Source organism: Pseudomonas sp. R4-15 (genome assembly GCF_055768815.1).
Genome location: NZ_CM147293.1, coordinates 447130 through 561300 on the forward strand (window position 1 = coordinate 447130; position 114171 = coordinate 561300).

Annotated in this window: 105 protein-coding genes and 1 pseudogene (2 of these 106 cut by a window edge); 49 read left to right on the plus strand and 57 right to left on the minus strand. The window is 66.7% G+C overall.

All coding sequences use genetic code 11. The features are described 5' to 3' along the window. From cysW to oscA, 4 genes are all read right to left on the minus strand, one after another. A protein-coding gene (cysW, locus tag ACYRGX_RS02185; RefSeq protein WP_473054982.1) for a sulfate ABC transporter permease subunit CysW crosses the window boundary here: on the minus strand, nucleotides 1-790 show its 5' portion. Its footprint begins 83 nt before the window's first position; only the first 790 of its 873 coding nucleotides appear in the window; its start codon is at nucleotides 788-790; its stop codon lies beyond the left edge, outside the window. Beyond that, on the minus strand, nucleotides 787-1614 hold the full coding sequence (gene cysT / locus ACYRGX_RS02190; RefSeq protein WP_473054983.1) for a sulfate ABC transporter permease subunit CysT: 828 nt from the start codon (nucleotides 1612-1614) through the stop codon (nucleotides 787-789). The genes cysW and cysT overlap by 4 nt, the downstream gene beginning before the upstream one ends. An 18-nt stretch (nucleotides 1615-1632) precedes the next feature. Beyond that, a complete protein-coding gene (locus tag ACYRGX_RS02195; RefSeq protein WP_473054984.1) occupies nucleotides 1633-2637 on the minus strand; it encodes a sulfate ABC transporter substrate-binding protein in 1005 nt (334 codons plus the stop codon). Nucleotides 2638-2807: 170 nt separating this feature from the next. Beyond that, on the minus strand, nucleotides 2808-2984 hold the full coding sequence (gene oscA / locus ACYRGX_RS02200; protein WP_473054985.1) for a sulfur starvation response protein OscA: 177 nt from the start codon (nucleotides 2982-2984) through the stop codon (nucleotides 2808-2810). 173 nt (nucleotides 2985-3157) lie between these two features. On the opposite strand from oscA, the gene ACYRGX_RS02205 reads away from it, so the two are divergent. Both ACYRGX_RS02205 and ACYRGX_RS02210 read left to right on the plus strand, forming a co-directional pair. Then, nucleotides 3158-3721 carry a histidine phosphatase family protein gene (locus ACYRGX_RS02205; RefSeq protein WP_473054986.1) on the plus strand — a complete coding sequence of 188 codons (564 nt, stop codon included), beginning with the start codon at nucleotides 3158-3160 and terminating at the stop codon, nucleotides 3719-3721. Between the two features lie 63 nt (nucleotides 3722-3784). Continuing rightward, nucleotides 3785-5629, plus strand: coding sequence for a glycoside hydrolase family 15 protein (locus ACYRGX_RS02210; RefSeq protein WP_473054987.1), 1845 nt, complete (start codon nucleotides 3785-3787; stop codon nucleotides 5627-5629). 6 nt (nucleotides 5630-5635) lie between these two features. Here ACYRGX_RS02210 and dibA read toward each other — a convergent pair whose 3' ends face one another. Further along, the gene (gene dibA / locus ACYRGX_RS02215; protein WP_473054988.1) at nucleotides 5636-7549 is read right to left on the minus strand and encodes a phosphodiesterase DibA; all 1914 of its coding nucleotides are present in this window, start codon (nucleotides 7547-7549) and stop codon (nucleotides 5636-5638) included. A gap of 213 nt (nucleotides 7550-7762) precedes the next feature. Between dibA and ACYRGX_RS02220 the strand changes: the two genes are divergently transcribed. The 3 genes from ACYRGX_RS02220 (at nucleotide 7763) to ACYRGX_RS02230 (ending at nucleotide 11559) form a co-directional block, all read left to right on the plus strand. After that, complete coding sequence (locus tag ACYRGX_RS02220) at nucleotides 7763-8737, plus strand: sensor domain-containing diguanylate cyclase (RefSeq protein ID WP_473054989.1); 975 nt, start codon at nucleotides 7763-7765, stop codon at nucleotides 8735-8737. Between the two features lie 331 nt (nucleotides 8738-9068). Continuing rightward, entirely contained in the window at nucleotides 9069-10349 is a 1281-nt protein-coding gene (locus ACYRGX_RS02225; RefSeq protein ID WP_473054990.1) for an OprD family porin, read from the plus strand. A gap of 220 nt (nucleotides 10350-10569) precedes the next feature. Beyond that, entirely contained in the window at nucleotides 10570-11559 is a 990-nt protein-coding gene (locus ACYRGX_RS02230; protein ID WP_473054991.1) for a cytochrome-c peroxidase, read from the plus strand. A 66-nt stretch (nucleotides 11560-11625) separates the two neighbouring features. Here the strand turns inward: ACYRGX_RS02230 and ehuA are convergent, their stop codons facing one another. The 4 genes from ehuA to ehuB form a co-directional block, all read right to left on the minus strand. Then, on the minus strand, nucleotides 11626-12411 hold the full coding sequence (ehuA, locus tag ACYRGX_RS02235) for an ectoine/hydroxyectoine ABC transporter ATP-binding protein EhuA (protein ID WP_473054992.1): 786 nt from the start codon (nucleotides 12409-12411) through the stop codon (nucleotides 11626-11628). A gap of 35 nt (nucleotides 12412-12446) precedes the next feature. Further along, the gene (ehuD, locus tag ACYRGX_RS02240) at nucleotides 12447-13109 is read right to left on the minus strand and encodes an ectoine/hydroxyectoine ABC transporter permease subunit EhuD (RefSeq protein ID WP_473054993.1); all 663 of its coding nucleotides are present in this window, start codon (nucleotides 13107-13109) and stop codon (nucleotides 12447-12449) included. Further along, nucleotides 13106-13765: an ectoine/hydroxyectoine ABC transporter permease subunit EhuC gene (ehuC, locus tag ACYRGX_RS02245; protein ID WP_473054994.1), complete on the minus strand. Its 660-nt coding sequence runs from the start codon at nucleotides 13763-13765 to the stop codon at nucleotides 13106-13108. Before ehuC ends, ehuD begins: the two co-directional genes overlap by 4 nt. A 145-nt stretch (nucleotides 13766-13910) precedes the next feature. Continuing rightward, nucleotides 13911-14756, minus strand: a complete 846-nt coding sequence (gene ehuB, locus ACYRGX_RS02250) for an ectoine/hydroxyectoine ABC transporter substrate-binding protein EhuB (RefSeq protein WP_473056615.1) — start codon at nucleotides 14754-14756, stop codon at nucleotides 13911-13913. Between the two features lie 237 nt (nucleotides 14757-14993). Here ehuB and ehuR point away from each other — a divergent pair, with 237 nt between their 5' ends. From ehuR to ACYRGX_RS02310, 12 genes are all read left to right on the plus strand, one after another. Continuing rightward, nucleotides 14994-16391 (plus strand): MocR-like ectoine utilization transcription factor EhuR, encoded by a 1398-nt coding sequence (ehuR, locus tag ACYRGX_RS02255; protein ID WP_473054995.1) that lies wholly within the window; start codon nucleotides 14994-14996, stop codon nucleotides 16389-16391. A gap of 80 nt (nucleotides 16392-16471) precedes the next feature. Then, complete coding sequence (gene eutB, locus ACYRGX_RS02260; RefSeq protein WP_473054996.1) at nucleotides 16472-17443, plus strand: hydroxyectoine utilization dehydratase EutB; 972 nt, start codon at nucleotides 16472-16474, stop codon at nucleotides 17441-17443. Between the two features lie 9 nt (nucleotides 17444-17452). Continuing rightward, nucleotides 17453-18430, plus strand: coding sequence for an ectoine utilization protein EutC (gene eutC / locus ACYRGX_RS02265; protein WP_473054997.1), 978 nt, complete (start codon nucleotides 17453-17455; stop codon nucleotides 18428-18430). A gap of 28 nt (nucleotides 18431-18458) precedes the next feature. Then, nucleotides 18459-19649, plus strand: a complete 1191-nt coding sequence (gene doeA / locus ACYRGX_RS02270; RefSeq protein WP_473054998.1) for an ectoine hydrolase DoeA — start codon at nucleotides 18459-18461, stop codon at nucleotides 19647-19649. A gap of 4 nt (nucleotides 19650-19653) precedes the next feature. Then, entirely contained in the window at nucleotides 19654-20667 is a 1014-nt protein-coding gene (gene doeB, locus ACYRGX_RS02275) for a N(2)-acetyl-L-2,4-diaminobutanoate deacetylase DoeB (protein ID WP_473054999.1), read from the plus strand. A gap of 38 nt (nucleotides 20668-20705) precedes the next feature. Further along, nucleotides 20706-21185 (plus strand): Lrp/AsnC family transcriptional regulator, encoded by a 480-nt coding sequence (locus tag ACYRGX_RS02280; RefSeq protein ID WP_473055000.1) that lies wholly within the window; start codon nucleotides 20706-20708, stop codon nucleotides 21183-21185. Between the two features lie 129 nt (nucleotides 21186-21314). Next, nucleotides 21315-22778 carry an NAD-dependent succinate-semialdehyde dehydrogenase gene (locus tag ACYRGX_RS02285; RefSeq protein ID WP_473055001.1) on the plus strand — a complete coding sequence of 488 codons (1464 nt, stop codon included), beginning with the start codon at nucleotides 21315-21317 and terminating at the stop codon, nucleotides 22776-22778. A 26-nt stretch (nucleotides 22779-22804) separates the two neighbouring features. Next, complete coding sequence (locus ACYRGX_RS02290) at nucleotides 22805-24181, plus strand: aminotransferase (protein WP_473055002.1); 1377 nt, start codon at nucleotides 22805-22807, stop codon at nucleotides 24179-24181. A gap of 274 nt (nucleotides 24182-24455) precedes the next feature. Further along, entirely contained in the window at nucleotides 24456-25343 is an 888-nt protein-coding gene (locus tag ACYRGX_RS02295) for a LysR family transcriptional regulator (protein WP_473055003.1), read from the plus strand. A 112-nt stretch (nucleotides 25344-25455) separates the two neighbouring features. Beyond that, nucleotides 25456-26859, plus strand: a complete 1404-nt coding sequence (gene leuC / locus ACYRGX_RS02300) for a 3-isopropylmalate dehydratase large subunit (RefSeq protein ID WP_473055004.1) — start codon at nucleotides 25456-25458, stop codon at nucleotides 26857-26859. Between the two features lie 11 nt (nucleotides 26860-26870). Continuing rightward, nucleotides 26871-27521, plus strand: coding sequence for a 3-isopropylmalate dehydratase small subunit (leuD, locus tag ACYRGX_RS02305; protein ID WP_473055005.1), 651 nt, complete (start codon nucleotides 26871-26873; stop codon nucleotides 27519-27521). Nucleotides 27522-27585: 64 nt separating this feature from the next. Further along, entirely contained in the window at nucleotides 27586-28872 is a 1287-nt protein-coding gene (locus ACYRGX_RS02310) for an SLC13 family permease (protein ID WP_473055006.1), read from the plus strand. A gap of 16 nt (nucleotides 28873-28888) precedes the next feature. Here ACYRGX_RS02310 and trkA read toward each other — a convergent pair whose 3' ends face one another. Genes trkA through def form a run of 4 tightly spaced genes read right to left on the minus strand, consistent with a single transcriptional unit; the run spans nucleotide 28889 to nucleotide 33081 of the window. Then, nucleotides 28889-30262 carry a Trk system potassium transporter TrkA gene (gene trkA / locus ACYRGX_RS02315; RefSeq protein ID WP_473055007.1) on the minus strand — a complete coding sequence of 458 codons (1374 nt, stop codon included), beginning with the start codon at nucleotides 30260-30262 and terminating at the stop codon, nucleotides 28889-28891. A 9-nt stretch (nucleotides 30263-30271) separates the two neighbouring features. Continuing rightward, nucleotides 30272-31588: a 16S rRNA (cytosine(967)-C(5))-methyltransferase RsmB gene (rsmB, locus tag ACYRGX_RS02320; protein ID WP_473055008.1), complete on the minus strand. Its 1317-nt coding sequence runs from the start codon at nucleotides 31586-31588 to the stop codon at nucleotides 30272-30274. Further along, nucleotides 31585-32535, minus strand: coding sequence for a methionyl-tRNA formyltransferase (gene fmt, locus ACYRGX_RS02325; protein WP_473056616.1), 951 nt, complete (start codon nucleotides 32533-32535; stop codon nucleotides 31585-31587). The genes rsmB and fmt overlap by 4 nt, the downstream gene beginning before the upstream one ends. A 39-nt stretch (nucleotides 32536-32574) precedes the next feature. After that, entirely contained in the window at nucleotides 32575-33081 is a 507-nt protein-coding gene (gene def / locus ACYRGX_RS02330) for a peptide deformylase (protein ID WP_473055009.1), read from the minus strand. A gap of 135 nt (nucleotides 33082-33216) precedes the next feature. Between def and ACYRGX_RS02335 the strand changes: the two genes are divergently transcribed. From ACYRGX_RS02335 to ACYRGX_RS02355, 5 genes are all read left to right on the plus strand, one after another. Then, entirely contained in the window at nucleotides 33217-34242 is a 1026-nt protein-coding gene (locus ACYRGX_RS02335) for a LysM peptidoglycan-binding domain-containing protein (RefSeq protein ID WP_473055010.1), read from the plus strand. A gap of 39 nt (nucleotides 34243-34281) precedes the next feature. Continuing rightward, complete coding sequence (gene dprA, locus ACYRGX_RS02340; RefSeq protein WP_473055011.1) at nucleotides 34282-35370, plus strand: DNA-processing protein DprA; 1089 nt, start codon at nucleotides 34282-34284, stop codon at nucleotides 35368-35370. A 59-nt stretch (nucleotides 35371-35429) separates the two neighbouring features. Beyond that, on the plus strand, nucleotides 35430-35984 hold the full coding sequence (gene tsaC / locus ACYRGX_RS02345; protein WP_473055012.1) for an L-threonylcarbamoyladenylate synthase type 1 TsaC: 555 nt from the start codon (nucleotides 35430-35432) through the stop codon (nucleotides 35982-35984). Nucleotides 35985-36061: 77 nt separating this feature from the next. Beyond that, the gene (locus ACYRGX_RS02350; protein ID WP_473055013.1) at nucleotides 36062-36310 is read left to right on the plus strand and encodes a GlsB/YeaQ/YmgE family stress response membrane protein; all 249 of its coding nucleotides are present in this window, start codon (nucleotides 36062-36064) and stop codon (nucleotides 36308-36310) included. Between the two features lie 48 nt (nucleotides 36311-36358). Next, nucleotides 36359-36889: a DUF3299 domain-containing protein gene (locus ACYRGX_RS02355; RefSeq protein WP_473055014.1), complete on the plus strand. Its 531-nt coding sequence runs from the start codon at nucleotides 36359-36361 to the stop codon at nucleotides 36887-36889. 52 nt (nucleotides 36890-36941) lie between these two features. On the opposite strand, the gene ACYRGX_RS02360 is transcribed toward ACYRGX_RS02355, so the two are convergent. From ACYRGX_RS02360 to prlC, 3 genes are read right to left on the minus strand one after another with little or no spacing between them, the layout of a single operon-like run. Further along, a complete protein-coding gene (locus ACYRGX_RS02360) occupies nucleotides 36942-37718 on the minus strand; it encodes a DUF1835 domain-containing protein (protein ID WP_473055015.1) in 777 nt (258 codons plus the stop codon). After that, a complete protein-coding gene (locus ACYRGX_RS02365) occupies nucleotides 37718-37975 on the minus strand; it encodes a YheV family putative zinc ribbon protein (protein ID WP_473056617.1) in 258 nt (85 codons plus the stop codon). The genes ACYRGX_RS02360 and ACYRGX_RS02365 overlap by 1 nt, the downstream gene beginning before the upstream one ends. Further along, nucleotides 37975-40023, minus strand: a complete 2049-nt coding sequence (gene prlC, locus ACYRGX_RS02370; RefSeq protein ID WP_473055016.1) for an oligopeptidase A — start codon at nucleotides 40021-40023, stop codon at nucleotides 37975-37977. Before prlC ends, ACYRGX_RS02365 begins: the two co-directional genes overlap by 1 nt. A gap of 130 nt (nucleotides 40024-40153) precedes the next feature. Between prlC and ACYRGX_RS02375 the strand changes: the two genes are divergently transcribed. Then, nucleotides 40154-40705, plus strand: a complete 552-nt coding sequence (locus ACYRGX_RS02375; protein WP_473055017.1) for a gamma carbonic anhydrase family protein — start codon at nucleotides 40154-40156, stop codon at nucleotides 40703-40705. A 12-nt stretch (nucleotides 40706-40717) separates the two neighbouring features. Here ACYRGX_RS02375 and ACYRGX_RS02380 read toward each other — a convergent pair whose 3' ends face one another. Continuing rightward, nucleotides 40718-41476 (minus strand): SDR family NAD(P)-dependent oxidoreductase, encoded by a 759-nt coding sequence (locus ACYRGX_RS02380; protein WP_473055018.1) that lies wholly within the window; start codon nucleotides 41474-41476, stop codon nucleotides 40718-40720. 105 nt (nucleotides 41477-41581) lie between these two features. On the opposite strand from ACYRGX_RS02380, the gene ACYRGX_RS02385 reads away from it, so the two are divergent. Both ACYRGX_RS02385 and ACYRGX_RS02390 read left to right on the plus strand, forming a co-directional pair. After that, complete coding sequence (locus ACYRGX_RS02385; protein ID WP_473055019.1) at nucleotides 41582-42493, plus strand: LysR family transcriptional regulator; 912 nt, start codon at nucleotides 41582-41584, stop codon at nucleotides 42491-42493. A 70-nt stretch (nucleotides 42494-42563) separates the two neighbouring features. Beyond that, nucleotides 42564-43028: an Hsp20 family protein gene (locus ACYRGX_RS02390; protein ID WP_473055020.1), complete on the plus strand. Its 465-nt coding sequence runs from the start codon at nucleotides 42564-42566 to the stop codon at nucleotides 43026-43028. A 131-nt stretch (nucleotides 43029-43159) separates the two neighbouring features. Here ACYRGX_RS02390 and ACYRGX_RS02395 read toward each other — a convergent pair whose 3' ends face one another. The 5 genes from ACYRGX_RS02395 to dadA all read right to left on the minus strand — a co-directional run bounded on the left by ACYRGX_RS02395 (nucleotide 43160) and on the right by dadA (nucleotide 47098). Beyond that, a complete protein-coding gene (locus tag ACYRGX_RS02395) occupies nucleotides 43160-43582 on the minus strand; it encodes a c-type cytochrome (RefSeq protein ID WP_473055021.1) in 423 nt (140 codons plus the stop codon). Between the two features lie 131 nt (nucleotides 43583-43713). After that, a complete protein-coding gene (locus tag ACYRGX_RS02400; protein WP_473055022.1) occupies nucleotides 43714-44262 on the minus strand; it encodes a cupin domain-containing protein in 549 nt (182 codons plus the stop codon). A gap of 98 nt (nucleotides 44263-44360) precedes the next feature. Further along, a complete protein-coding gene (alr, locus tag ACYRGX_RS02405) occupies nucleotides 44361-45425 on the minus strand; it encodes an alanine racemase (RefSeq protein WP_473055023.1) in 1065 nt (354 codons plus the stop codon). Nucleotides 45426-45477: 52 nt separating this feature from the next. Further along, nucleotides 45478-45825 (minus strand): RidA family protein, encoded by a 348-nt coding sequence (locus tag ACYRGX_RS02410; RefSeq protein ID WP_473055024.1) that lies wholly within the window; start codon nucleotides 45823-45825, stop codon nucleotides 45478-45480. Further along, the gene (gene dadA / locus ACYRGX_RS02415) at nucleotides 45800-47098 is read right to left on the minus strand and encodes a D-amino acid dehydrogenase (protein WP_473055025.1); all 1299 of its coding nucleotides are present in this window, start codon (nucleotides 47096-47098) and stop codon (nucleotides 45800-45802) included. The genes ACYRGX_RS02410 and dadA overlap by 26 nt, the downstream gene beginning before the upstream one ends. 153 nt (nucleotides 47099-47251) lie before the next feature. Between dadA and ACYRGX_RS02420 the strand changes: the two genes are divergently transcribed. Further along, entirely contained in the window at nucleotides 47252-47740 is a 489-nt protein-coding gene (locus ACYRGX_RS02420) for a winged helix-turn-helix transcriptional regulator (RefSeq protein WP_473055026.1), read from the plus strand. A gap of 343 nt (nucleotides 47741-48083) precedes the next feature. Here the strand turns inward: ACYRGX_RS02420 and ACYRGX_RS02425 are convergent, their stop codons facing one another. Continuing rightward, the gene (locus ACYRGX_RS02425; RefSeq protein ID WP_473055027.1) at nucleotides 48084-48395 is read right to left on the minus strand and encodes an I78 family peptidase inhibitor; all 312 of its coding nucleotides are present in this window, start codon (nucleotides 48393-48395) and stop codon (nucleotides 48084-48086) included. A gap of 112 nt (nucleotides 48396-48507) precedes the next feature. Between ACYRGX_RS02425 and ACYRGX_RS02430 the strand changes: the two genes are divergently transcribed. The 9 genes from ACYRGX_RS02430 to ACYRGX_RS02470 all read left to right on the plus strand — a co-directional run bounded on the left by ACYRGX_RS02430 (nucleotide 48508) and on the right by ACYRGX_RS02470 (nucleotide 60112). Then, nucleotides 48508-49512, plus strand: coding sequence for an AraC family transcriptional regulator (locus ACYRGX_RS02430; RefSeq protein ID WP_473055028.1), 1005 nt, complete (start codon nucleotides 48508-48510; stop codon nucleotides 49510-49512). A gap of 120 nt (nucleotides 49513-49632) precedes the next feature. Next, nucleotides 49633-50661 (plus strand): histone deacetylase family protein, encoded by a 1029-nt coding sequence (locus ACYRGX_RS02435; RefSeq protein ID WP_473055029.1) that lies wholly within the window; start codon nucleotides 49633-49635, stop codon nucleotides 50659-50661. A gap of 32 nt (nucleotides 50662-50693) precedes the next feature. Continuing rightward, nucleotides 50694-51794 carry a polyamine ABC transporter substrate-binding protein gene (locus ACYRGX_RS02440; protein ID WP_473055030.1) on the plus strand — a complete coding sequence of 367 codons (1101 nt, stop codon included), beginning with the start codon at nucleotides 50694-50696 and terminating at the stop codon, nucleotides 51792-51794. 81 nt (nucleotides 51795-51875) lie between these two features. Continuing rightward, nucleotides 51876-52322, plus strand: coding sequence for an Lrp/AsnC family transcriptional regulator (locus ACYRGX_RS02445; protein WP_473055031.1), 447 nt, complete (start codon nucleotides 51876-51878; stop codon nucleotides 52320-52322). 319 nt (nucleotides 52323-52641) lie between these two features. Continuing rightward, nucleotides 52642-53742 carry a TRAP transporter substrate-binding protein gene (locus ACYRGX_RS02450; protein WP_473055032.1) on the plus strand — a complete coding sequence of 367 codons (1101 nt, stop codon included), beginning with the start codon at nucleotides 52642-52644 and terminating at the stop codon, nucleotides 53740-53742. Continuing rightward, nucleotides 53739-54245: a TRAP transporter small permease subunit gene (locus ACYRGX_RS02455; RefSeq protein ID WP_473055033.1), complete on the plus strand. Its 507-nt coding sequence runs from the start codon at nucleotides 53739-53741 to the stop codon at nucleotides 54243-54245. Before ACYRGX_RS02450 ends, ACYRGX_RS02455 begins: the two co-directional genes overlap by 4 nt. Next, nucleotides 54235-55560, plus strand: a complete 1326-nt coding sequence (locus ACYRGX_RS02460; RefSeq protein ID WP_473055034.1) for a TRAP transporter large permease — start codon at nucleotides 54235-54237, stop codon at nucleotides 55558-55560. Before ACYRGX_RS02455 ends, ACYRGX_RS02460 begins: the two co-directional genes overlap by 11 nt. Nucleotides 55561-55584: 24 nt before the next feature. Next, on the plus strand, nucleotides 55585-57168 hold the full coding sequence (locus ACYRGX_RS02465) for a gamma-glutamyltransferase family protein (RefSeq protein ID WP_473055035.1): 1584 nt from the start codon (nucleotides 55585-55587) through the stop codon (nucleotides 57166-57168). 67 nt (nucleotides 57169-57235) lie between these two features. Next, nucleotides 57236-60112 carry an autotransporter family protein gene (locus ACYRGX_RS02470; protein WP_473055036.1) on the plus strand — a complete coding sequence of 959 codons (2877 nt, stop codon included), beginning with the start codon at nucleotides 57236-57238 and terminating at the stop codon, nucleotides 60110-60112. A 49-nt stretch (nucleotides 60113-60161) separates the two neighbouring features. Here ACYRGX_RS02470 and ACYRGX_RS02475 read toward each other — a convergent pair whose 3' ends face one another. Next, a complete protein-coding gene (locus tag ACYRGX_RS02475; RefSeq protein WP_473055037.1) occupies nucleotides 60162-60599 on the minus strand; it encodes a CBS domain-containing protein in 438 nt (145 codons plus the stop codon). 254 nt (nucleotides 60600-60853) lie between these two features. Beyond that, nucleotides 60854-62179: a DUF3100 domain-containing protein gene (locus tag ACYRGX_RS02480; RefSeq protein ID WP_473055038.1), complete on the minus strand. Its 1326-nt coding sequence runs from the start codon at nucleotides 62177-62179 to the stop codon at nucleotides 60854-60856. A gap of 241 nt (nucleotides 62180-62420) precedes the next feature. Between ACYRGX_RS02480 and ACYRGX_RS02485 the strand changes: the two genes are divergently transcribed. Next, entirely contained in the window at nucleotides 62421-63323 is a 903-nt protein-coding gene (locus ACYRGX_RS02485; RefSeq protein ID WP_473056618.1) for a LysR family transcriptional regulator, read from the plus strand. On the opposite strand, the gene ACYRGX_RS02490 is transcribed toward ACYRGX_RS02485, so the two are convergent. The 7 genes from ACYRGX_RS02490 to ACYRGX_RS02520 form a co-directional block, all read right to left on the minus strand. Then, nucleotides 63320-64474 carry a M20 aminoacylase family protein gene (locus ACYRGX_RS02490; protein WP_473055039.1) on the minus strand — a complete coding sequence of 385 codons (1155 nt, stop codon included), beginning with the start codon at nucleotides 64472-64474 and terminating at the stop codon, nucleotides 63320-63322. The two genes, ACYRGX_RS02485 and ACYRGX_RS02490, sit on opposite strands and share 4 nt — an antisense overlap. 7 nt (nucleotides 64475-64481) lie before the next feature. After that, nucleotides 64482-66002: an aldehyde dehydrogenase family protein gene (locus ACYRGX_RS02495; protein WP_473055040.1), complete on the minus strand. Its 1521-nt coding sequence runs from the start codon at nucleotides 66000-66002 to the stop codon at nucleotides 64482-64484. Nucleotides 66003-66006: 4 nt separating this feature from the next. Next, entirely contained in the window at nucleotides 66007-66897 is an 891-nt protein-coding gene (locus tag ACYRGX_RS02500; RefSeq protein ID WP_473055041.1) for an NAD(P)-dependent oxidoreductase, read from the minus strand. A 212-nt stretch (nucleotides 66898-67109) separates the two neighbouring features. Beyond that, nucleotides 67110-67265, minus strand: coding sequence for a hypothetical protein (locus ACYRGX_RS02505; RefSeq protein WP_473055042.1), 156 nt, complete (start codon nucleotides 67263-67265; stop codon nucleotides 67110-67112). A gap of 92 nt (nucleotides 67266-67357) precedes the next feature. After that, nucleotides 67358-67792, minus strand: a complete 435-nt coding sequence (gene gvpU / locus ACYRGX_RS02510) for a gas vesicle accessory protein GvpU (protein WP_473055043.1) — start codon at nucleotides 67790-67792, stop codon at nucleotides 67358-67360. A gap of 136 nt (nucleotides 67793-67928) precedes the next feature. Beyond that, complete coding sequence (gene oadA / locus ACYRGX_RS02515; protein WP_473055044.1) at nucleotides 67929-69734, minus strand: sodium-extruding oxaloacetate decarboxylase subunit alpha; 1806 nt, start codon at nucleotides 69732-69734, stop codon at nucleotides 67929-67931. Between the two features lie 16 nt (nucleotides 69735-69750). After that, entirely contained in the window at nucleotides 69751-71166 is a 1416-nt protein-coding gene (locus tag ACYRGX_RS02520; protein ID WP_473055045.1) for an acetyl-CoA carboxylase biotin carboxylase subunit, read from the minus strand. A 160-nt stretch (nucleotides 71167-71326) separates the two neighbouring features. On the opposite strand from ACYRGX_RS02520, the gene ACYRGX_RS02525 reads away from it, so the two are divergent. Beyond that, on the plus strand, nucleotides 71327-72301 hold the full coding sequence (locus ACYRGX_RS02525) for a LysR family transcriptional regulator (protein WP_473055046.1): 975 nt from the start codon (nucleotides 71327-71329) through the stop codon (nucleotides 72299-72301). Here ACYRGX_RS02525 and ACYRGX_RS02530 read toward each other — a convergent pair. The 5 genes from ACYRGX_RS02530 to hexR form a co-directional block, all read right to left on the minus strand. Continuing rightward, the gene (locus tag ACYRGX_RS02530; RefSeq protein WP_473055047.1) at nucleotides 72261-72461 is read right to left on the minus strand and encodes a PA3496 family putative envelope integrity protein; all 201 of its coding nucleotides are present in this window, start codon (nucleotides 72459-72461) and stop codon (nucleotides 72261-72263) included. The genes ACYRGX_RS02525 and ACYRGX_RS02530 overlap by 41 nt on opposite strands. A gap of 134 nt (nucleotides 72462-72595) precedes the next feature. Continuing rightward, the gene (locus tag ACYRGX_RS02535) at nucleotides 72596-75031 is read right to left on the minus strand and encodes a TonB-dependent siderophore receptor (protein WP_473055048.1); all 2436 of its coding nucleotides are present in this window, start codon (nucleotides 75029-75031) and stop codon (nucleotides 72596-72598) included. A gap of 83 nt (nucleotides 75032-75114) precedes the next feature. Next, nucleotides 75115-76068: a FecR domain-containing protein gene (locus tag ACYRGX_RS02540; RefSeq protein ID WP_473055049.1), complete on the minus strand. Its 954-nt coding sequence runs from the start codon at nucleotides 76066-76068 to the stop codon at nucleotides 75115-75117. A gap of 3 nt (nucleotides 76069-76071) precedes the next feature. Continuing rightward, nucleotides 76072-76602 carry a sigma-70 family RNA polymerase sigma factor gene (locus tag ACYRGX_RS02545; protein WP_473055050.1) on the minus strand — a complete coding sequence of 177 codons (531 nt, stop codon included), beginning with the start codon at nucleotides 76600-76602 and terminating at the stop codon, nucleotides 76072-76074. 197 nt (nucleotides 76603-76799) lie between these two features. Next, complete coding sequence (gene hexR, locus ACYRGX_RS02550; RefSeq protein WP_473055051.1) at nucleotides 76800-77687, minus strand: transcriptional regulator HexR; 888 nt, start codon at nucleotides 77685-77687, stop codon at nucleotides 76800-76802. Between the two features lie 62 nt (nucleotides 77688-77749). Between hexR and zwf the strand changes: the two genes are divergently transcribed. From zwf to ACYRGX_RS02580, 6 genes are all read left to right on the plus strand, one after another. Further along, nucleotides 77750-79234: a glucose-6-phosphate dehydrogenase gene (gene zwf / locus ACYRGX_RS02555; protein WP_473055052.1), complete on the plus strand. Its 1485-nt coding sequence runs from the start codon at nucleotides 77750-77752 to the stop codon at nucleotides 79232-79234. A 35-nt stretch (nucleotides 79235-79269) separates the two neighbouring features. Further along, nucleotides 79270-79818 carry a chorismate--pyruvate lyase family protein gene (locus ACYRGX_RS02560; RefSeq protein ID WP_473055053.1) on the plus strand — a complete coding sequence of 183 codons (549 nt, stop codon included), beginning with the start codon at nucleotides 79270-79272 and terminating at the stop codon, nucleotides 79816-79818. Nucleotides 79819-79848: 30 nt separating this feature from the next. Next, nucleotides 79849-80739: a 4-hydroxybenzoate octaprenyltransferase gene (gene ubiA, locus ACYRGX_RS02565; RefSeq protein ID WP_473055054.1), complete on the plus strand. Its 891-nt coding sequence runs from the start codon at nucleotides 79849-79851 to the stop codon at nucleotides 80737-80739. Nucleotides 80740-80808: 69 nt separating this feature from the next. Beyond that, nucleotides 80809-81498, plus strand: a complete 690-nt coding sequence (phoB, locus tag ACYRGX_RS02570; protein WP_473055055.1) for a phosphate regulon transcriptional regulator PhoB — start codon at nucleotides 80809-80811, stop codon at nucleotides 81496-81498. Nucleotides 81499-81513: 15 nt separating this feature from the next. Next, nucleotides 81514-82815 (plus strand): phosphate regulon sensor histidine kinase PhoR, encoded by a 1302-nt coding sequence (phoR, locus tag ACYRGX_RS02575; RefSeq protein WP_473055056.1) that lies wholly within the window; start codon nucleotides 81514-81516, stop codon nucleotides 82813-82815. A gap of 61 nt (nucleotides 82816-82876) precedes the next feature. Further along, complete coding sequence (locus ACYRGX_RS02580; RefSeq protein ID WP_473055057.1) at nucleotides 82877-84217, plus strand: hemolysin family protein; 1341 nt, start codon at nucleotides 82877-82879, stop codon at nucleotides 84215-84217. Nucleotides 84218-84229: 12 nt separating this feature from the next. Here the strand turns inward: ACYRGX_RS02580 and ACYRGX_RS02585 are convergent, their stop codons facing one another. The 6 genes from ACYRGX_RS02585 to ACYRGX_RS02610 form a co-directional block, all read right to left on the minus strand. Further along, on the minus strand, nucleotides 84230-85816 hold the full coding sequence (locus ACYRGX_RS02585; RefSeq protein ID WP_473055058.1) for a GMC family oxidoreductase: 1587 nt from the start codon (nucleotides 85814-85816) through the stop codon (nucleotides 84230-84232). Continuing rightward, complete coding sequence (locus ACYRGX_RS02590; RefSeq protein ID WP_473056619.1) at nucleotides 85813-86616, minus strand: ABC transporter ATP-binding protein; 804 nt, start codon at nucleotides 86614-86616, stop codon at nucleotides 85813-85815. The genes ACYRGX_RS02585 and ACYRGX_RS02590 overlap by 4 nt, the downstream gene beginning before the upstream one ends. A 17-nt stretch (nucleotides 86617-86633) precedes the next feature. Further along, complete coding sequence (locus ACYRGX_RS02595; protein ID WP_473055059.1) at nucleotides 86634-87437, minus strand: ABC transporter permease; 804 nt, start codon at nucleotides 87435-87437, stop codon at nucleotides 86634-86636. A 74-nt stretch (nucleotides 87438-87511) separates the two neighbouring features. After that, entirely contained in the window at nucleotides 87512-88498 is a 987-nt protein-coding gene (locus ACYRGX_RS02600; RefSeq protein WP_473055060.1) for an ABC transporter substrate-binding protein, read from the minus strand. 276 nt (nucleotides 88499-88774) lie between these two features. Then, complete coding sequence (locus tag ACYRGX_RS02605) at nucleotides 88775-90148, minus strand: aspartate aminotransferase family protein (RefSeq protein WP_473055061.1); 1374 nt, start codon at nucleotides 90146-90148, stop codon at nucleotides 88775-88777. Between the two features lie 44 nt (nucleotides 90149-90192). Then, entirely contained in the window at nucleotides 90193-91677 is a 1485-nt protein-coding gene (locus tag ACYRGX_RS02610; protein ID WP_473055062.1) for an aldehyde dehydrogenase, read from the minus strand. Between the two features lie 326 nt (nucleotides 91678-92003). On the opposite strand from ACYRGX_RS02610, the gene ACYRGX_RS02615 reads away from it, so the two are divergent. Further along, nucleotides 92004-92918, plus strand: a complete 915-nt coding sequence (locus ACYRGX_RS02615; RefSeq protein ID WP_473055063.1) for a LysR family transcriptional regulator — start codon at nucleotides 92004-92006, stop codon at nucleotides 92916-92918. Nucleotides 92919-92984: 66 nt separating this feature from the next. Here the strand turns inward: ACYRGX_RS02615 and fdhA are convergent, their stop codons facing one another. Then, the gene (gene fdhA, locus ACYRGX_RS02620; RefSeq protein WP_473055064.1) at nucleotides 92985-94184 is read right to left on the minus strand and encodes a formaldehyde dehydrogenase, glutathione-independent; all 1200 of its coding nucleotides are present in this window, start codon (nucleotides 94182-94184) and stop codon (nucleotides 92985-92987) included. Between the two features lie 323 nt (nucleotides 94185-94507). Between fdhA and ACYRGX_RS02625 the strand changes: the two are divergent. Both ACYRGX_RS02625 and ACYRGX_RS02630 read left to right on the plus strand, forming a co-directional pair. Further along, a pseudogene (locus tag ACYRGX_RS02625) lies at nucleotides 94508-95257 on the plus strand (HAMP domain-containing protein); the annotation flags it as partial. A gap of 144 nt (nucleotides 95258-95401) precedes the next feature. After that, on the plus strand, nucleotides 95402-96115 hold the full coding sequence (locus ACYRGX_RS02630; protein ID WP_473056620.1) for a methyl-accepting chemotaxis protein: 714 nt from the start codon (nucleotides 95402-95404) through the stop codon (nucleotides 96113-96115). Here ACYRGX_RS02630 and argE read toward each other — a convergent pair. From argE to ACYRGX_RS02695, 13 genes are all read right to left on the minus strand, one after another. Further along, nucleotides 96106-97272 carry an acetylornithine deacetylase gene (gene argE / locus ACYRGX_RS02635; protein WP_473055065.1) on the minus strand — a complete coding sequence of 389 codons (1167 nt, stop codon included), beginning with the start codon at nucleotides 97270-97272 and terminating at the stop codon, nucleotides 96106-96108. The two genes, ACYRGX_RS02630 and argE, sit on opposite strands and share 10 nt — an antisense overlap. A gap of 42 nt (nucleotides 97273-97314) precedes the next feature. After that, nucleotides 97315-97989 carry a DUF1028 domain-containing protein gene (locus ACYRGX_RS02640; protein ID WP_473055066.1) on the minus strand — a complete coding sequence of 225 codons (675 nt, stop codon included), beginning with the start codon at nucleotides 97987-97989 and terminating at the stop codon, nucleotides 97315-97317. Then, nucleotides 97986-98420: a RidA family protein gene (locus tag ACYRGX_RS02645; protein WP_473055067.1), complete on the minus strand. Its 435-nt coding sequence runs from the start codon at nucleotides 98418-98420 to the stop codon at nucleotides 97986-97988. The genes ACYRGX_RS02640 and ACYRGX_RS02645 overlap by 4 nt, the downstream gene beginning before the upstream one ends. Further along, the gene (locus ACYRGX_RS02650) at nucleotides 98420-99757 is read right to left on the minus strand and encodes a flavin-containing monooxygenase (RefSeq protein ID WP_473055068.1); all 1338 of its coding nucleotides are present in this window, start codon (nucleotides 99755-99757) and stop codon (nucleotides 98420-98422) included. Before ACYRGX_RS02650 ends, ACYRGX_RS02645 begins: the two co-directional genes overlap by 1 nt. A gap of 131 nt (nucleotides 99758-99888) precedes the next feature. Next, on the minus strand, nucleotides 99889-100791 hold the full coding sequence (locus ACYRGX_RS02655; RefSeq protein WP_473056621.1) for a peptidoglycan DD-metalloendopeptidase family protein: 903 nt from the start codon (nucleotides 100789-100791) through the stop codon (nucleotides 99889-99891). 91 nt (nucleotides 100792-100882) lie between these two features. Then, on the minus strand, nucleotides 100883-101794 hold the full coding sequence (locus ACYRGX_RS02660) for a response regulator (RefSeq protein ID WP_473055069.1): 912 nt from the start codon (nucleotides 101792-101794) through the stop codon (nucleotides 100883-100885). A gap of 91 nt (nucleotides 101795-101885) precedes the next feature. Further along, nucleotides 101886-102614, minus strand: coding sequence for a phosphate signaling complex protein PhoU (phoU, locus tag ACYRGX_RS02665; protein ID WP_473055070.1), 729 nt, complete (start codon nucleotides 102612-102614; stop codon nucleotides 101886-101888). 48 nt (nucleotides 102615-102662) lie between these two features. Then, the gene (gene pstB, locus ACYRGX_RS02670; protein ID WP_473055071.1) at nucleotides 102663-103496 is read right to left on the minus strand and encodes a phosphate ABC transporter ATP-binding protein PstB; all 834 of its coding nucleotides are present in this window, start codon (nucleotides 103494-103496) and stop codon (nucleotides 102663-102665) included. A gap of 77 nt (nucleotides 103497-103573) precedes the next feature. Next, nucleotides 103574-105187 carry a phosphate ABC transporter permease PstA gene (gene pstA, locus ACYRGX_RS02675; RefSeq protein WP_473056622.1) on the minus strand — a complete coding sequence of 538 codons (1614 nt, stop codon included), beginning with the start codon at nucleotides 105185-105187 and terminating at the stop codon, nucleotides 103574-103576. Between the two features lie 351 nt (nucleotides 105188-105538). Further along, on the minus strand, nucleotides 105539-107818 hold the full coding sequence (locus ACYRGX_RS02680) for an ABC transporter permease subunit (RefSeq protein ID WP_473055072.1): 2280 nt from the start codon (nucleotides 107816-107818) through the stop codon (nucleotides 105539-105541). A 161-nt stretch (nucleotides 107819-107979) separates the two neighbouring features. Further along, nucleotides 107980-108948 (minus strand): PstS family phosphate ABC transporter substrate-binding protein, encoded by a 969-nt coding sequence (locus tag ACYRGX_RS02685; protein ID WP_473055073.1) that lies wholly within the window; start codon nucleotides 108946-108948, stop codon nucleotides 107980-107982. 121 nt (nucleotides 108949-109069) lie between these two features. Continuing rightward, nucleotides 109070-110356, minus strand: a complete 1287-nt coding sequence (locus tag ACYRGX_RS02690) for an MFS transporter (protein ID WP_473055074.1) — start codon at nucleotides 110354-110356, stop codon at nucleotides 109070-109072. 49 nt (nucleotides 110357-110405) lie between these two features. Then, nucleotides 110406-111695 (minus strand): MFS transporter, encoded by a 1290-nt coding sequence (locus tag ACYRGX_RS02695; protein ID WP_473055075.1) that lies wholly within the window; start codon nucleotides 111693-111695, stop codon nucleotides 110406-110408. Between the two features lie 310 nt (nucleotides 111696-112005). On the opposite strand from ACYRGX_RS02695, the gene ACYRGX_RS02700 reads away from it, so the two are divergent. The 3 genes from ACYRGX_RS02700 to ACYRGX_RS02710 form a co-directional block, all read left to right on the plus strand. After that, nucleotides 112006-112404 carry an acyl-CoA thioesterase gene (locus tag ACYRGX_RS02700; RefSeq protein WP_473055076.1) on the plus strand — a complete coding sequence of 133 codons (399 nt, stop codon included), beginning with the start codon at nucleotides 112006-112008 and terminating at the stop codon, nucleotides 112402-112404. A 214-nt stretch (nucleotides 112405-112618) separates the two neighbouring features. Then, entirely contained in the window at nucleotides 112619-113266 is a 648-nt protein-coding gene (locus tag ACYRGX_RS02705; protein WP_473055077.1) for a TetR family transcriptional regulator C-terminal domain-containing protein, read from the plus strand. A 68-nt stretch (nucleotides 113267-113334) separates the two neighbouring features. Beyond that, nucleotides 113335-114171, plus strand: the 5' portion of a protein-coding gene (locus tag ACYRGX_RS02710; RefSeq protein WP_473055078.1) for a PDR/VanB family oxidoreductase. 99 nt of this gene lie beyond the right edge of the window; 837 of the gene's 936 nt are visible here — the first part of the coding sequence; its start codon is at nucleotides 113335-113337; the stop codon falls past the right edge of the window.

Consider the following 114171-nt stretch of genomic DNA (forward strand, 5'->3'; position numbering starts at 1 on the left):
CCAGCAACAGGATCGCCACGCTGAACGCGGCGACGATGTTGTATTCGTTGTAGAGGATCTCGATGTGCAGCGGCAGCGTGTTGGTCATGCCGCGGATGTGTCCGGAAACCACCGACACCGCGCCGAACTCGCCCATCGCTCGGGCCGTGCAGAGTACCACGCCATAGATCAGCGCCCACTTCACGTTGGGCAGGGTGACGTGCCAGAACACCCGCCAACCGTTGGCACCCAGCAGGCGCGCAGCCTCTTCCTCGGCGCTGCCCTGCTGCTCCATCAGCGGGATCAGCTCGCGGGCGACGAAGGGCAGGGTGACGAACAGTGTCGCCAGGACGATTCCCGGCACCGCGTAGACGATCTGCAGGTTCTGGCTCTGCAACCAGGGCCAGAGCAGGCTCTGGCTGCCGAACAGCAACACGTAGACCAGCCCGGCGACCACCGGCGAGACCGAGAACGGCAGGTCGATGAGCGTTACCAGCAGGCTCTTGCCCCGAAACTCGAACTTGCTCACCGCCCAGGCCGCGGCCAGACCGAAGACCAGGTTCAGCGGCACCGCGATGGCCGTGGCGAGCAGCGTCAGTTTCAGCGCGGCGACGGCATCCGGCTCGGCCAGCGCCGCCCAGAACGCCGCGAAGCCGCGCGCCAGGCCCTGGCCGATGACGATCAGCAACGGCAGCAGCAGGATCGTCGCGAAGATTGCCCAGGCCAACAGGATCAGGCTCCGTTCGGCAGGGCCGCGGCGCCGACCTGGGCGACGCGCCAGCACGGGGCTTACGGAAAGGGCAGCGGTCATGGCTTGGCCTGGCGGGTGTGGGGTTGCATGCGCCGCTGCAAGAGGTTGATCAAGAGCAGCAGCACGAAGGACACGCAGAGCATCAGCACACCGATGCCGGTGGCGCCGGCGTAGTCGTACTGGTCGAGCCTGGAGACGATCAACAGCGGCAGGATCTCGGTCTTCAGCGGGATGTTGCCGGCGATGAACACCACCGAGCCGTACTCGCCGACGCCACGGGCGAAGGCCAGTGCGAATCCCGTCAGCCAGGCCGGCAGGAGCACCGGCAGGATGACGTGGCGAAACGCCTGCCCCGGACGCGCACCAAGGCAGGCGGCGGCTTCCTCGATTTCCCGCGGCAGGTCGGCAAGTACCGGCTGCACGGTGCGCACCACGAACGGCAGGGTGACGAAGACCAGCGCCAGGGTGATGCCGAGCGGCGTATAGGCGATGCGCCACGGGAACAACGCGCCGATCAGGCCATTGGGCGCGTACAGCGCCGTCAGGGCGATACCGGCCACCGCGGTGGGCAGCGCGAAGGGCGTGTCGACCATCGCATCGATCAGCCGCCGGCCGGGAAACCGATAGCGCACCAGCACCCAGGCCAGCACGCTGCCCAGCACGCCGTTCAGCGCGGCGGCGAACAGCGCGGTGCCAACGGACAACTGCAGGGAGAACAGCACCTGGCGGCTACCGAGCAGCCGCCACCACTGCTCGGCGGACAGTTGCAGGGCATAGGCGAACATCGCCCCCAGCGGGATGAGCACGAGCAGCGCCAGGTAGGTGACGCTGAAGCCCAGGGTCAAGCCGAAGCCGGGAATGACCGGGAGATTTCGACGAGGCATTGCGCGTCCTTGGCTAGGTCACTGATTGATCCGGGTGAAGATCTCGTCGAACACCCCGCCATCGTCGAAGAACCTCGGCTGCGCCTGTTTCCAGCCGCCGAATTCGTCATCGATGGTCAGCAGATCCAGCGCCGCGAACTGTTGAGCAAACTCCGCAGCGACCTCGGGGTCGCGCGGGCGGTAGAAGTGCCTGGCGGCGATGCGCTGGCCTTCGTCGCTGTACAGGTACTGCAGGTAGGCCTGGGCGAGCGTGCCGGTGCCCTTCTTCGCGACGTTGGCATCGACCACCGCCACCGGCGGTTCGGCGAGGATCGACAGCGACGGCGTGACGATCTCCAGCCCGTCGCCGCCCTCTTCGGCCAATGACAGGTAGGCCTCGTTCTCCCAGGCCAGCAGGACGTCACCCAGGCCTCGCTGGACGAAACTGATGGTCGCGCCACGGGCGCCGGTGTCGAGCACGGGGGCGTGGCGGTAGAGCTCGGTGACGTAGGCGAGCGCCTTGTCATCGCTGCCGTACTGCCGTTTCGCCCAGGCCCAGGCGGCGAGGAAGTTCCAGCGCGCGCCGCCGGAGGTCTTCGGATTCGGCGTGATCACCTCCACGCCGTCCTTCACCAGGTCGCTCCAGTCATGGATGCCCTTGGGATTGCCCTTGCGTACCAGGAACACGATGGTCGAGGTGTAGGGCGTGCTGTTGTGCGGCAGGCGCGCCTGCCAAGCCGGGTCGATCAGCGGTTGGTGCAGATTCAGCGCGTCGATGTCACCGGACAGCGCCAGCGTCACCACATCGGCCTGCAGGCCGTCGATCACCGCGCGGGCCTGCTTGCCCGAGCCTCCATGGGACTGCTTGATGACCACGTCTTCGCCGGTCTGCGCCTTCCAGTGCTTGGCGAAGGCCTGGTTGTACTCGGCGTACAGCTCGCGGGTCGGATCGTAGGACACATTGAGCAGCTCAGCGGCAAAGCTGCCGGAGGCGAACAGGGCAGCGGCCGCGAAGGCCAGGCCGGAAAGGGTAGTGCGGGACATGCGAATGCTCCGAAGCGCGGCGTGCGCGCAGCGACAGGAAAAGGTCGGTTCCGGTGAGGGCCATCAGGCCCTGGGCATTCGCGGGGTACAGAGGTACGTGGTCATGTCGGGGCTCTCGGGTCGAGTAACGGGCATGGCACGTCCTCCGGCGGTCCGGTCGGACGGGGGTATCAGGCCTTGGCGGGGGGCTGCAGGCGGAATTTTTCCTTGCGCTCGATCTGCACGACCTGGCCGTTGTGCACGGTGATCTCCACCGAGCCGAAACGCAGGTCCTTCAGGGCGTCGCGCACCTCGCGCAGGAGGGTGGTGTCGTCCTGTGCGGCGAGGCTCTTGATGCTCGCGCTCATGGGGTCGTCCTTTTGGGGTTGGGTCGCGACAGTGCGATCTGCGCGGACTATAAGACGGCTCGTTTATTCCTAAAAATATCTTTTAAGAATTTTGATAGCCGAAATACTTATATGCCTGAGCGAACCCAACGGTCGCCGCACGGCTCGAAGCTGAACCCCTGTCCGGAGCCACCATGCAGATCGTCCTCGTACGTCACGGCAAACCCGACTACCACGGGCCAGCCCGCTGCAGTCCACGGCAGATGAAGGACTGGGTCGAAGGCTATAACGCCGCCGAGGTGCTTCCCCAAGCGCTCCCCGAGGCATTGCGCAAGACCGCCCGGCAAACCGCCTGGATCGTCTGCAGTTCACTCTCGCGCTGCCAGCAGTCGCGGCGTCTGCTGTTGGACGAAGGTCCTTGCGAGGTGGACGAGGTGTTCGCCGAAGCGCACCTGCCCTACTTCGACAGCACCTGGCCACGCCTGCCCGCGCGCGCCTGGCGACTGCTGTTGCGCAGTGCCTGGTTCCTCGGCTTCAGCGCCCATACCGAATCGATCGCGGCGTCCAACCGTCGCGCGGCGCAAGCCGCCGAGCGCCTGGAAGCGCTCGCCCGCGAGCATGGCAGCGTACTGTTGATGGGACACGGCATCATGAACGTGCTGATCAGCCACCAACTGCGCAAACGTGGCTGGCGCGGCCCTTGGAATCTGCTGCTCAAACCCTTCTGGCACCCCTGTGCCTACCGCAAGGACGCTTGACCGAAGCGAACCCAGACGGACCTCGGGTAGTCCTCCCTAGTGACTTACGATCAGGGAGCCACCATGTCCATCCACGCCACCCCTGCAGCCGATGCGATACACCGGCCGATCGAGGCGCACGGCATCATCGGCGACCTGCGCAGTTGCGCGCTGGTCGCCGATGACGGTTGCATCGACTTCTTCTGCTGGCCGCACTTCGACAGTCCGACGCTGTTCGCCGCGCTGCTCGACGGCGGCCAAGAGCGCGCTGGCGCCTTCAGCCTGCAGCCGCTGTTGCAAGGCGCGCGACGCCAGCAGCTCTACGTGCCACAGACCAACGTTCTGCAGACCCACTGGCTCGCCGAGAACGGCATCGCCGAAGTCACCGACCTGATGCCCCTGGGCGAAGACGGCGAGCCGCCCAGGCTGGTGCGCCAGATCATCGCCCAGTACCGGGACATCCGCGTTCGTCTGCGCTGCAGGGTGAGCCACGACTATGCACGGGCCGCCACCCGCGTTCGCCGTGACGACGACGGACAACTGCTGTTCGAAGCCCCTGGGCAGCCGTCCTTGCGCATCGCGTCGAGCGTCCCGTTGGCGCTGGAAGGCTCCTGCGTGGTCGCCGACTTCCTGCTGCGCGAAGGTGAGCAGGCGCAATTCGTGCTCGGTGCGGCAGACGATCCCCGAGTGTCCGTCGCGCACCTCGAACCCTGCCTGGAGGGCACCGTGCGATGGTGGCGACAGTGGGCGTCGCAGATCAGCTACCGTGGCCGCTGGCGGGAAATGGTGGAGCGCTCGGCACTGGCGCTCAAGCTGCTGACCTCCCGCGACCATGGCTCGATTGCCGCGGCCGCCACCTTCGGTCTGCCCGAACACCTGGGCGGCGAGCGCAACTGGGACTATCGCGCGACCTGGCTACGCGACGCCTCCTTCACCGTCTATGCCTTCATGCGCGTGGGGCTGACCAGCGAGGCCACCGAGTTCATGCGCTGGATACAACGGCGAGTGGATGCCGACCGCCACACCCACGAACACCTGCGCATCATGTACCGCATGGACGGCGACAGCGAGCTGGAGGAGCGACCGCTACCGCAGTTGGAAGGCTACGCCGGCTCGCGCCCGGTACGCATCGGCAACGCCGCCCATGACCAGAACCAACTGGATATCTACGGCGAGCTATTGGATACCGTTTACCTCGCCAACAAATATGGCGAGGCCATCTCCCAGGAGGGCTGGCGCCGCGTACAGGCCACCGTCGATCACGTCTGCGCCAACTGGCGCACGGCAGATGCGGGCATCTGGGAGATGCGCGGCGAACCCCAGCATTTCCTGCATTCGCGGCTGATGTGCTGGGTGGCCATGGACCGTGCAATCCGCCTGGCGCAGAAACGTTCACTGCCCATGGACTACTTGCGCTGGAGCGATACCCGCAGCGCCATTCGCGAGGACATCTGGGAAAACTTCCTCGATCCCACGGGCAGCCATTTCGTGGCAACGCGTAGGGGCCATACGCTCGACGGCGCGCTGTTGCTGATGCCACTGGTGCGCTTCGTCTCCGCGACCGATCCGGTGTGGCTGACCACGTTGGACGCCATCGCCGAGCAACTCGGCCGCAACGGCCTGATCCGTCGCTATCGCGTCGAACAGACGCCGGCGGACACCCTGGCCGGAGAGGAAGGCAGCTTCATCGCTTGCTCGTTCTGGTACGTCGAGTGTCTGGCCCGCGCCGGACGCCTGGAACAGGCGCGCCGCGAGTTCGAGAAACTGCTCGCCCTGGCAACGCCCCTGGGGCTGTATGCGGAGCAGTTCGACGCTTGCGGTCGCCACCTGGGCAACCTACCCCAGGCACTGAGCCACCTGGCCCTGATCAGCGCCGCAGTGTTTCTCGATCGTCGCCTGGAAGGCAACGAGGGCCACTGGCAGCCCTGAAGCGTTTCAGGGACGCGGCAGCTTGCTGTCCAGGTCCAGCGCTTCGGCGGGACAGGGTCGACCGAACCAGTAGCCCTGGCCCATGTCGCAACGCTGCTGCAGCAGGAACGCCGCCTGTTCGGGGCTCTCGATGCCTTCGGCGAGAACCGAAAGTCCCAGACTGCTACCCAGGGCGATCACCGCGCGGGCGATGGCCGCATCCTCGCTGCCATTGGGCAGACCGGCGACGAAGCCCTGATCGATCTTCAGCTTCTGTACCGGCAGACGCTTGAGCCGCGCCAACGACGAATAGCCGGTGCCGAAGTCATCGATCGCCAGGCGCACGCCGAGGGTTCGCAGCGCCTCCAGGTGATGCAGGGCGAGGTCTTCGTTCTGCATCACAGCGCTCTCGGTGACTTCCAGTTCCAGCTTGTTCGCCGGCAGGGCATTCTCCTCCAGCACCTGGGCGACCAATTGCGGCAGGTCCTCACGGGAGAACTGCCGGCTGGAGACATTCACCGCGATGAAGTCCAACGCGTGTCCCGCGTCGAGCCAGGCCTTCATCTGCCGGCAGGATTCGCGCAGCACCCAGAGGTCGATATCGCTGATCAGCCCGCTCTCCTCGGCGATCGGGATGAACTCCATCGGTGGCACCAGGCCACGCTGCGGATGCTGCCAGCGCACCAGCGCCTCCAGGCCGCGTATGCGCCCACTGACCAGGTCATGGATGGGCTGGTAGAAAACCCGCAGCTCACCGTGCTCCAGGGCATGCCGCAGGCCGGTGAGCAGCGCCACGCGCTGCTGCGCGTACTGGGTCATCTCTTGGGCGTAGAAGGCATAGCCTTCGCGACCGCTGCTCTTGGCCTTGAACAACGCCGAGTCGGCATTGCCGAGCAACTGCTGGTCGCTCTCGGCGTCGCCGGGATAGAGGCTGATGCCGATACTCGCGGTGGTGAAGAGTTGTCGGCCGTCCAGCTCGAAGGGCTCGCGGATCGCTTCGAGGATCTGTCGCGCCAGCTCGGTGGCTTGCTCCACGTGAGGGCAATCCTCGCTGAGCACCGCGAATTCGTCACCGCCCAGGCGCGCCAGGGTCAGCGCCGGATCGAGGCGCTCGAGCAGACGCTCGCCAACGGCCCGCAACAGTTGATCGCCACAGCGATGGCCGAGGCTTTCATTGATGTGCTTGAAGTGGTCGAGATCGATCAGCAACACCGCGCCGGAACGCCGCTCACGGCGCGCGCGCGCCAGGGCCTGGGCCACTCGCTCGGTGAACAGCAGCCGGTTGGGCAGGCTGGTCAGCGGATCGTGGTGGGCCAGGTAATCCAGCTCGCGCTGCGAGCGCTTGATCGCGGTGATGTCGGAAAACACCGCGACATAGTGGGTCAATACACCCTCGTCGTCATGGATGGCGCGGATGTTCTGCCACAGCGGGTACACCTCGCCACTCTTGCGCCGGTTCCAGACCTCGCCACTCCATTCGTAGCGATTGATCAGACCATTCCACATGCCCTGATAGAACGCTTCGTCGTGCCTGCCGGACTGGAACATGTTCGGCGTATGCCCCAGCACCTCGCGCTCGGTGAACCCGGTGATCCGCTGGAAAGCCCGGTTGACGTGGACGATGCGCTGCGCAGCATCGGTGACCACCACGCCCTCGAGGGTGCTGTCGAAGACCGCAGCGGCCTGGCGCAGGCTCGCCTGGTCACGCCGCGCGGCTCGCTCGTGGGACTCGTTGCGCGCTCGCTGACAACGCAACAGCGCGCACAGCAAGATCCCGCTGATGCCCACGAACACCAGCCCCTTGAAGTGCTGCCAATACTCCCGCTGCCCACTCGCAACGGGCAGCAGACGCTCCAGCAGCATGTCGCCGAACAGCACCCAAAGGCTGGCGAACAGCATGTACAGGAGGGCGATACGCAGCGGACTGCGGGGCGGTCTCATGGGTTTCGGGGTTCCTTGGAACAGCAATGCGGGAGCTGATCGAATCTGAGTATAACGGCGTAGGCGTGTCTGCCCTACAGCCCGCTATCGGCCAAAATCCAAATGTCAATATCCTGACAAAGAAACAACCGCTAGCGACAAAGCGTCAATAAATAGGGCAGCATGTTCTAACGCAACGGTCGTACATCACCGCTGTCCATGTAGGAATGTGCCATGACGAACTCTCCCTCCATGCCCGGCTTCACCCCCGACACGCCAGATGAGTTGCGCCTGGCCCTGGTTCATGCCCAGGCCGAGGTGCTGCGCCTGGGGCAGCGCGAGCGGCTGTTCAGCATGCTGCTGAGCAGCGTCGATGCCGTGCTCTGGGCCTATGATCGCAAAGCACGGCGCATCGTCTATGTCAGCCCGGCCTACGGACGCGTGTTCGGCCGCTCGGCTGCGCGGCTGATGGCGGACCCTCAGGAATGGCGCAACGCGATCTATCCGGATGATCTGGAACGGGCCACGGCGTTCCTCGAAGAGGGTCCCAGCGAAAGCGCCAGCACCTGCGAGTACCGAATCATCCGTGGCGACGGGGAACTGCGCTGGCTGAGCGATCGCTGTTTCATCAGCCAGGATGCCGGCTATGAACTCCTGTTGGTGGGCATCACCGAGGACATCACCGAAAAGAAGCAGTTGCAGGATCATCTGCAGCGCCTGGCCACCACCGACGCACTGACACTGTCGAGCAATCGGCGGCATTTCTTCGAGTGCGCCCAGTTGGCCTTCGCCCAGGCGCGCGCCCAGGGCACCCCGCTGGCCTTCCTGCTGATGGACGTGGATGACTTCAAGCAGGTCAACGATCGCCACGGCCACCCCGAGGGGGATCGGGTACTGCAGCAGGTGGCACGCGCCAGCAGCTCGGTGTTGCGCCGCGGCGACCTCTTCGGCCGGGTCGGCGGTGAGGAGTTCGCCGTGCTGTTCCCGGATTGCACCCAAGCACAGGCACTGCCCGTCGCACAACGCCTGGAACGGGAGATCGCCCGTCTGCGCCTCGGCGAACCCGGCGCCCACTTCTGCGTCAGCCTGAGCCAGGGACTGGTCGAGCTGAGCCCCCAGGACATCTCCCTCGAGGCGCTTTTCGCCCGTGCCGATCAGGCCATGTATCAGGCCAAGCGCGACGGCAAGCGGCGCATCGTCACCGCCTGATTCAGCGCATTTTTCATCAACACTTCACCTTAATGTGAAAAAAACGTTAATCTCTGGCCACCCAGTGAGCCAGAGCCTGCCGTAGTGCGTGCTCGGCGCCCTACGCGCCCACGCCCGGCACCTCGACAAAAAAGACAATCAGAGGACCGATCAATGCTCGTTCACGCCGTCTCGTACTTCACCCGTTCAGGCTGTTGAGAGCGGTCCGTACCCTTGCGGAGCGCGGGTTTTGTGTGCCCGTCTCCCGACCGATGCGTCGGTTCGCGACTTGAAAGTCATACGCGCACCGATGTGTAACCCCAAAAAAGAAGAGATCCTTGGAGCGAACACAATGAAGAAGCAACTACTGGCGTTGGCCGTCGCGGCCGGGACCCTGGGCCTCAGCCAGATGGCATCTGCCGACTTCGTGGGTGACAGCAAGCTGACCCTCGGCCTGCGCAACTTCTACTTCAACGCGGATCCGCGCGAAGGCACCGGTAACCGCGAAGAGTCCTGGGCCCAGGGCGCGGTACTGAACTACCAGTCCGGCTTCACCGAAGGCGCGGTCGGCTTCGGTCTGGACGCCATCGGCATGGTCGGTCTGCGCCTGGACGGCGGCCGCGGCCACCATCCGAACGGCAGCTCCTTCATCCCCAGTGAGAGCGACGGCAGCGCCGTGGACGACTGGAGCCAAGCTGGCGCCACCGCCAAGATGCGCTTCTCCAAGACCGAACTGCGCTACGGCACCCTGATGCCTAAGCTGCCGGTACTGACCTACAGCGACGGCCGTCTGCTGCCGCAGACCTTCGAAGGCACCCAGATCACCGTCAAGGAGATCGACAACCTGACCCTGACCGGCGGCCTGATCGAGCGCGCCGTGGGCCGTGCCTCGACCAACGACACCGGCCTGTCCATCTCGGGCGCCACCCAGGACAGCAACAAGTTCTGGTTCGCCGGCGGCGACTGGAAAGTCACCAAGGAACTGACCGCGCAGTACTACTACGCAAAACTGGAAGACTTCTACACCCAGCACTTCGTCGGCCTGACCCACGTCCTGCCGCTGGGCGATCAGCAGTCCCTGAAATCCGACCTGCGCTACTTCAAGTCCGACGCCGATGGCCGCAACGATGACAATGTCGTCGGCTCTGGCTATGGCACCAAGGTCGACAACCGCACCTGGAGCGCCGCGTTCACCTACAGCCTGGGCAGCCATGCCTTGATGCTGGGTCATCAGCGCGTCTCCGACGACGGTGCGTTCGTACAGCCCAACCAGGGCACACTGACCAACGAAGGTGCCGGCGGTGCCAGCGTCTACCTGCTGACCGACCGCATGCTGACCTCCTTCACCCGCGCCGGCGAGCGCACCACCTTCGGCCAGTACACCTACGACTTCAGCAAAATGGGTGTGCCGGGCCTGAAGGCCAACGTGGCCTACCTGAAGGGCACCAACATCCAGACCGCTGGCAGCGACCAGAAGGAATGGGAACGTGACGTCGGCGTGGAATACACCCTGCAGAGCGGTCCGGCCAAAGGCCTGGGCATCTCCCTGCGCCACGGCGTGCTGCGTTCGGAAGCCGCTACCGATGGCGACCAGACCCGTATCATCCTGAACTACGCCCTGAACATTCTGTAAGGGCCGTTCACGGCATACGCCGTCTGCGTCATCCGGAAGGCCGCCCTCGGGCGGCCTTCTCCATTTCGGGCGCGGCAACCCGGCGCACCCTACGCGAGAGCTTTGTAAGGCCTTGTGTCCAGACCGGCAATGCCAGCGGCAGGATTGATACCGGTCAACCGCAGGCCGCCATCGAACACCCATCGTCACTCAGGCAGTACAAGCCTGAGGAGCGATAATCATGAAAACACTGATCCTGGCGATGGGGCTGTGCCTGAGCACCCCGCTGTTCGCCGCACCGTCCGACGAGCCCATCCAGCCCATTCAACCGGCCAGCGTCGGCGACCCGAGCAAGGTCGAACTGGGCAAGAAACTGTTCTTCGATCCACGCCTGTCCAAGTCCGGCTTCATCTCCTGCAACTCCTGCCACAACCTGAGCATGGGCGGCAGCGACAACCTGCCGACCTCAATCGGTCATAACTGGCAGCAGGGGCCGATCAACTCGCCCACCGTACTGAACGCCACGCTCAACCTCGCGCAGTTCTGGGATGGCCGCGCCAAGGACCTCAAGGAACAGGCCGCCGGCCCCATCGCCAACCCCGGCGAGATGGCCTTCACCCACGAACTGGCGATGGACGTGCTGCGCTCCATTCCCCAGTACCGTGACGAGTTCAAGAAGGTATTCGGCAACGACGCCTTGACCATCGACCAGACCACCGATGCCATCGCCGCCTTCGAGGACACCCTGGTGACCCCGCACTCGCCGTTCGACCGCTGGCTGCTGGGCGACGACAAGGCCATCAGCCAGACGGCCCGCGAAGGCTATGAGCTGTTCAAGAGCATCGGCTGCGTCGGTTGCCACAATGGCCAGGCAGTCGGCGGCAGCTCCTTCCAGAAAATGGGCCTGGTCGAACCCTACGCGACGCAAAACCCCGCCGAGGGCGTCGCCGGGCTGACCGGCAAGGACGCCGACCGGATGCTGTTCAAGGTTCCCACCCTGCGCAACGTCGAGCTGACCTATCCCTACTTCCACGACGGCGCCTACTGGAAGCTCGAAGAGGCGGTGGACGTGATGGCGCGCCTGCAACTGGGGCGCAAACTGAGCGACGATGAAGTCGGCAAGATCGTCGCCTTCCTCCACACTCTCACGGGCGACCAGCCCAGTTTCGCGCTGCCGATCCTGCCGCCGTCGACCAATGAGACCCCGCGTCCGCAGCCATTCGGCAGCTAGTCGCCGGGACATGCCACGAAAAAGGGGGCCGATGGCCCCCTTCCTGGTTTGTTAGAGCCTGTTGACTCAACTCGCCTCGTTGACCGCACTGAGGAAGGCCCGCGTGCGCTCCTGCCGAGGCTCGCCGAAGAGCACCTGCGGCGCCCCCTGCTCGTGGATGTTGCCCTGGTGGAAGAAGCACACGCGGTCGGCGAACTCTCGGGCGAAGCCCATCTGGTGAGTCACCATCAACATCGTCAGCGAATGCGCCTCGCCCAGGCGGCGGATCACGTTGAGCACTTCGCCACACAGCTCGGGATCCAGCGCCGAGGTTACCTCGTCGAACAACATGACCTTCGGTCGCATCGCCAGCGCACGGGCGATGGCCACGCGCTGCTGCTGCCCACCGGAAAGCTGCGAGGGATAGTGCTCGAGCTTCTCGCCCAACCCCACCATTTCCAGCAGCTCGCGCCCCCGCTCGCGGGCTTCCACCCGTGACAGGCCGAGCACCTGCACCGGTGCCTCCATGACATTGGCCAGCGCATTCATGTGCGGGAACAGGTTGAAGCTCTGGAACACCATGCCGATCTTGCCGCGTACGCGGCGCTGATGGCGCGCATTGGCCGGGACCAGTTGGCCACTGCGGCTGTGCATGTGGGTGAGCGGTTCGCCGTCCACCTCGATGACGCCCTCGTCGATGCCCTCCAGGGTCATCAGGGTGCGTAATAGCGTGGACTTGCCCGAGCCGGACGGCCCGATGATGGCGACCTTTTCGCCGGGCGCCACCTCCAGGTCCAGGCCGTCGAGCACGGTGAAGTTGCCGTAGCGCTTGGTCACGCCCGAGAAGCGCACCATGGGTTCGGTGTGTGGCATGCGGATCTCCGTCGAAGCGTTGCGGGGCGGGCGGCTCATCGCGGCGCCTGCTCCATGCGGTATTCAATGCGGCGCACGCACCAGGCAAGCGCCAAGCTCAGGATCAGGAAGAACAGCCCCACCATCGTGATCGGCTCCAGGTAGCGGAAGCTCTCCGAGCCGATGTTCTTGGCCTGCTGCATGATCTCCACCACGGTGATCGCCGAGAGCACCGGCGTGTCCTTGAGCATCGCCACCAGGTAGTTGCCCAGAGCCGGCAGGACCGGGCGCAACGCCTGCGGCAGGATCACGTCGCGGTAGGCGACCCAGGGGCGCATGTTCAACGCGGTGACCGCCTCCCACTGGCCACGCGGTACCGCATCCAGTCCGGCACGGTAGACCTCGGCGGTGTAGCAGCCGTAGTGCAGGGCGATCGCGGCGATACCCGCCTGCAGCGCGGTCAGGTCGAGCCCGTAGTTGGGCGCCACGTAGAACAGGAAGTACGCCTGGATCAACAAGGGAGTGCTGCGGATGAACTCGATCACGCCGGTCAGCGGCCAGGACAACCAGATGAAGCGGCTGCGCCGGCCGACGGCGAGGAACAGGCCGAGCACCACCGCGATGGCGAAGCCGGCAAAGGTGATCAACAGGGTCTTCAGCGAGGCCTGCAGCAACTGCGGCAGGATGGACAGCGCGAACTGCCAGTCGAACAGGTTCATCGCAGTCCTCCTTGCAGGCGTCCACGCGCCAGCCGGCGTTCGAGCAGGCGCATCGCCAGGTTGATCACCTGCGCCAGGATGAAATAGATGAGCAGCGCCGTGGCGAAGATTTCCAGGGTCATGAAGGTCGCCTGGTCCAGTTGCCGTGCCCGGAAGGTGAGGTCGGAGAGCGTGATCAGCGACACCAGCGAAGTGTTCTTCAGCAACTCGATCAACAGGTTGGTGCCGGGCGGAATCGCCGCAAGCAGCGCCTGCGGCAGGATGATCCGGCGAAAGCGCGTGAACGCCGGGATATTCAGCGCCGTGCAGGCCTCGTACTGCCCTCGCGCCACGGCGCGGATCGCGCCACGCATCACCTCCGCGCCATAGGCGCCGATGTGCAGGCCGAGGCCGAGGATGGCCACCGCATAAGCCGACAGCTCGATGCCGAACGGCGGCATGGGCAGGACGAAATACAGCCAGAAGAGCTGGACCAGCAGCGAAGTGCCACGGAACAGCTCGATGTAGGTCACCGCCAGCCAGCGCAACGGCTTGAATGGCGAGAGACGGCCGAGGGCCGCAACGATCGCCGAAACGATCGCCAGCAGCGAGGCGAAGAAGGTGACCTGCACGGTCACCCAGGTGCCTTGCAGCAACAGGGGAAGGAGTTCACCCATGGTCGGTTCCTGTATCGCTGGGCCGGCAGCTCGCCGGTCCGGATCGAGGGTCTGTTGACGTTTCGCTCGCGAGCCGCGTTGCCGCCAGAAACGGCCTGCGGTCAGGCACTGCCGCGAACGAAACGCCAGCCCCCTGGGACGCGGCCTACTGGCCGGCGCAGAGTTCCGCAGCCGTCTTCTGGGTCAGGTTGGAGGCATCGAAGCCGAAGGGTGCCACCGTTGCCAGGTGCTCCTCGCTGCCCAGCCATTGCTTGAGCTCGGCATTCACCGCATCGCGCAGGGCCGTGTCCTCGGGGCGGAAGGCCAGCGCTCCGTAGCCGGTGTGCGCAGGATCGTCCTTGAACTCGGCGACCGCCTCGACGCCCTCGCCGCCCTTCTGCGCCAGGCCCTTCATGGTCAGCTGGGTGCCTACCGCGGCATCCGCGCGGCCCGCGCGCACCGCCTGAAGCTGGGCGGTGGTATCCGGCACCTGGAGGATCTGCGCATCGTCGATACCCGCCTCGCGGGCATAGCCGAGGTTCACGGTGCCGGCCATGATCGCCAGCTTCGCTCCGCTCTTGGCCACGTCCTCGTAGCTGTGCAGCTTCATCGGGTTCCCCGCCTTGACCAGCAGGGTGTCCGGCAGTTGGTACTGGGGATCGGTGAAGATCACCTGCTTGCAGCGTTCGGGGGTGATGTACATGCCCGCGGCGATCAGGTCGAAACGTCCGGCGCGTAGCCCGGGAATCAGCGAACCCCACTCGGTGAGCACCGGCTCGATGGTTTTCACACCCATGCGCTGGAAAATCTTCTTCACGATTTCCGGCGACTCGCCCGTGACGCTGCCATCGAGAGCGGTGTAGGCGAACGGTGTCTCGTTGGCGTAGCCGATGCGCACGGCGCTGTTTTCCTTGACCTTGTCCAGGGTGTCGGCCTGGGCAAGGGTCGTGGCGACCAGCGCGGCGCAGGCGAGCAGGAGCTGGCGAGGACGGAACGGGGTGGCGCTGCTCATCATGTGTATCTCCTGTTTCTTGTGCGGCCGGGGACGGCCGTCGATAGCTGTTAGGAGGCAGATTCGGGAAGCGTCGGACAGGCGGGCCTGCCAGGTACGGTCACCGACCTTCTGCGAGGCGTGTCCCGTTCCTTGGACTGGAGCATACAAAAGCCCCCAGCCCGCCGACATTGCACTAGGACAATTGCCCTGGATGACCTGGGACGGCATGCTGATCCCGCCGCACAGGAGCCCACCATGCACGCCTGGAAAGAAGCCCTGAGCGCCGCCCAAGGCGGCGTCTCCAAGTACAAGTTATTGGTCACCGCGATCACCGCGGACATCGAGCGTGGCGCGCTGCAGGATGGCGAACGCCTGCCGCCGCAGCGCCAGCTCGCCGACAGCCTGGGCATCAGTGTGCAGACCGTCACCAATGCCTACAAGGAACTCGAACGCCTCGGCCGCGTACGCTGCGAAGTGGGGCGCGGCAGCTTCGTCAGCCGGCGCAGCAGCGAGCGGGTCTCCACCTCGATGCTCGACTACAGCGAGCAGGCGCTGCTCGACTGTTCCAGCGCGCACCTGCTGCATACCCAGACCCACGATCAGCTGTGGCGGCAGACCTGTCGAGAACTGGCCGATGAAGAGCGGCAGCCGTGGATTCAGGCCTTTCGTCCGATCGCCGGCTTCGAGTCCCACCGCGAAGCCGGCAGTCGCTGGCTGGCGCGCCTGGGCCTGAGGGTCGAGCCTCGCGACCTGTTGCTGACCAACGGCGCGGCCCATGGCATCTTCCTGGCCCTGGCCTCGCTCGCCGGGCCGGACGACACCGTACTCTGCGAAGGCCTCACCGACCATGGCGCGATCGGTAGCGCCCAGGTGCTGGGGTTCAATCTCAAGGGCGTGGAGATGGATCGCCACGGCCTGGACCCGGAGCACTTCGAGGACCTGTGCGGCAACGAACGGATCACCGCGCTGGTCTGCACGCCGAACCTGAACAACCCCACCAGCGCCGTCATGCCCGACGCGCGGCGCCGGGAAATCGCCGCCATCGCCCGCCGCTACGGCGTCTACGTGGTCGAGGACGATGTCTACGGCGCACTGCTCGCCGATCGACCGGCGGCAGCGCCGATCGCCCATTACCTGCCGGAGTTGACCTTCTACGCCACCAGCATGACCAAGAGCGTGCTCACCGGCCTGCGCCTGGGCTACCTGGCGGTACCGCGGCGCCTGGCCTTGCGCAGCGAGAGCATCCTGCGGGTCAGCAGCTGGATGGCCGCGCCGCTGCTCGGCGAGATCGCCAGCCGCTGGATCGATGGCGGCCAGGCGGACGAGCTGGTGGCCCTGCAACGCCGCCTGCTGGAAGCTCGCCAGGGCGCGCTGCGCGAAATCCTCGGCGAACACCTGCGCAGCACCCACGAGCGCTCCCTCAACAGCTGGCTGGAGGTGCCCGGCCACTGGGAGGTCGATGCCCTGGTGCGCGAGCTGCGCCGCCGCAACCTGGCGCTGACCCTGCCCGATCCGTTCATGCCGCCGGGGGTCCCGCGGCCACGCGCAGTACGCCTGTGCGTAGGCGCCGAATGCGACGAGCGCCGCTTCCGTCAGGGCCTGCGCCAGGTCCGCGAGGTCTTCGAGCAATATCCCAAGGTGCATGAGTACTAGAAAAATCGTCCTAGTACATTAATCGCGACAATTCCCCGCTCTTAGACTCGGCGGCATCTGGACTTCCGGAATCCGCCGCCATGCCCTCCCTCAGCTTCGAAGACGTGCAGCAGGCGCGCCAGCGCATCGCCGCGCTGGTCCGCCGGACTCCACTGGAGCACTCACCCAGCCTGAGTCGTCTGGCCGGTGTGCCGGTGTGGTTGAAGCTGGAGTCGCAGCAGGCCACCGGCAGCTTCAAGCTGCGCGGTGCGAGCAACGCCGTGGCACAACTGGATGACGCGCAGAAGCGTCTCGGCGTGGTCACCGCCTCTACCGGCAACCATGGCCGCGCGCTGGCCTACGCCGCGTCGCAGCAGGGCGTGAAGGCCATCGTCTGCCTGTCCGAGCTGGTGCCGCAGAACAAGGTGCGCGCCATTCGCGAGCTGGGCGCCGAGGTGGTCATCAGCGGTCGCAGCCAGGACGACGCCCAGCTCCAGGCCCTGCGCATCGCCCGCGAACAGGGTGCCGCGTTCATCCCGCCGTTCGACCACCCGCAGGTGATCGCCGGCCAGGGCAGCCTGGGGCTGGAGATTCTCGAACAGTGTCCGGACGTCTGGGAAGTGCTGGTGCCGCTGTCTGGCGGCGGCCTGTTCGCCGGCGTGGCGCTGGCACTCAAGACCGCCAACCCGGCCATTCGCGCCCACGGTATCAGCATGCGGCGCGGCGCGGCGATGCACGCCAGCCTGCAGGCTGGAACGCCCGTGGAGGTGGAGGAGTTACCGACCCTGGCGGATTCGCTCGGCGGTGGTATCGACCTGAACAACCGCTACACCTATGCCCTCACCCGCGAACTGTGTGACCAGGTCCACCTGCTCGACGAGGCCTCCATCGCCCGCGGCATCCGCCACGCCTATCGCGAGGAACGACTGGTGGTCGAGGGTGCCGCGGCCGTCGGCATCGCCGCCGTGCTCGATGGCCTGATCGAGCCACGCGGGTCGATGGTGCTGGTGATCAGCGGGCGCAACATCGATATCGATCAGCACCTACGCGTCATCAATGGCGCTGAAGCCTGAGGAGTTGCCATGGCCAAGACCCTGATTCTCAACCAGGCCGACCTGCGCGCCTGCGTCGGCCTAGACCACGACAGCCTGGCGGTGGTGGAAAACGCCTTCCGTCTGCTCGCCACCGCCGCCGTGGCCATGCCGCCGATCCTGCGTCTGGACGTGCCCGAGCACAACGGCGAGGTGGACGTGAAGACCGCCTACCTGCCCGGCGTGGCGCATTTCGCGATTAAGGTCAGTCCCGGCTTCTTCGACAACCCCAAGCTCGGCCTGCCCAGCCTCAACGGCCTGATGATGCTGTTCTCGGCGCAGACCGGCCTGGCCGATGCGCTGCTGCTGGACAACGGCTACCTCACCGCCGTGCGCACCGCCGCCGCTGGCGCCATCGCGGCCAAATGGCTCGCCCGCGAAGACGCCCGGGTGGTCGCCATCCTCGGTGCCGGCGAGCAGGCGCGCCTGCAGTTGCAGGCCCTGCGCCTGGTGCGCGAGGTGCGCGAGGTGCGCATCTGGGCCCGTGATCCCGCCAAGGCCCTGGCCATGGCCGCCGAACTGGACGATGCGCGCGCGGTGGACAGCGTCGACGCGGCGCTGGATGGCGCCGATATCGCCATCACCACCACGCCCAGTCGCGAGCCGCTGATCCAGCCGCGGCACCTGCGCCCCGGCCTGCACATAACCGCCATGGGCTCGGATGCCGAGCACAAGAACGAGATCGCCCCCGCCGTGCTGGCGCGGGTCGACGCCTATGTCGCCGATCGCCTGAGCCAGACCCGCGTACTCGGTGAGCTGAATCACGCCATCGCCGCGGGCCTGGTACAGGCCCAGGAAGACTTCGCCGAACTCGGCCAGGTCATCGCCGGCCAACGTCCGGGCCGTACCGCTCCCGAGCAGATCACCCTGTGCGACCTGACCGGCACCGGCGCCCAGGACACCGCCATCGCCAGCTTCGCCTACCAACGTGCAGTCGCGGCGGATAAAGGCTTCCGTTTCGACTCCTGAATTCGTTCCATCACGAGGGGCACCCGCAATGTCCGAAATCGTCGTCAACCTCCCCTTCAGCCGGGAGGAATATGCCCAGCGTCTGGCCAAGACGCGCAGCGCCATGCAAGCCAGGGGCATCGAACTGCTGATCGTCACCGACCCCTCCAACATGGCCTGGCTCACCGGCTATGACGGCTGGTCGTTCTACGTGCACCAGTGCGTGCTGTTGGCGCTCGACGGCGAGCCGGTCTGGTATGGCCGTGGCCAGGATGCCAACGGCGCCAAGCGCACGGTGTTCATGGAGCAGAGCAACATCGTCGGCTACCCCGATCACTACGTGCAGTCCACCGAGCGCCACCCGATGGACTACCTGTCCAAAGAGGTCATCGCCGCACGTGGCTGGGACAGGCTCTGCGTTGGCGTGGAGATGGACAACTACTACTTCAGCGCCGCCGCCTACGCCTCGCTGCAACGCCACCTGCCCCGCGCACGCTTCGTCGACGCCACCGCGCTGGTCAACTGGCAGCGGGCGATCAAGTCGCCCACCGAGATCGGCTACATGCGCATCGCGGCGAAGATCGTCGAAAAGATGCACGCGGCGATCTTCGACAAGATCGAGCCGGGCCTGCGCAAGAACGAGCTGGTCGCCGAGATCTACCGCACCGGCATCCTCGGCGCGGACGGCCATGGCGGTGACTACCCGGCCATCGTGCCGTTGCTGCCCACCGGGGCGGACGCCAGCGCGCCGCACCTGACCTGGGACGACTCGCCAATGCTCGGCGGCGCCGGCACCTTCTTCGAGATCGCCGGCTGCTACAAGCGCTACCACTGTCCGCTGTCGCGCACCATCTACCTGGGCAAGCCGCCACAGCATTTCCTCGACGGCGAGAAGGCCGTGGTCGAAGGCATCGCCGCCGGCCTCGACGCCGCCAAGCCGGGCAACACCACCGGCGACATCGCCCGCGCCTTCTTCAAGGTGCTGGAGAAATTCGGCATCCACAAGGACAGCCGCTGCGGCTATCCGATCGGTATCAGCTACCCGCCGGACTGGGGCGAACGCACCATGAGCCTGCGCCCGAGCGACGAGAGCGTGCTGCAGCCGGGGATGACCTTCCACTTCATGCCGGGCCTGTGGCTGGACGACTGGGGCCTGGAAATCACCGAATCGATCCTGATCACCGACAGCGGCGTGGAAACCCTCTGCGACGTGCCGCGCAAGCTGTTCGTGAAGGACTGACGCCATGACCGACGTCCTGCGTGACAACCCCATCAGCCCTACGGTCGATTTCGAGCGAGACGGCGTGCAACACGGCTTTCTCAAGCTCCCCTATTCCCGTGACGATTCGGCCTGGGGCGCGGTGATGATCCCGGTGACCGTGGTGAAGAACGGCAGCGGCCCCACCGCGCTGCTTACCGGCGGCAACCACGGCGATGAATACGAAGGCCCGTTGGCGCTCACCAAACTGGCCCAGCGCCTGCGCGCCGAGGACGTCACTGGCCGGGTGATCATCGTGCCGTTCATGAACGCGCCCGCGGTGCAGGCCGGCAGCCGCACCTCGCCGATCGACAAGGGCAACCTCAACCGCAGCTTTCCCGGCAAGCCGGACGGCACGGTGACGCAGAAGATCGCCGACTACTTCCAGCGCACCCTGCTGCCCATGGCCGACGTGGTTCTGGACATCCACTCCGGCGGCAAGACCCTGGACTTCCTGCCCTTCGCCGCCTGCCACGTGCTCCCGGACAAGACCCAGGACGCCGCCTGCGCCGCCGGCATGCGCGCCTTCGCCGCGCCCTACTGCATGCGCATGCTGGAGCTGGACGCGGTAGGCATGTACGACACCGCCGCCGAGGAGCTGGGCAAGGTGTTCGTCACCACCGAACTGGGCGGCGGCGGCAGCAGCACGGCGAAGAGCCTGGCGATCGCCGAGCGCGGCGTGCGCAACCTGCTGATCCATTTTGGCCTGCTACGGGGCGAGATCGAGGCGGGCGAGTCGCTGATGCTCGACATGCCCGACGGCGACTGCTTCGTCGCCAGCGAGGACGAGGGTCTGCTGGAGATGTGCCGGGACCTCGGCGAACAGGTCGAGAAAGGCGAGGTCATCGCCCGCGTGCACAGTGCGCGGCGCACCGGCGTGGCCGCCAGCGAGTACCGCGCCAAGCGCAGCGGCCTGCTCGCCGCACGGCACTTCCCCGGCCTGGTCAAGGCCGGCGACACCCTGGCGGTGGTCGCCGAAGTCGTAGAGCCCGTGGCGTAGCCACGCTCGCGCGTTCATCCCACCCGAGAGAGTCCGCGATGCACAAGCTAGACCGCTACGACCTGAAGATCCTGCGCATCCTCGCCGAGGACGGGCGGATCACCAAGTCGGCCCTGGCCGAGGCCATCAACCTGTCGGTGGCGCCGGCCTGGGAGCGCGTGCGCAAGCTGGAGAACGCCGGCCTGATCAGCGGTTATCGGGCACAGATCGACTGGGGCGCGCTGTTTCGCTCCCAGCAGGTTCTGGTGGAAATCACCCTGGCGCGGCACACCGCCCAGGACATGCGGCGTTTCGAGGAGCGCCTGGCGCAGGCCCCGGAAGTCGCCTTCTGCTACGCCACCGGCGGCGGCATCGACTACCTGGCGATGATCCGTGCCCGCGACATCGATCACTACCAGCGCTTCATCGATGCGCTGCTGCTCGAGGACCTCGGCATCGAGCGCTATTTCACCTACATCGTGACCAAGACCGTACGCGCCGATGCCAGCGCGCCGGGCGATCTGCAGCACCTGGAGTAGCACCGAAAAAAAACCATCGGCGGCGGCGGCAAACGAAAAAAAGCCAAGGTGTCGGGCCCGTTTGCCAAAAGAACCGCGACGCGCAAATCCCTAGCCTATCTCCCATGCCCTCAGCTCTGGAGACCCGCCATGCCCCTCGACCATCCCTTGCTGTTCAAGTCGCTCTGCTACGTCGATGGACATTGGCTGCACAGCGAAGACGGCGCCAGCGTCGCCGTGCAGAACCCCGCCGATCAGAGCCTGATCGGCCACGTGCCGATGCTCTGCCGACAGCAGATCGTCGCGGCGGTGGATGCCGCCCAACGCGCCTTTCCCGCCTGGCGCGATAGCGCGCTGGAGACCCGCGCGGGCGTGCTTCGGCGCTGGGCCGAGCTGATCCTGCAGCACCAGGAAGACCTCGCCCGCATCCTCAGCCAGGAGCAGGGCAAGCCGCTGGCCGAGGCACGCGGCGAAATCCGCTATGCCGCGAGCTTCATCCCCTGGTTTGCCGAAGAGGCACGCCGGCTCTACGGGCAGAACATTCCCAGCCACATCCCCGGTGCCCAGCTTGGCACGCTGAAGGAGCCCGTCGGTGTCTGCGCCCTGCTCACGCCCTGGAACTTCCCCAGTGCGATGATTACCCGCAAGGCCGCGGCAGCCCTGGCCGCCGGTTGCACCGTGGTGGTCAAGCCGGCGCACGAAACGCCCTATTCCGCCTTCGCCCTGGCGCAACTGGCCGAGGAGGCGGGCTTTCCCGCGGGCGTGTTCAACGTGGTGCTCGGCGAGCCGCAGATGGCCATGGAGACCTTGGTCAAGGATTCGCGGGTACGCTCGGTGAGCTTCACCGGCTCGACCCGCGTGGGCAGGCTGGTGTTGCAGGCCGCCGCGACGGACGTGAAGAAGGTGGCCCTGGAGCTGGGCGGCAACGCGCCCTTCATCGTGTGCGCCGATGCCGATCTCGATCACGCCGTGCAGGTGGCGCTGGACGCCAAGTTCCAGACCTCCGGGCAGGACTGCTGTGCCGCCAACCGCATCCTGGTGCAGCGCCCGGTCTACGAGGAATTCCTGCAGCGCTTCGCCAAGGCCGTACGCGGACTGCGTGTGGGGCCGGGCAGCGACGAGCGCAATCAGATCGGTCCGCTGATGCACCAGGCTGCGCTGGACGCGACGGCCGCCCGGGTGGCCGATGCCATCGAGCAGGGTGCGCGCCTGCTGGTCGGCGGCGAGCCGCACGCGCTGGGCGGCTGGTACTGGCAGCCAACGCTGCTGGCCGACGTCAGCGACGCCATGCAGATCTACCGCGAGGAGAACTTCGCGCCCATCGCCGGCGTGCGCGCCTTCGATAGCCTGGACGAGGCCGTGGCCATGGCCAACGACACCGAATATGGCCTGGCCGCCTACATTTGTTCCAACCGCCTGGACATCGTCCACCCGCTGATCCGCCGCCTCGACCACGCCATGGTCGCGGTCAACGGCAGCAAGTTCACCGGCCACCCGATTCCCTTCGGTGGCATGAAAGCCTCCGGCCTGGGCCGCGAGGGTGGCACGGAGGGCTTCGAGCCCTTCGTCGAGACCAAGTACTTCTGCATTCATCACCAGGGCCAGCGTTACTGAGCCTGAGCCAATCCGGAGGATTTTCCATGAGCCATTACGACGAGCTGTTCGAACAGGACCGTGCCCACTTCATGCACCCGTCCACCCATGCCCACGACCACGCCAGCGGCGCCCTCAAGGGCCGCATCATCAAGGGCGCCTCGGGCATTCGCATCCAGGACCACGAAGGCCGCGAGCTGATCGATGCCTTCGCCGGCCTGTACTGCGTGAACATCGGCTACGGCCGCACCGAGGTGGCCGAGGCCATCTACAAGCAAGCCAAGGAACTCGCCTACTACCACACCTATGTCGGCCACTCGACCGAGGCCATCATCGAGCTGTCAGCGCGCATCATCGACTGGGCGCCGCAAGGCATGAAGAAGGTCTACTACGGCATGTCCGGCTCGGATGCCAACGAGACCCAGATCAAGCTGGTGCGCTACTACAACAACGTGCTCGGGCGCCCGGCGAAGAAGAAGATCATCTCCCGCCAGCGCGGCTACCACGGCTCGGGCATCATGACCGGTAGCCTCACCGGCCTGGCCAGCTTCCACCAGCACTTCGACCTGCCGCATGCCGACGTCAAGCACGCCGCCTGCCCGCACTTCTACAAGGCCCCGGCCGGCATGGACGAGGCGGCCTTCGTGCGCCATTGCGCCGAGGACCTGGAGCGCCTGATCCTCGCCGAGGGCCCGGATACCGTGGCCGCCTTCATCGGCGAGCCGGTGATGGGCACCGGCGGCATCATCGTGCCGCCCAAGGGCTACTGGGAAGCGATCCAGGCGGTACTGGCCAAGTACGACATCCTGCTGATCGCCGATGAAGTGGTCTGCGCCTTCGGCCGCCTGGGCACGCCGATGGGCAGCCAACTGTTCGGCATGCGCCCGGACCTGATCACCACCGCCAAGGGCCTGACCAGCGCCTATGCGCCGCTGTCGGCGGTGATCGTCGGCGAGAAGGTATGGGACGTGATCGAAGCGGCGTCCAGCCGCGATGGTGCCATGGGCCACGGCTGGACCTACTCGGGCCATCCGATCTGCGCCGCCGCGGCGCTGGCCAACCTGGATATCCTGGAGAAGGAGAACATCACCGCCAACGCCGCCGAGGTCGGAGCCTATCTCGGCCAGCAGTTGCGCCAGACCTTCGAAGGCCATCCGCTGGTCGGCGAGGTACGCCACGTGGGCATGCTCGCGGCCCTGGAGTTCATGGCCGACAAGGACGCCCGCACGCCCTTCGATGCGGCGCTGAAAGTGGGCCCGCGCGTCTCGGCCGCCTGCCTGGAGCGCGGCATGATCGCTCGCGCCATGCCCCACGGCGACATCCTCGGCTTCGCCCCGCCGCTGGTACTGACCAAGGCAGAAGCCGACGAGGTGGTGGGCATCGCCAAGGCCGCAGTGGACGCGGTGGCGAGCGAGGTGCTCTGAAAGCCCATTCAGCCAGCCGTTTGCTCGAACGCGCGTTGCCGCGGGCGATCGCCTAGGCGTCGCTCAGCGCAACCATCCACCCATGGCGAGCCCGGCCGGCAGCGACCCTGCAGCCGGGCCGAGAAGCCCAGGTCTGAAACCTCGTTGAGAGGCCAACGCTGCATGTCGACGAGCTCCGCCTGGCCAGCGGGCTCTCCCACTGGGCGAGCCCGGTAGCGTATGCCGTGTCATCCCCGGCAATATCCGGCTTCGCCCGATTCACGGAGCAGCCGTCTTGGCCCTCGACCCGATTTCCCTCAAGCTCTTCATCCGCGTGGTAGAAGAAGGTCGCATCGCCGCAGCGGCGAACAGCGAGCACATTGCCGCCGCAGCAGTGAGCAAGCGGCTCGCCGAACTGGAGGCGACCCTCGGTACGCAGTTGCTGATCCGCACCAACAAGGGCGTGGCCGCCACGGCTGCCGGGCTGGCCCTACTCGGTCCGGCCCGCGCCGCGCTGCGCAGTCTGGAACAGATAGAATCGAGCATGCAGGACTACCGGCTGGGCGTTCGCGGCGATGTCCGCATCGCCGCCAACATCTCTTCGCTCTCCCAGTTCCTGCCCGGCGACCTCAAGGCATTCTCGGCGCGCTACCCCCAGGTGAACATCCATCTCGACGAAAGCGTGAGCACGCGGACGCTGCAGGCCGTCGCCAGCAACTCCGTGGATATAGGTATCTTCAGCTACGGCAGCCTTCCGGTGGATCTCGAAGTAAGGCCCTACCGGCGCGACCAGCTCATGCTGATAACCCCCGCCGACCATGCCCTGGCGGGTAGAACGAAGGTCCGCTTTCACGAGACGCTCGATTATCCCTATGTGGGCATGCGCGCCGACAGTGCCCTGTCGATCATGATGGCGGCGGCCGCCAACGAAATGGCGCGCCCCTGGCACGTGCGGATGCACGTGGCCAGCTACGACGTGCTGTGCCTGATGGTCGACGCCGGGCTGGGGCTGGCGCTGCTGCCCAAGGAGGTGGCGCGACACCATGCCAACCAGCTGGACCTGGCGGTGGTCGAGATGGACGAGACCTGGAGCTATCGCGAACTCAAGCTGTGCATGCGGGACTATGCCGAGCTTCCGGTCGCCGCCCGCCTGCTGGTCGACCAGTTGCAGGGCAAACCCTGAACCACCTCCTCGCGCCGCCATCGTGAAACGCGATGGCGGGCTCGCAAAGCATTGCTATGCAGCCTCGCACCCACGCCCCTACATTGCCGAACGACAATAACAGGAGGCGACCATGGCAGAGGCCAAAACGCTCTTCAGCAAACTCTGGGACAGCCACCGGGTCGTCGATCTCGACGATGGCGAGGCGCTCATCTACGTCGACCGCCACCTGCTCAACGAGGTGACCAGCCCCCAGGCCTTCGAAGGCCTGGCTCGCCGCGGACGCAAGCCCTGGCGCGTCGATGCGCTGCTCGCGACAGCGGACCACAACGTCCCTACCCTGATGCGCTCCCAGGGCATCGACGACGACCTGGCACGGGTGCAGGTGAATACCCTGGCGAGCAATTGCCAGGCGCTGGGCATCACCCACTACGGCATGGGCAACGCGCGCCAGGGCATCCTGCATGTCATCGCGCCAGAGCTGGGCGTCACCCAGCCAGGCATGACCATCGCCTGCGGCGATTCCCACACCAGTACGCATGGCGCCTTCGCCTCGCTCGCCTTCGGTATCGGCACCTCGGACATCGAACACCTGCTAGCGAGCCAATGCCTGCGCATGCGGGCGCCCAAGACGCTGCGGGTCAGCGTCGACGGCACGCTCGGCAAGGGCGTCTCCGCTAAGGACCTGGCGCTGGGTATCATCGCCCAGCTGGGAGCCTCGGGCGGAGCCGGCCACGCCATCGAATTCGCCGGCGAGACCATCGGCGGGCTGTCGATGGAGGCGCGCATGACCCTGTGCAACATGTCCATCGAAGCGGGCGCCAGGGTCGGCCTGATCGGTGTCGACCAGACGACCATCGACTACCTGCGGGGCCGCAGCGCAGTGCCATCCGGCGAGCATTGGGAACAGGCCCAGGCCTACTGGCGCGGGTTCGTCAGCGACGAAGGCGCCGTCTTCGACCGGGAGCTGGCCCTCTCGGCGCAGAGCATCCGACCCGTCGTGACCTGGGGCACCTCCCCCGACATGTCCTGCGCGATCGACGAGCGCATCCCGCACCCCGAGGACGTCGAACCGCTGCGCAGGGACAGCTATGCGAGAGCTCTGTTTTACATGGATCTCTGCCCTGGCATGTCCATCGGCGACATCCGCCTGGACAAGGTCTTCATCGGCTCCTGCACCAATGCCCGGATTGAGGACCTGCGCGTCGCCGCCTCGCTGGTGAAAGGGCAACGGGTGGCTGCGAACATCCGCCAGGCCCTGGTGGTGCCCGGTTCGGGAATGGTCAAGTCCCAAGCCGAAGCCGAGGGACTGGACCGCATCTTCATCGATGCCGGTTTCGAATGGCGCGAGCCCGGCTGCTCCATGTGCCTGGGCATGAACGAGGATCGGCTGATGCCCGGTGAACGCTGCGCCTCCACCTCCAACCGCAACTTCGAAGGGCGCCAGGGGGCCGGGGGTCGATCCCACCTGGTCAGTCCGGCGATGGCCGCCGCCGCGGCGATCGCCGGGCATTTCGTCGATGTCCGCAATCTTTGAGGAGCTGGCTCATGCAGCCTTTCACTACGCTCGACGGCCTAGTCGTGCCTTTGGACAGGCGTGACGTAGATACCGACGCGATCATACCCAAGCAGTTCATGAAATCGATCCGGCGCAGCGGATTCGGGCAGAACCTGTTCGATAGCTGGCGCTACCTCGACGAGGGCATACCGGGCGCGGACTGCTCACAGCGTCCGCTCAATACCGAGTTCCCACTCAACCAACCGCGCTACCAGGACGCACAAATTCTGCTGTGTCGCGAAAACTTCGGCTGCGGTTCGAGCCGCGAGCACGCCGTCTGGGCCATCGAGGAATTCGGCCTACGCGTATTGCTCGGCACCCATTTTGCCGACATTTTCTACAACAACTGCCTGAGGAACGGCGTCCTACCGGTACGTCTGGTGCCGGAAGCGATCGACTGGCTGTTCGCCGAGGTTGAGCGCGTGCCCGGCCTGCGCCTGCAGGTCGACCTGCAGGCGCAGCAGGTGCGCTGCGGCGCACGGCAGTGGGGCTTCGAGATCGACAGCCACGCCAAGCGTTGCCTGATTGAGGGGCTGGACGACATCGACCAGACCCTCGAACACGCCAGAGCGATCAGCCTATACGAACGGCAACGGCAGCAGCGAACACCGTGGCTGTTCGCTGCGACCCAGGGGAGCTGATCGAAAGCCCCTCCCACGCATCGACAATTCACCCATTCCAATAACAATACGGGAGCACTCGTTCGTGCTGACGATCATTATCATCCTCGCCATCCTGTCATCCATCGGCATCGGCTACTGGCTGAACATCAACATCGGTCTCCTCGCGATGGGCTTCGCTTACGTCATCGCGGTGCTGATGATGGGCCTGAGCAGCAAGGTTCTGCTCGGCTTCTGGCCGATCAATCTGTTCTTCATCATATTCGCCATCACCTTCTTCTTCGGCTTCGCCATCAGCAACGGCACGCTGGACAAGATCGCCCACCGCACTGTGTACATGGCACGGCGCATGCCGGCGATGATCCCTTTCGCCCTGTATGGCCTGGTCATGCTGATTTCTGGGGTAGGACCGGGACACTACGCGGTATTCGTGTTCCTCTCCCCGCTGGTTATGTCGGTCGCGGCGCGTACCGGGATGAGCCGGGTGCTGGGGGCGATCATCGTCGTCTGCGGCGGCATGGCCACCACCTTCGTGCCCATCAGCATGGGCGGCCGGGTTACCCAGGGCATCCTCGAGAACGCCGGCTACGACATCGCGACCGCAGCGAGCCACACGCACGTGCTGCTGATCGATGCGTTCCTGATCAACACGGCGATGTTCATCGCCGCCTACGTGCTGCTCAAGGGCTACCGCACCCGCCACTTGGACAGCGAGCCGCCGGAACCGCTCGATCCGGCGCAGCGCAGGACGCTGGTGCTGATCCTCGGGGTGATCTCCGCCATCGTGCTGCCGAGCGTGCTCGCTGCAGTCCTACCCTCGGTCACGCTGCTGGGCACCATCGCCTCGCGGATGGATGCCACCTTCGTCTCGATCATCGGTATCGTCCTGGCGCTGGTGCTGCGCGTCGGCAACGAGAAGGATGCGCTGGCCAAGGTGCCATGGACGATCATCGTGCTGCTCTGCGGCATGGGCATGCTCATCGCCGTGGCAGTGAAGGCCGGGACCATCGGCGCACTGTCACAGTGGTTGGCGACCCATGTCAGCGCTACCAACGTGCCCTACGCGACGGGTATCTCCGCGAGCCTGATGAGCTTTTTCTCGAGCACACTTGGGGTGGTTATGCCCACGCTCTTCCCCATGGCGCCGAGCCTGGCGGCACAGACCGGCACCAGCGAGACACTGCTGCTGGCAGTGATCATGCTGTGCGCCTCGATGACCGGGTTCTCGCCCTTCTCTTCCGCAGGCGCGCTCGCGCTGGCCGGCGTACAGAGCGAAGCGGAACGCGGGCGGCTGTTCTTCCAACTGCTGTCGCTGCCGTTCATCGGCGTGTCCTGCATACTGCTGCTGGTGTTCCTCGGGCTGCTCGGCTGAGCGACCCGTCCGCCGCTTAGAAGAACGTCAGTCCGGCCTGGAACATCCGCTCGATGTCGCGGATGTACTTCTTGTCGACCAGGAACAGGATGACGTGGTCGCCGGACTCGATCAGCGTGTCGCCGTGGGCGATCAGCACCTCTTCGTCGCGCACGATGGCGCCGATGCTGGTGCCGCCGGGCAGGCTGATCTCGTCGACCATGCGCCCCACCACCTTGCTCGAACGCGAGTCGCCGTGGGCGATCACCTCGATCACCTCGGCGGCGCCGCGGCGCAGCGAGTGCGCGCTGACGATGTCGCCACGGCGCACGTGGGACAGCAGCGAACCGATGGTGGCGAGTTGCGGGCTGATGGCGATGTCGATCTCGCCACCTTCCACCAGGTCCACGTAGGCGGGGTTGTTGATGATGGTCATCACCTTGCGCGCGCCCAGGCGCTTGGCCAGCAGCGAGGACATGATGTTGGCCTCGTCGTCGTTGGTCAGGGCGAGGAAGATGTCCGCGTCGCTGATGTTCTCCTCCATCAGCAGGTCCTTGTCCGAGGCGCTGCCGTGCAGCACCACGGTGCTGTCCAGGCTGTCGGAGAGGTGCCGGCAACGGGCGGCGTTGCGCTCGATGATCTTCACCTGGTAGCGGCTCTCGATGGCTTCGGCGAGGCGTTCGCCGATATTGCCGCCACCGGCGATGACCACCCGCCGATAGCTCTCCTCGAGCCGCCGCATTTCGCTCATCACCGCACGCAGGTGCGCCTTGGCCGCGATGAAGAACACCTCGTCGTCGGCCTCGATGACGGTGTCGCCGCGCGGCGGAATCGGCCGGTTGCGGCGGAAGATCGCCGCCACCCGGGTATCCACGTTGGGCATGTGCTCGCGAATCTGCTTGAGCTGCTGGCCGACCAGCGGGCCGCCGTAGTAGGCGCGCACCGCCACCAGTTGCGCCTTGCCGTCGGCGAAGTCGATGACCTGCAGCGCACCGGGGTATTCGATCAGCCGCTTGATGTAGTTGGTGACCAGCTGCTCGGGGCTGATCAACACGTCCACCGGGATCGCCTCGTTGTCGAACAGGCCGCTGCGGGTCAGGTACGCCGACTCGCGCACACGGGCGATCTTGGTCGGCGTATGGAACAGGGTGAAGGCGACCTGGCAGGCGACCATGTTGGTCTCGTCCGAGTTGGTCACCGCCACCAGCATGTCGGCGTCGTCGGCACCGGCCTGGCGCAGCACCGTGGGGAACGAGCCACGGCCCTGGATGGTGCGGATGTCCAGGCGATCGCCCAGGTCACGCAGGCGATCGCCGTCGGTATCGACCACGGTGATGTCGTTGGCCTCGCTGGCCAGATGCTCGGCGAGGGTGCCGCCGACCTGGCCGGCACCGAGGATGATGATCTTCACCCGAACTCCTTATCCGCGGGCGGGCGCCGCGGCGATTTTCATCAGCTTGGCATAGTAGAAGCCGTCGTGCCCATCGTCCTGCGGCAGCAACTGGCGGCCGTGCGCCTGGGCGACGCCGAAGGCGCTGCCCAGGTCCAGTTCACGGGCGCCGGGGGTGCGCGCGAGGAAGGCGGCGATGTTCTCGCTGTTCTCGGTCGGCAGCACCGAGCAGGTGGCGTAGAGCAGGATGCCGCCGACCTCCAGGGTCTGCCACAGCGCATCGAGCAGCTCGCCCTGCAGGCGGGCGAGTTCGGCGATGTCCTCGGCCTTGCGGGTCAGGCGGATTTCCGGATGGCGGCGAATCACCCCGGTGGCCGAACAGGGCGCATCGAGCAGGATCCGCGCGAACGGCTTGCCGTCCCACCAGGCGCCCAGGTCACGGCCGTCGGCGGCGCACAGACTGGCGTCCAGTTGCAGCCGCGCAAGGTTCTCGCGAACCCGCGCCAGGCGGCCGGCGTCGGCGTCCAGGGCCAGCACCTCGGCCAGTGCCGGTTCGCGTTCGAGCAGGTGGCAGGTCTTGCCGCCGGGCGCTGCGCAGGCATCCAGCACGCGCTGGCCGGGCGCCAGTTCGAGCAGCCCGGCGGCCAGCTGGGCCGCTTCGTCCTGCACGCTGACGCGACCCTCGGCGAAGCCCGGCAGCAGGTTCACGTCGCAGGCCTGCAGCAGACGAATGCCGTCTTCGGCGTAGCGGCAGGGCTCGGCAGCGATACCGGCGCTGCGCAGCTCATCCAGGTAGACGTCGCGCGTCACCTGGCGGCGATTGACGCGCAGGATCATCGGCGGATGGGCGTTGTTGGCCGCGCAAATCGCTTCCCACTGTTCCGGCCAGAACTGCTTGAGGGTCTTCTGCAACCAGCGCGGATGGGCGGTGCGCACCACCGGATCGCGCTCCAGCTCGACGAAAAGCGTCTCGCCTTCGCGCTGGGCACGGCGCAGCACGGCATTGAGCAGGCCTTTGGCCCAGGGCTTCTTCAGCGCGGCGGCGGCGCCAACCGTCTCGCCGATCGCGGCGTGCGCCGGAATGCGCGTATGGAACAGCTGGTACAGGCCGACCAGCAGCAGCGCATCGACGTCCCGCTCGGACGCCTTGAACGGCTTCTGCAGCAGACGCTCGGCGAGCGCCGCGAGGCGCGGCTGCCAGCGCGCCGCACCGAAGGCCAGCTCCTGGGTCAGGCCGCGATCGCGCGGCGCTACCTTGTCCAACAGCGGCGGCAGGCTGCCGCCGAGGGAAGCCTTGCCGTCGAGCACCGCGGCCAACGCGCGGGCGGCTGCCAGGCGTGGATTCATTCGCCGAGTACCTGGCCGGCGACGAAGCGCTCGCGACGGCTGTTGAACAGGTCGGCGAAGTCCAGCGGCTTGCCGCCGGGCAATTGCACACGGGTCAGGCACAGGGCGCCGTCGCCACAGGCGACCCGCAGGCCCTCACGGCTGGCCTCGAGGATCGTTCCGGGCGCGCCCTGTCCCTCGGCGAGCTGCGCGGCGTAGACCTTCAGCGTCTCACCGCCCAGGGTGCTGTGGCACACCGGCCAGGGATCGAACGCACGGATGCGCCGCTCCAGCAGCGCCGCCGGTTGGCTCCAGTCCAGGCGCGCCTCGTCCTTGCTCAGCTTGTGCGCGTAGGTGGCCAGGGCGTCGTCCTGCACCTCGTCGACCAGGCGACCTTCGGCGAGGCCCGCCACCGCTTCGACCAGCGCCGCGGCGCCCAGCGTGGCCAGGCGGTCGTGCAGGCTGCCACCGGTGTCGTCGGCGGCGATGGCCGTGGTTTCCTTGAGCAACATCGGGCCGGTGTCCAGCCCGGCCTCCATGCGCATCACGGTGACGCCACTCTCCGCGTCGCCGACTTCGATGGCGCGCTGGATGGGCGCCGCGCCGCGCCAGCGCGGCAGCAGCGAGGCGTGGCTGTTGACGCAGCCCAGGCGCGGGATGTCGAGCACCGCCTGGGGCAGGATCAGGCCGTAGGCGACCACCAGTAGCAGGTCGGGCTGCAGCGCGGCGAGCTCCGCCTGGGCCTCGGTGGCGCGCAGGGTCTGCGGCTGCAGCACCGGAATGGCATGCTCGACGGCCAGGCGTTTGACCGGACTGGGCATGAGTTTCTGCCCACGCCCGGCGGGACGATCGGGCTGGGTGTAGACGGCCACCGGGGTCAACCCGGCATCGAGCAGGGCTTGCAGGTGGACGGCGGCGAATTCCGGGGTACCGGCGAAAACGATGCGCAAAACAGGAGGCTCCAGAATGCAAGAAGGCTTGCGATGCAAGCCTTCGGAAAAGGGCGGTCAGGCGCGTTGGCGGTGCTGTTTTTCCAGCTTCTTCTTGATCCGGTCGCGCTTGAGGCTGGACAGGTAGTCGACGAACAACTTGCCGTTGAGGTGATCGCACTCGTGCTGGATGCACACCGCCAGCAGGCCTTCGGCGACCATCTCGAAGGGCTCGCCGTCACGCCCGAGCGCCTTGATGCGCACCTTCTGCGGACGGTCGACGTTCTCGTAGAAACCCGGCACGGACAGGCAGCCTTCCTGATACTGGTCCATCTCGTCGGTGAGCGTTTCGAACTCCGGGTTGATGAACACCAGCGGATCACTCTTGTCCTCGGACAGGTCCATCACCACCACGCGCTTGTGCACGTTGACCTGGGTCGCGGCGAGGCCGATGCCGGGCGCGTCGTACATGGTCTCGAACATGTCGTCGATCAACTGGCGCAGGGCGTCGTCGACAGCCTCCACGGGCTTGGCGATGGTGCGCAGGCGCGGATCGGGGAATTCGAGGATGGTCAGGATCGCCATAGGTCTTTGTGATGCGTTATGGAACAAATTCGAGAAGCGCTGCTAAGATGGTCGGCAGCTCGCACAAGCCCCCGAAATGCCCGCCGGGGGCGGGTTTCAGGCGGTTTCGACGGACATGATAAAGGGATTCATGGCATGAGGAAATCACTACTCGTCCTGCTGCTGCTCGGCCTCTGCGGGCTGGCACAGGCCGATGTACGCCTGCGACAGGATCACCCAGACCGCTACACGGTGGTGCGAGGTGACACCCTCTGGGACATCGCCGGCAAGTTTCTCGCCGAACCCTGGGAGTGGCCACAGATCTGGCAGGCCAACCCGCAGATCGAGAATCCCCACCTGATCTACCCCGGCGACACGCTGTCGCTGGTGTACATCGATGGCCAGCCGCGCATCCGCCTCGAACGCGGTGCCAGTCGCGGCACCATCAAGCTGTCGCCGCAGATCCGCACCACGCCGATCGCCGAGGCGATCCCGACCATCCCGCTGAGCACCATCAACAGCTTCCTGCTCTCCAACCGCATCATCGACGATGCGGAAGAGTTCAAGACGGCGCCCTACGTCCTCGCCGGCAACGCCGAGCGGGTGATCAGTGGCGCCGGCGACCGCATCTACGCACGCGGCACCTTCGACGATGCGCAGCCGGTCTACGGCATCTTCCGCCAGGGCCGCAGCTACGTGGACCCGGACACCGGCGACTTCCTAGGCATCAACGCCGATGACGTCGGCACCGCGCAGATGCAGGCGCTCGAAGGCGATATCGCCACCCTGGAGCTGACCCGTTCGACCCAGGAAGCGCGCATTGGCGACCGTCTTTTCCCCACCGAGCAGCGCGCGGTCAACTCCACCTTCCTGCCCAGCGAGCCGCTGGAGGACGTGAACGGCGTGATTCTCGACGTACCCCGCGGGGTCAGCCAGGTCGGCCAGTTCGACGTGGTGACGCTGAACAAGGGGCGCCGCGACGGCCTGGTCGAGGGCAACGTGCTGGCGGTCTACAAGACCGGCGAAACCGTGCGCGACCGCATCACCGGCGAGCAGGTGAAGGTCCCCGACGAGCGCGCCGGCCTGCTGATGGTGTTCCGCACCTACGAGAAGCTCAGCTACGGCCTGGTGCTCGCGGCGACGCGGCAACTGGAGTTGCTCGACAAGGTGAAGAATCCCTAGCGTCAACGGCGCCCAACCCCTCTGATCACGGACGATCGGATGCCCCACTCCCCTGCCGAACTCGAAGCGCGCCTGCGCCTGCACCTGATTCCCGGGATGGGCCCGCGGCGCTACCGCCGCCTCCTGCAGGCCTTCGCCGATGCCAGCTCGGCGCTCGCCGCGCCGGCCTCCGCCTGGCGTGCGTTGGGCTTGCCTAGCGTCTGCGCCGAAGCCCGCCGCACGCCCGACATCCGCGAGCGCGCCGCGGCCACGCTGGCCTGGCTGGAGACACCCGGCCAGCACCTGCTGTGCAGCGACGAGGACAACTACCCGGCCTTGCTCGCCGAGCTGCCCGACGCCCCGCCGCTGCTGTTCGTCGCCGGATGCGCGGAGATCCTCGAGCGGCCGCAGTTGGCCGTCGTCGGCAGCCGTCGCGCCAGTCCGCCGGGGCTAGAGAGCGCCCGACGCTTCGCCCGCAGCCTCGCAGGCGGTGGATTCGTGGTCACCAGTGGCCTGGCACTGGGTATCGACGGCGCCGCCCACCAGGGCGCACTGGATGCTGGCGGGCTGACCGTCGCGGTGCTCGGCACCGGCCTGCAGCGGCTCTACCCGCAACGCCACCGGGGCCTGGCCACCGCGATCCTGGAGGGCGGAGGCGCGCTGGTCTCCGAGCTACCGCTGGACTGTCCACCGGTGCCAGCCAACTTCCCCCGTCGCAATCGGCTGATCAGCGGCCTTTCGCTGGGCGTGCTGGTGGTCGAGGCGAGTCCGTCCAGCGGTTCCTTGATCACCGCCCGGCTCGCCGCCGAGCAGGGTCGCGAGGTCTTCGCGATTCCCGGCTCGATCCACCACCCCGGCGCCCGCGGCTGCCACCAGTTGATCCGCGAAGGCGCGCAACTGGTCGAGAGCATTGACGACATCCTGCCCAATCTGCGCGGCTGGCAGTCCTCCGGCACGCCGAGCGCCGAGGCAACCGGCGCCAACGCCGAACACCCGCTGCTGGCGCTGCTCTGCGCCGCGCCGCAAAGTGCCGAGAGCCTGGCGCAAAGCAGCGGACAACCGTTGCCCAGCGTGCTCGCCAGCCTCACCGAACTGGAGCTGGACGGTCTCGCCGCGTGCCAGGCCGGGTGCTGGTTCGCGCGCATGTGATGCGTGCCGCGCGGAGAGAGGGCTACACTGCGCGCGTTTTCCAAGACGGGAGGGGCGGCATGAGCGACTGGCAGGTTCGACGGGTGGCAGAGGCGGTACGCTGCGGCGGCGTCATCGCCTATCCCACCGAAGGCGTCTGGGGCCTGGGCTGCGACCCCTGGGACGAGACCGCGGTCCTGCGTCTGCTGGCACTCAAGGAACGGCCGATGCACAAGGGCCTGATCCTCGTCGCCGACGACATCGAGCAGTTCGACTTCCTCCTCGACGAGCTGCCGGACCTGTGGATAGAGCGCCTGGCCAGCACCTGGCCAGGGCCCAATACCTGGCTGGTACCGCACCAGGGCCGGCTGCCCGAATGGATCACCGGCGAGCATGACAGCGTTGCCCTGCGGGTCAGCGACCACCCGTTGGTGCGCCAGCTCTGCGCACACACAGGTCCCCTGGTATCGACCTCGGCGAACCCCGCCGGGCGGCCGTCGGCGATGAGCCGCCTGCGTGTCGAGCAGTACTTCCACGGGCAGCTCGATGCGGTGCTGGCCGGCGCTCTCGGCGGACGTCGCAGCCCCAGCACGATCCGCGACCTGCGCAGCGGCGAGGTGCTGCGCGGCGGCTGAACCGTGTCGCGACTCCTGCGGTCGGATAGGACGTGGCCTCTCTGCCACGCCCCATTCGAGCACCCTGGAGGAAACACATGGGCATCATTGGCACCATCATCATCGGCCTGCTGGTCGGCCTGGTCGCGCGCTTCCTCAAGCCCGGCGACGACAGCATGGGCTGGATCATGACCATCCTGCTGGGTATCGGCGGCGCCCTGCTGGCAACCTATGGCGGCCAGGCCATCGGTTTCTACGAAGCCGGCGAAGCGGCGGGTTTCATCGGCGCGGTCGTCGGTGCGATCATCCTGCTGGTGATCTTCGGCATGGTCCGCGGCAAACGCTGACCTCCCTTACCGGGGCCGCCGCCGACGGCCCCACCCTCTGGAACTTCCATGCGCACATTCCTGCTGTCCCTGCTGTGCTGTCTGAGCCTGGCCGCTCACGCGGCTCCCGCCGAACTCGACTGGCTGGAGCTGATGCCGCCGGAGGATCGCCAGGCACTGGAGGACATGCCGGAGATCAGCCACGACAGCCCCGAGGCCCTGGGTTTCAGCGACAAGGGCGGGCTCAAGCAGCAGAAAGGCCTTCCGGCCGTGATGTACTCCGCCAAGACGGTGCCGTCGATGAACGGCCGGGTGGTCCGCTTGGGCGGCTATCCGGTACCGCTGGAGACCGACAATCACGGCAATACCACGCTGCTGTTCCTGGTGCCCTACCCCGGCGCCTGCATCCATGTGCCGCCACCGCCCCCCAACCAGATTGTCCTGGTGCGTTACCCCAAGGGTCTGCGCATCGACGATATCTACGCGCCGCTGTGGGCCGACGGCACGCTGAAGGTAGAAGCCGCCGATAACGAACTCGCCGACTCGGCGTATGCCATGGACGCCGACCTGCTCAAGGTGGTGACCGAGGACGACCTGTAGATCACCGCGAAGGCCGCGCCTGCGTGGAAGGTGCGAATTCGTAGGATGGGTCCTACTCGGCTACGACCTCGATACCGGCATAGCCCTCGGCAGGCTCGCCCGCCAGTTGCAGTTGTCCACGCCCGGCGAGCACCCGTGCGCGCCAGTAGAGGAACAGGTCGGTGGCGAAGAAGCCATCGCAATGCGCCATGACGTCGGCCATGGCCCTGGCCAGGCGCGGGTGGCGTGAACAAGCGTCGAGCAGTTCGGCGTCGATCGTCGAGAAATCCTCGCCGAGGAATCCGTCCCCCTGCCAGCGGCGTATGCAGGCATTCTCGGTCAGCACCTCGCGCCATTGCCGGGCGAGAACCGCCACCTGAGCGCCACTCAAGAGCAACGGACTGGCGAACCGTGCCAGGGCCTCCGGCGCGTGCATGGCCACGGCCATGCGCTGCCCGGCACGCGAGCTGCCGTTGCCGCAGGCGACGCCCCAGAGCGGCGTCGGGCCGTCCTCCACGGCCGCCGCGACACGCGCCAGCAGCAATTGCTCGCTGCAACTGTCGCCGTGCCAGACCACCAGCGGGCCCGCGAGCGAGTCGAGCCCGGCCAACCAGGCCGCGTCATCGGCGAGCCCGGCGACGTCCGGGGGCGGCAGCGACGCCTCCGGCCAGACCTCGGTCCAGAACGCCTGGCGGTGCGCGCAGGGCGGTGCGTCGACGTCCAGCAACGGACCGACCGCCAGATCGTCACGCAACACGCGGATCTGCGCGGCCTCGCCCAGGACCTTTCGCACGCCTGCCACGGCATTGTCGCCACACACCAGATGCAGGGCCTGCGCCGGGAAGCTCATCAGGACTTCTTCAGCTTGGGGTTCGGATAGAACTGCACGGTGACGGTCTTCGCCTCCACCGGTTTGGCGTCATGCGCCACCCGCGTCGGCAGCTCTTTGGGTACCGAATTACCCTGGGCATCCAGGGTATCGGCATAGCCGCAGGCGGCGCACTCGCGATGCGGCACGCCGTCCTCGTCCCACATGCGGATGGTGTCCTGGGCGCTGCACGCCGGGCACACGGCACCGGCGATGAAGCGTTTGCGGGCGACGACCATCACGCGGCCTCCTGATCGAGACCCAGATGGCGCAGCAGCGCGTCGATCGACGGCTCGCGACCGCGGAACTCGGCGAACAGCACCGCCGGCTCCTGGGAGCCGCCCCGGGCGAGGATCGCCTCGCGGAAGGCACGGCCGGTCTGCGGGTTGAGCACGCCCTCTTCCTCGAACTTGGAGAAGGCGTCGGCGGACAGCACCTCGGCCCACTTGTAGCTGTAGTAACCCGCCGCATAACCGCCGGCGAAGATGTGCGCGAAGCTATTGGGGAAGCGGTTGTAGGCCGGCGGACGCATCACCGAGACCTGCTCGCGCACGCCTTCGAGCACGTCCAGCACGCTGCGCCCGTCGCCGTGGCTGGCATGCAGTTCGAAGTCGAACAGGGAGAACTCCAGCTGGCGCACCATCATCAGCCCGGACTGGAAGTTCTTCGCCGCCAGCATCTTCTCCAGCAGGTCCGCCGGCAGCGGCTCGCCGGTCTGGTAGTGACCGGAGATCAGCGCCAGGCCCTCGGGCTCCCAGCACCAGTTCTCCATGAACTGGCTGGGCAGCTCCACCGCATCCCAGGCCACGCCGTTGATGCCGGAGGCACCGGCTTCCTCGATGCGCGTGAGCAGGTGATGCAGACCGTGGCCGAACTCATGGAACAGCGTGGTCACCTCGTCATGGGTGAGCAGCGCCGGCTTGCCGCCCACTGGCGGAGTGAAGTTGCAGACCAGGTTGGCGACCGGGGTGATCAGCGCGCCATCGAGACCGCGACGCTTGTCGCGGGCGCCGTCCATCCAGGCGCCGCCACGCTTGTTGGCACGCGCGTAGAGGTCGAAGAAGAAGCGTCCGAGGCGTTCGCCGTTCTCGCGGATCTCGAACAGGCGTACGTCGGGGTGCCAGGCATCGAAGCCTTCGAGCTCCGCGATCTGGATGCCGTAGAGTCGCTCGACGATGGCGAACAGCCCGGAAAGCACCTTGTCCACCGGGAAGTAGACGCGCAGGCGCTCCTGGGAAATGGCGTAGCGCTGCTCGCGCAGCTTCTCCGCGTAATAGCCGACGTCCCAGCTCTGCAGATCGTCGCAGCCCTGTTCGGCGGCGAAGGCACGCAGCTCGGCCAGGTCCTGCTCGGCGGCAGGCTTGCTGCGCTGCGCCAGGTCCCGCAGGAAGCCGATCACCTGCTCGCTGGAGTCGGCCATCTTGGTCGCCAGCGACAGCTCCGCGTAGTTGGCGTAGCCGAGCAGCCGCGCCAGTTCCTGGCGCAGGTCGAGGATCTCTTCCATCAGCGGGCCGTTGTCGAACTCACCGGCGTTCGGTCCCTGGTCCGAGGCGCGGGTGCTGTAGGCCGCGTAGAGCTCTTCGCGCAGGGCGCGGTCATCGGCGTAGGTCATCACCGCGTAGTAGCTGGGGAATTCCAGGGTGATCAACCAGCCATCCAGGTCGCGTGCCTCGGCGGCCTGGCGCATCTGCGCGCGGGCCGACTCGGTGAGTCCGGCCAGTGCGGCTTCGTCCTCGACCAGCTTGGTCCAGGCCTGGGTCGCGTCGAGCAGTTGGTTGGAGAAGCGGCTGGTGAGGTCCGACAGCCGCGTCTGGATCTGCGCATAGCGCTGCTGCTGCTCGGCCGGCAGATCGATGCCGGACAGGCGGAAGTCGCGCAGGCTGTGCTCCAGGATGGTCTTGCGGGCGGTGTCGAAGCCGGCCACCGCCGGGCTCGCCGCCAGACGCTCGTAGGCCTCGAACAGGGCGCGGTTCTGGCCCATCTCGGTGTAGTACTCGGACAGTTTGGGCAGGCAGGCCTGGTAGGCATCGCGCAGCTCGGCGGCGTTGCACACGGCATTGAGATGGCTGACAGGCCCCCAGGCGGCACCCAGGCGCGCACCCAGCTCGTCGAGGGGCAGCACCAGGCCTTCCCAGGTCGGCTCGCTGCCCTGCTCGGCCAGCAGGCGCTGCAACGCGGCACGGTTATCGGCCAGGAGCTGCTCGATGGCAGGTTCCACGTGCTCGGCACGAATGCGCGAATACGGTGGCAGGTCGAAGGTTTCCAGCAGGGGATTCTCGGTGGTCACGGGCAGGCACCTTGCGCTTCGGATACAGGAGTCGGACCGCGACGATGGGCAGGTAGCTGCACATGGGTCCGGCAGGCTTGCGCTCATCTTATTACAATCGCCCCCTGACGCAGCCTTCGAGGTTTCTATCGTGACGATACGCAGCTACAAGCAGAACACGCCGCAACTGGGCGCGCGGGTCTTCGTCGACGCCACGGCCGTGGTGATCGGCGACGTGCATCTGGGCGACGACGCCTCGGTCTGGCCGCTGACGGTGATCCGTGGCGACATGCACCACATCCGCATCGGTGCGCGCAGCAGCATCCAGGACGGCAGCGTGCTGCACATCACCCACGCCGGGCCGTTCAACCCGGACGGTTACCCACTGGAGATCGGCGAAGAAGTCACCGTCGGCCACAAGGTGACGCTGCACGGCTGCCGCATCGGCAACCGCGTACTGGTCGGCATGGGCGCCATCGTCATGGACGGCGCGGTGGTCGAGGACGAGGTGGTGATCGCCGCCGGCAGCCTGGTGCCGCCGGGCAAGCGTCTGGAAAGCGGCTACCTGTACGTCGGCAGCCCGGTGAAGCAGGCGCGCCCGCTCAACGACAAGGAGCGCGCCTTCTTCGCCTACAGCGCCGGCAACTACGTGAAGCTCAAGGACCAGCACCTGGCCGAGGGCTTCGACCGCGCCGACAGCTGAGCCGCCCGCGACTCAGAGGAACATGCCGCCGGAGGCCTCGATACGCTGGGCATTGATCCAGCCGCTGCCCTCGTCGAACAGCGCGGCCACGGCGCCGCCGATGTCATCCGGCAGGCCGACCCGGCCCAATGCGGTATTGCCGGCGACGAAGCCGTTGAGCCCGGCATCATCGCGCACCCGGCCGCCGCCGAAGTCGGTCTCGATGGCGCCCGGGGCCAGGCAGTTCACCGCAATCCCCCGCGCGCCCAGCTCCTTGGCCATGTAGCGGGTCAGCACCTCCACGCCGCCCTTCATCGACGCATAGGCCGCGTAGCCCGGCAACGCGAAGCGCGTCAGCCCCGAGGAGACGTTGAGGATGCGCCCGCCGTCGCGCAGCAGCGGCAGCAGGCGCTGGGTCAGGAAGTACGGCGCCTTGAGGTGGATCGCCAGCAACTGGTCGAAGTCCGCCTCGCTGGTCTCGGCGAAGGACGAATGCAGGCCGATACCGGCGTTGTTGAGCAGGTAGTCGAAGCCGTCGCTGGCGAACTCGCTGCTCAGCGTCGCGCCCAGGCGCTCGGCGAAATCGGCGAAGCCGCTGCTGTCGGCGACATCCAGGGGCAACATGGCGCAGGTCACGCCCTGGGCGCGGACCTGCTCGGCCACCGCCTCGGCTTCGGCGGCCTGACTGCGGTAGGTACCGACGATATCGACGCCACGGGCGGCGAGGTGCAGGGCGGCGTTGCGGCCCAGGCCGCGGCTGGCGCCGGTGATGAGAGCGATCTTGCGAGTCATGGGCGAATCCTCGGGTTGGCGAGTGGAGGAGCCCAGACTATTGTTCGCCAGCGAGCCGATAAAGCCGCAAAATATAGAAATACTGGCCAGACAGAGCGAACAATCATGGACAAGCCGGCACTCTTCCGTACCTTCCTTCGCGTCGCTGAACTGGGCAGCTTCAGCGCCGCCGCAGATAGTCTGGGACTGCCGCGCTCGACGGCTTCCGAGCAGGTTCGCCAACTGGAGGCGCTGCTCGGCACCCGCCTGCTGCAACGCACGACCCGCCGCGTGCAGGTCACCGCCGATGGTCAGGCATTCGCCCAACGCGCACGCGCTCTGCTCGAACAACTGGAAGACGTCGAGGGCCTGTTTCGCGGCGATCGCGCGCTCAGCGGGCGCTTGCGCGTCGAGCTGCCCCTGGCGGTGGCCTGCAACCAGATAATCCCCCATCTGGAGGAGTTTCTCGCCGCTCACCCGTACCTGCAGTTGGAACTGTGCAGCGGCGACCGTCGTGTCGACCCGCTACGCGACGGCTTCGACTGCGTGCTGCGCATCGGCGAACCCCGTGACGACTCCTTGATCGTCCGCCGTCTTGGCCGACTGCCGCAGGTCAACTGCGCCAGCACGGGCTACCTGCGGCGCTTCGGCACCCCAACGCGTCTGGAGGACCTGGCCACCCACCGCCTCGTCGGCTACGGCCAGTTCGAGTCGGAAGGTTTCGAATACCGGCGCGATGGCCACGATCATCACTTGCCGATGCCGACGGCCGTGGCCGTGGACAACTCGCAGGCCTACAAGGCGGCCTGTCTCGCCGGCCTGGGGATCATCCAGGTGCCGCGCCTCGGCGTCGCCGAAGCCCTGGAAAACGGCACGCTGGTGGAAATCCTCGCGGACTACCGCGCCGCGCCCATGCCGGTCTGCCTGCTCTATACACACCCTCATCTACCGCGCCGGGTGCGTGTATTCATGGAATGGCTGCAGGCGCGTTTGGCGACGAACGGCATGCTTGAAATCGGCGAGGGCGACTCCATCTAGTGTCCTGCGGGATGCCGAAGTCGGGCCCGCAACCCTTAGAGAAACTTGCTGATATTCAGGAGATTCGACCATGACCACTTATTCTCTCGCTCCGCTGTTCCGTCGTTCCGTTGGCTTCGATCGTTTCAACGATCTGTTCGAGTCGATGACCAGCAACGACACCGGTGCCTCCTACCCGCCCTACAACGTGGAAAAGCACGGTGACGACCGTTATCGCATCGTCATCGCGGCCGCCGGCCTGCGCGAGGAAGACCTCGAACTGCAGGTTGAGCGCGACGTGCTGACCGTCAGTGGCGGGCGCCGCGAGAAAGCGGCCGAGGAAGTCACCTTCCTGCACCAGGGCATCGCCCAGCGCGCCTTCAAGCTGTCGTTCCGCCTGGCCGACCACATCGAGGTCAAGGGCGCGCGGCTGGAGAACGGCCTGCTGAGCATCGAGCTGGCCCGCGAAGTGCCGGAAGAGGCCAAGCCGCGGCGCATTCAGATCGGCAGCAGCGAAAACCGTCCGGCCCTGCAAGGCAACAGCGACGCCGCCTGATCCACTCGGGCCTAAAGACAGAAGGGGCGCCCACGGGCGCCCCTTCTGCGTTCTGCGAATCGAGGCGCCCGATAAATCGGCAGACAACAAAAAACCGCCCGAAGGCGGTTCGTTGCAGCGATGACGGGGCCTTACAGCCCGGACATCTTCTGGATGGCCGAGCGCAGCTCATCGTCGGAGCAGTCGGCACAGGTGCCCTTCGGCGGCATGGCGTTGATACCGCTGATGGCCTTGGCCAGCAACCCGTCGAGACCACCCTGCTCATCGGCACGGGTTTTCCAGGCGGCGGTATCACCGATCTTCGGTGCATTCAGCACGCCGGTGCCATGACAGGCATTGCAGTGCTTGGCGATGATGTCATCGGCACTGCGGGTACCGCCCGCGGCGCTGGCCGCAACGGCGCCCACGCCTTCGCATTCCTGGCCGCTCACGCAGACCTTGCCGACCGGTTCGAGTCGCTTGGCGATCGCATCATCGGTCGCGGCCTGGGCGGTCACGGCCCAGAGGGCCAGTACAGCGGCGCTGGCCGCCAGCATCTTGTTGATAAAATTCACCCTAACACCTCATCTTGGCTGGTATCACCCGCGGCCACGGTATCGCGAGCGCGCGCCAGTATACCGGTTACCCCGGCTCGCCGGAACAACCCTGCTCGGTGCAGGGTCTTGCGTCATCTTGTCGCACGAACTCAGAAGTTCGCCGGCGTAGTCGCCGAAAGCAGGCGCGCGGGGTGCTCGTAGGGATTGCGAAAACGATGCGGCTGGTTGCTCTCGAAATAGTAGCTGTCGCCACTTTCGAGCACGTGCACCTCGTTGCCGACGGTGAGTTCCAGGCGCCCCTCGACCAGCATGCCCGCCTCCTGCCCATCGTGGTTGAGCATCTCCGCGCCGGTGTCGGAGCCCGGCGGGTAGGTCTCGTCGAGAAACGCGATGGCCCGATTGGGATAGGCCTTGCCGACCAGTTTCATGGTCACTTCGGCACTGGAGATGTCCAGCAATTCGCTGGCTTTATAGACCACCTTGGGTTGGCTTTCCGGCTCCAGGTCGACGGAGAAGAACTCGACCAAGGACATCGGGATGCCCCCGAGGACCTTTTTCAGCGAACTGATCGAGGGCGATACGCTGTTCTTCTCGATCATCGAGATCGTGCTGTTGGTTACCCCTGCGCGCTTGGCGAGTTCACGCTGCGACAGCCCCTTGAGCTTGCGTATGGATTGCAGGCGAAAGCCGACGTCCAATGCTGGGTTCCTCCTCGGAACGGGTGGCGAAGTGGGGCATATCATGGCCGTGGCGTTCGATATTTACAACGCCTGTGCCGCCCCCTCGCGCTGGCCGGCTAGTACAGGCGCGGCACCCGCTTGAGGTTGCAGAACAGCTGATAGGGGATGGTGCCGGCGGCCTCGGCGACGCGTTCGATCGGCACTTCGCGCCCCCAGAACTCGACGCGGCTGCCCAGGCCGGCACCTGGCAGGTCGGTGAGGTCGACGGTCAGCATGTCCATGGAGACACGTCCGATCAGCCGCGCTGGCGCACCGTCGATGGAAACCGGCGTGCCGCTCGGGGCATGCCGTGGATAGCCATCGGCGTAGCCCATGGCGACCACGCCGACGCGGGTCGGCCGCTCGGTAACGAAGCGCGCGCCATAGCCGACCGGCTCGCCGGGCGGCAGCTCGCGCACGGCAATCACCTTGGACTCCAGGGTCATCACCGGGCGCAGACGCGCGGCCTGGACCTGCTCGACCTCGAACGGCGAAGCGCCGTAGAGCATCAGGCCCGGACGCGAGTAGTCGCTGGGCACTTGCGGCCAGCCGAGCAGTGCCGGCGAATTGCGCAGGCTGAGCGGCGCCTGCAGTCCGGCGCTGGCGGCGCGGAAGGCGGCGAGCTGCTCGTCGGTGCGCGGGCAGTCCAGCTCGTCGGCACGGGCGAAGTGGGTCATCAGTACCAGTTCGCCGACCTTGCCGCTGGCCAGCAGGCGGCGGTGGATGCCGGCATATTCCTGGGGATGGAAACCCACCCGATGCATGCCGCTGTCGAGCTTGAGGAAGAGTTTCAGCGGCTGGCGCGGGGAGAAGCGCTCGACGGCCTCGACCTGCCAGTGCGAATGCACCACGCACCACAGCGCATGCTCATCGATCAACGCCAACTCGTCCGCTTCGAAGAAGCCCTCGAGCAGCAGGATCGGCGCCTGCACACCCGCCGTGCGCAACTCCAGTGCCTCCTCGATGCAGGCCACGGCGAAGCCGTCGGCCTCGCTGCCCAGCGCCTCGGCACAGCGCAACGCCCCATGTCCGTAGGCATCGGCCTTGACCACGGCAAGCGCCTTGGCCCCTGCCAGTTCGCGAGCCAGGCGGTAGTTATGGACGAAGGCAGACAGATCGATCAGGGCACGAGCGGGGCGCATGGAATTCTCGGCATTGTGCAAAAGCGCCGCCGGGCGGCGGCGCGGAAGAGGGTCAGAGGGCGGCGGTAACGGTGATTTCCACCCGTATGCGCGGATCATACAGCGCAGCCTGCACGCAAGTGCGCGCCGGGGCGCATCCGGCAGGCAGCCAGGCGTCCCAGACGGCATTCATCGGCGCGTAGTCGGCCATGTCCTTGAGGTAGAGGGTGGCCGACAGCAGCTTGGCTTTGCCGGACCCCACCTCGGCGAGCAATGCGTCGATGGCCGCCAAGGTGGCGCGGGTCTGCGCGCCGGCACCCTCGGCGAACGCCTCATCGAACTGGCCGGCCAGGTAGACGGTGCCGTTATGGATCACCGCTTCGCTGTAGCGGACTTCAGTGCGCAGACGCTGGATGGGCATGCGTGCGGATCTCCGGTTGCTTGCCGTAACGGCTGATGTCGAGGCCTTCGCTGCTGATCTGCGGACGCTTGTTGGCGATCAGGTCGGCGAGGTAGCGGCCGGAGCCGCAAGCCATGGTCCAGCCCAAGGTGCCGTGGCCGGTATTGAGATAGAGATTACGGTAGGCGGTGGCGCCCACGATCGGCGTGCCATCCGGCGTCGCCGGACGCAGGCCGGTCCAGAATTCCGCGGCCGGAAGGTTACCCCCCTGGGGATAGAGATCGTTGGTGATCATCTCCAGGGTCTCGCGCCGACGCGGGTTGAGCGACAGGTCGAAACCAGCGATCTCGGCCATGCCGCCCACGCGAATGCGCTGGTCGAAACGGGTGATGGCGACCTTGTAGGTCTCGTCCAGAATGGTCGAGGTTGGGGCCATCGCCGGGTCGACGATAGGCACGGTCAGCGAGTAGCCCTTGAGCGGATAGACCGGCGCATGGATACCCAGCGGCTTGAGCATCTGCGGGCTGTAGCTGCCCAGGGCGAGAACGTAGCGGTCGGCGCTTTCCAGCTTGCCGTCGATCCACACGCCCTTGAGACGATCGCCGTCGGCTTCCAGCTGGCCGATCTCCTGGCCGAAGCGGAACTCCACGCCGAGCTCGCGGGCCATTTCGGCGAGACGGGTGGTGAACAGCTGGCAGTCACCGGTCTGGTCGTTGGGCAGGCGCAGCGCGCCCGCCAGCTTGTGCTTCACGCGTTCCAGGGCCGGCTCGACGCGCGCGATGGCCTCACGGTCGAGCAGCTCGAAGGGCACGCCGGAGCGCTCCAGTACGGCGATGTCCTTGGCGGCGGCATCGACCTGAGCCTGGGTGCGGAACAACTGGGTGGTGCCGAGCTGGCGGCCTTCGTAGGCGATGCCGGTCTCGGCGCGCAACTCGTCCAGGCAGTCACGGCTGTACTCCGACAGGCGCACCATGCGCTCCTTGTTCACCGCGTAGCGGGCCGCGGTGCAGTTGCGCAGCATCTGCGCCATCCACAGGTACTGGTTGATGTCGCCGGTTGCGCGGATAGCCAGCGGCGCGTGGCGTTGCAGCAGCCACTTGATGGCCTTGAGCGGCACGCCCGGCGCGGCCCAGGGCGAGGCATAGCCCGGCGAAACCTGACCGGCGTTGGCGAAGCTGGTTTCCTGCGCGGGCGCCGGCTGACGGTCGACGACCGTCACCTCGAAACCGGCACGGGCCAGATAGTAAGCGCTGGTGGTGCCAACGACACCGCTTCCAAGGACCAGAACACGCATGGCTGTCTCCTCGTCGGCCTGCGGCTCGACGGAAAAATAGGACCGGGTAATATCGCCAGTTTATTCGTACACAACCAGTTGTATTGACTATTTAAAAAGCTATTCTTGAAAATATTTAACGCCAAATAGCCCTTATCCCAAGGAGATTCTCTGGTGAGGACTCAACACCAATCGAAACGCGAGCTGGACCGCATCGACCGCAACATCCTGCGCATCCTCCAGCAGGACGGGCGGATTTCCTTCACCGAGCTCGGCGAACGCGTCGGCCTCTCCACCACGCCCTGTACCGAACGCGTCCGGCGGCTGGAGCGCGAGGGCATCATCATGGGCTACGCGGCGCGCCTGGACCCTCAGCAGTTGCACGCCAGCCTGCTGGTCTTCGTCGAGATCAGCCTCGACTACAAATCCGGCGACACCTTCGAGGAGTTTCGCCGGGCGGTGCTCAAGCTGCCCCACGTACTGGAGTGCCACCTGGTGTCGGGCGACTTCGACTACCTGGTGAAGGCGCGCATCAGCGAGATGGCCTCCTACCGCAAACTACTCGGTGACATCCTGCTCAAACTGCCCCGGGTCCGGGAATCCAAGAGCTACATCGTCATGGAGGAGGTCAAGGAGAGCCTGAGCCTGCCGATTGCGGACTAGGGCCTGTTCCCGTTTCATTCGCGAACCGCGGATGGCCGCCCCGCGTTCTCGCCAGAAATGGCCTGTGGTTAGGCGCAGGACGCAGCCAATGGCCACTCCCTTGGCAAGTCCTGCAACGACAGCGCAGGTCATTTCTGGCACAACCTCGGCGGCCCACCCTACGGGCCGGTGCCTGTTTTGCCGCGATACGGCGTTACTCGTCTTGGACTTACCCCGGTAAGCCCTGCGACTCGCGCGATCTCCAGGGATGGAGTGAATGCCGCAAGCCCGTCGGGAACGGGCGCGGCCTTGTCTCGCGGAAAAACAGGCGCCGGCGCGGCCGTGAATGAAACGGGAACAGGCCCTAGCCGCAGGTCGCGCGCAGCACGCGGCCCTGCTCGTCGATCTCCAGGTTCAGGCGCTGCGAATCGTAGTCCAGGGTCACCGCGTCCCGGGGGCCGAGAACCCTGACGAAGTTGGCGCCAGCATCGACGCGCGCCTGCTCGGCCATCCCGACCGACGCGGGCTGTCCAATCAGGCCCTGCACCCGAGCGGAGTCGCAGGAGCGATCCAGCGGCGCAGGCGCGGCGGCTCCCGGGGTCTGCTCCTCGGACTTGGACGCACAACCGGCCAGCACGGCGCCGGCCAGCAGGAAAACGGGTAATGCTCTGTTCATCGTTCTACCTTCTTGCGTGACTTGCTTCCTTATTAGTCCCCGTTCCGCTCGATTCGATCCGGGGCATGCTTTTTGCTCCGTCCAGTCATCTCCATCGGATGCGGAGCCCGTCATGCCCCACGCCCAGCTGACCACCCTGCACGCCGTGGCCCTGGCCATCGAGACCCTGGCCGGGCATGCCGACGACGAGCGCCTGCTGGCTGGCAGCGGTATCGCCGTCGCCGACCTGCAGCGCCCCCAGCAGCGCATCGGTGTCGACCAGGAACGCCAGGTGTTTCTCAACGCCACGCGCCAACAGCACGACCTGGGACTGGCGCTGGGGCGCCGTATGCATGTGTCCGGCTACGGGCTGCTCGGCTATGGACTGCTCAGCGCGGCGACCCTGGGCCAGGCGCTGGAGCTGGCGCTGCGCTTTCCCGCGCTGCTCGGCACGCTGTTCTCCCTGCGCCTGCGCGGGGAGGACGAATGGGTCTGGCTGGAGGCCAGCGATTACCGCGACAGCGCTGCGCTGGAGGTCTTCAACGTGGAGTTCTGCCTGGCCTCGCTGAAGCTGATCTGCGACGACCTGCTCGGCCAGCCGCTGCCTATCGAGGCGGCGCGCTTCGCCCATGCCGCGCCGGCCTGGCACGACGAATATGCGCGCAACTTTCCCTGTCCGCTGACCTTCGCCGCCGACGGCAACGGCTTCGCCTTCGAGGCCCGTTGGCTGGAGGCGCGCCTGCCGCTGGCCGACCCGGTCACCCACCGCGACATACTCGACGGCTGCGAGGCGCTCAATGCGCAGTTCGTCGCGCGCCCTTCGCCCGTCGAACGCGCCCGCCAACTGCTCGCTGCGCAATGTGCCGAGGTCCCCAGCCTGCCGGCTCTGGCGGCGCAGCTGGGCTGTTCGAGCCGCACCCTGCGGCGTCAGTTGCAGGCCGCCGGCAGCAGCTACCAGAGCCTGCTCGACGAGCTGCGCTACGCCCAGGCACGACGCCTGCTGGACGAGCAGCGCCTGCCGATCTATCGCATCGCCGAGGTCATGGGCTACGCCGAGACCGCCAGTTTCCGCCACGCCTTCCAGCGCTGGAGCGGCACCTCGCCGAGCCGCTTCCGGCAACGGGAGATGAGCGGCTGAGCGCGCGCCGAAACGGGGCAGGCGATGGCCACATCGATCCCTTTTTGGCCGCCGCCCCGGCTTTTCCCGCTCCCCGCTGGCTGCCCACAATGGCTAAAAGCACGCCTGCGGAGCCCGCCGATGCAGACCTTCTACAGTGACGACCACCACCTGCACCATGGCCGCTGCGAACTGATCGACGGCCAGCTCAAGCCCTGCTTCGAAATGCCCTCGCGGGCCGACCACGTGCTCGCCCGGGTACGCCAGCAGGGGTTGGGCGAGGTCCATGCACCCACGGATTTCGGCCGGGGCGCGATCGAGCGCATCCACAGCCTCGATTACCTGCGCTTCTTCGAGGGTGCCTGGGCACGCTGGGCCGCCGAAGGCCGCGAGGGCGACCTGCTGCCATTCACCTGGCCGGCACGCACGCTGCGCGCGCTCTGCCCGGACGACCTGCACGGCGCGCTCGGCTACTACAGCTTCGACGGCGGTGCGCCGATCACCGCCGGCACCTGGCAGGCGGCCTACAGCGCCGCCCAGGTGGCGCTCAGCGGCCAGCAGTTGATCAGCGGCGGCCAGCGCGGCGCCTTCGCCCTCTGCCGCCCGCCGGGCCACCACGCCGCCGCCGACCTCATGGGCGGTTACTGCTACCTGAACAACGCCGCCATCGCCGCCCAGGCGCTGCGCGACGGCGGCGCCGCGCGGGTGGCTATCCTCGACGTCGACTACCACCACGGCAACGGCACCCAGTCGATCTTCTACGCCCGCGACGACGTGCTGTTCACCTCGATCCACGGCGATCCGCGCTTCGAGTTCCCGTTCTTCCTCGGCTATGCCGACGAGACCGGTGAAGGCCCCGGCGAGGGCTGCAACCTCAACCTGCCGCTGCCCGCCGGCAGCGATTGGGACACCTACGCCCAGGCGCTGGAAGTCGCCTGCCAGCGGATCGCGGCACACGCGGCGGATGCGCTGGTGGTGTCGCTGGGCGTGGATACCTTCAAGGAAGACCCGATCTCCCAGTTCCGTCTGGACAGCCCCGACTACCTGCGCATGGGCGCACGCATCGCGGCGTTGGGCCTGCCCACGCTGTTCGTCATGGAAGGTGGCTACGCGGTGGAGGAGATCGGCATCAACGCGGTGAACGTACTGGAAGGCTTCGAAGGCGCCTGAGGCGCCCAAACCACTCGACCAAGGAGCATGGCATGAACAGGTTGCAACGACTGCTCGGCACCACCTTTTGCGGCGCAGCGCTGCTGGCACTGGGCATCAGCGCCGAGGCACGCGAACTGCGCGTCTACAACTGGGCAGATTACATCGAGCCACAGGTGCCCAAGGACTTCCAGGCGCAAACCGGCATACAGCTCACCTGGGATGTCTTCGAAAGCAACGAGGCCCTCGAAGCCAAGTTGCTCACCGGCCATTCCGGCTATGACCTGGTGGTGCCATCGAATATGTTCCTGGAAACCCAGATCAAGGCCGGCGCCTTCCAGAAACTGGACAAGTCGAAGCTGCCAAACTGGAAACACCTCGACCCCGCGCTCCTGGCGCTGCTGGAAACCAACGACCCGGGCAACCAGTACGGGGTGCCCTACATGTACGGCACCATCCTCATCGGCTTCAACCCGGACAAGGTCAAGGCGGCGCTGGGCGCAGATGCGCCGGTGGACTCCTGGGACCTAGTGTTCAAGCCGGAGAACATGGAGAAGCTCAAGAGCTGCGGCGTGGCGATGCTCGACTCAGCGTCGGACATATTGCCCATCGCCCTGCACTACCTGGGGCTCTCCCCCAACAGCGAAAACCCGGCCGACTACGACAAGGCGGTCGCGCTGATGATGAAGATCCGCCCGTACATGGCCTACTTCCACTCGGCCAAGTACATGACCGACATCGCCAACGGCGACATCTGCGTGGCCGTCGGCTATTCCGGCAGCTTCTATCAGTTCGCCAACCGCGCCAAGGAGGCCGGCAACGGCGTAGTGGTCGACTGGCGCCTACCCAAGGAAGGCGCGCCGATCTGGTTCGACACCTTCGCCATTCCCGCCAGTGCGAAGAACGTCGAGGAAGCCCATGAATTCCTCAACTACCTACTGCAACCCGAGGTGATCGCCTCGATCAGCAACTTCCTGGGCTATCCCAACCCCAATTCCGACTCGCTGCCCATGCTGGATAAAGCGATCAGCCAGAACCCCGGCCTGACTCCCGGGCCGGAGGCTCAAAAGACGCTCTACACCACCGCTCCGCTCTCGCCCCGCGGCGAGCGTATCCGCACCCGCGCCTGGACGACCATCAAGAGCGGCCTCTGAGTCATCGTTGCGGAACCCGGCCTGGCACGCGGCGTGCTGTGGAAGCTTTCACTATCGCCGCAGTGACCCGACGGAGCCCCTGTGAACAAGATCGACCAGGCCCTTCTCAGCATCCTCATCAAGGACGCTCGTACCTCCTACGCCGACATCGCGCGGCAACTGGGCATATCCCGGGCGCATGCGCGGACGCGGGTACAGGCGCTGGTGGAGAGCGGGGTGATCGAGAAATTCACCGCCGTGGTCAACCCGGAGAAGCTCGGCAAGGGCATCTCGACCTTCATCGACCTGACCGTGGCGCCGCATGCCATCCAGGCCGTCGCCGACCGTCTGGCCTCGACCATCGAGGTGGTCAGCCTGTACATCATGAGCGACCTGAAGAGCCTGCATATCCACACCCTGACCGACAGCTACGAGAGTTTCGATCGCTTCGTCCGCGAGCAGGTGTTCAATCGTCCGGAAATCCTCACCGTGGACTGCAAGGCGCTGCTGACGCGGGTCAAGCACCGGCGTGGCGGCGCCCGTCTGTAGCGCCTCCTAAGGGTGCGCGCGACGCCTGATGGTGCGCGACTGACATTCGATACCCCCTCGCCGCCTCCAGGCAGCAGTTCGTCAGCCTAATGTGCATCTGCAGCTTACATCTGCACGCAGAACCCGGAAATTCCGCGAAAACGCTCATCCCGCGATGCTTAACAGCACCTGTACGACGTGCAAAACGGTGCGCAAAATCCTTTTAAATCATCGAATTAACCGTGATCTAGCTGGCACGCCAGTTGCTCCGTGCAATCGCCAATCTCACTTTACATCCGATCTCTAGCGACGTCGGATGGCGACTTCGGGAGCACTATCGATGAGCATCAATCGACGTCATTTCCTGGGTGCTGGCGCCGCCGCCGGCCTGGCGCTGGGCGGTAGCACACTGGCCCGCGCCGCCAGTAGCGAGAAGACCTTCAACTGGAAGATGACCAACGCCTACGCGCCCGGCTCGCCGTTCTACGTCGAAGGGCCGGGCAGCCCGACCGACTTCTGCAAGCGTGTCGAGGCGATGTCCGGTGGCCGTCTGAAGATCCAGCACTTCGCCGCCGGCGAGCTGATCCCGGCGCTGGAAGGCTTCGATGCCGTGTCCAGTGGCATGGTCGAGATGAACGCCGCCAACGCGTTCTTCTGGGCCGGCAAGATCCCCGCCGCGCAGTTCTTCACCGCCGTGCCGTTCGGCATGAACAGCCAGGGCATGAACGCCTGGCTGTACCATGGCGACGGCCTGAAGCTGTGGGAAGAGCTCTACGCACCGCACGGCGTGGTACCGATGCCACTGGGCAATACCGGCACGCAGATGACCGGCTGGTTCCGCGAGCCGCTGCAGGGTGTGGACAGCCTCAAGGGTCTGAAGATGCGCATCGCCGGGCTCGCCGGCAAGGTCTACAGCGAGCTGGGCGTGGCCGTGCGCCTGCTCCCGGGCGGGGAAATCTTCCCGGCACTGGAGCGCGGGGTGATCGACGCCGCCGAGTTCGTCGGCCCTTACCAGGACCGTCGCATGGGCCTGCAGAAGGCGGCGAAGAACTACTACACCAGCGGCTGGCACGAGCCGACCAACGTCACCGAGCTGATCGTCAACAAGCAGGCCTGGGACAGCCTGCCCGAGGATCTGCAGGCCATCGTGCGCTTCTGCGCCCAGGCCTGCACCCTGGAGAGCTGGTCCTGGTGCGATGCGGTGAACGCCGAGGCGCTGCAGGACCTGGTGCAGAACCAGGGCGTCACCGCGCGGCCGCTGCCGGACGACATCCTCGCCCGCCTGCGCGAGGTCACCCACGACACCCTGGCGAGCATGGCCGCCAATGATGCCGAGACGAAGAAGGTCTACGACGCGTTCTTCGCCTTCCGCAAGCAGTACGTGTCCTGGGCCTCGGTGGGCGAGAAGGCGTTCATGAACTTCGGGATGACCGAACAATGAAGGCAGCCGTCCGGCGCATCGAGCAGGTCGTCGAAGCGTTCGGCGCAGTGGCACGCATTTGCGTGCTGCTGCTGGTGCTGATCGTCGCCTACGACGTGGTGATGCGTTATCTGTTCGATGTCAGCCCGGTGGCGATGCAGGAACTGGAGTGGTACCTGATCTCGCCGATCGCCCTGCTCGGCATCGCCTACACCCTCAAGCACCGCGCCGACGTGCGCGTGGACTTCCTCTACGACCGCTTCGGCCCACGCGCCAAGGCGGCGGTGGACCTGTTCGCCGGCCTGGCGACGCTGGTGATCGGCAGCTACATCGCCTGGCTGTCGTGGAAGTACATGCTGCAGGCCTACGCCATCGGCGAGGGCTCGCCGGACCCGGGCGGGCTGCCGCACCGTTTCCTGATCAAGGCCTTCCTGCCGCTGGGTTTCGCGCTGTTCGCCCTGCAGGGCCTGGCCGATGTGCTGCGTGCGTTGGGCGGTCTGCTGGAGGTGCGGCATGACGCCTAACGAATGGCTGGCCATCGGCATGGTGATCGGCTTCTTCGCGATGATGATGATCGGCATCCCGGTGGCGATGTCGCTGGCGGTGTCCGGGCTGGTCGCAGGGCTCGCCGGCTTCGGCCCGATGCTCTTCGCGCTGCTGCCGGCGCGAATGTTCGGGGTGGTCAGCAACTACACGCTACTGGCGATCCCGCTGTTCACCTTCATGGGGGTGATGCTGGAGAAATCCCGGGTCGCCGAGGACATGCTGGAAACCATCGGTCGCGCCATGGGTGGGCTGAACGGCGGCATGGGCCTGGCGATCATCCTGGTCGGCGTGCTGCTCGGCGCCTCCACCGGCATCGTCGGCGCCACCGTGGTAACCATCGGCCTGCTGACCCTGCCGACGCTGCTGCGCCGCGGCTACAACAAGAGCATCGCCTGCGGCACCATCTGCGCCTCCGGTACCCTGGGGCAGATCATCCCGCCGAGTCTGGTGCTGATCCTGCTCTCGGACATCCTCGGCCAGTCGGTCGGCTCGATCTTCGCCGCCGCCTTCGTGCCGAGCCTGGTGCTGGCGCTGATCTACGTGGCCTACATGCTCCTGCTGGGCTGGCTCAAGCCCGAGTGGGTGCCGGCGATTCCCGCCGAGGAACGTGCGCTGACCAGCCGCAAGCAGCTCTACAAGGACCTGGCGCGCAGCGTGCTGCCCCCGCTGGCACTGGTGATCGCGGTGCTCGGCTCCATCGTCGGCGGCATCGCCGCGCCCACCGAGGCCGCCTCCATGGGCGCCGCCGGGGCGTTGATCCTGGCCGCCTGCGCCCGCCGGCTGAATCGCCGCACGCTGAAGGAGACCCTGCACGGCACGCTGACCATCAGTGCGATGATCTTCCTCATCCTGCTCTGTTCACAGCCCTTCTCCCTGGCCTTCCGCGGCTTGGGCGGCGAGCGCCTGGTGCATGACATCTTCGAACTGCTGCCCGGCGGCGAGCTGGGGGCGATCCTGTTCCTGATGGCGGTGCTCTTCGTGCTCGGCTTCTTCCTCGAATGGATCGAGATCTCCTATATCGCCCTGCCGATGTTCCTGCCGGTGTTCCACGCCTACGGCACGGACATGGTCTGGCTGGCGATCCTGGTGGCGATGAACCTGCAGATGTCCTTCCTCACCCCGCCCTTCGGCTGGGCGCTGTTCTTCCTCAAAGGCGTGGCGCCGCCCGGCGTGACCACGCGGGACATCTACGTCGGCGCGCTGCCCTTCGTGCTGTTGCAGGCGCTGGCGGTGGCCGTGCTGTTCTGCTTCCCATCGCTGGCCACCTGGCTGCCCGCTGCCATAGGCTGGTAGGCACACAACAAAAAGGAACGAGTCATGCTCAAGAGTACCCATGGCGTCGGCGGCCTGTTCGTCGCGCCGCATCACCTGGCCGCCCAGGCCGGCCGCGACGTGCTGCGCGCCGGCGGCAACGCGGTGGAGGCGATGGTCGCCGCCGCCGCCAGCGTCGCGGTGGTCTACCCGCACATGAACGCCATCGGTGGCGACGGCTTCTGGCTGATCCACGAGCCGGGCAAGGCGCCGCGCGCCATCGACGCCTGCGGCAGTGCCGCGGCCCTCGCCAACCGCGACTTCTATGCCGGTCAGGCGCAGATTCCCACCCGCGGCGCGCAGGCCGCGCTGACCGTCGCCGGCACCATCGGCGGCTGGGACAAGGCCCTGCAGATCGCCTCCGCCTGGGGCGCACCGCTGCCGTTGGGCACCCTGCTCGCCGATGCCATCGGCCACGCCGAGCGTGGCAGCGTGGTCAGCCGCAGCCAGGCCGAGCTGACCGCCGACAAACGCGCCGAATTGCAGGCCGCGCCGGGTTTCGCCGAGGTCTTCCTGCGTGACGGCCAGGCGCCGCGCGAGGGTAGCCTGCAGCGCCAGCCGGCGCTGGCGGCGACCCTCCGGCGGCTCGCCGAAGCCGGGCTCGACGACTTCTATCGCGGCGAACTGGCCGCGCGCATGGCCGCCGAGCTGGAAGCCCTGGGCAGCCCGCTGCGCGCCGCGGATCTGGCGGCCTACCGCGCCGAGGAGGTCACCCCGCTGCGCGTGCGGCTGAGCGACGCCGACGTCTACAACCTGCCGCCGCCGACCCAGGGGCTGGCTTCGCTGCTGATCCTCGGCCTGTTCGAACGCCTGGGCGTGCGCGAGCGCGATGGCTTCGCCCACGTGCATGGCCTGGTGGAAGCCACCAAGCAGGCGTTCCTGGTGCGCGACCGGGTGGTGACCGACCCGCGCCGGCTGGCCGAAGACCCGCAGGCACTGCTCGATGCGGCGAACCTGGACGCCCTGGCGGCGCGCATCGACCCGCAACAGGCGCTGCCCTGGCCGCAGCCGGCGGCGCCGGGCGACACCATCTGGATGGGCTGCATCGATGCCGAAGGGCGCGCAGTGAGCTTCATCCAGAGCATCTACTGGGAGTTCGGCTCCGGCGTGGTGCTGCCATCGAGCGGCGTGATCTGGCAGAACCGCGGCATCAGCTTCTCGCTGCAGGCGGACGCCTTGCAGGCACTGGAGCCGGGGCGCAAGCCATTCCACACGCTGAACCCCGCACTGGCGCTGTTCGACGACGGCCGCGTGCTCAGCTACGGCACCATGGGCGGCGAAGGCCAGCCGCAGACCCAGGCCGCGGTGCTCAGCCGCTACCGCCTGGGTAGCGACCTGCAGGCCGCGGTCAGCGCGCCGCGCTGGCTGCTCGGGCGCACCTGGGGTGATGTCAGCACCAGTCTGAAACTCGAGGACCGCTTCGACCCGGCGCTGGTGCAGGCGCTGCGTGACGCTGGCCACGTGGTGGAGGTGCTGGGCGAGGGCTACAGCGACACGATGGGCCACGCCGGCGCGCTGCTGCGCCATCCGGACGGCGTGCTCGAAGGCGCCGCCGACCCCCGCAGCGACGGCAGCGTCTGCGCGCTCTAGCAAGGCGTTACGAAACGGTAACAAAGTCACTCTATAACCGGCGGCAGTCTATTCCAGGATGCCGCCAATGCGCTTTCGCCCCGCCCCGCTCGCCCTGCACATCGCCCTGATCGCCGCTGCCAGCCCGACGCTGGCAGCGACCACGCACATCGACAGCGCGACCACCGCCACCCAGTTGCTCGGCGGCGAAGACACCCTGAGCATCGATGCCGAGGGCAGCATCACCGCCAGCGGCAAGGCCGTCGACCTCAAGGGCGCCACCCAAGGCAGCGGCGCAACCCTGGACAATGCCGGCGTGCTGCGCTCGACCACAGGCCGCGCGATCGACAGCTCCGGCAGTGGCGATGGGCGCCTCTACACGCTGATCAACCGCGAAGGCGCGCTGATCGACGGCGAGCGCCAGGCGATCCGCATCGACGACGACTTCGTCGGCACCCAGGTGAACATCGACAACGCCGGCACCATCGTCTCGCAGACGGACCGCGCGATCATGCTCAAGGCCCTGCAGAGCGACGTATCCATCCAGATCACCAACCGCGAGACGGGCATCATCCACGGCTTCGACGACGGCATGCGGCTGGGCGCCAATGCCACCGTCATTAACTATGGCGAGATCAGTTCCAGCGACATGACCGATGCGGATGCCAAGTACGACGGCATCGACTTCGACGAGTCCAGCGGCGGCGTGGTGGAGAACCATGGGCTGATCTCCGGCGGCCGCCATGGCATTACCACCGACCTCGGCGCCACGCTGACCAACTATGCCGATGGCGTGGTGATCGGTCGCAACGGCTCGGGCTTCGGCTCCGACGGCGATGGCCAGGTGCTCAACTACGGACGCATCACCGGCGCCTACAGCGGCCTGGTGGCCGATGGCGACGGGGATGGCGTCGACATCGATGGCCAGGGCGTCATCGAGAACTACGGCATCATCGAAGGCATCGGCGCCGGCGGCGAGAAGGACGGCTCGGCGAACACCAGTGAAGGCATCGCCATGGGTGGTGGCAGCATCCTCAACCACACCGGTGCGGTCATCAGCGGTGCGGCCAACGGCATCCTCATCGACGACAGCGACACCGGCGGCGCGCCCTACGCACTGCAGTTGGAGAACTACGGCAGCATCTACGGCCTCGACGGCGACGCCGTGCGCATCATCGGCGAGCAGGACGACGCAGTGATCAACGGCGGCCTGATCAGCGCCAGCGGCGGCGTGGCCCTCGACCTGGGCGGCGGCGCGGACACGCTGACCCTGAAGAGCGGCAGCCGCTTCGTCGGCCTGGTGGAGGGCGGCGAGGGCCGCGACCAGTTGATCCTCGACGACGCCGACGGCGGTAGCTTCGGCAACAGCCAGCACTTCGAGTGGCTGTCGCTGCGCCAGGGCACCTGGACGCTGGACAGCGACGACTTCAGCGAAGGTGGCGAGGTGCTCGCCGGCGAACTGGTCAACCTCGGGCGCATCAACGGCAGCCTGCAGGTGGCCCGTGGCGCCACCTACAGCGGCAGCGGCGAAGTGGCGGCGCTCGACCTCGCCCGCGGCGCCGTTCTCGCACTGAGCCTGGACGCCGACGCGGCGAGCACGCTGCATGTGGCTGGCCAGGCGCAGATCGACGGCAGCCTGCTGCAACTACGCGCAGCCAGCGGCGACTATGCCTGGCAGACCCACTACCGCGTCCTCGACGCCGGCAGCGTCTCCGGCGAATTCGCCGAGGTGCAAAGCGACCTGGCGTTCCTCACGCCGACGCTGAGCTACAGCGACGATGCCGTCGACCTCACCCTGACCCGCAACGACGTCGCCTTCGCCGATGTCGCCGCCTCGCGCAATGGCGCGCATGCCGCCGACAGCATCAGCGCCAGCGCCACACCGGAGCTCTACGGCGCACTGGTGAGCAGCAATGCCAGCACCGCCGCAGCGGGCCTCGAACAATTGGCCGGAGCCAGCACCGCGAGCCTGGGCAACCTCGCGCAACTCTCCACCGCGGCCGTCGGCACGGTACTGCAAGGCGCCCTGCAGAGCGTGCAGGCGCAACCGCTGCTGGCTGCCGGCGAACTGGCACCGGCACCGGCGCTGGCGGCCAGCCAGGCACCGGGCTTCGCCCGCCAGCTGAATGACCCGGCAGCCGCCGCGCGCGTCTGGCTGCAAGGCCTGGGCAGCCGCGGCACGTTGCAGGGCGAGAACGGCGCGGCCGACCTGGAGCAACGCACCCGCGGCGCCCTGTTCGGCGCCGACTGGGCGCTGGGCGATGCCTGGCGCCTAGGCCTCGCCGCCGGCTACTCGAAGAGCGAGCTCTCCGCCGGCTCCGCCGTGGATGGCGAGCTGGACAGCCTGCACCTGGCGTTCTACGCCGGGCGCGCGCTGGGCGCCAACCAGTTGCGCCTGGGTCTGGCCTACAGCCGCCACGATGGCGACAGCGAGCGACAGGTCACCTTCGGCGGCCTCGACGAGCGTCTGCACGGCGACTACCGTGCCCACGCCTGGCAGTCCTTCGTCGAGGTCGGCCACCCACTGGCCTACGGCCGGCTGCAGGCCGAGCCGTACGCAGGCCTGGGCTATTCGCGCTATTCCCGCGAGGGCTATGACGAAAGCGGCGGCAGCGCCGCGCTGCGGGTCGACGGGCAGAAGGACGACGGCATCGACAGCAGCCTGGGCGTACGCCTGGCCTGGCTGCACACGCTGGACAACGGGCATGCCTTCGTCCCGCGTCTGGCGTTGGGTTGGCGGCACCGCTACGGCGATCTGGACGTGACTACCCGCCAGGCCTTCCTCAGCGGCGGTAGTGCATTCAGCGTGGAAGGTAGCGCCCTGGACCGCGACGCCCTGCTACTGGACGCCGGCTTCGACCTCGGGCTTTCGCGGCGCTCGCAGCTGAGCTTCGGCTACACCGGCGAACTGGGCAGCGATTCCCACAGCCAGGCGCTGGTAGCGCGCTGGCAGATGGCGCTGTAACGGGAGAGGCGTTGCGCGAAGACCGCCACGCAGGTTCGCGTGGCGGCGCTCATTCGCCGCGGATGTAGCCTTCGAGATGCTGGATCAGCTCGCCTTGCTCGGCGATCACTTCCTTGACCAGGTCACCGATCGACAGCAGGCCGATCAGCTTGCCGTCCTCCACCACCGGCAGGTGGCGCAAGTGGCGGTCGGTACACAACTCCATGCACTCGGCGATGCTCTGCCGCGGATCGACGGTGATCACCGCGGCGGTCATGATCTCGCTCACCGGCGTGGCGAACGACGAGCGGCCGCGCAGCACCACCTTGCGTGCATAGTCACGCTCGCTGACGATGCCCACTAGGCGCCCTTCGGCGTAGGTCACCGGCAGCGCACCGACGTTCTTCTCCGCCATCAGCGTCAGCGCATCGAGCACGCTGTCGTCAGGTGCGATGGTGTAGAGCTCCTGCATCGCCTTGCCGCTGAGAATCTGTGCGACGGTTTTCATTGTTGAATACTCCTGCCGCGCCAGCGGCGCATCCCTTATCCGAACAAGCTTAACGCCACGTGCGGGCGAGCTCCAGATACCGTTCGACGCGCCCGGCCCAGGAAGCCGTCGGAGCCGACCCGCTGGCTGACGAACGGACAGGTGGTCGGCTAAAGAGAGAGGCGATATCGCTGCGGCCGGCTCACCCCATAGCGCAACCGCGAACGAACGAAGAGCGTTTATTGGGCGCCTGGAAAGGCCCCCGCCGCTTTTGCTCAGTGGAACAGTTCAGCGATGAACACCGCACCGATGAAGGTACCGAAGCTGGCGGTCAGCGACACCAGCACGATGCGCCAGCCGAGGCGGCGGAAGGCCGGGATGTCCTTGGCGATGGACAGGCCGGCGAAGGTCAGCATCGGCGTGATCACCGCGAGGATTCCCACCGCGTTGGTAGCCTCGGCGACCTGCGGTGCCAGGGGGCACCAGGGCGAGGTGAGGTACATGCCCACCAGCGAGACCCAGCACACCGCGGGAACCTTGCGGCGAAACAGGTTGCACAGCAGTTCACCCGCGAAGGCCGCAAGGATCATCACTGCGATGCCGATGAAGGCTGCGGCCGGCAGCGCCTTGGCGATGATCCAGGTGGACAGCAGGGCCAGCGCGCCGGCGGCGATCCAGGCACTGATGCGACCGCCCCAGCTCAGCTCCACCGGCTCGTCGATGACGTCTTCGTCGATCGCGCTGCTGCCATGGGAGGCCTTGGTGGTGCGGCCGATCAGCGGTTCCATCACGCGGTAGCCCCAGACCGCCAGCGGCAGCGAGATGAACAGCGTGAAATAGGTGCCCAGGGTGGTGGTGATGAGGTTGGCGGCAGCCGCCAGGGCCATCACTTCCTTGGCCACTTCCGGCGTCTGCTGGGCGGCAACGGCGCCGGCCGCGGCGGCCATGATGCTGCCCGAGCCGATGCCCGCGCCCATCGCCAAGGAGTACGGATGGAAAATGTTCAGGCTGGCGATGAAGCCGGCGACCAACGCCATGAACACCGCGCCGATGAGGGTGCCGGTCAGGTACTCGGCGAGCACCCCGCGGCCCTCCGGGGAGTTCATGCCATAGCGTTCACCGATGATCGCCAGGCTCGGCTCGCGACCGACGGAGAAGGTCGCACCGATGGCTTCACGCTTGATGCCGAGCATCAACGCCACCGGCAGGCCGAGCAGGATAGTGCCGACGAAGTGACCGAGTTCCTGGAACGCCAGCGCCCACCCGGCGGCGATCACCGTCGGCAGCGAACCACCGACCACCAGGCCGAGCTTGGCGATGAACACCAGCAACGCGTATTGCAGGATGGCGGCAGAGCGGACCTGGGTGGCGCGCCCCACGGCAAGGCCGGCGGGCAGGCGCTTGTAGGCCAGGCCGACCAGCGCACCGAGCAGCAGTGCCCAGATCATCGGCAGCAGAACCACCTTGCCCGGCCCGACGGGAATGCCGATTGAGCCGATCAGCTCGGCGACCGACAGCACCACGGCCGCCCAGATGTACAGCTTCACGGTGCTGCTGACGGCACGCTCCTGGGTCAGCTCCTGCGTCGGATAGGTGCTCATGCTTCTCCCCTGCGGCCCGTGGTGCGGGCACGGTTATTCGTATGTTTGGCAGTTCGCGAGCGCTGCTCGCTGGGCAGAATGAAAGGACTCGGAAGGTCGAGTCGGACCCGGCCGGATAATGGCTCTCAAGGGCGCTGGCCGTGGTCGAAGGCCCGAGTATGGACAGGCGGTGGATAGCTCTCCAATAATCGATTCGGGCTTTTTTGTTGCGTAAAACAGAACACTGGAAGGGCGCGTGTCTATGCGGGGAATCCACGAGCAACGGCTGCATTATTTCGTCGAGGCGGTGCGCCTGGGTAGCGTGCGGGCGGCCGCCGACGCGCTGGATATCGCGCCCTCCGCGGTCAGCCGGCAGATCGCCCAGGTCGAAGCCGAGCTGGGCGTCGACTTGATCGAACGCCATCGGCGCGGGGTAACCCCCACCGAGGCCGGGCAACGGGTGCTGGAGTACTACCACCAGCGGCAGGTGCAACTGGAGGGTTTGCGCGACGCCATCGCCGACCTTCAGGGCCTGCGCACCGGCAGCGTAACCCTGGTGATCGGCGAAGGTTTCATCGACGATCTGGCGCAGAGCCTGGGCGCCTTCTCCGCGCAGAATCCGGCCATCGAGCTACGCATCAATGTCGTCGGCACCAACGAGGTGATTCGCCAGGTGGTGGAAGACGAGGCGCACGTCGGGCTGGTCTACAACCCTCCGCGCGACCCGGCCTTGCGCAGCCATGTGAGCCGCCTGCAACCACTCTGCGCGATCGTCACCCGCGAGCATCCGCTGGCCGCCGAGACGCAGCCACTGGGCCTGGAACTACTGGCGCAGCATCGCCTGGCGCTATCCGACATCTCCTACGGCATCCGCCAGACGTTGCACGCGGTGGAGCAGGCCAGCGGTGCGCAGATGCGCCCGACATTGACCTGCAACACCTTCAGCATGCTCAAGCAATACGCCTTGCAGGGCGGCGTGACGCTGCTGCCGGCGTTCGCCGTGACCCAGGAGATCCAGCGCGGCAGCCTGGTCGCACTACCGCTGGCGGACGCTGGCTTCGCACGCTCCCACGCCGAGGTGGTGACGCGCGTCGGACGCCGCCTGAGCCGCGCCGCCATGCAGTTGCTCGGCGACATGCGACAACACATGACCGCCTTTCGCTAGACCGGCAACTCCTGGCGCACCAGCGCCGTCCACAGCTGCACGCCGCTCTCGATGACACTGTCATTGAAGTCGTAGAACGGGTTGTGCAGCGGCGCCGACGGTTGTTCGCCGTCCACCCCCAACCACAGGTAGGCGCCGGGGCAGGCCTGCAGCATGAAGGCGAAGTCCTCCGAGGCCATCGACGGGGGAATGCCGCCGCTCACGCGCGCCTCGCCAAAAGCCCCCAGGGCGGCCTGACGCACACGCTCGGCCTGCGCCGGATGGTTCTCCGTCACCGGGTAGCCACGCTGGTAGCGCAGTTCGCCACGCACGCCCTGGCCTGTCGGGGCATGGGCGACGATCTCGCCGATCAGGCGCTCCACCTGCTCGCGCACCGCGCTGTTCAGGCAACGCACGGTGCCCTTCAGGCGTGCCACTTCGGGAATCACGTTGATCGCCTCGCCGGCCTCGAACATGGTCACGCTGACCACCGCCGAGGCCAGCGGCGAAATGCGCCGGGCAACGATGGTCTGCAGCTGCAGGACCAGTTCGGCGGCGGCGACGATGGGATCGTTGCCGCGCTCGGGCATGGCCGCGTGGCAGCCCTTGCCGGTGAGCAGGATCTCGAAGGTGTCCAGCGAGGCCATCATCGCCCCCGGATTCACCGCTACCTGCCCGGCTGGCAGACCCGGCCAGTTGTGCAGGCCGTAGATGGCGTCCATCGGGAAGCGCTCGAAGAGCCCGTCGTCGATCATCTTCTGCGCACCACCGAGGTTTTCCTCGGCAGGCTGGAAAACGAAATACAGCGTGCCGCGAAAGTCCGGCTGTTGGCTCAGGTGTCGCGCGGTGGCAAGCAGGATGGCGGTGTGCCCGTCGTGCCCGCAGGCGTGCATGCAACCGCCGTGGGTCGAGCGGTGCGCGGGGGCGCCGAGTTCCTGGATCGGCAGCGCGTCCATGTCGGCGCGCAGGCCGAGACGCGGCCCGTCGCCGTTGCGCAACACGCCAACGACACCGGTGCCACCGATGCCGCGATGCACCTCCAGGCCGAAGCCTTCGAGCAGTTCGGCGACCCGTGCGCTGGTGCGCAGCTCGGCAAAGCCGAGCTCCGGATGGGCGTGCAGGTCGCGGCGCCAGCGGGCCGCTTCGGCCAGCAGCGAGGCGGGAATACTCATCGGTCGATCACTCCAGGCTGGCGCCGTAGCCGAAACCGGCCACCGGCTCGGCGGCGGTCTCGACCCAGACGCTCTTCACTTCGCTGTATTCGCGCAGGGCGTCGAGGCCCGAGGAGCGCCCGTAGCCGCTGTCACCGTAGCCACCGAACGGCGAGCTGACGTGGATGGTCTTGTAGCCGTTGACCCAGAAGGTGCCGGCGCGGATGGCGCGGGCCACGCGGTGGGCACGGCCGACGTCGCGCGTCCACACCGCGCCGGCCAGGCCGAAGCGGCTGTCGTTGGCGATGCGGATGGCGTCGGCTTCGTCCTTGAACGGAATCGCGACCACCACCGGGCCGAAGATTTCTTCCTGGGCGCAGGGCAGCTCGTTACTGCCGGCCAGCACGGTCGGATTGACGTAGTAACCGGCGCCGCCAGGCAGCGGCTCGACGCCGTTGGCGACGTGACGCGCGCCACTCTCCAAGGCCGCCTCGAGCATGCCTTTCACATGGGCGTACTGCTTGGCGTTGTGGATCGGGCCGATCTGGGTTTCCGCATCCGCGGGATCGCCGACGCGGAAGTTCGCCGCAGCGCGGGCCACCGCCTCGATGAAGCGCTCGTAGATGCTTTCCTGCACCAGCAGGCGCGAGCCGGAAACGCAGCTCTGCCCGGCGCCGGAGAAGATCGCTGCCTGTGCCCCGCGCACCGCAAGGTCCAGGTCGGCGTCGGCGTCGGCGAAGACGATGTTCGCCGACTTGCCACCCAGCTCCAGCACCGTCGGGATGCAGCGCTGCGCGGCGGCCGTGGCGATGTGCTTGCCGGTGGCCGGCGAGCCGACGAACACCACCTTGCGGATGTCGGCGGTGGCGATCAGACGCTGGCCAACGGTGTGGCCGTAGCCGGCGATGACGTTGACCAGCCCCTTGGGCGCGCCGGCGCGTTCGACCAGCACGCCGAGCAACAGCGAAGTCACCGGGGTCAGTTCTGAAGGCTTGAGGATCACCGCGTTGCCGGCGGTGATAGCCGGGGCGATCTGCCAGCCAGCGGTGAAGATCGGTGCGTTCCACGGGGTGATCTGCAACACCGTGCCGAGCGGTTCGTAGGTCACGTAGTTGAAGTGAGAGGTCGGCACCGGGATCACTTCGCCGTGCAGCTTGTCGGCCCAGCCGGCGTAGTACTCGAACATCTCGGCGACCTTGATCACTTCGACGCGGGCGTCGCGGATCGGCTTGTTGGCGCTGGCCGATTCGATCTGCGCGAGGGCCTCGGCGTGTTCGCGCACCCGTGCACCGATCTGGTAGATCACCCGGCCCCGGGCCTGGGCGGTGAGATTGCGCCACTGCTCGCGGGCACGCTGGGCGGCACTGTCGGCGAGTGCGGCGACGGCGTCGCCGGCGTCCGGATACTGGTAGGCAACGCTGTCGTCATGGGCGTTGCGCACGACGATGGTGTCACCGTCGCCATCGACGAACTGGCCGTCGACATAGCTGGCGACCTGGTTACGGTTGCCCCAGAAGCCCTGGAGCAATTCGAGAATCTGTGCATTCACCGGCTCAATCCCCCTTGCCGAATAGTGTTTCGCTGGTGCGTCGGGCGATAGCGCAGAAGTCCTCTGCGTCGGCCAGGGTCTCGGCGCTCTGCGCCCATTGCTCGGCCACTGCAGCGGCCAGCGGCAGGTCGAGGCCGAGTTGGGCGATCAGGTCGCGGGCCAGGCCCACGTCCTTGCGCATCAGGCCCATGGTGAAGCCGGAGTCGTAGGCCTTGTTCAGCACCCAGGTGGGGAACATGCCCTGGCTCGCGGCGCTACGGCCGGAGCCGGCGTTGATGCCTTCGATGAGTTTTTCCGGGGCAACGCCGGCGGCTTCGGCCATTGCCACCGCCTCGGCGGTGGTGATCAGGTGCGCGGCGGCCAGCAGGTTGTTGGCGATCTTGGCGATGTTGCCGGCCCCCACGGCACCCACGTGCACACGGGTAGCGCTCATCTTCTCCAGCACCGGCAGCGCACGGCCCAGGGCCTGCTCGTCACCGCCGATGACCATGGTCATGCTGCCGGCAGCGGCGCCCGCCGGACCGCCGGAGACCGGCGCATCGAGGAACTCGACGCCGACTGCGGCCAGCGCAGCCGCGACCTTGCGGCTGGTTTCCGGGGTGGAGGTGGTGGTGTCGACGATGATGCTGCCGGCACGCGCCAGCGACCACAGGCCCGGCTCGCCAAGGCAGACGGCTTCGACGTGCTCGGCCTTGGGCAGCGAGAGCACGATCAGCTCGCAACGCGCCGCCAGATCGGCGAGATCGCTGGCCAGGCCGACGCCCTTGGCCGCCACCCGCTCGCGGGCCGCCGGCGACGGATCCAGGCCAATCACCTCGACCCCTTTGCCGGCCAGCGTGATGGCCATGTTGCCGCCCATGTTGCCGAGGCCGATGACCCCTGCCGTGATGCTCATGCCTGTACCCCTGTAGCCGAACGAAGGCGCGCCGGCTGTGTGGCCGGACCGATTTCACCCGAGTATGGGCAGGCATGGCATCACCACCAATAAACGCTTTGGACTTTTATGTTGCGTCAATGGCAACGCAGCGCGGGAGGGCAACGGGCTTCGCCCAGCGCCTAATCGGAAGCCGATATAGCGCAGACCCGCGGGGCCGGAATATCAGGGGTTCATGGCTCAGCAAGCGTGTAACCGGCCTTCAGCCCGTGAAGCCGGGCGATATCGGCCACGCGATCATGCCGGGCGATTGCTGGGTACAGGTCGAAGAGCCGGTCGATGGCTTCGTGGATAGGGCCGTCGTTGAGTTCGTAACGCCCATCCGTCATGACGCGTCTTGTTGACTGCGGAAAAGGCGTTCGCCGATGAGGCGCTCGCTATTCGGCCGTAGCCGAACAACGAGCTCCCGTGCCAGCCGGCCTCAGGCGTCCGCGGCGCTCAGCGAGCCGAGGGAGAAACCGTCGACCTGCGACAGCCGCCCCCGCCACCAGACCCCGCGGTTATCGGGAATGGGGTTGCCGTTGGTGTTGAAGAACCTGGCGTTCATGATGTGGATGTAGCTCGGCGAGGGTGGCATGTCCGCTTCCAGCGAGTAGATATCGCCGTTCTTGGCGAATGCCGCCTGAATGCTCGCGGCGATGTTCGGGTCCTCGATGGCACTGGCGAAATCGCTACCGAATCCCTCGAAGTAGGCCTTGCCTCCAATCATCTGGCCGGACACCAGAAAGCCACCGACATTCAGCGTGATGTCCAGGCTGAAATCGCTGGAGTTGACCATGTTCACCAGGTTCTGCAGGAACCAGTCCTTGTCGTCGACACGCATGACCTGGGTAATCGTCTCGGCTTCTTTGCTCACGTGCAGTCTCCAGTTCCATTGTGGGTAGCGCATTGTGCTGCGAACTCTTGAGACCGAAGCCTAGCAGCACGCGCGCCCACGCAGACGAAAAAAAGGGGAGCCCGAAAGCTCCCCCGAGGTTAACCATTGCGTGCCGTCATTCGATCTCGACCAGCACTTCACCCGGGTTGACGCGATCGCCCTTGGCCACGTGAACGGCCTTGACCGTGCCGGCGACGGGCGCCTGGACTTCGGTTTCCATCTTCATCGCCTCGGCCACCAGCAGCGCCTGGCCGGCCTTGACGCTGTCACCCACGGCGACCAGCACGTCGACGATGTTCCCCGGCATGTGCGTCGATACGTCGCCCGGGGCGCTGGCCTGACGACGCTTGCCGCTGTCGCCGCCACCGACGTAGCTGTTCAACGGCTCGAACACCACTTCCTCGGGCATGCCGTCGATAGACAGGTAGAAGTGGCGCTTGCCCTCGCCCTTCACGCCGACGCCGGTGATGTCGACGCGGTAGCTCTCGCCATGCACGTCGATGATGAACTCGGTCGGCGTACCTTCGACGCTGGCCGCGGCTGCGCTGCCGTCGGGGATCGGCAGCAGCGCTTCGGGTTGCAGGGTGCCGGCGGCGCGCTCTTCGAGGAACTTGCGACCGATGTCGGGGAACATGGCGAAGGTCAACACGTCCTCTTCGGACTGCGCCAGCGCGCCGATTTCCTTGCGCAGCTTGTCCAGCTCGGGAGCGAGCAGGTCGGCCGGGCGGCATTCGATGAGCTCTTCGTTACCGATGGCCAACCGCTGCAGCTTTTCGTCGACCTGGCCGGGCGCCTTGCCGTAGCGGCCCTGCAGGTAGTACTTCACCTCGGTGGTGATGGTCTTGTAACGCTCGCCGGCGAGCACGTTGAAGAACGCCTGGGTGCCGACGATCTGCGAGGTGGGCGTCACCAGCGGCGGGTAGCCGAGGTCCTTGCGCACCCGCGGAATCTCCGCCAGCACTTCGTTCATGCGGTTCAGCGCGCCCTGTTCCTTGAGCTGGTTGGCGAGGTTGGAGATCATCCCGCCGGGCACCTGGTTGACCTGCACGCGGGTGTCGACGCCGGTGAATTCGCTCTCGAACTGGTGGTACTTCTTGCGCACGGCGTGGAAGTACAGGCCGATTTCCTGCAGCAGTTCCAGGTCCAGGCCGGTGTCGTAGTCGCTGCCGCGCAGGGCGGCGACCATCGACTCGGTGCCAGGGTGGCTGGTGCCCCAGGCCAGGCTGGAGATCGCCGTGTCGATGCGGTCGGCGCCGCTCTCCACCGCCTTGAGCTGACACATGGCGGCCACCCCGGCGGTGTCGTGGGAGTGGATCACCACGTCCAGCGGCAGCGCAGCCTTGAGTGCGGCGACCAGTTCGCCGGTGGCGTACGGTGTGAGCAGGCCGGCCATGTCCTTGATGGCGATGGAGTCGATGCCCATGTCGGCCATGGCGCGGGCCTGGGCGACGAAGGCTTCGGTGGTATGCACCGGGCTGGTGGTGTAGGCGATGGTGCCCTGGGCGTGCTTGCCGGTCTTCTTCACCGCGCGGATCGCGGTTTCCAGGTTCCGCACGTCGTTCATCGCATCGAAAATGCGGAACACGTCGATGCCGTTCTCCGCGGCCTTGGCCACGAAGGCCTCGACCACGTCGTCGCTGTAGTGGCGATAGCCGAGCAGGTTCTGCCCGCGCAGGAGCATCTGCAGGCGGGTATTGGGCAGCGCCGCCTTGAGCTGGCGCAGGCGCTCCCAGGGGTCTTCCTTGAGAAAGCGCACGCAGGCGTCGAAGGTGGCGCCGCCCCAGACTTCCAGCGACCAGTAGCCGACGCGGTCGAGCTTGTCGCAGATCGGCAGCATGTCCTCGGTGCGCATGCGCGTGGCGAGCAGCGACTGGTGGGCGTCGCGCAGGATGGTGTCGGTGACTTGGATCTTCTTGCTCATGCTCTGAATCCTTCCCTTACAGACCGGCGTGGGCGGCGATGGCGGCGGCGATCGCCAGGGCCAGTTCGCCCGGCTTGCGCTTGATCGAGTAGTTCAGCAGTTCCGGGTGGTTGTCGACGAAGCTGGTGTTGAAGCGCCCGCTCTGGAACTCGGCGTCGGCGAGAATCTGCTGGTAGTAGGTGGCGGTGGTCTTCACGCCCTGCAGGCGCATGTCGTCCAGCGCACGCTGGCCACGGGCCAGGGCCTCTTCCCAGGTCAGCGCCCAGACGATCAGCTTCAGACACATGGAGTCGTAGAACGGCGGAATGGTGTAGCCGGTGTAGATCGCCGTGTCGGTGCGCACGCCGGGGCCGCCGGGTGCGTAGTAGCGGGTGATCTTGCCGAAGCTGGGCAGGAAGTTGTTGCGCGGGTCCTCGGCATTGATACGGAACTGCAGGGCGAAGCCGCGGTGCTGGATGTCCTCCTGCTTCACCGAGAGCGGCAGGCCGGAGGCGATGCGGATCTGCTCGCGGACGATGTCGATGCCAGTGATTTCCTCGGTGATGGTGTGCTCCACCTGCACGCGGGTGTTCATCTCCATGAAGTACACCTCGCCATCGGCGAGCAGGAACTCCACGGTGCCGGCGTTCTCGTAGCCCACCGCCTTGGCCGCGCGCACCGCCAGGTCACCGATGTAGGCGCGCTGTTCGGGGGTCAGCTGAGGACTCGGGGCGATCTCGATGAGCTTCTGGTTGCGCCGCTGGATCGAGCAGTCGCGCTCGAACAGGTGCACGGTATTGCCGAACGAGTCGGCGAGGATCTGCGCCTCGATGTGCTTGGGCTCGACGATGCACTTCTCGAGGAAGACCTCGGCCGAACCGAAGGCCTTGGTCGCCTCGGAGATCACCCGTGGGTAGGCCTGGGTCAGCTCCTCGCGGCTGTTGCAACGGCGGATGCCGCGGCCGCCACCGCCGGAGGTGGCCTTGAGCATCACCGGGTAGCCGATGCGCTCGGCTTCGCCCAGCGCTTCGTCGAGGTCGGCGACGTTGCCCTCGGTGCCGGGCGTGCAGGGCACGCCGGCGGCGATCATGCTGCGTCGCGCCTCGGTCTTGTCGCCCATGCGGCGGATGACCTCGGCGGACGGGCCGATGAAGCGGATGCCGCGCTCGGCGCAGATTTCCGCGAGTTCGGCGTTCTCGGAAAGGAAGCCGTAGCCGGGATGCAACGCATCGCAGCCGGTTTCCACCGCCAGGTTCACCAGCTTGCGCGGATTCAGATAGCCGGCGAGCGGATCGTCGCCCAGCGAATAGGCCTCGTCGGCACGCTTGACGTGCAGGGCCATGCGGTCGGCCTCGGAGAACACCGCCACCGAGCGGATGTTCATCTCGGCACAGGCACGCACGATGCGTACTGCGATTTCGCCTCGGTTGGCGATGAGGATCTTCTTGATCACACCGGTTTCCTCGCCGTTCGGAAGGCCTCCGGTCCTGTGCCGGCAGCCTCAAGCGTTGTTATGTAGCGACGTGCCGAGAACCCTACGCGCAGCGGACGATAAATTTAAATTAATATTCATTGTGGATTGTATAAGTCATTACTTATGGATGCCGTCACCCATGCGCAAGTCCTTGTTACGCATGACATTACGTCAGTTGCAGGTGTTCAACGCGGTCTGCGAGAGCCGCTCCTACAGCCGCGCCGCGGAAGAGATGGCGCTGACCCAACCGGCGGTCAGCCTGCAGATTCGCCAACTCGAGGAGCTGGTCGGCCAGCCGCTCTTCGAGTACCTGGGGCGCAAGCTCTATCTCACGGAAGCCGCCGAAGCGCTGCGGCGCGCCGCCCAGGACGTGTTCGGCCGCCTGGAGGCACTGGACATGCAGCTCTCCGACCTGCGCGGCTCGCTCGCAGGCCAGCTCAAGCTGGCGGTGGAGAGCAGCGCCAAGTACTTCGTGCCGCACCTGTTCGCCGCGTTCCGCGCGCGTCATCCGGAGGTTAGTCTGCAATTGTCGGTGGTCAACCACGCGCAGATGTTGCGGCGCATCGGCGCCAGCCGCGACGACCTGCTGATCATGTCCCAGGTGCCGACCGAGCAGGACCTGGAGTTCCTGCCGTTCCTCGACAACCCGATCATCGCCGTGGCGCCGCCCACGCATCCGCTGTGCGTCCGCGAGACGCTCAGCCTGCAGGACCTGGTCGACTGGCCGCTGGTGATCCGCGAGCAGGGCTCGGGCACCCGCCGTGCCTGCGAGCAGTTCTGCCACGCCAAGCGCGCGCACTTCCCGCAGACCCTGGAGCTGGCCTCGATGGAAGCCCAGCGCGAGGCGGTGATCGCCGGCCTCGGCCTGGCGCTGATCCCGCGTCACGCGGTGCGCCGGGAACTGGATGCGGGACTCTTGCGCGAGCTGCCGGTGAACGAGCTGCCGCTGCTGCGCAGCTGGTGCCTGGTCTACCCGCGCGGCAAGTACCTGTCGCCGGTGGCGCAGACCTTCTTCACCTTCGTGCGCGACGAGCGCCCGCGCATCAAGGCGCTGGCCGAGCGCTTCGCCGGGCTTAGCGCAGCGCCTTCGCGCGGCTCGCCAGCAGGTAGTTGACGGCGATCAGTTCGGGGTAGTCGAGCAGCTCGCGTTGCAATCGGAGTTGCTCGGCATGCGCCTCGATTGCCCGGCGGAAATGCATGCGCCGTTGGTCTTCCTGCTGGCGGCGCGCCTTGCGATCGAGCCGCTGCAGTTCGTCATGCGGTGCCTGGGTCATGGCGGAGTCTCCGCGAGGGTTTGAATCCCCAGCGTTCCTCATACCGATGACAATGCGATGTCAGCCGCGGCGCCACCGACCAACGGCGTGCGCGTCAGCGCACGTACCGCGGGCCACGCAGCCCCGAGCCTGGCTTACCAGTTGTAGGTCAGCGTCCCCAGCAGGGTCCGCTCCTCGCCCCAGTAGCAACGCCCGGCGTTGTTGCAGCCGGCGACGTACTCCTTGTCCAGCAGGTTGCGCACGTTGAATTCGGCAGACCACTGCTCATTGATGGCATAGCCGAGCAGCGCGTCGACGAGCGTCACGTCGCCCGTGTCGAGTTTTCCGTAGAGGCTGCTACTGGTGTAGGCGAAGGTGCTGTCGAAGTGGCGGATGCCGCCGCCGACCCGCAACCCGTTCATCGCCCCGCCGAGGAAGCGGTAGGTGACCCAGGCGGACGCCTGATTACGCGGCACGCCGGTAATCTGATGCCCTTCGACCAGGGAGCCGGCATCCTCGGTGATCCGCGCATCGGTGTAGGTGTACGCCGCCGTCAGATTCAGCCGCTCGGAAAGGTCACTGCTGATCTCCAGCTCCGCGCCCTTGGCGCGGCTGCGCCCCACATTGCGGTAGTCAGCGACCGCGCTGTCGTAGAGCGCGTCGTTCTTCTTGCGCAGGTCATACAGGGACGCACTGATACTGGTGTTCCAGCCTTGCGGCTCGTACTTCACGCCGATTTCGTACTGCTCGCTGGTGGTCGGTTCGAGTGCGCCGCTGGCGCTGGAGACCTGCTGGGTCGGGTTGTAGGCGGTGGCATAGCTCAGGTAAGGGGAGATGCCATTCTCGAACTGGTACATCAGCCCGGCCTGCCAGGTGAACTGGCCATCCCAGTAGCTCAGGTCGGCGGCATCATTGAGCGTCCCGGACTTGTTGCGATAGGCGCTGTTGACGCGATCGTAGCGGCCGCCGAAGAGGAATATCCAGTTGTCCTTGCGGGCCTGCCACTGCGTGTACACGCCGTAGAGCGACTGTTCGAGCAGGGCGTTCTGCACCGCTATGGCCATGACCGGCGGGCCGCTGTAGACCGGGTCGAAGACATCGATGGTCCCGCCGGAACCGGCGTCCCAGTCCTGGCTGAACGAGGTGCGGTCGAAGCTTGCGCCCAGCAACAGCGTGTTTTCCAGGCCACCCCACTGGACGTTGCCCTCTAGCTGGTTATCCAGCGAGTAGGCAAGGGAGCGGTTCGCGCGGTCGTAGGCGGTGTTGCTCAGGACGGTGCCGAAGCCGGCGTCGTCCAGGTTTCCCGGCCAGGTTTCCTGGCGGTCCAGGCGCGACTGCATGTAGCGCGAGTTCTGCCGGAACTGCCAAGCGTCGCTGATGCGGTGGCTGAATTCGTAGCCGAGCGTCCAGGTCTCTCGCTGGAAGTCATCCCAGTAGGGATTACCGAGCAGGCTGTCCTTATCGATCTTGCCGTTGGGGTTGTTCAACAGTGTGCCGGCGGCGGGATAGCCCAGCTCCATGAGCGTACGGTCGCGCTGGTAGCTGCTGAGGACGGTCAGGCTGTTGTCAGCGTCGAAGTTGAACGTCAGCGACGGCGCCAGGTAGAGCCGGTCGTCCGGCTGATGCTCGACCTGGGTGTTCGCCTTGCGCCCCAGCAGCACTACGCGGCCGAGCAGCGAGCCGCTGTCGTTGAGCGGCCCGGAGACATCGACCCCCAGCTGGCGCCGCTCGTGCGAGCCATAGCTCAGTTGCAGTTGCCCGCGGGCGTCGGCCGTGGGGCGCTTGCTGATCAGGTTGACGACCCCGCCGGGCGCGTTCTCGCCGTAGAGAATGGACGTCGGGCCGCGGAAGACCTCGACTCGCTCCAGGCCGTAGGGCTCGCTGGTGGTGTCGTAGCGGTTGCCCTGCACACGGAGACCGTCGCGCAGCAGGCCGTAGCCGTAGTCAGTGGCATTGAAACCGCGAATGAAGAACAGATCGCCGGCCTGGCCATCGCCGGCGGCGAACGGCGGCGCAAAGATACCCGGCACGTAGCCGAGGACCTCGGTCAGCGACTGGGTTTTCTGATCCTCCATCCGCTGGCGGGTCACCACGGAGACCGAGCGCGGGGTGTCGGCCAGGGCGCTGCGAGTCTTGTTGGCAGTCAGCGAGTCGATGGCGCGATAACCGCTATCGGCAAAGCTCCCCGAGTGCTCGGCAGGCACGCCGATCACCGAGACGGGCTGCAGCTCTACGGCAAGCCCGGCCGGCAGCAGCTGCAGTACGTAGCCGCCATTGCCCTGCGCCACCGCCTGCAGTCCGCTGCCTTGCAGCACCTGTTGCAGGCCTGACTCGATCGCGTAGCGTCCGTGCAAACCGCTGCTTTGCTTGCCTTGCGCCAGCGCGTTGCTGCCGACCAGATAGATCCCCGCCTGGGCGCTGAACTGGTTGAGCACGCGCGTCAACGGACCGGGCTCGATATCGAATGACGGAGTGTGCTCGACTTGCTGCGCACGGGCAGGCGAAGGAGTGAGCGCAAGGGGCGCAAGCGCGATAAACATGAGCGGCGCAGTAAACGCCAGATGAGCGGCGTGAGAGCGAAAAAGCGGCATGAGAATCCCCGAAGTGTGAGTTCCAAGGGATAAACCGGAGCAAATGCGAGAAAGGGAACTCGCCCGTTCGAATCCTTGCGCGATCACGCCGCGTCGAGGGTGACCCACCAATCCGTCAGGCGCCGGATACGTACCGGCAGGGCCTGTTCCAGCAAGCGCAAGGCCTGCTCGGTATCACCGAGGGGAAAGGTACCCATCACCGTCAGCTCGGCGACCGCCGGCGAGTAGCCCAGGTAGCCGTGTCGATAGCGACTCAGCGTGTCAACCAGTTGGGCCAGCGGCGTGGCTTCGGCGACCAGCACGCCACGGGTCCACGACTCGCCGCCGCTTCGCGCACGCACCGGCGCACCGATCGCATCGGCGCTGAAGTCGACCCCCATGCCCTGCGGGATCTGCCGGTGCTCCTGCGTCTGCGCCGTGCGTACCTCCACCGAGCCCCGATAGACATCCAGACGGGTCAGTTCACCCTGCTGCAGGACGGCGAAGCGCGATTCGCCAGCGGCCACCCCCAATTCACCGCAGCGTGTCTGGATCAGCACGGGGCGTGCGTCCCGGGCCGAGGTCTGCATCAGCATCTCGCCAAAATGCAGCTCAAGTCCGCGCTGGCTGGTATCGAAGCGCGTGTCGAGGGCACTGCGCGCACCGAGCCAAAGCTGGCTGCCATCCTCCAGCCGGAGCTGGCGCCGTTCACCCGTGCCGGTAGCGAGGTCGGCGGTCCAGCCTTCCATGGCCGCTACCTGCCAACCGGTGAGCCCGGTGAGGGTGCCCAACCCGAGCAACAGCAAGCCCGTACCGGCCTGGCGCCGGGTAACCCCGCGCTGGCGTAACGCCCGCCCGCTCTCGCTGGCCTGGGCCTGCAAGGGGGCGAAACGCAGGCCGACACGCTGCACGTAGTGCCAGGCGGCTTCGTGCTCGTGGTGTTGTCCCAGCCACTGCTGCCACTGCTCGCGGAGGGTTTCGCAACTGCCTTCCTCCTGCAGCGTGACGTACCACTGCGCAGCTTGCTGCAGGCTCGTATAGCGGATGCTGTCGGACATGCCTCACTCCACCAGCAGGCCGTCGAGCTCGGCCTCGAGCACCGCACAGTGCACGAGTGCCTGGGCCATGTATTTCTTCACCATGCGTTCGCCGACCCCCAGGCGCTCACCGATCTGGCGATACGTCAGGTCATCGAGCTGCGCCAAGAGGAACGCTTCGCGCACCTTGGCAGGCAAGCGCCCAAGCATGGCGTCCACCTCTACCAGCGTCTCCACGATCAGCGCGCGATGCTCTGGCGACGCCTGCACCGAAGTCGCCTGTACAGCCAATGCGTCGAGGTAGGCCCGCTCCAACTGTTCCCGACGCCAGCGATCAATGCAGAGCCCTCGAGCAATGGTGGCCAGCAACGAACGCTCGCCCCTCTCGTCGGCGACCAGTCGCGGACGTCCCAGCACGCGCACGAAGGCATCGTGCAGCAGATCCGGCGCATCGATGCGGTTGCCAAGCCGTCGGCACAGGAAACGCAGCAACCACGACGCATGCCGTACGTACAACGCATGCACGGGGTGTTCGAGAAGAGGAGCGGATGGCATGGGAGACCGGGACTACGCAGCAGATAATGAGAACCGTTATCGATATTAACGGCATGCACGCTTACCTACAACGCTCTCGCCCCGGAAACGTCGGTTCTATTGTCGATACAGCCGTGCGCTGCAACCCACTCGAACGCGCCGATCTCCCGCTTTGAACCCCGCGAATCGCAATGCCTGCCCACGCCCTCTCGGCGGCTTCAGTCTAGATCGCGGGAGACGGAGTCCTCGGCATTGCGGATCGACTTGGCCGACAGCCGCAGCCCGCGCAGACTGCGCTTGACGCTCTTCAGGTGATTCACCAGGCCCGGGCCGCGGGCCATGGCCACGCCCATGGCGAGCACGTCGATCACCACCAGGTGAGCGATGCGCGAGGTCAGCGGGGTGTAGATTTCGGTGTCTTCGTGGACATCCACCGCCAGGTTGACCGTGGCCAGGTCCGCCAGCGGCGTCTGGCTCGGGCACAGGGTGATCAGCTTGGCGCCGACTTCGCGTACCAGGTGCGCGGTGGTCAGCAAATCCTTCGAGCGGCCGGACTGCGAGATGCACACGGCCACATCGTCCTCGCCCAGGGTCACGGCGCTCATCGCCTGCATGTGCGGGTCGGAATAGGCCGCGGCGTTGAGCAGCAGGCGGAAGAACTTGTGCTGAGCGTCGGCGGCGACCGCGCCGGACGCGCCGAAACCGTAGAACTCCACGCGATGGGCCTTGGCACAGGCGGCGATGGCGAGCTCCAGCGCCTGCGGGTCGAGCTTCTCCCGCACGTCCATCAGGGTGTGCAGGGTGGTGTCGAAGATCTTCAGTGAGAAGTCCGAGACCGAGTCGTTTTCGCTGACCTGGAACTGCCCGAAGCTGGCGCCGGCCGCCAGGCTCTGCGCCAGCTTGAGCTTGAGATCCTGGAAACCGTTGCAGCCGATGGCACGGCAGAAGCGCACGATGGTCGGTTCGCTGACGCCCACGACGTGCGCCAGGTCGGCCATCGAGCTGTGCATCACCGCGGCGGGGTCCTGCAGCACATGGTCGGCGACCTTGAGCTCGGACTTGCGCAGGAGGTGACGGGACTGAACGATATGCTGCAACAGATTCACGGGCGAGACTCGGTTACCATCGGGGGAAGTGCCAGGCTGTAGCCGGTTTGTAGTTATACTACATGCGCAGCCTGGAGGCCCAGCCACGAAGCGGAGATCACCCTGTGACGCGACCCTGCGACATGCTGGTGTTTGGCGGGACCGGCGACCTGGCCCTGCACAAACTGCTGCCCGCGCTCTATCAACTGCACCACGACAAGCGTCTGCCGCAGGACATGCGCATCATCGCGCTGGCCCGCCGCTCGTTGTCGACCGACGCCTACCGCGCACTGGCCGAGCGCCACTGCCGCGCCCAGGTGGCGCGCGAGCGCTTCGATGCCAACGTATGGGCGCACTTCGCCGCGCGCCTCGACTACCTGTCCATGGACGCCAGCCAGAGCGCCGACTACGGCCGTCTGGCCCGCCAATTGGGCAACGATACCGAGCGGGGTCGCATCTACTACATGGCCACCGCGCCGAGCCTGTTCCAGGACATCGCCGCCTACCTCGCCACCGCGGGGCTGGCCGGCGCGCACAGCCGCATCGTACTGGAGAAGCCGATCGGCCATTCGCTGGAATCGGCGCAGGCGATCAACGCGGCCATCGGCAAGGTCTTCGACGAACGCCAGGTGTTTCGCATCGATCACTACCTGGGCAAGGAAACCGTGCAGAACCTCATGGCGCTGCGCTTCGCCAACGGCCTGTTCGAGCCGGTGTGGCGCGCGGGACACATCGACCACGTGCAGATCAGCGTCTGCGAGACGCTCGGCGTGGAAAACCGCGGCGGCTACTACGACCATGCTGGCGCCGCCCGCGACATGTTGCAGAACCACCTGCTGCAGCTGCTCTGCCTGGTGGCGATGGAGGCGCCGGTACGCTTCGACGCCGAGTCGGTGCGCAGCGAGAAGGTCAAGGTGCTCGAGGCGCTCAAGCCGATCTCCGGCCTCGACGTGCAGGATCACACGGTGCGCGGCCAGTACGCCGGCGGCCAGGTCGGCGGGCATGACGTGCCGGCCTATTACTTCGAGAAGAACGTCGATAACGACAGCGACACCGAGACCTTCGTCGCCCTCGCCGCGGAGGTGGACAACTGGCGCTGGACCGGCGTGCCCTTCTACCTGCGCACCGGCAAGCGCATGGCGCGCAAGCATTCGGAGATCGTCATCCAGTTCAAGCCGGTGCCGCACCGGCTGTTCCCCGGCGGCGAGGCCAACCGCCTGCTGATCCGCCTGCAGCCCGAAGAAGGCATCAGCCTGCAACTGATGGCCAAGTCGCCGGGCAAGGGCATGAACCTGGCGCCGGTGGAGCTCGACCTGAACCTGGCCGACGCCTTCAGCGCGCGCCGTCGCTGGGACGCCTACGAGCGCCTGCTGCTGGACGTCATCGAGGGCGATTCGACGCTGTTCATGCGCCGCGACGAGGTGGAAGCCGCCTGGCGTTGGATCGATCCGATCCTCGACGGCTGGCGCGAGTACTATAGTCGCCCGCGTCGCTACCCCGCCGGCAGCGATGGTCCCGAGCAGGCGCGCCTGCTGCTCGAGCACCAGGGTCGCGCCTGGCACGAGTGAGCCCCGTCCTTTTCCGAGTCGTACAGGACCTTGTCTTGAACCCGCACGTTTCGTCTCCCCACTGGCAACCTCGCTCGGCCCTCGCCGGCCTTCCCGCGCCCCTGCAGGACTGGCTGTTCGACGACGGCTCGCTGACCCGGCGCCTCAGCGCCCGCGCCGAAGGCGCGTTCAGCGTCCGTCCGTTGCAGGAAGGCTGGCAGACGCTGCGCGAAGACGAATGCCTGGCGCTGGGCGCCCCCGTCGGCAGCGAGGGCTGGGTGCGCGAGGTCTACCTGTGTGGCCACGACACGCCCTGGGTGTTCGCCCGCAGCGTCGCCACCCGCGCGCAGTTGCAGGCCAGCGGCTTCGACCTGGCACACCTGGGCAGTCGCTCGCTGGGCGAGTGGCTATTCAGCGATGCCGACTTCAGCCGCGGCGAGCTTTTCGCCAGCCCCTGCCCCGCCGCCTGGCTACCGGCCGCGCAGCGCGGCGCGGCGCTATGGGCAAGACGCTCGTGCTTCTCCCGCGGTGCCCTCAGCGTCCTGGTGATGGAGGTCTTCCTGCCTGCGCTCGGACTGCGTACCGACGAGCAGCACCCCCTATAATCGGCCGCAGCCCCTGATCAGGAACGCGTCATGTACACCGCTCTGCTGCACTCGCTGAACCGCCTGCACCCTCGCGCCTGGGACTTCGTCCAGCTCACCCGGATGGACAAGCCTATCGGCATCTACCTGCTGCTGTGGCCGACGCTGTGGGCGCTGTGGATCGCCGCCGAGGGCGTGCCGAGCCTGAAGAACCTGCTGATCTTCGTCGTCGGCACCGTGCTCATGCGCGCCACCGGCTGCGTGATCAACGACTATGCCGACCGCGACTTCGACGGCCACGTCAGCCGCACCCGCACGCGGCCGTTGGCGAGCGGGCGGGTGAGCGCGCGCGAGGCGCTGGTGCTGTTCGCGGCGATGCTGGTGCTGGCCTTCCTGCTGGTACTGCAGACCAACGCCACCACCGTCTGGCTGTCCTTCGGCGGCGCCGCGCTGGCGGCGACCTACCCCTTCATGAAGCGCTACACCTACTACCCGCAGGTGGTGCTCGGTGCGGCCTTTTCCTGGGGCATCCCGATGGCCTTCACCGCGCAGACCGGTGAATTGCCCGCCGCCGCCTGGCTGCTGTGGATCGCCAACCTGCTGTGGACGGTGGCCTACGACACCTACTACGCGATGGCCGACCGCGAGGACGACCTGAGGATCGGCGTGAAATCGACGGCGATCCTCTTCGGCGACGCCGACCGCGTGATCATCCTCACCCTGCAGGGACTGGCGCTGGGTAGTCTGCTGCTGGCCGGCGTGCGCTTCGCCCTGGGCTGGCCGTTCTACGCCGGGCTGGCGGTCGCCGCCGCCTGCTTCGCCTGGGAATTCCGCGCCACCCGCACCCGCGAACCGCAGGTGTGCTTCGCGATGTTCCTGCACAATCACTGGGCCGGGATGGCGATCTTCGCCGGCATCGCCGCGAACTACGCGCTACGCTGACAGCGGCTGTCACATCGCTGCAATAAAACCGTTATCTAATGCCGCCTGGGAGACACAAGAGAAAGACTCATGGCTGGCAAGACAATCCTCATCGTCGACGACGAAGCGCCCATCCGCGAAATGATCATGGTGGCGCTGGAAATGGCGGGCTACGAGTGCCTGGAGGCCGAGAACAGCCAGCAGGCGCACGCGCTGATCGTCGACCGCCGTCCCGACCTGATCCTCCTCGACTGGATGCTCCCGGGCACCTCCGGCATCGAACTGGCACGCCGTCTCAAGCGTGACGAGGTGCTGCAGGACCTGCCGATCGTGATGCTCACCGCCAAGGGCGAAGAGGACAACATGGTCCAGGGCCTGGAAGTCGGCGCCGACGACTACATCACCAAGCCCTTCTCGCCGCGCGAGCTGGTCGCCCGCCTGAAGGCGGTGCTGCGGCGCGCCGGCCCGGCGGATGCCGAATCGCCGATCGAAGTCGGCGGGCTGATCCTCGATCCGGTCGGCCATCGCGTCACCATCGACGGCCGCGCCGCGGAGATGGGTCCCACCGAATACCGCCTGCTGCAGTTCTTCATGACCCACCAGGAGCGCGCCTACACCCGCGGCCAGTTGCTCGACCAGGTATGGGGCGGCAACGTCTATGTCGAGGAGCGCACCGTCGACGTGCACATCCGCCGCCTGCGCAAGGCGCTGGGCGATACCTACGAGAACCTGGTGCAGACCGTACGCGGTACCGGGTATCGTTTCTCGATCAAGAGCTGACCGGACTGCCGCGCCTTGAATACCAACTGGCGGCGCCTGCTGCTTCGCCACTTCCTGCTGCTGGCCTTCGCCGCCCTGCTGCTCGGCCTGATCACCGATGCCTACGGCTGGAGCCTGGCGCTGTGCCTGACCGGCTATCTCGCCTGGCTGCTGCGTGACCTGCTGCGCCTGCGGCGCTGGCTGGAGGACGCCGACCTGCACACCGCCGTGCCGCAGGCGCAGGGCATCTGGGAAGACCTGTTCGACGAAATCCACCACCGCCAGCGCCGTCATCGCCAGGCACGCGACCGCCTGCAGGCGATCATCGACCGCGCCCAGGAATCCACCGCGGCCCTCAAGGACGCGGTGATCATGCTCGACAGCCATGGCAACCTGGAGTGGTGGAACCCCGCCGCCGAGCAGTTGCTGGGACTCAAGCCCGGCGACCAGGGCCAGGCCATCGTCAACCTGGTGCGCCATCCGCGCTTCAAGGAATACTTCGAGCAGGACAGCCATGCCGAGCCGCTGGAGATTCCCTCGCCGGCGAACGAGCACCTGCGGCTGCAGTTCCTCATCACCCGCTACGGCAACTCCGAACACCTGTTGCTGGTGCGCGACGTCACCCGGATGCATCAGCTCGAACAGATGCGCAAGGATTTCGTCGCCAACGTCTCCCACGAGCTGCGCACGCCGCTGACGGTGATCGCCGGCTACCTGGAGACCCTGCAGGACCACGAGGACGAGTTGCCCACGCGCTGGCGCCGGCCGCTGCAACAGATGCAGCAGCAGGCGGTACGCATGCAGAACCTGCTCACCGACCTGTTGCTGCTGGCACGCCTGGAAGCCACCGACTACCCCTCGGACAATCAGCCGGTGGCGGTCGACCTGCTGCTGCTGGCGGTGCGCAGCGATGCCCAGGCGCTGTCCGGCGAGCGCATGCATCGCATCCATCTGGAGGCCGATCCGGGGCTGCGCCTCAAAGGCAGCGAGAACGAGTTGCGCAGCGCCTTCTCCAACCTGGTGTTCAACGCCGTGAAGTACACCCCCGACGGCGGCGAGATCGACATCCGCTGGTGGCGCGACGAACAGGGCGCGCACCTGTCGGTGAAGGACAGCGGCATCGGCATCGAGGCCAAGCACCTGCCACGCCTGACCGAGCGCTTCTACCGCGTCGACTCCAGCCGCGCCTCGAAGACCGGCGGCACCGGCCTCGGCCTGGCCATCGTCAAGCACGTGCTGCTGCGCCATCGCGGGCGCCTGGAAGTCACCAGCATCCCGGGCAAGGGCAGCCGCTTCACCTGCCACTTCCCGCCACAGCAGGTGCAGACGCGCAGCTGACCCTTGCATTGACGGGCGGCAATGCCCAACCTAGGCCCATCCCCGGCCTTCTCTGGACCCCATGGACCCCTCACCCAGTTACCTTGCCGCCAGCTACTTCGCGGACGCCGGCCTCGTGCTGTTCGCCCTGCTGCTGGTGTTGCTCAACGGCTTCTTCGTCGCCGCCGAGTTCGCCATCGTGCGCCTGCGCGCGACCAAGGTGGAGAGCCTCGCCGATGCCCACGGCTGGCGAGGGCGCATCCTGCGTACGGTGCACGCGCAGATGGATGCCTACCTCTCGGCCTGCCAGCTCGGCATCACCCTCGCCTCGCTGGGCCTGGGCTGGGTCGGCGAACCGGCCTTCGCCCACCTGCTCGAACCGCTGCTCGCCGCCGTGGGCGCGGACACCCCCGCACTGGTCCACGGTATCGCCTTCTTCGCCGCCTTCTCGATCATCTCCTACCTGCACATCGTGGTCGGCGAGTTGGCACCCAAGAGCTGGGCGATCCGCAAGCCGGAGCTGCTCTCGCTGTGGACGGCGGTGCCGCTGTACCTGTTCTACTGGCTGATGTACCCGGCGATCTACCTGCTCAACGCCAGCGCCAACGCCATCCTGCGCATCGCCGGCCAGGGCGAGCCCGGCACCCACCACGAACACCACTACAGCCGCGACGAACTCAAGCTGATCCTGCACTCCAGCCGCGCCAGCGACCCCAACGACCAGGAGATGCGCGTGGTCGCCTCGGCGGTGGAGCTGGGCGAACTGGAGGTGGTGGACTGGGCCAACTCCCGCGACGACCTGATCTTCCTGGAGCGTAACGCGCCGCTGGAGGAAGTCTTCGAGGTGTTCCGCCGGCACAAGTACAGCCGCTACCCGGTGTACGACGAGAGCAGCGGCCTGTTCACCGGCATCCTGCACATCAAGGACCTGCTGCTGCACCTGTCGCTGCTGGAGATGCTGCCCAGCGCCCTGCGCCTGGACGACCTGGTGCATCCGGTGGAGCGGGTACACAAGCACCTGCCGCTCTCCACGCTGCTCGAACAGTTCCGCCAGGGCGGCTCGCACTTCGCCCTGGTCGAGGAGGCCGACCACAAGGTGATCGGCTACCTGACCATGGAAGACGTGCTCGAGGCACTGGTCGGCGACATCCAGGACGAGCACAAGAAGGCCGAGCGCGGCATCGTCGCCTACCAGCCGGGCAAGCTGCTGGTGCGTGGCGATACCCCGTTGTTCAAGATCGAGCGCCTGCTCGGCGTGGACCTCGACGAGGTCGAGGCCGACACCCTCGCCGGCCTGGTCTACGACACCTTGAAGCGCATGCCCGAGGAAGAAGAGCTGATCGAGACCGCGCACCTGCGCATCATCGTGAAGAAGATGAAAGGCCCACGCATCGTCCTCGCCAAGGTGCTGGCGCGCGGCTGAGCCGCGCGCGCCTCACCCCCGCAGGATCAGCTCCGCCGCCTTCTCGCCGATCATGATGCACGGCGCGTTGGTGTTGCCGCTGACCAGCGTCGGCATGATCGAGGCATCGGCCACCCGCAGGTTGGAAAGGCCGCGCACCTTCAGCTGCGGGGTGACCACCGCATCCTCGTCGCTGCCCATGCGGCAGGTGCCCACCGGGTGGAACACCGTGGCGGCGTTCTCGCGCAGATGAGCGAGCAGTTCCTCGTCGCTCTGCACCTGCGGCCCGGGCAGCATCTCCGCGCCACGCAGGGCGTCGAAGTCGGGTTGCGCGAGAATCCGCCGGGCCAGCTTGACGCCCTCCACCAGCACCTTGCCGTCTTGCGGGTCGGCGAGGAAGTTGAAATCGATCACCAGCTCGCCCTGCTGGCCCAGGCTCACCGTGCCACGGCTCTTGGGGCGCAACACGCAGGTGTGGATCGCATAGCCGTGGCCCCACTCGAACAGCCGCCCGCGATGGCTGCGGTAGCCCGGCACGAAGTGCATCTGCACGTCGGGCAAGGTTTCGGCCAGGGGCGTGCGGGCGAAACCGCCAGCCTCCACGTAGTTGGTGGTCAGCCAGCCCATCTTGCGCGCCAGGTACTGCCAGGGAGAGGCCAGCACCTTGGGCAGCGAGCCGAGGGAGAAGCCCAGCGACAGCGGACTCTTCGAGCGCACGGTGACCAGCCCGTCGATGTGGTCCTGCAGGTTCTTGCCGACACCGGGCAGATCGACCCGGCAATCGACGCCGACCGCCTCCAGCTCACCACGGGCGCCGATGCCCGAGCGCAGCAGCAGGTGCGGCGTGCCCAGTGCGCCGGCGCAGAGCACGGTTTCGCGCTCGCAGAGCAGTTCTTCCTGGCGGCCCTCGCGGCTGATCTGCACGCCGCGGACGCGCTCGCCATCGAGCAGCAGGCGCTGCACTTCGCAGCCGGTCAGCACTTCGAGGTTGGCCCGCTCGCGCACCGGGTGGACGAAGGCGCGGTAGCTGGAGAGCCGTTTTGCATCCTTCTGCGTCACGTTGTAGACGCCGGCTCCTTCCAGGGTGGCGCCGTTGAAATCGTCGTTGCGCGCCAGACCGATGCGCCCGGCGGCGCTCACGTAGCGTTGCGACAACGGGTTGGGATCGCGCGGGCGATCCACCAACAGCTCGCCGTCGCGGCCGTGGTAGTGCTCCGACTGGCCCAGGCGATTGCCTTCGGAACGCTTGAACAGCGGCAGCACGTCCTTCCAGCCCCAGCCGGGGCAACCGGCAGCTTCCCAGCGGTCATAGTCGCTGGCGTCGCCACGGATGTAGATCATGCTGTTCATCGAGCTGGAGCCGCCCAGCGCCTTGCCGCGCGGGGTGTGCAGCCGGCGCCCGGCGAGGCGCTGCTGCGGCGCGGAGAAGTAGTTCCAGCTGAACACGCGGCTCTTGTACAGGGTGATGGTGCCGGCGGGCGTCTGCACCCGCGGACTGGCGTCATCGCCACCGGCCTCGATCAGGCACACGCGCACCGCCGGGTCGGCGCTCAGGCGGTTGGCCAGTACGCAGCCGGCCGAGCCGGCGCCCACGATCAGGTAGTCGAAGGAGCGGCTCAATGTACGTGCTCCAGGTCGTCATGCAGCAGGTCGAGGATGTGCCGTTTCATGCGGATGAATTCCGGCTCCATCACCAGGTCGACGTGGCGCGGGCGCTCCAGCGAAACCTCGAGCACCTCGCGGATGCGCCCAGGACGGGCGCCCATCACGTAGATGCGGTCGGCCAGCAGGATGGCCTCGTCGATGTCGTGGGTGACGAACACCACGGTCTTGCGGCTGCCTTCCCAGACGCGCAGCAGCAGTTGCTGCATCTGCACGCGGGTCTGGCTGTCGAGGGCGCCGAAGGGTTCGTCCATGAGCAGGATCTGCGGGTCGTTGGCCAGCGCCCGGGCGATCGCCACGCGCTGCATCATGCCGCCGGACAACTGCTTGGGATAATGGTTGGCGAAACCCGCCAGGCCCACCTCACCGAGGTAGTACTCGGTGATGGTATTGATCTCGTCGTCCGGCAGGCCACGGCGGCGCAGGCCGAACTCGATGTTGCGACGCACCGTCAGCCAGGGGAACAGCGTATAGCTCTGGAACACCATGCCGCGGTCGGCGCCCGGCCCCTCGACCCGCTGGCCGCCGACGTAGATGTCGCCGTCGCTCGGCTCGTTGAGTCCGGCGGTGAGGTACAACAGGCTCGACTTGCCGCAGCCGGAAGGGCCGACGATCACCGCGAACTCGTTGTCCGGCACCTCGAAGGAAACCCGATCCAGCGCGGTGAAGGTCTCGCCGGAGGGCGAGTGGTAGCGCAGGCTGACGTTGTCCACGCGCAGGCGCGCTTCGCTCTGGGCGTAGGCCACCAGCGGCGGCATCGGGTTGGCTTTCTTGACTACATGGCCCATGCGGCGACCCTCAGACGAAGCAGGCGGAAGAACTGGTCGGTGAGCAGACCGAGGATGCCGATCACCGCGATGGCGAGGAAAATCACGTCCACCTGGAAGCCACGCATGGCCTTCAGGCTGATGTAGCCCAGGCCGCTGCTGGCGGCGACCAGCTCGGCCACCACCAGGTAGGTCCAGGCCCAGCCCATGGTGACCCGCAGGGTGTCCAGCACGCCCGGCAGCGAAGCCGGCCCAAGGACGTGCATGACCACGTCACGACGGCTGGCACCGAGGGTGTAGCTGGCATTGACGAGATCCTTCGAGACGCCTTTGGAGACGTCGGCGATCATCACCAGTTGCTGGAAGAAGGTGCCGAAGATGATCACCGCCACGCGTTGCTCGATGCCGATACCGATCCAGAGGATGAACAGCGGTACGAACGAGGTGACCGGCAGGTAGCGAATGAAGTTGACCAGGGGTTCGAGGAACGCCTGGACGATGCGGAAGCTGCCCATCAGCAGGCCCAGCGGCACGGCCACCACGGCAGACACCAGGAAGCCGATCAGCACCACCTGCACGCTGGCCGCCACGTGGACCGCGAGGGTGCCGTCACGACTCAGGCGCACCGCCGCCTCCAGCACCGCGCCCGGCGTCGGCAGGAACATCGATGGCACCAGACCGCCGTAGGAGAACAGCGCCCACAGGCCGATGACGACCACCCAGCACGTCAGGCTCACGACCAGCGTGAAGCCGGTGGGCAACGCCGTCTTGGGACTCAGGCAGCGTTGCAGCAGGGATTTTCCAGTGGCCATCGCGCCACCTCCACTTCATTCGAATCACAGGAAAGCCCCGCGGGATGCGCGGGGCCGAGGAGGGGAAAGTCGACTCAGGGACGCAGGAAGCGGGTGTCGACCAGCTCCGGATAGCGCGCGCTGACCGGATGACCGAGCAGCTCGGTCCAGGTCTCGCCCGCCAGGTTGATGACGTCGGCGATGGTCCCGGGCTTGTCGGCCGAGCCCAGCAGCGTCTCGTTCATCGCCTGGTCGTAGAAGCGCACGCCCTTGGCGGCTTCGGCCAGGTCCTTGGGATCGGAGAGATAGCCACCGACGCCCTTGGCCATGATTTCGTAAGCCTTCTCGGGATTCTGCTTGAGGAACTCGACCGCCTTGTACAGCCCCGAAACCAGTGCCTTGACGTCGTCCGGCTGGTTCTCGATGACGTCGCAGGACAGCGCGACCACGTCGACGATCACACCCGGGGTGGAGGCGCTGTCGATCAGCACCTTGCCGGCGCCGCGCTGGCGCGCCATGGTCAGGTTCGGCTCCCAGGTCACCGCCGCCGGCAGGTGACCGGCGATGAACGCGGCGGCCGCGTCGTCGGCGGTCATGTTCTGCACCTGCACGTCGTCCATGCTCATGCCGTGCTTCTTCAGCAGGTAGGAGAGCCAGAACTGCGAGACGGCCCCTTCGTTGACACCGACCAGCTTGCCCTTGAGGTCCTCGATCTTCTGGATGTCATCGGAGACCAGCAGGCCGTCGCCGCCGTGGCTCTCGTCAAGGGCCACCACGGACTTGAAGCAGAAGTCCTTGGAGCGGTACTTCATCACTTCGTCGATGGTCGAGGCGGAGCCGGACAGCTTCCCGGACGCTTGCGCAGCCATGTACATGGATGCTTCCTCGATCACCGAGAAGTTCACGTCCAGGCCCTGCTCCTTGAAGTAGCCCAGGTCGCGGGCCAGGTACAGCGTGCCGTAGCCCACCCAGGTGGTGTGGCCGATGTTCAGGGTGCCGGCCTGAGCGGTGGCACAGAGACCGGAGGCCAGGAGGGCACAACCGGCGTAACGGACAAAACGATTTCGCAAGGACTGGATCATCGAAAAGGCACTCCCTCGGCCTGTGGATGAAAGACTCGTCGGCAGGGGATCAACAAGATTGGGCATCGACATGGCCTCTGCTGGGCGAGGCCTCGTACGCTCGGCGGACATGGCGCCGAAGTTCATTCGTCAGGTCGATGGTGGCGGAAGCGACAAGCCAGGAAAATTATTAAAAATGTCGCCGCAAGCCATGAAAAAGCTGTCCATCAGCGCGTCTTGCAGGCACGACGAAGCAGCACCCAGGCTTGCCGCCGGGTGCTGCGGATCAACCAGCGATCAGAGCAGGCCGAGCTCGCGGCCGGTGCGATCGACCGCGCGGCGGGTCTTCTCCACCAGTTCGTCGAGCTCCGCGTGGCTCGCCACCAGCGCCGGCGCCATGATCATCCGGCCCAGGGTCGAGCGAATGATCAGCCCCTCGTCGAAGCCGACGGTACGGCAGTGCCAGGCGATCTCGTCCTCGTTGGCGAAACGCTTGCGGGTGGCCTTGTCCTCGGCGAACTGCAGCGCCGCGACCAGTCCGGCACCCTGGATGTCGCCGATCAGCGGGTGCTCGGCGAAGGTTTCGCGCAGCAGTTTCTGCAGGTAGGGGCCGGTATCGGCCTTCACCGTCTCGACGATCTTCTCGTCACGCAGCGCGGTGAGGTTGGCGATGGCCACCGCAGCGGCCACCGGGTGACCGGCGTAGGTCAGCCCATGGGCGAACACGCCGCCCTCCTGCACCAGCGCGTCGGCGATGCGTTTGCTCAGCACCAGGCCACCCATGGGGATGTAGCCGGAGGTCAGGCCCTTGGCGATGGTCAAGGTGTCCGGCTCGAAGCCGAAGTGCTGGTGGGCGAACCACTCGCCAGTGCGACCGAAACCGCCGATCACTTCGTCGGCGCAGAGCAGCACGTCGTATTGGCGGCAGATGCGCTGGATTTCCGCCCAGTAGCTGGCCGGCGGGAAGATCATGCCGCCGGCCCCCTGGAACGGCTCGGCAACGAACGCCGCGACGTTCTCCGCACCCAGTTCGAGAATCTTGGCTTCCAGCTCGCGGGCGGCCTTCAGGCCGAAGGCCTCCTCCGACAGCTCGCCGCCCTCGGCGAAGTAGTACGGCTCGCCGATGTGCGCGAAGTCCGGCAGCATGCCGCCCATCTCGTGCATGAAGCCCATGCCGCCCAGGGCCGTGCTGCCCAGGGTGGAACCGTGGTAGCCGTTCCAGCGGCCGATCATGATCTTCTTCCGCGGCTGGCCGACCACCTGCCAGTAGCGCCGCACGCTGCGGATCAGCACCTCGTTGGCCTCGGAGCCGGAGTTGGTGTAGATGGCGTGGCTGTAGTGCTTCGGCAGCAGGCTGAAGAGCAGCTCGGAGAGCTCCACGACGCGCGGGTGCGTGGTCTGGAAGAACAGGTTGTAGTAGGCCAGTTCCTCCAGCTGGCGGCTGGCGGCGGCGTTCAGGTCGGCGCGGCCGTAGCCCAGCGCCGTGCACCACAGGCCGGACATGCCGTCCAGGTAGCGCTTGCCTTCGCTGTCCCACAGGTTGAGCCCCTGGCCCTTGCTGATCACCAGCGCGCCCTTCTCGTTGAGCTGCTTCTGGTCGAGGAAGGCGTGAATGTGGTGAGCGGCATCCAGGGCCTGGTATTCGCGGGTAGTGTGCTGCGCAGTGCTCATCGTGGTTTTCCGTCGTTTATTGTCGTTGGCCGCGGCGGCATCGCTCAGCGCAACTGGAACCAGGTGGTCTTCAGGTGGGTGTACTTATCGAAGGCGTGTAGCGACAGGTCACGGCCGAAGCCGGACTGGCGGGCGCCGCCGAAGGGTGTGGTGACGTCGAGGGCATCCACGGTGTTCACCGACACGGTGCCGGCGCACAGGCGCCGCGCGACACGGTGGGCGCGGTTCAGATCGTCCGTCCACAACGAGGCGGCCAGGGCGTAGATGCTGTCATTGGCCAGGTGCACGGCTTCCTCTTCGCTATCGAAGGGAATCACCGCGAGCACCGGGCCGAACACCTCTTCCCGAGCCAGACGGCTGTCGGGCGCCACGTTGGTGAAGAGGGTCGGCTCGATGAAGTTGTCCGAGCCGTTGATCGTCAGTTGCCGACCACCACAGGCGAGCGTCGCACCAGCGGCCTCGGCCTCGCGGATGAAGTCCATGATCCGCGCGGTCTGCCTCGCTTCGACGATGGCGCCGGCGCTGCTCGCCGGGTCCAGCGGATCGCCCGGCAGCCAGGCCTGGGCCTTGGCCAGCAGGCGCTCGACGAAAGCATCGTGGATCTCGCGCTGGACCAGCAACCGGGAATTGGCCGAGCAGACTTCGCCCTGGTTGAAGAAGATGCCGAAGGCCGCCTTCTCCGCGGCCAGGTCCAGGTCCTGGCAGTCGGCGAACACCAGGTTGGCGCTCTTGCCGCCGCATTCGAGCCAGACCTGCTTGAGGTTCGACTGCGCCGAATAGCCCATGAAGCACTTGCCCACCTCGGTGGAGCCGGTGAAGGCCAGGCAGTCCACGTCCATGTGCAGGCCCAGGGCCTTGCCGGCCTGCTCGCCGAGACCGGGCACGACATTGAACACCCCCGCCGGAATCCCCGCCTCGAGCGCCAGTTCGGCCAGCCGCAGCGCCGAGAACGGTGACTGTTCGGCGGGCTTGAGCACCACCGAGTTGCCCGCCGCCAGGGCCGGCGCGAGCTTCCAGGCAGCCATGTCCAAGGGGAAATTCCAAGGTACTACCGCCGCGACCACGCCCAGCGGCTCGCGGGTGATGGTCGCCAGCGAACCGGGCGCGGTCGGCGCGACCTGGTCGTAGAGCTTGTCGAGGCTTTCCGCGTACCAGCGGAACACGCCAGCGGCGCCGGGAACGTCGATGCTCCAGGCGTCCATCACCGGCTTGCCCATGCTCAGCGAGTCGAGCAGCGCCAGCTCGTCGCGGTTTTCCAGGATCAGCTCCGCCAGGCGCAGCAGCACCTGCTTGCGTTCCGCCGACGCCAGGCCCGCCCAACGGCCGGAAACGAAGCTGCGGCGTGCCGCCCGCACCGCCAGGTCGACCTCGGCCTCGCCGCAGGCCGCCACCTTGGCCAGCAGGCGCCCGGTGGCCGGGTCGATGGCATCGAAGGTTTGCGCAGCGCCCACCCGACGCCCGTCGATGAGGGCGCTGTCGATGAACGGCTGAGTGGCAGCGCGTTGCCGCCAGTCGTCGAATGCATGCACGGCTGATTCTCCTTCGTACGCCTTCGCTACGCAGGCGTGGCTTGTCGAGTGGCGATGGTCGCGCATGCCCGGGGTGGGCGAAAACCATTAAAAATATCTTCGAGCCTTAAGGAAAAGCTCGCTACGTCCGCACCAAACGAAGGCAAAAGAGCCATTACAGTGCAGGGATTCGCACCACCGGGAACCATGGCTTTCGCAGGCCATTGCCGATCCTGCCAGGCGCGCCCGCTGCCTGCCCGGCCGGCATCCGCCGGTGAGAACGACTCTTGCAGGCGAGAACCGCAACGGGCGCTGCGCCCTCCCTGAAGTTCGGAGAAACATCCGCTGTGGCCGCCTATACCCTTCGCCAACTCAAGTATTTCGTGACGACCGTGGAGTGCGGCAGTGTGGCCGAAGCCTCGCGCAAGCTGTACATCGCGCAGCCGTCGATCTCCACCGCGATCAAGGGCCTGGAGGAGAACTTCGGCGTTCAGCTGTTCATCCGCCACCATGCGCAGGGGGTTTCCCTGACCCCCGGTGGTGCACGCTTCTACCGCAAGGCCCAGGAGCTGCTGCGGATGGCCAAGGAGTTCGAGCAGAACGCCCTGGCCGACAACGACGTAATCTCCGGGCAAATCGATATCGGCTGCTTCGAGACGGTCGCGCCGCTGATCCTGCCCAAGCTGATCGCCGGCTTCGGTAAACGTTACCCCGGCGTGGAAATCCGTCTGCGCGACGGTGAGCAGCATGAACTGGTGCAGGGCCTGACCGCTGGCGCCTTCGACCTGACGCTGCTCTACGAGCACGACCTGGACGCGACCATCGAGACCGAAGCACTGATGGCACCGCAGCGCCCCTATGCACTACTGCCGGCCGATCACCGCTTCGCCCGGCAAAAGAGCGTGTCCCTGCGTGACCTGGCGCTGGAACCGATGATTCTGCTCGACGTGTTGCCGAGCCGGAACTACTTCGTCAGCATCTTCAACGAGCTGGGGCTGAACCCGAACATCGTGTTCAGCTCGCCCTCCATCGAGATGGTGCGCGGCATGGTCGGCCAGGGGTTCGGCTTCGCCGTGCTGGTCACCCGGCCGCACTGCGACTGCAGCTACGACGGCCAGCCACTGGCGATGGTGGACCTGCAGGAAGACGTGACCGGCTCGGGACTCTCCGCCGCCTGGCTCAAGCGCGCCCAGTTGACCAAGCCGGCGCAGCTGTTCGTCGACTACTGCAAGGAGCACTTCGCCGAAGCCAAGGCCGAGTGACGCGCCTCAGGCGCCCCTGCTCATCCGAGGGGAAGGCGGGGCCGCTACGGCCCCGCCGGATGGAGCTCAGGCCGCGCTGAACAGGCGGTGCGGGTCGATGACGAATTTCTTCGGTACGCCGGCATCGAACTCGCCGTAGCCACGCGGGGCGTCGTCCAGGCTGATGACCTGCACGCCAACCACTTCAGCGATGTTGATGCGGTCCCACATGATCGCCTGCATCAGTTGGCGGTTGTACTTCATCACCGGGGTCTGGCCGGTGTGGAAGCTGTGCGACTTCGCCCAACCCAGGCCGAAACGGATGCTCAGCGCGCCGTTCTTCGCCGCCACGTCCACCGCGCCCGGGTCCTCGGTCACGTAGAGGCCGGGGATGCCGATCTTGCCGGCGACACGGGTCACCTGCATCAGCGAGTTGAGCACCGTCGCCGGCGCTTCGCTCTGCGAACCGGTATGCCCGTGACCACGCGCCTCGAAGCCCACCGCATCCACCGCGCAATCCACCTCGGGCTCGCCAAGCAGGTTGGCGATCTGCTCGTGCAGCGGGGTGTCCTGGGACAGGTCGACCACCTCGAAGCCCTGCGCCTTGGCGTGCTGCAGGCGTGCGGGGTTGAGGTCACCGACGATCACCACCGCCGCACCGAGCAGTCGCGCCGAAGCAGCGGCGGCCAGACCTACCGGACCGGCACCGGCGACGTAGACGGTACTGCCCGGGCCGACGCCGGCGGTCACCGCGCCGTGGTAGCCGGTGGGGAGGATGTCGGAGAGGCAGGTCAGGTCGCGGATCTTCTCCATCGCGCGGTCGCGATCGGGCAGCTTGAGCAGGTTGAAGTCGGCGTAGGGCACCAGCACGTACTCGGCCTGGCCACCGGTCCAGTCGCCCATGTCGACGTAACCATAGGCACCGCCGGCGCGCGCCGGATTCACCGTCAGGCAGACGCCGGTGTGCTGCTCCTTGCAGGAGCGGCAGCGGCCGCAGGCGACGTTGAACGGCACCGAGACCAGGTCGCCGATCTTCAGGTTCTCCACGTCGCTGCCCTTCTCGATCACCTCGCCGGTGATCTCGTGGCCCAGCACCAGGCCGACCTGCGCCGTGGTGCGCCCGCGCACCATGTGTTGGTCCGAGCCGCAGATGTTGGTGGATACGACACGCAGGATGACACCGTGCTCGATCTTGCGACCGCGCGGGTCCTGCATCTTCGGGTAATCGATCTTGCGGACCTCGACCTTGCCGGCGCCGAGGTAAACCACACCGCGATTGTCAGCCATGCTGCTGTTCTCCTGTTGTTCTTGTAGAGACCGGGGCGCAGGCACCGGCGAAGAGAGCTGGCGCGCTCTGTCCGGACTTTCGGGGGTGGCAGGCCGGGCGAGTGCCAGCCCCGAGTCTAGCCACGGGCAATGCGCGCATCGCCACAGGCACGACCGCGAGATATCCGTTTGCGCCACGCGGGTGCGCGCCGGATGCCTGCGCGCAATAGACGCCCCCTGGTAGGTCGAAGAGCGGGCGAGCAATGAGGCAGAGGCGCCCTCGCGCCAACGGCGACACGCTGAACTAGGCTTACGCCACCTTCCTCAGCAGCGGTGACCAGGGCATGAACATCCAGCAGAAATTGATCGCCAGCGGCGTGCTCAGCATCGCCGCCGCTGCGGCACTGGGCGGTATTGGCTTCTGGGGCCAGACGCAACTGGCCGACGCCCTGACGCAGACCCAGTTGAGCGCCAGCGCCCTGCGCAACCACCTCGAGGGGGACATGATGCATGACGCCCTGCGCGCCGACGTGATGGCCGCGCTGGCCACCGAGCCGGGCGACCAGGCGGGCGCCGAGCAGGTGCGCCAGGACCTGCGCGAGCACGCCGACTGGTTCAACCGTGCGCTGGCTGCCAACGCCGCCCTGCCATTGCCGGAGACCATCCAGCGGGCCATCGCCGAGGCACAACCGGCCCTGGCGGCCTACATCGCCGCCGCCGAGCAGATCGCCGGGCAAGCGCTGCAGGACCCGCAGGCCACACGCCAGCAGATGCCCGAGTTCATGCGTAGCTTCAACGAGCTGGAGACCCGCAACGAGACCCTCAGCGAACTGATCGAAGCCCAGGTGAACAACGCCGAACAGGCCGGGCTACACGCCGTGCAACGTGCCGGTCTGTACTTGCTCGGTGGCCTGCTGCTGGTCTGCCTGCTGCTTTCGATCATCACCTGGAAACTGATGCGCAGCATCCTGCAGCCGCTCCGCCAGGCGATCGCTACCGCCCGCCGCATCGCCTCGGGCAACCTGCGCCAGCGCATCGACGTAACAACCCACGACGAGGCCGGTCAGCTGTTGGCCTCGCTCGCGGAAATGCAGGGCAGCCTGAACCGCATGATCAGCGACATACGCCATCACAGCGACCAACTACAGCAGACCGCCGGCACCCTCAACGGCACCGCCCAGGGCATTCTGGAGGACGCCACGCAGCAATCCGACAGCACCACCAGCATGGCCGCGGCCATGGAGCAGATGATCCACAACATCGCCCAGATCGCCACTCACGCCCACGACGCCCTCGGCCTCTCCTCGCACGCCGGGCAACTCGCCGACAGCGGCGGGCAGGTGATCCTCGGCGTGGTCGACGGCATGAGTCGCATCGCCGGCGCAGTCACCTCATCCGCCGAGACCATCAGCGAACTGGGGCGCGCGTCCGAGGAGATTCAGTCGATCATCCAGGTCATCAACAGCATCGCCGAGCAGACCAACCTGCTGGCGCTGAACGCCGCCATCGAGGCCGCCCGTGCCGGCGAGGCCGGGCGCGGCTTTGCCGTGGTCGCCGACGAAGTGCGCAGCCTGGCCGGGCGGACCTCGCAGTCGACCCAGGAAATCAGCGCCATGATCGGGCGCATCCGCAGCAGCACCACGCAGGCGGTAGAGAGCATGCAGACCGGCGTGAGCAGCGTGAACGAGGGCGTGGCGCTGGCGCAGCAGGCCGGCGGCTCGATCAGCGAGATCCGCGACGGAGCGCAACGCACCGCGCAGCGGGTCGGCGAGATCTCCCACACCATCGGCGAGCAGAGCAGCGCCAGCCAGGAGGTTGCGCAACGCATCGAGCAGATCGCCGAAATGGCGCGCAACAACACCCAGTCGGTCCATGACCTGGCCCACGCCTCGCAGCAACTGCAAAAGGTCGCCCAGGGCATGCGCGACGCGGTACTGCAGTTTCAGACCTGAGTGGGCTCTGCGCGCATCCACTGCACCAGGCGTTCGAGCCAGGCATCGCAGGAGGACAACTGTTCGAGGCTGACGAACTCGTCCGGCTTGTGCGCCTGGGCGATGTCGCCGGGGCCACAGACCACGGTGGCGATGCCCGCCTCGTCGAACAGCCCGCCCTCGGTGCCGAAAGCCACCGTGGCGAAGTCCTCGCTGCCGCAGAGCAGCGCCAGCAGGCGCGCGGCCTCGCTGTCTGGCTCGGTGAGCAGGCCCGGGTAGCTGGAGATTTCGCTGAAATGGATGTCGCTGTCCGCCGCTACCGCGCGCATCGCAGGCAGCAGCTCCGCCTCGGCGTAGGCACGCAGCTCTTCGACCAGCGCCTGGGGATCGTCGGACGGCAGGCTGCGCATCTCGAAGTCGAAGCGGCAGTGCTCAGGCACGATGTTCAGCGCCTGGCCACCGCTGATCACGCCGGTCTGCACGGTGGAGAACGGCGGATCGAAGCGCGCGTCATGGCGCTCGACGGCGGCCAGGCGGGTACCGATCTCGCCAATCCGGCCGATCAGCCGGGCAGCGTACTCGATGGCATTTACCCCGCGCGGGGCGTAGGCCGAATGGCAGGCGGCGCCATGCACGTCGCAGCGTGTCGCCAGCTTGCCCTTGTGCCCGAGAATCGGACGCATGCTGGTGGGCTCGCCGATCAGGCAGATCGCCGGACGCTCGGGGCTGGCGCGCAGCTGTTCGACCAGGCTGCGCACGCCCAGGCAGCCGACTTCCTCGTCGTAGGAAATCGCGATGTGCAGCGGCAGGCGCAGCGGCGCGGCGAGAAACGCCGGCAACGACGCCAACACGCAGGCGATGAAACCCTTCATGTCCGCCGTGCCGCGACCGTAGAGCAGGCCGTCGCGCTCGCTCAGGGCAAACGGCGGGAAGTTCCAGGCCTGGCCGTCGACCGGCACCACGTCGCTGTGCCCGGAGAGCATCACGCCGCCAGCGCCGGAAGGCCCCAGGCGCGCATGCAGGTTGGCCTTGCTGCGCGTCTCGTTGAAGAGCAATTCGCTGGCGATCCCCAGGCCCTGCAGGTAGTCACGGATGTACTCGATCAACGCCAGGTTGGATTCGCGACTGGTGGTGTCGAAGGCGATCAGATCGGCGAGAAGGTCACGACTGCGGGGCATGCGTAGGGAAGCTCCAGAGAAGGTAGGGCCAAGGCACGGGCTTCACTCGTCGCCGGGCACGCCGTAGCGGGGGGCCTGGGTCGGGTCGAGCGCGCGCTTGATGTAATCGTGCATCTGCGGCAGGTAGGCGCGCCAGAGGCGGTCCAGTTCGCCGATCGGGTCCGCGTCGGCCCAGTCGACCCGCAGGTCGACCACCGGCCAGACCAGGTCACCGACCACCGATAGCGCCGCCGAATGCACCGGGCCGGCTTCGCCACCCGCCGCCACGGCCGCGTGCATCGCCGCCAGCAGACGATCCGGCAGACCGCTGCTGGTGTGCTCGAAGGCCTCGACCATCGCATCGATCACCGCCGTCGAGGCGAGCAGGTTGCCGGCGGCCACGCATTGGTCGCCGGAGCGGGCGTGATGGATGCCCAGCGCCTCGCTGCCGGTGAAGTGCGCGGTGGCGCCATGGCCGTCGAGCACCGTCACCTGGCGGTACTGGCTGTAGCCATTGCTGGCCAGGGCCTGGGCCAGCGCCTTGTCCGGCGCCAGCCCCTGCTCCAGCAGGTCGAGGATCTGCGGGCCGAGCGCCGGCAGGGTGATGTTCTGCGTGGACACCGCACCGCTGCCGGCCCGCAGCCAGGGGCAACGGGCGCCCACGGCGATGCTCGAGGAGCTGATGGCGATGCCCATGTGGCCGGTTTCCGGGCAGCGCCCGACGATGGAAAAGGTCATGCGCGCGCCTCGCCCTGCCAGTCGTCGGGGATCACCGCGATGACGTCGATTTCCATCAGCCATTGCGGTTGCGCCAGTGCCGAGACCACCAGCCCGGTGGAGATCGGGAAGACGCCCTTGAGCCATTTGCCGACCTCGCGGTAGACCGGCTCACGGTAGCGCGGGTCGATGATGTAGGTGGTCGTCTTGACGATGTGCGAGAGGTCGCTGCCGGCCTCTTCGAGCAGTTGCTTGACGTTCTTCATCGCCTGGTCGGCCTGCGCGGCCGGGTCACCCAGGCCGACCAGGTTGCCGTCGAAGTCGGTACCGACCTGGCCCCGCACGTACACCGTGTTGCCGGCGCGCACGGCCTGGCAGAGGTCGTTGTCCAGGGTCTGGTTGGGATAGGTGTCCTTGGTGTTGAACATGCGGATACGGGTATGCGTGGGCATCAGCGGGCTCCTGCGATGGCGGTGTCTGCACGCTGCGCGTCGCGCTGCCCGGCATCCCGGTAGGCGCTGTACTTGCGCTGCGTGGCGATGTGGTCGGCGACATGCTTGGCGTCGTGCCAGACGCCCCAGATGAAGGTCGAACCGCGGCGCGACAGCCACGGCAGGCCGACGAAATACACGCCCGGCTCGCGGGACACGCCACGCTGGTGCTGCGGCTTGCCGCTGGCGTCGAAGGTGTCGACCTGCAGCCAGCTGAAGTCCACCGAGAAGCCCGTGGCCCAGACGATGCTGGTGACCCCGGCGGCGGCCAGGTCCAGTTCCAGCAGCGGCTGGGTCACGCACGCCGGATCGGGCAGACGCACGCGGGCCTGCGGCTCTTCCGGCAGGTCCAGGCCGTTTCGTTCGATGTAGGCATCCGCGGCGTCGAGCAGCGACAGGTAGTTCTCGTCGCCCTTGGCGATGTTCTCGGCCAGGTTCGCCGCGAAGCGCGCGACGGTACCGTCGAAGGACTGGGTCAGTCCGACCAGGGTGATGCCCTGCGCTGCCAGGGCGCGGAAGTCCACGGTATGGCCGCCACGGGCGCCGCTGACGGCAATGGTCACGTGTTCGCGGCCCGGCTCCACGCTTTCCATGTCCCACAGGCCGAGCACGCCCAGCCACCAGACGAAATCACGATTGCGGTAGCTGCGCGGCGGACGATCGTGGGCACCGACGGAGAGATACACCTGGCGCCCGGCCCGTTGCAGTTCGTCGGCGATCTGCACGCCGGAGGAGCCCGCGCCGACCACCAGCACGGCGCCTTCGGGCAACTGCTGCGGGTTGCGGTACTGGGCGGAGTGGATCTGCGTGAGCTGCGCTGCGACCGGCGCGATGGGCGGAATCACCGAGCGCTGGAACGGCCCGGTGGCGGCGACCACGTGGCGCGCCTGCAGGGTGCCTGCGGAGGTTTCCACGGTGAATCCGGGGCGATCCGCATTGCGCACCACGCGCTTCACTTCGACCCCCGTACGGATGGGCGCATCGATCTGTCGGGCGTAGGCCTCGAAGTAGTCGGCGACCTGGTCCTTGTGGGCGAAGGCGTCGGGATCGAGCCCGGGAAATTCCATGCCGGGGAAGCGGTCGTGCCAGACCGGGCCGTTGGTCACCAGCGAATCCCAGCGCGCACTACGCCAACCCTCGGCGATCCGACTCTTCTCCAGCACCAGGTGCGGCACGCCGAGTTTGCCCAGGTGCTCGCTCATGGCCACGCCGGCCTGGCCGGCGCCTACCACCAGGGTATCGATGTCAGTGATCTTGTCGGTCCGGTTCGGAAAGGCGCCTGGGTTCGGGTTGCTCATCGGTTGCCTGCTTCGCTTCTGCCTACGGGGGTGGCCACCCGTGCGGCAGCCGTTGCGGGCATTCTGTGCAGAGGCCGATGTTCGCGAAATGATGTTTTTTGTAGTCGCTGGCTAGGTAAAAACTGCCTGGACTATTCGCCGCCCACCGCGAAGTTGGGCAAGCTGTCGACCGGCTGGGAGAAATCGAAGGGGATCGACTCCAGCGCCAGGCCCAGGTTGCGCTGCACCACGAAGTGCAGGTGCGGACCGGTGCTGTTGCCGGTGTTGCCGGAGCGCGCCAGGGGCGTGCCGACGGAGACCCGCTGGCCCTCGCCGACCAGCACCGAACCGCGCATCAGGTGCAGGTAGACGCCCATGGTGCCGTCGTCGTGGAGGATGCGCACGAAGTTGCCCGAGGGGTTGTTGCCACGCCCGCTCTGGCGGTTCTCCACCTTGACCACGGTGCCCGCGCGGGCGGCGACGATAGGCGTTCCCTCGGGCATGGCGACGTCCACCGCGTAGCGGCCCTTGGGCGTGTTGTGGCTGAAGCCACCGTTGGGTCCCTGGGTCTGGCGGAACGGACCACCGCGCCAGGGCAACGGATAACGATAGGCCTGCATCGGCTGCCGCGGATCGCCCAGCGCATAGCGCAAGCGCGGGTGGTAACTCAGCGGCTGGCTGGCATCGCGCGCGGCCAGCGCCACCAGGCGCGCCTGGCTACGCGGCGCGATCACGCGGCGGATGGGCGCCGCGGGAACGCCCACGGCGTTGTGCGCATCCTCCACGGCCAGTTCGATCTCCACCGGCGCATACAGCTCGTTGTGCACCACCAGGGCCTCGCCACCGGCGTGGCGCACGGTCTCCAGGCGCACCTGGCGCTCGAGGTGCTCGACCACCTCGTCGCTGAAACGAAAGACCTCGGCGCCCGAGGTGACCTGGTCGGTATAGGTCACCACGCCGTTCTCATCGGTGTACTTGTAGACCGTCAGCCCCAGGGCCTGACCACTGGCGGCCAGGCCGAACACGGCGCCGAGAAGCCAGTTGCGTCCCTGCACGGTTACCTGCCTGCTGCGGAAAAACATACCGGCACCTTAGCAGTGCCGCGGGGAACCGGCGAACAACGGCGACGGCTGACCGACGGGTGCATCAGGCGCCCGGGACGTAGTGCTTTTGGGTCGTGCCGCGAGCGATCAGGCGAGAGAGATAGTCGAGCTTCTGCGGATCGCTGTCGACGAAGCGAAAGGTGACCTGCAGCCAGGCACTGTCGGGCTTGGGCTCCAGCGCCGCGACGGCGTGCAGGTAGCCGTTCAGACGTGCCACGTCGCGGCCCTCGTCCTGCTCCAGGTCGAGCACCGCGCTGTCGAGCACCTGCGGCAGCACTTCCGCACTGGTTACCACCAGCACCGCCTCCTTGAGGCTCAGGCCCTTGATGGTGCAGCTCAGGCTGCCGTCGGGAAGGCGCAACTGGCCCTGGCCGCGCCCGCCCGGTGCGGCACCCGCGCTGGCGAGCGGTTTCGCGGCGGCCGGCGCGGGACGCGCGGCTGGTCGTGCGGCGGGCTTCTCTACCTGCACGCTCTGCGCGCTGCGCGAGCCGGTCAGTGCCGCGAGGGAATCGTTGGCGATGCCGCTGCTGGTCAGCCGGTGCGGCTTGGCGGAACTCATCAGGGCTTCGAGCTTGCCGCTGCGGGCCAGCGCCTTCTTCACCTTGCCGATCAGCTGGTCATTGGTGAAGGGCTTGCCGATGTAGTCGGAAACGCCGGCCTGGATCGCCTGGATGACGTTTTCCTTGTCACCCCGGCTGGTGACCATGATGAACGGCGTGGCCTTGTGCGCGTCGCTGCCGCGGCACCAGGTGAGCAGCTCGAAGCCGGACATCTCCGGCATTTCCCAGTCGCACAGCACCAGGTCGACGCCCTGGCGACCGAGAAGCTGCTGGGCCTTGCGCCCGTCCACCGCCTCTTCGATCTGCACGCCGGGGAAATGGTCACGCAGCCCCTTCTTCACCAGGTCGCGAATGAAGGAGGCGTCGTCCACCACCAGCACGGTCACTCTGCTCATCGGCCACTCCTGCGAATAACCCGCTAAGGATAGCCTCCGTGGATGGTCAGCGGTCAATGGCACGCTGCCATCCGCGGATGTCGCAGCGACGTTATTCCGCGTCGGGGCCCTGGACTTCCTCGCGCATGCGCTTGAGGCCCATGTGCCGCACATCGGTACCGCGCACCAGGTAGATCACCAGTTCGGCGATGTTGCGCGCATGATCGCCGATGCGCTCCAGCGAGCGGAGCACCCAGATCACCGACAGCACGCGGGAAATCGAACGCGGGTCTTCCATCATGTAGGTGACCAGTTCGCGCAGCGCGGTCTTGTACTCGCGGTCCACGGTCTTGTCGTGCTGGGCCACCGCCAGCGCCTGCTCGGCGTCGAAGCGGGCGAAGGCATCCAGGGCTTGCTGAACCATGCGGCGGACCTGGTCGCCGATGTGACGCACCTCGACGTAGCCGCGCGGCGACTCGCCGTCCTCGCACAGTTCGATGGCGCGGCGGGCGATCTTGCTGGCCTCGTCACCGATGCGCTCCAGGTCGATCACCGACTTGGAGATGCTGATGATCAGGCGCAGGTCGGAGGCGGCCGGGTGGCGACGGGCGAGGATGCGCATGCATTCCTCGTCGATGTTGCTTTCCATCTGGTTGATCTGGTCGTCGATCTCGCGCACCTGCTGGGCCAGGCCCGAGTCGGCGTCGATCAGCGCGGTGACCGCGTCGTTGACCTGTTTTTCCACCAGCCCGCCCATGGCCAGCAAGTGACTGCGCACCTCCTCGAGCTCGGCGTTGAACTGCTGGGAGATGTGCTGGGTAAGGCCTTCTTTGTTGATCATGTCTGCTCCTCACGAAAAAACGGGGTGACCACCGGGATGCGCTGGCGACTAGCCGTAGCGTCCGGTGATGTAGTCCTCGGTCTGTTTTTTCGCCGGGTTGGTGAACAGGGTGTCGGTGTCGCCGTATTCGATCAGCTTGCCCATGAACATGAACGCGGTGTAGTCGGAGACGCGCGCCGCCTGCTGCATGTTGTGGGTGACGATGACGATGGTGTAGCGCGACTTCAGCTCGTAGATCAGTTCCTCAACCTTCAGCGTGGAGATCGGGTCGAGCGCCGAGCAGGGTTCGTCGAGCAGCAGCACTTCGGGCTGCACGGCGACGGTGCGGGCAATCACCAGGCGCTGCTGCTGGCCGCCGGAGAGGCCCAGCGCGGAATCATGCAGGCGATCCTTCACCTCGTCCCACAGCGCCGCGCTCTTGAGTGCCCACTCGACGGTCTCGTCGAGCACGCGCTTCTGGTTGATGCCCTGGATGCGCAGGCCGTAGACGACGTTCTCGTAGATGCTCTTGGGGAACGGGTTGGGCTTCTGGAACACCATGCCGACGCGTCGGCGCAGTTCGGCGACTTCCACGCCCTTGCGGTAGATGTCCTGACCGTCGAGGAGGATCTGGCCCTCCACGCGGCAGCCGTCGACCAGGTCGTTCATCCGGTTGAAGGTGCGCAGCAGGGTCGACTTGCCGCAGCCGGAGGGACCGATGAAGGCCGTCACGCGCTGCTTGGGAATGTTCAGGCTGACGTCGTACAGCGCCTGCTTCTCGCCGTAGTAGAGGTTCAGGCCCGGCACCTGCAGGGCGATTTCCTCGTCCGCCAGGTTGAGGCTCTGGCGGCTGCGGCCAAGGGCTTCCAGGTCGATGCCGTGGGTCGGGGTGGAGTGACTCATGTTGGGCTCCGGGTTTCTTCTGCGGCCGGCGGTGTCGCCGGCCGTGGCAAGGGTTTGTGCCGCGAGGGCTTGAACGGTCAGTGATCGAGCGCCTTGTACTTCTCGCGCAGGTGGTTGCGGATGAACACGGCAGAGAGATTGAGCAGCGCGATCACCAGCACCAGCAGCAGCGCGGTGGCGTAAACCAGCGGGCGTGCGGCTTCGACGTTGGGGCTCTGGAAGCCGACGTCGTAGATATGGAAGCCCAGGTGCATGATCTTCTGGTCGAGGTGCAGGTAAGGGTAGTTGCCGTCCACCGGCAGCGCCGGCGCCAGCTTGACCACGCCCACCAGCATCAGCGGTGCGACTTCGCCGGCGGCGCGCGCCACGGCGAGGATCAGGCCGGTCATCATCGCCGGGCTGGCCATCGGCAGGACGACCTTCCACAGCGTCTCGGCCTTGGTCGCGCCGAGCGCCAGGGAGCCTTCGCGCAGGCTACGCGGAATACGCGCCAGGCCTTCCTCGGTAGCGACGATCACCACCGGCACGGCGAGGATCGCCAGGGTCAGCGAGGCCCACATCAGCCCCGGGGTGCCGAAGGTCGGCGCCGGCGCGGCTTCGGGGAAGAAAAGGCGGTCGATCGAACCGCCCAGCACGTAGACGAAGAAACCCAGGCCGAATACCCCGTAGACGATCGACGGCACGCCGGCGAGGTTGTTCACGGCGATGCGGATGATCCGCGTCAGCGGACCCTGCTTGGCGTACTCGCGCAGGTAGATGGCCGCCAGCACGCCGAACGGGGTGACGATCACGGCCATGATCAGGGTCATGGTCACGGTGCCGAAGATCGCCGGGAAGATACCGCCCTCGGTGTTCGCCTCACGCGGGGAGTCGCTGACGAATTCCCACAGCTTGGAGAAGTAGAAACCGAGCTTGTCCGTCTTCGACATGCCGTTGGGGCGATAGGCACGCACGACCTTGGCCAGGCTCAACACCTGCTCGCGGCCGTCCACGCTGCGCACGTTGATGGCGTCGCGATTGACCGCGCTATTGATCTCGCCCAGGCGCGCTTCGAGCACCTGGTACTCGGCATCCAGCTCGGCGCGACGCGCCTGCAGGTCGGCCTGTGCCGCCGCGTCCAGGCGACCGTCGAGTTCCAGGCGACGGGTCTCCAGGCGCAGACGCTCCAGGCCATGGTTGATACGGCCGATGTCCACGCGCTGCAAGCGCTCCATCTGCGCGTAGAGCTCTTCCGCGCGGTCCAGGCGGCCCTGCAGCGCGTCCCAGGCCTGGTCGCCCTGGGCGACGACCTGGCCGTTCTCGCGGACATCCAGCAGGTAGCCATAGAAATTGCCCCACTCGCGACGCTCGAGCACCAGCAGATCGGCCGGACGGCTCTGCTCGCCCAGCCACTCGCCGACCACCCAGGCGAAGTCCGCGCCAAATTCGCGGTTGCCGACCTTGAGCAGCTCGCGGGTCATGAACTCGCCGCCTTCGGTGTTTACCGGCAGGCCGGCGGAGGCCAGCCGCGCACGCGGTACCTGCTCGGCCTCGACCACCTCGCCGGCGATCAGCCGGGGTGCCTCGCCGGGCACCTGGTACTCGGCCTGCACCACATCCGCCGGCCAGAAGTGCGCCAGGCCGCGCACGGCGATCACCGAGAGCAGGCCGACGGTCATGATGACCGCGATGGAAACCCCGCCGCCGGTCATCCAGACCCAGGGGGCGCCACTCTTGAACCAGGATTTCAGGGTCTTCTGTTTCACCGCTCGTACCTTCGTTCGTCATGCCGTACGCCAGGGGCGCAGGGCCGTGCTGTGTTCGCTCGTCACGCCGCCTGGGCGGGCGTACTCGATGCTGCGGGCTTGCGCACGGGCGTCGCGCTGCTGTGCCCCCTCTCCCCAACCCCTCTCCCGCAAGGGGCGAGGGGCTCGTCCGGCGCTGGCCCTGCCTGCAGAGCCTGGCTGGGCTCCGCTGCTGGCACCTCCACCCTCTCCCGCCCTGCGGGCACCCTCTCCCATCGAGGGAGAGGGTCATCAGTTGGGCCGGCGGAGCCGGCCTGTTTATAGGGATGCATATTTTTTGCGCAGGCGGGTTCGGATCAGTTCCGCCAGGGTGTTCATCACGAAGGTGAAGCTCAGCAGCACCAGCGCGGCGAGGAACAGGACCCGGTAGTGGGTGCTGCCCAGCTCCGATTCGGGCATTTCCACCGCGACGTTGGCGGCCAGGGTGCGCAGGCCTTCGAAGATGTTCACGTCCATGATCGGCGTGTTGCCGGTGGCCATCAGCACGATCATGGTTTCGCCGACGGCACGCCCCAGGCCGATCATCAGTGCCGAGAAGATGCCCGGGCTGGCGGTGAGGATGACCACGCGGGTCAGCGTCTGCCACGGCGTGGCACCCAGGGCCAGGGAGCCGAAGGTCAGGCTCTTGGGCACGCTGAACACCGCGTCCTCGGCGATCGAGAAGATGTTCGGGATCACCGCGAAGCCCATCGCCAGACCCACCACCAGGGCGTTGCGCTGGTCGAAACCGATGCCCTGGTCGTGCAGCCAGGCGCGCATGTTGCCGTCGAAGATCCAGTTCTCCATGTGACCGCTCATGCCCAGCGAGAACCAGGCCACCAGCACCACCACCGGAATCAGCAGCAGGGCCTCCCAGCCCTCCGGAACGGCCAGGCGGATGCGCTCAGGCAGGCGGCTCCAAAGGAAGGCGAAACCGATGATGCCGACCGGTGTGAGCAGCAGCAGGCTGAAGATGCCCGGCAGGTGGCCCTCCACGTAGGGCGCCAGGAACAGGCCGGCGAAGAAGCCGAGGATCACCGTCGGCAGCGCTTCCATCAGCTCGATCACCGGCTTGACCTTGCGGCGCATCGCCGGGGCCATGAAGTAGGCGGTGTAGATCGCCGCGCAGATCGCCAGCGGCGCCGCCAGCAGCATCGCGTAGAAAGCCGCCTTGAGGGTGCCGAAGGTCAGCGGGGTGAGGCTCAGCTTGGGCTCGAAGTCGGTGTTCGCCGAGGTCGATTGCCAGACGTACTGCGGCTCGCCGTAGTTCTCGTACCAGACCTTGCCCCACAGCGCGCTCCAGGACACTTCGGGATGCGGGTTGTCGAGGTCGAACAGCGAGAGCTTGCCGGCGCTTTCCACCAGCACGCGGTCGGCGCGCGGCGACAGTGCGGCCAGCGCCTGGCCATCGGCAACGTGCTCGATCAGCAGGGTGCGGTGGGCGGTGCTGTGGAACACGCCCAGCTGGCCGCTGGCATCCAGCGCGATAAAGCCCTTGCGGCGCTGCTCGGCGACGATCTGGGTCACCGGGGCATCGCCCAGGCGGAAGTCGCGGATGCGCGTGAAATTCTGCTTGCCGTCGTCGTCACGCACCATGAACCACTGCGCGATGCCACCCTTGCTGTCGCCGACCAGTAGCGACACACCACCCAGCAACGGGCTCACGGTGGTGATCTTGGTATCTCCGGAGAGCAGCTTGTAGCGGCCATTCAGGCTGCGGCTGCGCAGGTCGAAGACGTCGGCGGTATTGCCGCCGTTGAATACGTACAGCCATTGCTGACGCGGATTGATGTACAGCGCCTGGATGGGCGCGGCGATCTGCGGCAGTACGATGCGCTCGGAGTCCTCGGTGACCTCGCCGGTCATCAGGTTTTCCTCGCGGGTGATCGAGACCAACTGCAACTGGCTGTCGACCGAGGCGGCGAGTATCAGCGAGCCATCCTCGTCGCTCATCGCCACGTGTTCCAGCGCACGGCCCTGTTCGTCGAGGACGATGGGCGTATCGCCGTAGGGATATTCGAGCACCGGGACGATGGTCTTGACGTTGTTCGGATAGGTGACGCGGAACGCCTGGCGAACCACCAGCGCGCGCCCGTCGGAGAGACCGACGACCATCTGCCGGCTGCCCGGCTGGTCGTCCGCGGTGCTGCTGATCTGCACACCGTCGGGCAGCGGCAGACGCTCGTCGCTGAGCTCGACGTTGTCGGCCAGGGTGAAGAACTGGACGTGGCCGTCGCTGCCCAGGCGCATGCCGACCTGGTTCTGCTCCTCGATCGACAGCGCCAACGGGGCAGGCTGGTTGGACAGCCAGGACGCCTTGGCCGTCTCGATCGGTTCCATGTCCGCGCCGGAGAAGATCGGCAGCACCACATGGGCCAGGTAAAAGAAGATCAGCGTGATGGCGCCGAGTACCGCCAGGCCACCCAGGGTGACGTACCAGCGCGTGAAACGGTCCTTGAAGGCGCGCACGCGCCGCTTGCGCTGTTGCGCCGGAGTGTTGAAGTCCAGGCGCACGCCTTGGGAGGAGTCGCTCATGGGGGAATTGGCCAGGTCGTTCATGGGAATTCTCGTCGGCTCGACGTAGCATCGGCAGCGTGGGTGAGCGTCACTCTAGAAGTCTTTTGTGACAACCGCATGACAGCCCCCGGGCGTGCCGAGGCCCGCCACACCGCGGACGCGGTGGGCGGGCTCGTGCAGGAGTGGGGTCCGAACGCTAGGCGTTACAGGCCGACATCCTTGAGGGTCTTCTCGACGACCTTGGAAGGCAGCGGGATGTAACCATCCTTGACCACGACTTCCTGACCCGCCTTGGACAGCACCATCTTGAGGAACTCGGCCTCCAGCGGAGCCAGCGGCTTGTTCGGCGCCTTGTTCACGTAGACGTAGAGGAAGCGCGAGAGCGGGTACTTGCCGGTCAGGGCGTTCTGCTCGTTGGCTTCTTCGACGTTGCCTTTCTTGTCGACCAGCGGTACGGCGCGCACGCTGGAGGTGCGGTAACCGATACCCGAGTAGCCGATGGCGTTCAGGGTGCTGGAGACCGACTGCACCACCGAGGCCGAACCCGGCTGCTCGTTGACGTTGGACTTGAAGTCACCCTTGCACAGGGCTTCTTCCTTGAAGTAGCCGTAGGTGCCGGACACCGAGTTGCGACCGAACAGCTGGATCGGCTTGGAAGCCCACTCGCCGGTCAGACCGACGTCGCCCCAGGTGGTGGCTTCCTTGCTCTCGCCGCAAAGGCGGGTGCTGGAGAAGATCGCATCGACCTGCGGCATGGTCAGCTGCTTGATCGGGTTGTCCTTGTGCACGAACACGGCCAGGGCGTCGATCGCCACCGGGATGGCGGTGGGCTTGTAGCCGTACTTCTGCTCGAAGGCCTGGATTTCGCTGTCCTTCATCGGACGGCTCATCGGGCCCAGGTTGGACGTGCCTTCGGTCAGTGCCGGCGGTGCGGTGGAAGAACCGGCGGCCTGGATCTGGATGTTCACGTTCGGGTAGAGATTCTTGTAGTTCTCTGCCCAGAGGGTCATCAGGTTGGCCAGGGTGTCGGAACCGACGCTGGACAGGTTACCCGAGACGCCCGAGGTCTTCTGGTATTCCGGCAGTGCCGGATCGATGGCGGCGAAGACGCTGCTGGCGCCCGCTGCGGCGGCGACCAGGGTGACGGCCGCCATCAGACGATTCACTTTCATGCTTGCTCCTAGCATTGCGAGTGTTGGTGTAACGGTGGCCAGTATCGAGAGGCCATGTGAACACTCTATGAATCGAATGTGACAGTTGTATGAAGGCCCGGAGCGGGGGCCTTGCAGGCCCTCAGCGGCCCCGGCGCATCAGGCCGAGGCCAATCGCCGCGCCCATCGCGCAGAGTCCGAGCACGTAGTACATCGGCCCCAGCGGCTGCCATTTCACCAGCAGCGCCACGGCCATCGGCGTCAGCCCCCCGAACACCGCGTAGGACAGGTTGTAGGAAAACGACAACCCGGAGAAACGCACGAACGGCGGGAAGGCATGCACCATCACGTAGGGCACCGCGCCAACCACACCGACGCACAATCCCACCAGCGCATAGGCGACGAACAGGCGTTGCGGATGCTCGACCAGCCCCGCGTAGAAGAACACCGAGCTGACACCCAGCGCCAGGCAGCCAGCCAGCAGCACGCGCCCGGCGCCGAGGCGGTCGCACAGGCGACCGGACGTCACGCAGCCCACGCACAGGCAGATGATCGCCAGGCAGTTGGCGCGCAACGCGGTGACCGCATCGAAACCGTAGAGCTTCTGCAGGAAGGTCGGCGTCATCAGGATCACCACCACGATGCCCGCCGAGAGCAGCCAGGTCAGCGCCACCGACAGCGACACGCCGCCCAGGTGGTTGCGCACCACGGTCTTGAGTGGCAACTCGGCGGACAGCGCCTGGCTGCGCTGCATTTCGACGAACACCGGCGTCTCGTGCAGATAGCGGCGCAGGTACATCGATAGCAGGCCGAACAGGCCGCCGACCAGGAACGGAATGCGCCAGGCCCAGTCGACGATGGTCTCGGGGGAGAACACGCCGTTGATCAGGTTGGCCATCAGCGAACCGAGCAGGATGCCCAGCGACAGTCCGCTGGTCAGCGTGCCGCAGGCGTAGCCGACATGCCGCGCCGACACGTGCTCGGCAACGAACACCCAGGCACCGGGGACTTCGCCGCCGATCGCCGCGCCCTGCACGATGCGCATGGCCAGCAGCAGCAGCGGTGCCAGCAGGCCGATCTGCGCGTAGGTCGGCAGCAGGCCCATCACCAGGGTCGGCAGCGCCATCAGCAGGATGCTCAGGGTGAACATCCGCTTGCGGCCGAGCAGGTCGCCGAAGTGCGCCATGACGATGCCGCCCAGCGGGCGTGCCAGGTAGCCCGCGGCGAAGATGCCGAAGGTCTGCAACTGGCGCAGCCAGTCGGGCGTATCGACGGGAAAGAACAGCTGCCCCACCACCGTGGCGAAGAACACGAAGATGATGAAGTCGTAGAACTCCAGGGCACCGCCCAACGCCGCCAGCGACAGGGTCTTGTAGTCGCTGCGGGTCAGCGCGCGCGGTGCAGTGGAAAGGGCGTCGGTGCGGGTCATGGATTACTCGCGGCAGGAGGCGGGCGCCAGCGGCGCCCGCGAGGGGGACTCAGCGTCCGCTACGCAGCAGCATCGCGCCGGCCACGAAGCCGACCACGCTGACCGCCGCGACGTAGTACACGGCGCCCATCGGGCCGCCCTTGACCAGCAGCGAGACGAGCATCGGGGTAACGCCGCCGAACACCGCGTAGGACATGTTGTAGGAGAACGACAGGCCGGAGAAGCGCACCACCGGCGGGAAGGCGTTGACCATCACGAAGGGCACCGCACCGATGGTGCCGACGAACAGCCCGCACAGTGAATAGAGCGGGAACAGCAGCTGCGGATTGGCGCCGATGTGGGTGTAGAAGAACCAGAAGGAGGCCGTCAGACCGACCGCGCCGCCCATCACCACGCGTCCGGCGCCGATACGGTCGCAGAGGAAGCCGCTGATCACGCAGCCCACGCAGGCGGCGACGATCGCCAGGCTGTTGGCCTCGAGCGTCTGCACCGGGGCGAAACCGTACAGTTTCTGCAGCAGCGTCGGGGTCATCAGGATCACCACCACCACGGCAGCGGTAAGGAACCAGGTGACCAGGCAGGACATCAGCACGCCAGCGCGATGATTGCGCACCACGGTCTTCAGCGGCAGTTCCTCGGCGAGGGTCTTGCGCGCCTGCATCTCGGCGAACACCGGGGTCTCGTGCAGGTAGCGGCGCAGGTACACCGAGAACAGACCGAACACGCCACCGGCGAGGAACGGCAGGCGCCAGGCCCAGTCGGCCACTTCCGCGGGGCTGTAGAGGGTATTGATCAGCGTCGCCATCAACGAGCCGAGCAGGATGCCGGCAACGATACCGGCGGTCATCACGCCATTGGCGTAGCCGCGCCGGTTGGCCGGTGCGTGTTCGGCGACGAACACCCAGGCGCCGGGCACCTCTCCACCGATCGCCGCGCCCTGGATGATGCGCATCACCAGCAACAGCAGCGGAGCCGCCAGGCCGATCTGCTCGTAGGTCGGCAGCAGGCCCATCACCAGGGTCGGCACCGACATCATGAAGATGCTCAGGGTGAACATGCGCTTGCGGCCGAGCAGGTCGCCGAAGTGCGCCATGATGATCCCGCCCAGCGGCCGCGCCAGGTAGCCGGCGGCGAAGATGCCGAAGGTCTGGAACTGGCGCAGCCATTCCGGCATGTCCGCCGGGAAGAACAGCTTGCCGACCACGGCGGCGAAGAACACGAAGATGATGAAGTCGTAGAACTCCAGCGCACCGCCCAGGGAGGACAGCGACAGAGTCTTGTAATCGTTGCGGTTCAGCGGGCGCGTCGTCGCGGCGCCGCTGGCTGGCATGGCGTGCATGAGTCAGGCTCTCGAAAATACATGGCATGAGGCCCGGGCTGTGTCGAGAACACCACCGCAACGCCCGACCGTTCGGGATCTGTCCGAAACCAAGCCAACGGGCCGGCTCCAGGGGTGAGGAGCGCGCCCGGTGGGAAACCGGCAGGGGTGTCAACAAGCTGAGGCGTCGCGCACGATAGCAAATTGCGACCTCTCGACACAGAGGTGACGGCAAATACGCGCCGGGAGGTCGCTGTGCGGCAGAGGCGCCGATATACTGCGCGCTGCGCTGCACCGCAGCTCCGGCCCCCCAGCAGAGGCGTTTCGAGGCATGATCGAACCCGAAGAAGACAACCTGGAGCCCCAGGGCGACCTGGCCCTGCAGATCACCGCATTACCCCGCGACACCAATGGCTTCGGCGACATCTACGGTGGCTGGCTGGTCTCGCAGATGGACCTGGCCGGCACCGCCATGGCCAGCAAGGTCGCTGGCGGCCGGGTAGCCACGGTGGCGGTGGAGCACATGGTGTTCCTGGTGCCGGTGGCCGTCGGTGCTCAATTGGCCTTCTATACCCAGGCGCTGGAGATCGGCCGCAGCTCGATCCAGATGCGCGTCGAGGTGTGGAGCGACGATCCGCTCTCCAGCGAATGGCGCAAGGTCACCGAAGCCGTGTTCGTCTTCGTCGCCATCGACGGCAGTGGCCGCACCCGCCCGGTGCCCCGCCGCTGAGCGGCGCCCGCCGCCCCACCCTGAGCCGCCTGCCGGCGTCACCCTGGCCCGGACACGGCGGCCGTTCGCCGCTCGCCCGCCACTCGACGCAACACCCCGTCCACGGGTTATGCTCCCGGCCCGGACACGCCAGGACGGTGGTCCGTGCGCCATGTGGCTTTTTGCCTCATGTTGGTGCGAAAACCCCTGAAGAATCACTGAGGTAGTGCACAGCGTGGCCAAGCTCGACCTGCGAACCGAACGCTCCAAGCAGAGCCGTCAGGAAATCATGCGCAAGATCCTCGACGCGGCCATCGCAGAGTTCAGCCAGCATGGCTTCCAGGGCGCCTCGACCCAGGCCATCGCCGAACGCGCGGCGCTGAAGAAATCCCAGCTGCACTACTACATAGAAGACAAGGAAGCGCTCTACTCGCAGGTGCTGAAGAAGGTCCTCGACAGCTGGACCGGCTTCTTCAGCTTCGACAGCCAGCCGGACATGGCGCCGCGCGAGGCGCTCAGCGAGTTCATCCGCCTCAAGCTCGCCTACGCCATCGAAAACCCCGAACTGTCGCGCATCTTCACCATGGAGATCCTCAGCGGCGGCGCGCGCCTGGAGCACTACTGGCCCGGCGCGATGCGCAGCACCCACGCCAAGGTCGCCAACGTCGAGCGCTGGGTGCAGCAGGGCGAGCTGCGTCCGCTCGACGGGCGCCTGCTGATCATGCACATCTGGGCGCTGACCCAGTACTACTCGGACTACACCTTGCAAGCCGAACTGCTGCTGGGCGCCTCGCTGAAAGACCCCGAGACGCGCCAGCGCATCGAACAGGAACTGATCACCTTCGTCCTGCTCGGCTGCGGACTGTCACCCGCCGCCCGCTGATCCAACCCGCCAGCTGGCATAGCTGATGCATATGATTTGACCGATTGTACAAGCTACTTGGTCAAGTCATGAATCCCGCCGTCTTCACCCCCCTGCAAATCACCGCCAGCCGGATGCTCAGCGCCGACGTCTTGCACCTGCGCCTGCAGCGTGCCGACGGTGCCGAGCTGCCCGCCTTCAGCGCCGGCGCGCATATCGAGGTGCAGATCACGGATGACCTACGGCGTGCGTACTCGCTGTGCAGCGACCCCGCCGAGCGCCACTACTACGAGATCGCCGTGCGCCTGGAACAGGAGGGCCGCGGCGGCTCCCGCGCCCTGCACCTCAAGGCGCGCCCCGGCGTCGAGCTGGCGGTGAGCGAGCCGCGCAACCTCTTCGGCCTCGCCGAGAACGCACCGCACCACCTGCTGGTGGGTGGCGGCGTCGGCCTGACCCCGCTGATCGCCATGGCCCACGCGCTGAGCGCCCGGCAGCAACCGTTCACCCTGCTGGTGGCCAGCTCCAGCCGCGGCGCCGGCCCCTTCGACGCCCAGCTGCAAGCCTCCGGCTGGCCGCTGCAGGCATGCCGCGCCCCGCGTGAGAACCTCGACGTGCAGGGCCTGCTGCAGACGCTGCCGGCCGGCACCCACGTGTACTGCTGCGGCCCCGTCGGCCTGATGGACCGGGTCCGCCAGCAATGCGCCGGGCTGCCCGCCGAGCAGTGGCACGAGGAAGCCTTCGCCGGTAGCGAGACCGTGGTGGAAACCGCCTTCGAGCTGTACCTGAGCGAAAGCGACCTGACCCTCCAGGTGGCCGAGGGCAGTTCCATCCTGCACACCCTGCGCAGCGCCGGGATCAACGTCGACAGTGCCTGCGAACAGGGCATCTGCGGCAGCTGCGTGGTCGCCTGGCGCGATGGCGAGCCG

Bases quoted from the DNA above. Each gene is read 5' to 3' on its own strand.
- ACYRGX_RS02390 (WP_473055020.1), top strand. From the start codon at position 42,564: ATGACCACTTATTCTCTCGCTCCGCTGTTCCGTCGTTCCGTTGGCTTC.
- dadA (WP_473055025.1), bottom strand. From the start codon at position 47,098: ATGCGTGTTCTGGTCCTTGGAAGCGGTGTCGTTGGCACCACCAGCGCT.
- ACYRGX_RS02500 (WP_473055041.1), bottom strand. From the start codon at position 66,897: ATGAGCATCACGGCAGGGGTCATCGGCCTCGGCAACATGGGCGGCAAC.
- ACYRGX_RS02450 (WP_473055032.1), top strand. From the start codon at position 52,642: ATGAGCATCAATCGACGTCATTTCCTGGGTGCTGGCGCCGCCGCCGGC.
- ACYRGX_RS02700 (WP_473055076.1), top strand. From the start codon at position 112,006: ATGATCGAACCCGAAGAAGACAACCTGGAGCCCCAGGGCGACCTGGCC.
- ACYRGX_RS02410 (WP_473055024.1), bottom strand. From the start codon at position 45,825: ATGCCCATCCAGCGTCTGCGCACTGAAGTCCGCTACAGCGAAGCGGTG.
- ACYRGX_RS02490 (WP_473055039.1), bottom strand. From the start codon at position 64,474: ATGAGTATTCCCGCCTCGCTGCTGGCCGAAGCGGCCCGCTGGCGCCGC.
- ACYRGX_RS02530 (WP_473055047.1), bottom strand. From the start codon at position 72,461: ATGACCCAGGCACCGCATGACGAACTGCAGCGGCTCGATCGCAAGGCG.
- def (WP_473055009.1), bottom strand. From the start codon at position 33,081: ATGGCGATCCTGACCATCCTCGAATTCCCCGATCCGCGCCTGCGCACC.
- ACYRGX_RS02460 (WP_473055034.1), top strand. From the start codon at position 54,235: ATGACGCCTAACGAATGGCTGGCCATCGGCATGGTGATCGGCTTCTTC.
- ehuC (WP_473054994.1), bottom strand. From the start codon at position 13,765: ATGGGTGAACTCCTTCCCCTGTTGCTGCAAGGCACCTGGGTGACCGTG.
- ACYRGX_RS02435 (WP_473055029.1), top strand. From the start codon at position 49,633: ATGCAGACCTTCTACAGTGACGACCACCACCTGCACCATGGCCGCTGC.
- ACYRGX_RS02440 (WP_473055030.1), top strand. From the start codon at position 50,694: ATGAACAGGTTGCAACGACTGCTCGGCACCACCTTTTGCGGCGCAGCG.
- phoU (WP_473055070.1), bottom strand. From the start codon at position 102,614: ATGATCAACAAAGAAGGCCTTACCCAGCACATCTCCCAGCAGTTCAAC.
- ACYRGX_RS02480 (WP_473055038.1), bottom strand. From the start codon at position 62,179: ATGAGCACCTATCCGACGCAGGAGCTGACCCAGGAGCGTGCCGTCAGC.
- ACYRGX_RS02230 (WP_473054991.1), top strand. From the start codon at position 10,570: ATGAAAACACTGATCCTGGCGATGGGGCTGTGCCTGAGCACCCCGCTG.
- ACYRGX_RS02380 (WP_473055018.1), bottom strand. From the start codon at position 41,476: ATGACTCGCAAGATCGCTCTCATCACCGGCGCCAGCCGCGGCCTGGGC.
- phoB (WP_473055055.1), top strand. From the start codon at position 80,809: ATGGCTGGCAAGACAATCCTCATCGTCGACGACGAAGCGCCCATCCGC.
- ACYRGX_RS02470 (WP_473055036.1), top strand. From the start codon at position 57,236: ATGCGCTTTCGCCCCGCCCCGCTCGCCCTGCACATCGCCCTGATCGCC.
- ACYRGX_RS02430 (WP_473055028.1), top strand. From the start codon at position 48,508: ATGCCCCACGCCCAGCTGACCACCCTGCACGCCGTGGCCCTGGCCATC.
- eutB (WP_473054996.1), top strand. From the start codon at position 16,472: ATGCCCTCCCTCAGCTTCGAAGACGTGCAGCAGGCGCGCCAGCGCATC.
- dibA (WP_473054988.1), bottom strand. From the start codon at position 7,549: ATGAGACCGCCCCGCAGTCCGCTGCGTATCGCCCTCCTGTACATGCTG.
- ACYRGX_RS02595 (WP_473055059.1), bottom strand. From the start codon at position 87,437: ATGGCCACTGGAAAATCCCTGCTGCAACGCTGCCTGAGTCCCAAGACG.
- ACYRGX_RS02605 (WP_473055061.1), bottom strand. From the start codon at position 90,148: ATGAGCACTGCGCAGCACACTACCCGCGAATACCAGGCCCTGGATGCC.
- leuD (WP_473055005.1), top strand. From the start codon at position 26,871: ATGCAGCCTTTCACTACGCTCGACGGCCTAGTCGTGCCTTTGGACAGG.
- eutC (WP_473054997.1), top strand. From the start codon at position 17,453: ATGGCCAAGACCCTGATTCTCAACCAGGCCGACCTGCGCGCCTGCGTC.
- rsmB (WP_473055008.1), bottom strand. From the start codon at position 31,588: ATGAATCCACGCCTGGCAGCCGCCCGCGCGTTGGCCGCGGTGCTCGAC.
- ACYRGX_RS02680 (WP_473055072.1), bottom strand. From the start codon at position 107,818: ATGAACGACCTGGCCAATTCCCCCATGAGCGACTCCTCCCAAGGCGTG.
- ACYRGX_RS02650 (WP_473055068.1), bottom strand. From the start codon at position 99,757: ATGAGCAACCCGAACCCAGGCGCCTTTCCGAACCGGACCGACAAGATC.
- dprA (WP_473055011.1), top strand. From the start codon at position 34,282: ATGCCCCACTCCCCTGCCGAACTCGAAGCGCGCCTGCGCCTGCACCTG.
- ACYRGX_RS02205 (WP_473054986.1), top strand. From the start codon at position 3,158: ATGCAGATCGTCCTCGTACGTCACGGCAAACCCGACTACCACGGGCCA.
- ACYRGX_RS02505 (WP_473055042.1), bottom strand. From the start codon at position 67,265: ATGACGGATGGGCGTTACGAACTCAACGACGGCCCTATCCACGAAGCC.
- ACYRGX_RS02640 (WP_473055066.1), bottom strand. From the start codon at position 97,989: ATGACCTTTTCCATCGTCGGGCGCTGCCCGGAAACCGGCCACATGGGC.
- doeB (WP_473054999.1), top strand. From the start codon at position 19,654: ATGACCGACGTCCTGCGTGACAACCCCATCAGCCCTACGGTCGATTTC.
- ACYRGX_RS02630 (WP_473056620.1), top strand. From the start codon at position 95,402: ATGGAGCAGATGATCCACAACATCGCCCAGATCGCCACTCACGCCCAC.
- ACYRGX_RS02645 (WP_473055067.1), bottom strand. From the start codon at position 98,420: ATGCCCACGCATACCCGTATCCGCATGTTCAACACCAAGGACACCTAT.
- ACYRGX_RS02335 (WP_473055010.1), top strand. From the start codon at position 33,217: ATGAGGAAATCACTACTCGTCCTGCTGCTGCTCGGCCTCTGCGGGCTG.
- ACYRGX_RS02280 (WP_473055000.1), top strand. From the start codon at position 20,706: ATGCACAAGCTAGACCGCTACGACCTGAAGATCCTGCGCATCCTCGCC.
- ACYRGX_RS02475 (WP_473055037.1), bottom strand. From the start codon at position 60,599: ATGAAAACCGTCGCACAGATTCTCAGCGGCAAGGCGATGCAGGAGCTC.
- ACYRGX_RS02455 (WP_473055033.1), top strand. From the start codon at position 53,739: ATGAAGGCAGCCGTCCGGCGCATCGAGCAGGTCGTCGAAGCGTTCGGC.
- ACYRGX_RS02210 (WP_473054987.1), top strand. From the start codon at position 3,785: ATGTCCATCCACGCCACCCCTGCAGCCGATGCGATACACCGGCCGATC.
- pstB (WP_473055071.1), bottom strand. From the start codon at position 103,496: ATGAGTCACTCCACCCCGACCCACGGCATCGACCTGGAAGCCCTTGGC.
- doeA (WP_473054998.1), top strand. From the start codon at position 18,459: ATGTCCGAAATCGTCGTCAACCTCCCCTTCAGCCGGGAGGAATATGCC.
- ACYRGX_RS02660 (WP_473055069.1), bottom strand. From the start codon at position 101,794: ATGAGCAGAGTGACCGTGCTGGTGGTGGACGACGCCTCCTTCATTCGC.
- ACYRGX_RS02385 (WP_473055019.1), top strand. From the start codon at position 41,582: ATGGACAAGCCGGCACTCTTCCGTACCTTCCTTCGCGTCGCTGAACTG.
- ACYRGX_RS02220 (WP_473054989.1), top strand. From the start codon at position 7,763: ATGACGAACTCTCCCTCCATGCCCGGCTTCACCCCCGACACGCCAGAT.
- ACYRGX_RS02695 (WP_473055075.1), bottom strand. From the start codon at position 111,695: ATGCACGCCATGCCAGCCAGCGGCGCCGCGACGACGCGCCCGCTGAAC.
- ACYRGX_RS02600 (WP_473055060.1), bottom strand. From the start codon at position 88,498: ATGATCCAGTCCTTGCGAAATCGTTTTGTCCGTTACGCCGGTTGTGCC.
- ACYRGX_RS02285 (WP_473055001.1), top strand. From the start codon at position 21,315: ATGCCCCTCGACCATCCCTTGCTGTTCAAGTCGCTCTGCTACGTCGAT.
- ACYRGX_RS02195 (WP_473054984.1), bottom strand. From the start codon at position 2,637: ATGTCCCGCACTACCCTTTCCGGCCTGGCCTTCGCGGCCGCTGCCCTG.
- ACYRGX_RS02545 (WP_473055050.1), bottom strand. From the start codon at position 76,602: ATGCCATCCGCTCCTCTTCTCGAACACCCCGTGCATGCGTTGTACGTA.
- ehuA (WP_473054992.1), bottom strand. From the start codon at position 12,411: ATGCCACACACCGAACCCATGGTGCGCTTCTCGGGCGTGACCAAGCGC.
- pstA (WP_473056622.1), bottom strand. From the start codon at position 105,187: ATGACCGGCGGCGGGGTTTCCATCGCGGTCATCATGACCGTCGGCCTG.
- ACYRGX_RS02355 (WP_473055014.1), top strand. From the start codon at position 36,359: ATGCGCACATTCCTGCTGTCCCTGCTGTGCTGTCTGAGCCTGGCCGCT.
- ACYRGX_RS02465 (WP_473055035.1), top strand. From the start codon at position 55,585: ATGCTCAAGAGTACCCATGGCGTCGGCGGCCTGTTCGTCGCGCCGCAT.
- argE (WP_473055065.1), bottom strand. From the start codon at position 97,272: ATGCCCCGCAGTCGTGACCTTCTCGCCGATCTGATCGCCTTCGACACC.
- oscA (WP_473054985.1), bottom strand. From the start codon at position 2,984: ATGAGCGCGAGCATCAAGAGCCTCGCCGCACAGGACGACACCACCCTC.
- ACYRGX_RS02365 (WP_473056617.1), bottom strand. From the start codon at position 37,975: ATGGTCGTCGCCCGCAAACGCTTCATCGCCGGTGCCGTGTGCCCGGCG.
- ACYRGX_RS02360 (WP_473055015.1), bottom strand. From the start codon at position 37,718: ATGAGCTTCCCGGCGCAGGCCCTGCATCTGGTGTGTGGCGACAATGCC.
- ACYRGX_RS02690 (WP_473055074.1), bottom strand. From the start codon at position 110,356: ATGACCCGCACCGACGCCCTTTCCACTGCACCGCGCGCGCTGACCCGC.
- ACYRGX_RS02350 (WP_473055013.1), top strand. From the start codon at position 36,062: ATGGGCATCATTGGCACCATCATCATCGGCCTGCTGGTCGGCCTGGTC.
- ehuR (WP_473054995.1), top strand. From the start codon at position 14,994: ATGCACGCCTGGAAAGAAGCCCTGAGCGCCGCCCAAGGCGGCGTCTCC.
- alr (WP_473055023.1), bottom strand. From the start codon at position 45,425: ATGCGCCCCGCTCGTGCCCTGATCGATCTGTCTGCCTTCGTCCATAAC.
- leuC (WP_473055004.1), top strand. From the start codon at position 25,456: ATGGCAGAGGCCAAAACGCTCTTCAGCAAACTCTGGGACAGCCACCGG.
- ACYRGX_RS02290 (WP_473055002.1), top strand. From the start codon at position 22,805: ATGAGCCATTACGACGAGCTGTTCGAACAGGACCGTGCCCACTTCATG.
- ACYRGX_RS02590 (WP_473056619.1), bottom strand. From the start codon at position 86,616: ATGCCGCCGCTGGTGGCCTACGCCCAGAGCGAAGCGCGCCTGCGCGTG.
- ehuD (WP_473054993.1), bottom strand. From the start codon at position 13,109: ATGAACCTGTTCGACTGGCAGTTCGCGCTGTCCATCCTGCCGCAGTTG.
- ACYRGX_RS02535 (WP_473055048.1), bottom strand. From the start codon at position 75,031: ATGCCGCTTTTTCGCTCTCACGCCGCTCATCTGGCGTTTACTGCGCCG.
- ubiA (WP_473055054.1), top strand. From the start codon at position 79,849: ATGTACACCGCTCTGCTGCACTCGCTGAACCGCCTGCACCCTCGCGCC.
- ACYRGX_RS02525 (WP_473055046.1), top strand. From the start codon at position 71,327: ATGCGCAAGTCCTTGTTACGCATGACATTACGTCAGTTGCAGGTGTTC.
- ACYRGX_RS02225 (WP_473054990.1), top strand. From the start codon at position 9,069: ATGAAGAAGCAACTACTGGCGTTGGCCGTCGCGGCCGGGACCCTGGGC.
- ACYRGX_RS02425 (WP_473055027.1), bottom strand. From the start codon at position 48,395: ATGAACAGAGCATTACCCGTTTTCCTGCTGGCCGGCGCCGTGCTGGCC.
- ACYRGX_RS02485 (WP_473056618.1), top strand. From the start codon at position 62,421: ATGCGGGGAATCCACGAGCAACGGCTGCATTATTTCGTCGAGGCGGTG.
- fdhA (WP_473055064.1), bottom strand. From the start codon at position 94,184: ATGGCTGACAATCGCGGTGTGGTTTACCTCGGCGCCGGCAAGGTCGAG.
- ACYRGX_RS02540 (WP_473055049.1), bottom strand. From the start codon at position 76,068: ATGTCCGACAGCATCCGCTATACGAGCCTGCAGCAAGCTGCGCAGTGG.
- oadA (WP_473055044.1), bottom strand. From the start codon at position 69,734: ATGAGCAAGAAGATCCAAGTCACCGACACCATCCTGCGCGACGCCCAC.
- zwf (WP_473055052.1), top strand. From the start codon at position 77,750: ATGCGCAGCCTGGAGGCCCAGCCACGAAGCGGAGATCACCCTGTGACG.
- ACYRGX_RS02580 (WP_473055057.1), top strand. From the start codon at position 82,877: ATGGACCCCTCACCCAGTTACCTTGCCGCCAGCTACTTCGCGGACGCC.
- ACYRGX_RS02685 (WP_473055073.1), bottom strand. From the start codon at position 108,948: ATGAAAGTGAATCGTCTGATGGCGGCCGTCACCCTGGTCGCCGCCGCA.
- ehuB (WP_473056615.1), bottom strand. From the start codon at position 14,756: ATGAGCAGCGCCACCCCGTTCCGTCCTCGCCAGCTCCTGCTCGCCTGC.
- cysT (WP_473054983.1), bottom strand. From the start codon at position 1,614: ATGCCTCGTCGAAATCTCCCGGTCATTCCCGGCTTCGGCTTGACCCTG.
- tsaC (WP_473055012.1), top strand. From the start codon at position 35,430: ATGAGCGACTGGCAGGTTCGACGGGTGGCAGAGGCGGTACGCTGCGGC.